The sequence below is a fragment of the Streptomyces sp. NPDC017056 genome, assembly GCF_044332485.1.
Lineage (GTDB): Bacteria > Actinomycetota > Actinomycetes > Streptomycetales > Streptomycetaceae > Streptomyces.
Genome location: NZ_JBIRPD010000020.1, coordinates 1 through 113,824, shown reverse-complemented (window position 1 = coordinate 113,824; position 113,824 = coordinate 1). Strand labels below are relative to the sequence as shown.

Genomic DNA, 113,824 nt, shown 5'->3' with positions numbered 1-113,824 from the left:
GCGAGGGCGAGGGCGCGCAGGCCGCCGCGGTCGTCCGCACCGGTCTCCGCGAGACCGCCCGAGGTGCCGCCCGCGCTCGCCGGACCCGCGGCGCCGCCGCCCGCCGTGTTCCCGCCGGTGCCGCCACCCGTTCCGCCGCCGGCCGTGGAACCGCCCGAGGTGCCGCCCTGCTGGGCCGTGGTGTCCAGGGTGAGGGAGACGCCCGGGTCCTTCTCCGGGGTGCACGTCGTGGTCGTACCCAGCGCGTTGACGGTCAGTACGCCCGGCGTGAGCGTCGCCTTGCCGGTCGCGCCCGGCGTGTAGGTGCCTTTCAGATCGGGGATCGTGATCGGCTGCCCGGACTTGACGGGGTCCTTGTTGGCCGGGCCCTCGGCCCTGACGGATCCCTTGTCGGCGCCGCCGACCCGGACGTCCATGGACGGTTTGACCGCGCCCGCCGGGATGTCGGCCGGGCTGTCCATCACCGACTTGGCGAACGTCACCGTCAGGCCGTAGCCGCCGCCCTTCTTGACGGCGTCGATCCGCACCGGGGAAGTGGCCTTCTTGTCGCCGATGGGCGTCTTGCAGGCGTACGGGACCGGGACCTGCCGGCCCTCGTAGGAGGTACCGCCGGGGTCGCCACCGCCTCCGTTGGAGCCACCGGAGGCGGTCGAGCCACCGGCATCTCCGCCGGTCGTGCCGCCTCCGCTCGTGGAACTGCCTCCGCTCGTGCCGCCGCCGTCCGTGACCTTGATCGTGGCGGCCGGCTTCACCACCTCCTTGGGCGTGCACTTCGTGTCCGTGGAGATCGGCTTGTTGACGTTGATGTTGTAGAAGCCGGGCGTCAGGGTGACCTCGCCGGGCTTGTCCAGCTTCAAGGTGCCCTTCATGTCCGACAGCTTCATCGGGCTGTTCTTCGGGATCGGCGGGTTCTGCCGCGGCCCCCGCACGCCCAGTTCGCCGCTCTGCGCGCCGCCCACCGTGATCTTCCCGCTGGGCTGCACGGTGTCCTTGCCCAGTCGAGTACGCCGGGATTCGCGGAAGCGGCCTCGACCGTCCTCCAGACCACCTCCACCTCGTCGCCGACCTTCGCCGTCGCGGGCGCGGTCACCGCCACCTTGGTGGTGCCCTGGATCGCGGGAAGCCCCGAGATCGGCGGCGGTACGCACTCGGTCCGGTACGCCGCCTCCGCGGCCCCGGCCGGCCCCGCGGCCGCCAGGATTCCCGCACCGGCGAGCACCAGGGCGGCCCCGCCCGCGCTCGCTCTCCTGCGTTGCCTCATCACGTGGACCCTTTCGAAGTCGGCGGGTCGTCCGGTGTGGACGTGGTGGCGGACGGTGCGGTGTCCGGGGTGAACCACGGGAGGGTGGCGGCGGCCTCGCCGTCCGCCGGGGGCGGTCGCCGGGGCTTGGGGGCGCGCCTGCGGGCACGAACGGCGCCCTGGCGCGGCCGTACGCGGTCGACGACCGCCATGCCCGCGCGGAAGACCGCGGTCGGCACGACGACGCACAGCAGGACCCAGAACAGCGTCACGCCCCACGGCCGTCCGACGCCCCAGGGCTGCTCGGCCAGTACCTTGCCGCCGTACTTGAGCGACACCAGGTAGTCGCCGTGCGCGCCGGACGGCAGCTCCACCGGCAGTCTGATCTGCTGTTTCCGCCCGGCCGGCACGGTGCCCCGCCACTGCCGCTCCTCCCACTGCGGCGCGTAGACGCCGTGCGAGGTGCCGACCTGGAAGACGGGGTCCTTGGCGGGGGACGGGCCCAGGTTGCCCACGGTCAGCACGAGGTCGCGCCGGGCCGGCGCGCCGAACCAGGTCAGCAGACCGCTGGAGCCCTCCAGGCGCGGCGGGGCCAGGACGCTCAGCCGCCCGCCGGAGTCTTCCTGGGGCAGCGGCGCGACCGGGTGGCCCGCGACCCGGAAGGCGGCGTCCGCGGTGGCGGCCCGGCCGGTCACCGTCGCGGCGTGGACGACGCACGGGCAGGGCTTGGGCGGCTCGGCGACCGGGAGGGCCTTGCGGAAGGAGCCGTCCGGGCCGGTGGTCACGGCGCGGCCGTCGCCGTTGGCGCAGGCGTTGGTGCCGCCGATCATGTTCTGTCCGCAGATGAGCAGGGTCAGGAGTGTCTTGGGCCGCCACCCCCGGCCGGTCACGGTGACGGTGCCGCCCTTGCCTGCCTCCTGCGGGGACACCTGGATGGCGGGATCGGAGGTGGAGGTGGCAGCCGCGGCGGACGCGTCCGGCGCGGGCAGGGCGCAGAAGAGGGTGAGGGCGAGGGCGAGGAGGGTGGTGAAGGCCGCGGGCGTACGGGGGACGGACGTACGGGGGGTTGCGGGCGTATGGGGGGCTCTGCGCGGCGCTCGGGGCCGGCTGCGCCCCGCGCTCGTACCGGCGCCAGGGCCCGTGCCACCACTCCCCGCGCGCCGCCTGCGCCGCCGCACGCGCCACGCCGCCACGCCCGCCAGCAGCCCTGCGGGCGGCAGCGCGGCGGCGGCCCACGGCGCCGACGTGTACGTGGCCTCAGCCGTCCCGCGCGCGCCGCCCGCGGCTGTGACCGTCAGCCGTACGTTCACCGAGTCCAGCACGGGCGGGTCGGGCCACGGCTCGGTCAGTGCCACCCTGCGGCCCGGCGGCAAGGTGACGGGCAGGGCCCGAGCGGCGCGGCGCAGGGCCGGGCCGAAGAGGCCGTCGGCGTGCACCGCGAGCCGGGGCGCGAGCGTGGTGTTACCTCGGTTGACCAGCACATACCGGATGACCGCCGCGCTTTCCTCGCGCTCCACCGACACGTCCTCGACGCTCAGCGCGGCCAGCGCGGGCCCGGTCACCCTCAGGTGCACCCGGACACCGGCCTCCTTGCCGCCGCCCTCGGCGACGATCGCGGCGGTGTGGTCGCCCGGCACCGCGTCCCCGGGGACGGTCACGGTGAAGGGCACGTCCGCCCGGGTGCGCGGCGGCACCCGTACCCGCTCCGCCGCCGTCGAGATCCAGCCACCCGGCCCCGTCGTCCCGCCGCGCAGCCGGAGCGCCACCGTCCTGCCGGTGGGGTTGGTGAGCGAGAGCCTGTCCTCCAGGACCGCCCCGGGCGCGCCTTCCAGGTAGAAGTACGGGCGGTCCTGGGCGCTCGGGCGAGCGCCGCCGGAAGCCGGCGCGGCGGACCACTGCGCGCCCTCCGGGGCCGTGGCCGGCGCGGCGGACGCGCCGGCCGGGCACAGCAGGGCGACGGCGGTCGCGAGGACTGCGCAGGTGACCACCGCGCGGGTACGGGACGGCATCGGCGGCTCCTGGGGCTGGTGCTCGTGCTGTGCTCGTACGCGGGCGGGAGCGCCGGCGGGCGGGGAGCGCGTGCCGCGTCCCTGCACCGTCCGGGACCTACGCGCGCTTCTGGTTGCGCCGCGTCAGCCAGAGCACGCCCGCCGCGCCCGTGAGGAGCACCGTGCCGCCCAGCGTGCCGAGGGCGACGGCGGAGTCGGCCGGGCCGGTCTGCGGCAGCTCGCCGCCGCCCGAGGTGCCCGCCGATCCCCCGGTGCTCCCGGAACCGCCGCCGGTCCCTCCGGTGGAACCGCCGGAATCGCCCCCGCCCGTACCGCCGGAACCACCCGTTCCGCCCGTACCCCCGCCCGTTCCGCCCGATGCCTTGACGTCCAGGGAGAGCGCGGGCTTCGGGTTGTTCACCGGGGTGCAGGTGGTGGTCGTACCGAGGGCCTTGATGGTGAGCGTGGAGGCGGTGAAGGTGACCTTGCCGCTCTGCTTGGGCGTGTACGTCCCGCTCAGGTCACTGATCTTGATGGGCGTGTTGGCGGGGATCGCCTTGTCGTTGGGCGGTCCCGACACGGGCACGGTGCCGCTCTCCGCGCCGCCCAGCTTGATGAGCGCGCTCGGCTTCATGGCGCCCGCGCCCAGTTCGACGGGGCTGGAGGAGACGCCTTTCTGGAACGACATCACGAGCCGGTACGCGCTGCCGCTGCGGGTGCTCTTGATGTCGATGGGCGAGACCGCGCCCTTGTTACCGATCGGCGTCTTGCACTGGTAGTTGACGTCCACGACATCGGCCTGCGCGGCCGGCGCGGCGAGCAGGACCACGGACCCCGCCGTCAGCGCCACGGCCGCGGCCAGGCCGGCCGCGCGGCGGGGGCGCGTGGCGTGCTGTTCGTAGAAGCGGGCCACCTTGAGTTCCCCTTCTCGCGGGTTGCGCGCCGCCCGATGTTACTGACGGCACATCAGATCGGTCGCTCAAGGTACGCCGGGGACCTTGCCGAGGGAAGTCAAAGAACAGGCCGGATCGGTACGGCGCGGGGCGCGAGAGGGGCGTGGGACCCGTAGCAGGGCTGGGACGCGTAACAGGGCTGAGACGCGTAGCGGGGCTGGGGCGTGCTTACGGATCAGCCCTAGGTACACAGGGGCCGGGGGCGCGCCAAGGGCGGGCCCGTACGCCGATGCGCCCTGCCGTCAGCCGTACACCGAGGGCCACAGGATCGAGGGCCACAGGGTCGCGCGACGACCCCGCGCAACGCGCGCCGCCCCCGTGGGACGGCGCGAACAAGGGCCCCTGACCAGGGGCCCTTAAGAGGGAGCCGCGAGCTCCGCCCACACGGTCTTGCCCGTGCCGTCCGGGTTGCGTACGACACCCCAGTCCAGACACAGCCGCTGCACGATGAACATGCCGTGGCCGCCGGGCCGCCCGGCCCGGTGCGGGGTGCGCGGCGCGGGCGAGCCCGCGCCCAGGTCCGTCACTTCGAGGCGCAGCACCTTGGCATTGACGCGCAGCCGCAGCTCCTCCGGCCCCTCGGCGTGCAGGCAGGCGTTGGTGACCAGTTCGGAGACGACGAGCAGGACGTCCTCGGCGGCCGCCCGCTGGTCGGCGCCGTCGGCCGGCAGCCAGCCCCAGTCGTGGAGTGCCTGCCGGGCGAAGTCACGGGCCCGCGCGACGGCTCCCTGCACACCCGACAGGCGCAGCCTGCGGATCTGGCCGGCCGGCGCGGCAGCCGGGGAGGCGGAGGGAGCGCCGGCGTTGCCCGGCTCCGGGCCGAGGTCGCCCGGCGGGTACGGCCGGGTGGTGCTCATCAGCGCTTCACCTCACCGATTCGCCATTTCACGGATAGCGGTTACCTGACAGATTCAACAGATTCAGATGTCTCCTGCCCGACGGGACCGTGAGAACACCCACTTCTTGGGTACGGAAGTTGTGACGCGGGCAACGTGTTCGGGAGGAACCCCCCGAAGTGCCCTGCCGGCGCCGCCACCGTCAGTCGGCGAGAGCCGTGTCGAGGGAGTCGTGCACCGTGAAGACGGCGTCCGCACCAGTGATCTCGAAGACCCGGGCCACCACCGGTTGCATTCCGGCCAGATGCACCCCGCCCCCTTCGGCCTCCGCCTTCAGGCGGGCGCCGAGCAGGACGTTGAGCCCGGTGGAGTCCATGAACTCCAGTGGCGAGCAGTCGACGACCAGTCGCGCGAACCCGTCGGCGACACAGCCTTCGAGTGCTTCGCGCAACAGCTCCGCCGTGTGGTGATCCAGCTCACCAGCGACGGTCACGATCGCGCTGGCACCTTGATGCCGGATCGCGACATTGAGCCGTCCCCGGCTGGCACTGCCGACCGTCCCGCGGTCCATGCGTGCGCACCCCTCTTGCTGTCTCGGCGTCTGATTGCTTACGACTGCGCTGACCGAACACTACGCCTTCAATACACACAGCCGGTACCCGAACAGTACGCAATTTCCATCAAACCCGGACAACACGCACTTGCCATCTTCCGGCAAAGCCAGGTAGGCGTAGAAGGACACATTCGAAACGGCCGGCTTTGGAGGCGCCGCACACCGCAGCTTCACGTAGAGGCATCGGCAGCCATATGCCGAGAACGATGGAGGACAACATGTCACCCCGGCTCGACGAATTGCGCACCGAAGACACCACGGCGAACGCGTCGTCGACTCCCTTGTCAGACCCCCTGGCGGAGGCCGCCCTCACCGAGGCCGTCCTGTCCGAGGCCACCCTGCCCGACCAGTCCGAACAGTCTCATTCCCCGCAGAACGCATCCGAATCGTCCGAACCGGGCGCGACGGGAATTCCGGAGATCGACGGACTGCCCGAGATCCCCCCGTACGACGAGGTGGGGCCGCTGGACGCGCGGGCCCTTTCCAAGACCCTCTTCGAGCGCCTGGAGTCGCTGGAGGAAGGCACCCACGAATTCGCGTACGTCCGCAATACCCTGGTCGAACTCAACCTCGCCCTGGTCAAGTTCGCGGCCTCCCGGTTCCGCTCCCGCAGCGAGCCCATGGAGGACATCGTCCAGGTCGGCACCATCGGCCTGATCAAGGCGATAGACCGCTTCGAACTCAGCCGCGGCGTGGAGTTCCCGACGTTCGCCATGCCGACCATCGTCGGCGAGATCAAGCGCTTCTTCCGCGACACCAGCTGGTCGGTACGGGTCCCCAGGCGCCTGCAGGAACTGCGCCTCGACCTCGCCAAGGCCGGTGACGAACTGGCGCAGAAGCTGGACCGGTCCCCCACGGTGAGCGAGCTCGCCGAACGCCTCGGCATCACCAACGAGGAGGTCGTCGAGGGCATGGCCGCGAGCAACGCCTACACGGCCAGCTCGCTGGACGCCCAGCCGGAGGAGGACGACAACGAGGGCGCGCTGGCCGACCGCATCGGCTACGAGGACCACGGCCTCGAAGGCATCGAGTACGTCGAGTCGCTCAAGCCGCTGATCGCCGAGCTGCCCCCGCGTGACCGCAAGATCCTCTCGCTCCGCTTCGTCGCCAACATGACGCAGTCGGAGATCGGCGAGGAGCTGAACATCTCTCAGATGCACGTGTCGCGGCTGCTGTCGCGCACGCTGGTCAAGCTCCGCAAGGGGCTGATGGTCGAGGAGTGAGCTCCCGCGGCCGCCTCGCGGTCGCTGCCGGCCCGAACCGCCGGCAACCGCCCGCGTGGAAGAGGGCCCGCCCCGATCGTTCGGGACGGGCCCTCCTCTGCTTTCCGGGCTTCTAGGCCGGCCTCGCGCCCTCGGGGGCGCGCAAGTGGTGGACGTGCGCCGGGGGCAGATTGCGCCACACCGTGCTGCGGCCCCGCCCGTACCGTTCCGCGTACTCGGCCAGGACTCCCGCCACCGCGCGGTGGCGCGCGGCCTCGGAACGGCTCGCGGCCAGCGAGCGGGCGGCGGCGGTGCCCAGGTAGCCGAAGTAGGTCAGATGCCCGCCGGGCACGAGCGCGGACAGGTAGCGCTCCAGGATCGTACGGACCTCTTCGGGGTCGAAGTTGGTGAACGGCAGGCAGGAGACGACCGCGTCGTAGCGGCGGTCCAGCGGGACGTCGGTGATCGAGCCGGGGACGATCCGTATGCGGCCGGCCGCCGCGGCCAGGGCGGGGTCCGTGCGCAGCGCGCCGCCGAGGACCGCCACGAAGCGGGGGTTGATCTCCACCACGTCCAGGTGGTCTGCGGGCCGCAGCAGCGCGGCCAGCGCCCTGGTGACCGGCCCGGTACCCGCCCCGGCCTCCAGTACGGCGGCGGGGCGGCCGAGTTGCCGCAGCTCGCGGGCGAGCGGCGCGGCCAGGCGGGCCGCCAGCCGCTGGCCGCTGGCGGCCACGGCACCGGTGGTGTGCGGCGTGCGGACCGCCTCCCGGAGGAACCGGAAGGGGCCGGTGGCGGCGGGGGCGGCAGAGGCCGCTGGGGCTGGTGTCGCGTTCATGAGGGTGACGCTAGGAAGCGCCGGGACGCGGCGGATCGGCCGTTGTGCGAGGGGCACCCCGTACGAAAGTAGGGGGCCGGGACGGCCGTGGGTCGAATGTCCGTGCCCACCCAGAGCCCTATGCTCGTCGCGTGCTGAGGGCGACGAAACGGGTCATGGCGAACCTCGGGGTGACAAACCCGGGCACGCTCGGCCTGGAGCGGACGAAGCGGGCCTGGCCCTGGGGGGCCGAGGTACTGCTGCTGGCCGCCATCGTGCAGGAGGCCGGTCAGGAGGCGTACATCAGCGCGGGCGGGACCCTGCTGAGTCCGCAGGTCGCCGCGGCCGTCGCCGGGTCGCTGACGGTGGCGCTGCGCTACCGGTACCCGGCAGTCGCCCTGATCTGCACGGTCGCGCTGGCCGCCGGCCTCGGGATGGTGCTGCCGCTGCTGGTCGTGCTCTTCCACCAGGTCGCCGGCGGGCGGCTGGTCGTCCCGTTCCTGGGCGCCGCCGTGGCGCTGGCCGGCAACGCGGTCGTGCAGCCGCCGCAAAGCCTGTGGGCGAGCCGTTCGTACGGCCCCCTGCTCCCCTTGGGCATCGTGCTCGCGCTGGGCCTGTGGGCGGGCAGCAGGCGGCGCCTGGAGGCCGCCCTCGCCGCGCGCGTCGAACAGCTGCGGGTCGAGCGGGAGCTGCGCGCCGAACAGGCCAGGCTCACCGAACGCGCCCGTATCGCCGCCGAGATGCACGATGTCCTCGCCCACCGGCTGACCGTCCTGGCCCTGCACACCGGCGCGTTGCAACGGCGCGCCGCCACCCTGCCGGAACCGGTCGCGGACCGCCTCGCACTGCTGCGGACCACCTCCACGGAGGCGCTGGGCGACCTGCGGGACGTACTGGGCGCCCTGCGCGACACCGGCGGACAGCCGGGGCAGGCGGCACCGGACGCCTCCCGGGTGCCGGGGCTGCGGGAGTTGCCCGCGCTGCTGGACGAGGCGCGCGCGGCCGGGCAGGCCGTCGAGGCCCGTATCGAGGGCGACGGCCGGCAGTTGCCCGCCAGCCAGCGCCTCGCCGTACACCGGCTCGTCCAGGAGGCCCTGACCAACGCCCGCAAACACGCGCCGGGCGCGCTCGTACGGGTCTCGGTGCGCTACGGGTCGCACGAGTCCGCCGTAGAGGTCGTCAACGCGGCCGGCAGCCCGGAAGCCGAGCCTCCGGTGACCGGCGTACCGAGCGGCTACGGCCTGATCGGGCTGGCCGAGCGGATGTCCGCGCTGGGCGGCACCCTGGAGTACGGCCCGGTGGCAGGCGGCGGGTGGCGGCTCGCCGCGACCGTACCGACGGTCCCCGAACCGGACCCACCGACAACTGGAGCGACATGATCCGCATGCTGGTCGCCGACGACGACCACCTGGTCCGGCTCGCGCTGACCGACATCCTCGGCGACGCCCCCGGCATCACCGTCGCGGCCGAGGCGTCGGACGGCGCCGAAGCCGTCGAACTGGCCCGCGCCCACCGGATCGACGTCGCGCTGATGGACATCCGCATGCCGCGCATGGACGGCATCGCCGCCACCGCCCAGCTCCGCAGGCTCCCGCAGCCCCCGGACGTCGTCGTACTGACCACCTTCGACCTGGACCAGTACGTGTACGACGCGCTCGCCGCCGGCGCCTCGGGATTCCTGCTCAAGGACAGCGAACCGGCGGAGATCATCCGCGCGGTGCGGGTGGTGGCCGAGGGCCAGGCGATGCTGCACCCCACGGCCGCCCGCCGCCTGATCGACCGCTACCACCGCACGACCACCCGCAACACCCCGGACGCCCGCTCCCGCATCGCACGCCTCACGCCCCGCGAAACCGAGGTACTGACCCTCCTGGCCGACGGCGCGTCGAACGCGGAAATCGCGAACACCCTGTCCATGCGCGAAAGCACGGTCAAAGCCCACGTAAGCCGCATCCTGGCCACACTGGAAGTCACCAACCGGGTACAGGCGGCGCTGTGCGCGCGAGACGCGGGGGTGCCGGGAACGTGAAAGGGCCGCGCCCCGGGACCGGTGAGGTTCCGGGGCACGGCCGCTCGCTCAGCGCGTGCTTACAGCACCGTGGTGATCAGCGAGAGCGGGTTCCAGTTCTCGGTCTCCGGCTCGTCCGCCGCGAAGTAGGTGGCGGCGACCTTCACCTCGTCGCCCTTCACGAAGTGAGAGCCCTTGGCCGGCTGGAGCTTCACGTTGAGGACGCGGTCCTGGTAGTCACAGATGATCTTGTTGGCCGGGACGGTGGCCTTCGCCACCGACGTGGGGTCCGCCTTCTGGTCCACCTTGGTCATCTTGGTGACCAGCCGCCACGAGAGGCCGGTGTCGCAGGAGTACTTGACGGTCACGGACAGCGCGCCGCCGCGCAGCTGCGCCCGCTCGATCGAGATCACGTTGGCCTTGGCCGCGGCGGTCGGCGCCGTGGCCAGCGCGGCGCCGCCGAGGACGGCGACGGCGGCGGCGGTGCCGGCGATACGGGCCTTGAGACGGGTCGACTTCATGCGGATTCCTTCCCCCTGCGCGGTCACCTTGGTCGTGCACGGGAGAAACCCGAGGTTTCTCCGAGTGTGCGGGTGACTGCGGCAGTTGTTCGTGTTGAGGACCGGACATTACGTGTCCTGCGTAATGTCCGGTACGGGAACCTGCCGAAGTTGCCGGAGTTGCCGAAGTTGCTGCCGGGTCAGACGCGTACGCCGCGGTGCCAGACCTGGGAGACGAGGGGGACGCCCGGGCGGTAGGCGAGGTGGACGTGGGAGGGCGCGTCGAGGAGGGCGAGGTCGGCGCGGGCGCCGGGGGTGAGGCGGCCGATGTCGGTGCGGCGCAGGGCGGCGGCGCCGCCGGCCGTGGCGGACCAGACGGCCTCGTCGGGGGTCATTTTCATGTCCCGTACGGCGAGCGCGATGCAGAACGGCATCGAGCTGGTGAAGGACGAGCCGGGGTTGCAGTCCGTGGACAGGGCGACGGTGGCGCCCGCGTCCAGGAGGGGGCGCGCGTCGGGCCATTGCGCGCGGGTGGAGAACTCGGCGCCGGGCAGCAGCGTGGCGACGGTCGCGCTGTTGGCGAGGGCGTCGATGTCGGCGGCGTCCAGGTGGGTGCAGTGGTCGGCGGAGGCGGCGTCGAGTTCGACGGCGATCTGGACGCCGGGGCCGTGGTGGAGCTGGTTGGCGTGCACGCGGGGCGACAGGCCCTTGGCCTTGCCCGCGGTGAGGATCGCGCGGGCCTGGTCGCCGTCGAAGGCGCCCTGTTCGCAGAAGACGTCGATCCAGCGGGCGTGCGGGGCGCAGGCGTCCAGCATCGGGCCGGTGACGAGGTCGACGTAGCCGGCCGGGTCGTCGGCGTACTCGGGGGAGACGATGTGCGCGCCGAGGAAGGTGACTTCGTCGGTGTGGGCGGCGGCGATGCGCAGGGCGCGGGCCTCGTCCTCGACGTTCAGGCCGTAGCCGGACTTGGTCTCCAGGGTCGTGGTGCCCTGGCGGAGCGCTTCGGCGAGGTATGTGGCGACGTTGGCGTGCAGCTGCTCGTCGGTGGCGGCGCGGGTGGCGGCGACGGTGGTGCGGATGCCGCCGGCGGAGTAGGCGCGGCCGGACATGCGTGCGTTGAACTCGGCGGTGCGGTCGCCGCCGAAGACCAGGTGGGAGTGGGAGTCCACGAAGCCGGGGAGGGCGGCGCGGCCGCCGGCGTCGACGTGACTGTCAGTGGCGGGTGCTTTGCTTGTCGTACCGACCCAGGCAACGCGGTCGCCGTCGAGGACGACGGCCGCGTCCTGGATCAGACCGAGGGGGCCTTCGCCGAGGGAGGGGTCGTTGGTGACGAGACTGGCGATGTTGGTGATGGCGGTGGTGCGGCCGTTGGCGGCGCGCTCCGCGGCCGTGGTGCTGGGGTTCATCGTGGGGGTGCTCTCCTTCGGCCGCGGTGTCAGCCGCGTACGGCCGCGATGGCCTCGGCCAGTGCGGTGGGGACGTCGGGCACGAGCGTGTGGACTCCGTCGCGTACGACCTGGCGGCCTCCGACGACCGTATGGCGCACGTCAGCGCCGGAGGCGGCGAATACCGCCGTCTCGGCGCCCAGCCGGGGCAGCGGTCCCGCGGTGCGTACGGAGTCCAGCGCGATCGTGGTGAGGTCGGCGAGCGCGCCGCGTTCTATGGCGCCCGCCTCGTCCCAGCCCAGTGCGGCGTGTCCGTCGGCGGTGGCGGCGCGCAGCAGGGCGGCGGCGGTCCAGTGGCCGCGGGTGCGGGTGCGCAGCCGTTCGTCCAGTTCCATCGCGCGGGCCTCTTCGAAGAGGTCGATGACGGCGTGGCTGTCGCTGCCGAGCGACAGGGGGCTGCCTTCGGCCTGGAGGCGGGCGGCAGGGCCGATGCCGTCGGCGAGGTCGCGTTCGGTGGTGGGGCACATGCACACGCCGGTGGTGGCGGTGCCCAGCAGCCGGATGTCCTCGTCGGTGAGGTGGGTGGCGTGCACGGCGGTGGTGCGGCGGCCCAGGACGCCGTGCTCGGCGAGCAGCTCGGTGGGCGTGCGGCCGTGCGCCTCGCGGCAGGCGTCGTTCTCGGCGGTCTGTTCGGAGAGGTGGACGTGCAGTGGTGCCTGCCGCTGTCCGGCCCATTGGGCGACGGTGCTCAGCTGGTCGGCGGGTACGGCGCGTACGGAGTGCACGGCCGCCCCGACGCGGGCGTGCGGGCGGCCTTCCTTGAGGGCGGACGCGCGCTGGGCCCAGGCGTCCGCCGTGCCGTCGGAGAAGCGGAGCTGGTGGTGGTTGGGCGCGGCGCCGAAGCCGGAGGAGAGATAGGCGGTGTCCAGCAGGGTGATGCGGATGCCCGCTTCGTCGGCGGCGGCGATCAGGGCCTCGCCCATCGCGTTGGGGTCGTCGTAGCGGGTGCCACCGGGCCCGTGGTGGAGGTAGTGGAATTCGCCGACGCAGGTGATGCCGGTGAGCGCCATCTCCGCGTAGACGGCCCGCGCGAGCGCGAAGTAGCTGTCGGGGGTGAGCTGGGAGGCGACCTGGTACATGACTTCGCGCCAGGTCCAGAAGGTGCCGGAGCCGACCTGGACGGTGCCGCGCAGGGCCCGGTGGAAGGCGTGCGAGTGGGCGTTGGCGAGGCCGGGCAGGGTCAGGCCGCGCAGGGCGACGGCGCCGGGCGGCGGGGCCGGGACCTCGGTCCGTACGGCGGTGATGCGGCCGTCGGCCAGGTCGACGTCCACGGCCACGTCCGGTTCGACGTGCGTGCCCAGCCAGGCGTGCTCCAGCCAGTACGTCTTCGGGGCGGCCGGCCCCGGCCCGCCGCCGGGACGCGGGGTCGGCTCGGGTTCCTGCGGCGTCACCTGCACGCCAGGCCCTCCAGTACGTCGGCGAGTGCGGTCACCCCGGCGAGGCAGTCGTCCTCGGCCGCCTGTTCGGCGGGCGAGTGCGAGACGCCGGTGGGGTTGCGTACGAACAGCATGGCGGTGGGGACGGTGGCGGACAAAATACCCGCGTCGTGTCCGGCGCCGGTGCCGAGCACGGGGACCGCGCGGCCACCGGCCCGGCCGCCGCCGGGGCGGCCGTCCGCCGCCCGGGTGAGGATCGCGGCCAGCTCGTCCCGCAGCGCGTGCCCGAACTCGACCACGGGGGTGAACGATTCACGGGTGACGCGGACGTCGATACCGTCGCGCTCGCCGCGCTCGGCGGCCTCGCGCTCGATGGCGGCGACGACGGTGTCCAGCGTCTCCTGGTCGGCGGCGCGGGAGTCCAGCCAGCCGCGGACCAGCGACGGGATGGCGTTGACGCCGTTCGGCTCGACGTTGATCTTGCCGAAGGTGGCCAGTGCCCCGGCCAGCTCGGCGCTCTTGCGGGCGGCGAGCACGGTCGCGGCGTAGGTGAGCATCGGGTCGCGCCGGTCCGCCAGGCGGGTGGTGCCGGCGTGGTTGGCCTCGCCGTGGAAGTCGAACCGCCAGCGGCCGTGCGGCCAGATGGCGGAGGCGATGCCCACGGGGTCGCCGGTCAGGTCGAGCGCGCGGCCCTGTTCGACGTGCAGTTCGACGAACGCGCCGATGCGGGCGAGCCGGTCGGCGTCGGGGCCGATGGCGTCCGGGTCGTGGCCGGCCCGTTCCATGGCCTGCGGCAGCGAGGTGCCGTCGGCGTCCCGCAGCGCGTGGGCGGCCTCGGTGGTGAGCTGCCCGGCGCTGAGCCGGGAGCCGACGCAGGCCAGGCCGAAGCGGGCGCCTTCCTCGTCGCCGAAGTTGACGACGGCCAGCGGCTTGACGGGCTCCGCCCCCCTGCGGCGGAGCTCGTCGAGCGCGGCGAAGGAGGACACCACGCCGAGCGGGCCGTCGAAGGCGCCGCCGTCCGGGACGGAGTCCAGGTGGGAGCCGGTGACGACGGCCTCGCCCGGGGCCACGTCGGCGGCGGACGCGGCGCCGAGCCAGGCCCACTGGTTGCCGTTGCGGTCCTGCTCGTAGGAGAGGCCGCGGGCGCGGGCCTGGGCCTCGAACCAGGCCCGGCAGTCGGCATCGGCGCCGGTCCAGGCGTAGCGGCGGTAGCCGCCGCTGCCGGCGTCCCGGCCGATGGCGGCGAGGTCCCGCCACATCTCGTGGAAGGACGCCCCGCCTGCCCCGGAAGCGCGTGCCCCGGAAGCCCCGGAAGCGCGTGCACCGGAGGCGCCCGTCCCCGGCGTGCCCGCCGGGGCCCCGGCGGGCCCGGAAGCGCCCGCCGGTCCGGCGTTCGGTTTCGGCGAGGTCACTCGCCCTCCCGCATCGGGATGCGCACGCCGCGCTCGGCCGCGACCTCGTCGGCGCGCTCGTACCCGGCGTCGACGTGGCGGATGACGCCCATGCCAGGGTCGTTGGTCAGCACCCGGCGGATCTTCTCGCCCGCCAGCGGCGTGCCGTCGGCGACCGTGACCTGCCCGGCGTGGATCGAGCGGCCCATGCCGACGCCGCCGCCGTGGTGCAGCGACACCCACGAGGCGCCGGAGGCGACGTTGACCATGGCGTTGAGCAGCGGCCAGTCGGCGATGGCGTCGGAGCCGTCGAGCATCGCCTCGGTCTCGCGGTACGGGGAGGCCACCGAGCCGCAGTCCAGGTGGTCGCGCCCGATGGCCAGCGGCGCCTGGAGGGTGCCGTCGGCGACCATGTCGTTGAAGCGCTCGCCGGCCTTGTCGCGCTCGCCGTAGCCGAGCCAGCAGATCCGGGCCGGCAGGCCCTGGAAGTGCACCCGCTCGCCGGCCAGCTTGATCCAGCGGGCGAGGGACTCGTTCTCGGGGAAGAGGTCCAGGATCGCCCGGTCGGTGGCCGCGATGTCCTTGGGGTCGCCGGACAGCGCCGCCCAGCGGAACGGCCCCTTGCCCTCGGCGAACAGCGGGCGGATGTAGGCGGGCACGAAGCCGGGGAAGGCGAAGGCGCGCTTGTACCCGGCGAGTTCGGCCTCGCCGCGGATGGAGTTGCCGTAGTCGAAGACCTCGGCGCCGGCGTCCATGAAGCCGACCATGGCCTCCACGTGCCGGGCCATCGACTCGCGGGCCCGGCGGGTGAAGTCGGCGGGCTGCTCGGCCGCGTAGGCGGCCATGTCCGCGAAGTCCACGCCGGTGGGGAGGTAGGCGAGGGGGTCGTGGGCGGAGGTCTGGTCGGTGACGATGTCGATCGGCGCGCCGTCGGCGAGCATCCGCGGCAGCAGGTCCGCGGCATTGCCCAGCAGGCCGATGGACAGCGGTTTGCGCTGGTCACGGGCTTCTACGGCGAGCTGCAGCGCGTGCTGGAGGCTGTCCGCCTTGACGTCCAGGTAGCGGTGTTCGATGCGCCGCTCGATGGCGCGCGGGTCGCAGTCGATACAGATGGCGACGCCGTCGTTCATCGTGACGGCGAGCGGCTGGGCGCCGCCCATGCCGCCGAGCCCGGCGGTGAGCGTGATCGTCCCGGCGAGCGAGCCGTTGAACTTCTTCGCGGCGACGGCGGCGAACGTCTCGTACGTGCCCTGGAGGATGCCCTGCGTGCCGATGTAGATCCACGAGCCGGCGGTCATCTGCCCGTACATGGTCAGGCCGAGGGCCTCCAGGCGCCGGAACTCCTCCCAGTTGGCCCAGTCGCCCACCAGGTTGGAGTTGGCGATCAGCACCCGCGGCGCCCACTCGTGCGTCTGCATGACGCCGACCGGCCGGCCGGACTGGACGAGCATCGTCTCGTCCTGCTTGAGCGTGGTCAGGGTGCGCACCATCGCGTCGAAGGAGCGCCAGTCGCGGGCGGCCTTGCCGGTGCCGCCGTAGACGACGAGCTGGTCCGGGTGCTCGGCGACCTCCGGGTCGAGATTGTTCTGCAGCATGCGCAGCGCGGCTTCCTGCTGCCATCCCCGGGCGCTCAGTTCCGTACCGCGCGGTGCCCGCACGGGTCGCGGTCCCGACATGGGCCGTGCCTCCCTGACGTCGATGCGAGTGGATCGGGCGATGCGCGCGAAGGAGACGCACGGCATCTGGATCGAGCTATTCACATCTTGGGGCGTTGAATAGGGCTAGTCAACAGGTCGGCGCGTATCGCCCGCCGCCCCGACCCGCCGAACCGGCCTACCGGCCCGACCCGCCGAACGGCCTACCGACCCGCCCCGACCCGCCGACTACGCCTACCGGCCCCCGCTCAGCCCACCGTCTGGTCCCCGTCCGGCACGTCCGCCACCGTGACCTTCGCGCGCGGCTGTCCCAGGCCGTCCGCCACCGCCGCCGCCAGGCCCTCGGGGTCGGGCTCCGCCGGGAACGGCACGCTCTCCCCGTCCCCGTAGCTCTCGATCGCCTTGGTGAAGTAGCCGGGCAGCCAGGCGCCGACCGCGCCCCTGACCTCCACCGCGGTCACGTCCCGGCCGCCCACCCGGTCCCGCAGGGCGGCGAGGATGCGGTCGGAGCGGTACTCCCCCGGCACCTGGAACAGGCTGGCGTGCGCGCCCGCCAGGCCGCCGCCCGCGAGGCGGACCGTCACGGTCAGGCAGCTGGTCACGCTCGGGTAGAACAGCGTGCCGCCGGGGCCGGTCTCGCCGACCTGCCCCTCGGTGATCCGGACGGCCGAGGCCGCCCGGCCGGACGCGGGGGCGCCCGCCGCCACGGCCGTGCCCGCGCCCGCCCCCGTTCCGGCCTGCAACGCCAGCACCGCGACCGGCACGGCCAGCAGCCGCGCCGCCGTCCCCCGCCACCCGTGCCGCCCGCTCCCGCCGCCCGGTATTCCCTTGGTGTACAACTGCGCTCCGCTCTCTCGGCCCGTACGCGACGGCCGCGTACGACAGCCCACCCTCGCAGCCGCCCGGCTACAGCACGAAGCCGCGGGGGAACGGGTCCGACGGGTCGAGGACGTAGCGGGCGGTGCCGGTGATCCAGGCCCGGCCGGTCACTGTCGGCACGACGGCCGGCCGCCCGCCGACCAGGCAGGTGTCCACCAGCCGGCCCGTGAAGCGGGTGCCGATCAGGGACTCGTTGACGAAGGGCCGGTGCAGCGGGAGTACCCCGCGCGCGTGCAGCTGGGCCATGCGGGCGCTGGTGCCGGTGCCGCAGGGCGAGCGGTCGAGCCATCCGGGGTGGATGGCCATGGCGTTACGGGAGTCCGAGCCGCCGGGGCCCGGGGTGCCGGGGGCCGTGAACTGCACGTGGTGGCAGCCGGAGATGGCCGGGTCGGTGGGGTGGACGGGAAGGTTCCGTTCGTTGACGGCGTCCATGACGGCCAGTCCGGCGGCGAGGATGTCGGCCTGGTGGGAGCCGGCGAACGGGATGCCCAGCGCGGCGAGCGGGGTGATGGCGTAGAAGTTGCCGCCGTAGGCCAGGTCGTAGCGGACCTCGCCGAGTCCCGGCACCTTGACCGAGGCGTCCAGTTCGTGGGCGTAGGAGGGGACGTTGTGCAGGGTGACGTGTTCGGCGCGCCCCTCGCGCACCGCGACCCGGGCCGCCACCAGCCCGGCCGGGGTGTCCAGCCGCACGGTGGTGACGGGCTCGGTGACCGCGACCATCCCCGTCTCCACCAGCACCGTCGCCACGCCGATCGTGCCGTGCCCGCACATCGGCAGGCATCCGGAGACCTCGATGTAGACGACGCCCCAGTCGGCGTCGGCGCGGGCCGGCGGCTGGAGGACCGCCCCGCTCATCGCGGCGTGCCCGCGGGGCTCGTTGACCAGCAGCTGGCGGATGTGGTCGAGGTGTTCCATGAAGTAGCGGCGGCGGTCGGCCATGGTCGCGCCGGGGATCGTGCCGACGCCGTCGATGACGACGCGCGTCGGCATGCCCTCGGTGTGCGAGTCGACGGCGGTGAAGCTCCGTACGCTGCGGGCGGCGAAGGAGGCACGGGAGCCGCCGGGGCCGTCCGCCGCCGGGGTGCCGTCGTACGCCATCACCCGGCCGCCTTCACCCACGCCTCCAGCGCCTGGACGGCGCCGCGCATGTCGGCGTCCAGTTGCCGGCGGTGCTCGGGCAGGAGCGGGCCGCGCGGCGGCCGGCACGGCCCGCCGTACCGTCCGACGAGGTCCATCCCGCGCTTGATCGCCTGCACGAATTCGGTGCGCGAGTCCCAGCGGAACGCGGCGACCAGCGGCTCGTACAGCTCGCGCGCCTCGGCCACGCGCCCGTCCAGCGCCAGCTCGTAGAGGCGTACGGACTCGGCGGGGAAGACGTTGGGGAAGCCGGCGAACCAGCCGGTGGCGCCCATCAGCAGCGCTTCCAGCACGAGGTCGTCGGCGCCCGCGACCACGTCCAGCGCGGGGGCCTGCTCCTTGATGTGCAGCACCCTGCGGATGTCGCCGGAGAACTCCTTGACGGCCACGACGCCGTCGATCGCGGCGACCTCCCGCAGCACCTCGGGGGTGAGGTCGATCTTCGTGTCGAGCGGGTTGTTGTAGACCATCACCGGCAGGCCGACGGCCGCGACCTCTTCGAAGTGGCGCACGACCTCCGCGGTGTTGGCCCGGTAGAGGGTGGGCGGCAGGCACAGCACCCCGTCGGCGCCGTCCTCGGCCGCCAGCTCCGCCCAGTGCCGCGCCTGGTGCGAGCCGACGCCGTGCACGCCCACGACGACCAGCGCGTCCTGCCCCACGGCCGCGACGGCGGTACGGGCCACCGCGCGCCGTTCGTCGTCGGTGAGGGAGGAGTACTCGCCGAGCGAACCGTTCGGCCCGACACCGTGGCAGCCGTTGGCGACGAGCCAGCGGCAGTGGTCGGCGTAGCGGTCGAGGTCGGGGCGCAGCCCGGCGGGGGCGGCCGGGTCCTCGGCGTACGGGAGGGTGGTGGCGACGATAACGCCGGTCAGGGACGTACGGGAGGCGGCGGGGCGGGACTGCGGGGTCGCGGGGTCCGTCATGTCGGTTCCTCTCGGTACGGCGGGGTGGCGGGCGGCGGAACGGGTGGTTCCGCGTGCGGCTCGGTGTCCGGTCCCGGTGCGGCTCCGGCGGCCAGGTCGGCGAGCCGTACCGGCTGGGCGATCGGGCGGCGGTCGGCCGTCTGCGGGTCGGGCAGCGGGCCCGCGCCGCGCAGTTCGGCTGCGTTGCGTGCGCAGACGCGGCCCTGGCACGGCCCCAGGCCGACGCGGGTGGCGAGTTTGAACGCGCGCATGCCGTCCGCCTCCGGTCCCGCGTCCGCACACAGCGCGCGGTACGGGACCTCCTCGCAGCGGCAGACGAGCGTGTCCTCGTCGGGCCAGGTGCGCCAGCCGGGCCGTACGGGGTGGGCGGTGGCGAGGAGCCGGGCGAAGCGGCGTCCCGCGCGCACCCGCCGGATGGCCGGCGCGGGGTCCGCGACGCCTCCCGCGCCGGTCCAGCGGGCCGCCGCCAGCCCCGCCAGCCCGCCTTCCGCCGCGGCGAGGGCCGCGCCGCCGACGCCGGTGGGCTCGCCCGCCGCGTACACGCCGGGCACGGAGGTCTGCTGCCAGGCGCCGACCGCGACCCAGGTGCGGTCGCGCAGCGCGCAGCCGGCGGCGAGGGCGAGTTCGAGCTGCGGGAGGAAGCCGTAGCCGACGCAGAGCGCGTCCACGCCTTCGATGCGGCGTTCGGTGCCGGGCAGGACGCGCCAGTCGGCGGCGAGGCGGGCCACCGTCACCGCCTCGACCCGGTCGTTCCCGTGCGCGGCCACGACCGCGCTGCGGGTCCGGTAGGGGACGCGGTGGCGGGCCAGCCCGGCGCCGTACGCGAGGAGTTCGGGGAGTTTGCCGCGCCCGTCCCGGAGCGCGGTCACGGGCGCGCGCAACCAGCCGGCGGGCGAGCCCGCCTCGTACACGCCGAGGACGTCCGCGCCCACGGTGAGCAGCGACGCCGTGACCGGCAGCAGGAACGGGCCGGTGCCGGAGACCACCACGCGGTGGCCGACCGCCGTCCGCTGCCCCTTGGCGAGTGCCTGCGCCGCGCCCGCCGTCACGACGCCCGGCAGCTCCCAGCCGGGGAACGGCAGCGCCCGGTCGTACGCGCCGGTGCACAGGACGAGCGCGGCGGCGCGCAGCGTGTACGCGGTGCGGTCGGCGGCGTCGGCGGGGCCTTGCAGGGCGTGCACGGTCCAGCCGCCGTCCGGCGCCGCGCCGTTGTCCGCCGTGTCCCCCGCGTCCGCCCGCTCCAGCGCCCACACCGCGCATTCCGGCAGCCACTCGATCCGCGGATGGTCCTGTACGGCGCGGACCGCCGCGACCCGGTCCGGGCCGTCCGCGGCCCGCCGGTGGAACTGGCCGCCCGGCCGCTCCCCGTCGTCCACCAGCACCACCCGCGCCCCGGCCCCGGCCGCCGCCAGCGCGGCCGCCATCCCGGCGGGCCCGGCCCCGATCACGGCCACCGGCGCCGCCATGTCGCGGCGGGCGCCCGTGGACGGCCCGCACGGGCCGTCCGGCAGCCGGGCCCCCGCCTGCGTCTCGACGCGGTCCCCCGCCGCCAGCACGCGCCGGCAGGCCCGTACGTCCGGTACGCCGTTGACCGCCACCAGGCAGTCGTGGCAGACGCCGATCCCGCAGAAGACCCCGCGCGGGCGGCCGCCGCGCGTGGTCCGCCAGGAAGCGCACCCCTGGGCCAGCAGGAGCGAGGCGGCCGTCTGGCCCGGACCGGCCCACCGTTCGGCGCCGTCCACCGTCACGCGGAACACGGCTCCGCCTCCTCCGCGAGCCCCAGCCCCGGCCGGTCCACCCGGTACGGCCGCGGGTCGGGTTGCGGGCGCTCGCCCGCGTACAGGCCGGCGAGGAGTTCGCCGGTCGCCGGTGCCAGGCCGATGCCCGCGCCCTCGTGCCCGGTCGCGTGCCACAGGCCGGGCACCCGCGGGTCGGGGCCGATCACCGGCAGGTGGTCGGGGGTGTACGGGCGGAAGCCGCCGTACGCCCTGATGACCGGGGTCCGGCCCAGCACCGGGAACAACGCCACGGCCTTGCGGGCGAGTTCGCGCAGGACGGCGACCCGGACGCGCTCCTCGAAGCCGGCCCGTTCCCTGCTCGACCCGATGAGCACCGTCCCGCCCCTGGTGGCCTCGACGACCGCCGAGGTCCGCAGAGCCGCCTCGCCGCTGCCGACGGCGCCCACGTAGTCCGCGTCGTACACCTTGTGCCGGACGGTGCCCGGCGGCAGCGGCGCGGTGACCAGCACCAGGCCCCGGCGGGGCTGGACGGGCAGCGGCGCGCCCGCCGACCGCGCGAACCGGCCCGCCCACGGGCCGCAGGCGTTGACGACCGCACCGCACGGCAGCGGCCCCGCCGAGGTGCGCAGCGCCGTCACCCGCCCGTCCGCGCCGCGCTCCACGCCGAGGGCGCGCACACCGGAGCGCAGCGTGCCGCCGCGTCTTCGTACGGCGGCGAGCAGCGCGGCGGCCGCCGCGACCGGCTGGATCTGGGCGTCCTGCGGGTAGTGGACGGCGGCGCTGACGCCGGGCGCGAGGTGCGGTTCGTATGCGCGTACGTCGTCAGGGCCGAGCCCGTGCGCCGTGACCCCGGCGGTCCGCTGGGTGGCGGCGAACGCGGCCAGCGCCCGCGCGCCCTGCTCCCCCAGGGCGACGACGAGGCCGCCCTTCGCCTCGTACTCGCACCGCTCCCCGGGCCCCTCGCCCCCTTCGTCGGCCAGCTCGGCGAGCAGCCGCGGCCAGCGCGCCGACGAGGCGAGGGCCAGCGCCAGTTCGGGTCCCGGCGGCTTGTCGGAGACCAGGAGGTTGCCCTCGCCGCGGGCCGTCGTGCCGGACGCGAGCGGCGCGCCGTCCAGGACGGCGACCCGTACGCCGCGCCGGGTGAGGGCTTCCGCGCAGGCCGCGCCGACGATGCCGCTGCCGACGACGGCCACGTCGGGGTACGGGGGCCGGGGCGGCCCCGGGCGTTCCCGCCGCACCGTAGGACTTGCCTGGACGCGCCGGAATCGCATGCAACGCACCACCGTTCCATGGAAGGGCCCCGTGAGAGCGCCGTGACGCTATTGCCGCGTGCCGACGAGGTCAACACCGCCTGCGGGAAGGCCGGTCGATGGCGGCCACGGCGGGCAGGTGGTGGAGTGGTGGCATGAGCCCCGCGACGCCCCCGCCCCCGTCCTCCTCCGCCGCCCCCTCCCCCGGAGGCGGGCCCGCCCTGCGGGACCGCGCCGTCGCGGCCGCCGTCGCCGACGGCCTGGTCGGCGCCGACGCCCCCGTCGCGGGCCTGCTCGACATCACCGGAATCCGCCGTTCCGCCGCCGAACTGCGCGCCGCATTCGCGGAATTCACCGCCCCCGGCACCCCGGTCCTGCACGCCTTCGCCGTCAAGGCCGCCTCGCTCGTCCCCGTCCTGCGCCTGCTCGCCGCCGAAGGGCTGGGGTGCGAGGTCGCCAGCCCCGGCGAGCTGGCCCTCGCCCGCGCGGCCGGGGTGCCGACGGCCCGCACCGTGCTGGACTCGCCCGCCAAGACCCCCGCCGAGCTGCGCGAGGCCCTCGCCCTCGGCATCGCCGTCAACGCCGACAACCCCGGGGAACTGGCCCGCCTGGACGGCCTGGCCGCCTCGGCGCCGACCGCGTCCCCCCTCGGCCTGCGGGTCAACCCGCAGCTCGGCGGCGGCAGCATCGGCGCGATGAGCACCGCCACCGACACCTCGAAGTTCGGGGTGGCGCTGCGCGACGAGGGCGCCCGCGACTGGGTCGTCCGGGCCTTTCTGGACCGCCCGTGGCTGACCCGGCTGCACGCCCACGTCGGCTCGCAGGGCATGCCGCTGGACCTGATGGCCGACGGCGTGCGCATCCTGTACGAGCTGGCCGAGGAGATCAACGAGAAGGCCGGCCGCACCCAGGTCACCACCCTCGACATCGGCGGCGGCCTGCCGGTGAACTTCGCCTCCGACGAGACGGCGCCGACGTACCGCGCGTACGCCCGGCTGCTGCACGCCGCCGTGCCGGGGCTGTTCGGCGGGCGCTACGGCCTGGTCACCGAGTTCGGCCGCTCGCTGCTGGCCAAGCACGGCACGGTCCTGGCCCGCGTCGAGTACGCCAAGTCCGCCGGCGGCCGGCGGATCGCGGTCACCCACGCGGGCGCGCAGGTCGCCACCCGTACCGTCTTCGCACCGGACTCCTGGCCGCTGCGGGTCGCCGCCTACGACGCGCAAGGGCGCCCCAAGACCGGCGCGCCGGTCGCGCAGGACGTCGCCGGGCCCTGCTGCTTCGCGGGCGACCTGGTGGCGGTGGACCGGCCGCTGCCGCCCCTGGAGCCGGGCGACCACGTCGCCCTCCTGGACACCGGCGCCTACTACTTCTCGACCCACTTCGCGTACAACTCGCTGCTCCGGCCCGGTGTGCACGGCTACGCGGCGGGGCCGGACGGCGTCCCGCGCTGGGCGACCGTACGCGCCCCGCAGCGCATGGACGAGTTGGTCGCCGAGAGCGGCGGCGCCCACAGGGACGCGCTCACCCAGCTCTAACGATCACCCGCGGCGGGCATCCCGGCCCCATGCGGACTCCCCATGCCACCACCACGGACCCCGGCGCCGGCCCCACCCCGCTGCGCCGGGCCATCGGCCCGAAACTGCTGGTCCTGCTGGTCGTCGGCGACATCCTTGGCACCGGTGTCTACGCCGTCAGCGGCAAGGTCGCGGGCAAGGTCGGCGGCGCCCTGTGGCTGCCCTTCGCGATCGGCTTCGTCATCGCCGTGCTGACCGCGGCCTCGTACGTCGAACTCGTCGGCAAGTACCCGAAGGCGGCGGGCGCCGCGCTCTACACGCAGAAGGCGTTCCGGATCCCCTTCGTCACCTTCCTCGTCGCCTTCATGGTGATGTGCTCGGGCCTGGCCTCGGCGAGCGCCGCCGCCCGCGCCTTCGGCGGCGACTACCTGCGCACCTTCGCCGACCTGCCGCCGACCCTGGTGGCCGTGGTCTTCGTGCTCGCGCTGGCCGCGCTCAACCTGCGGGGCGTGGCGGAGTCGGTGAAGGCGAACGTGGTGCTGACGGTGGTCGAGGTGTCCGGGCTGCTGATCGTCATCGGGATCGGGGTGTACGCGGTCCTGACGGGCGACGGGGAACCGGCGCGGCTGGTGCGGCTGGACACCGGCGGTACGGGGTTCGCGGCGCTGACGGGCGTGCTGGGCGCCACCGCGCTGGCCTTCTTCGCCTTCCTCGGCTTCGAGGACTCGGTGAACATGGCGGAGGAGACCCGGCACCCCGGCCGCGACTTCCCGCGCGCGATCTTCATCGGGGTCGGCGTCACGGGCACCGTCTACGTCCTGGTGGCCCTGGTCTCGTCGCTGCTCGTGGACCACCGGAAGCTGGCCGGGTCCTCGGCGCCGCTGCTGGAGGTGGTGCGGGCCGGCGGGGTGTCCTTCCCGCCGCAGCTGTTCGCGCTGATGGCGCTGTTCGCGGTCACCAACTCGGCGCTGATCAACCTGATGATGGCCTCCCGGCTGTGCTACGGCATGGCCAACGAACGCATCCTGCCGCGCGCCGTGGCCCGCGTCCTGCCGGTCCGGCGCACCCCCGTCGTCGGCATCGCCCTGACCACGGCGCTGGCCCTGGGCCTGGTTCTCACCGGCGAGATCGAGGGCCTCGGGGACACCACGGCCTTCCTGCTGCTGTGCGTCTTCGCGGTCGTCAACGTCGCGGTGCTGGTGCTGCGCCGCGACCGGGTGCCGCACCGCCACTTCCGTACGCCCACCGCCCTGCCGGTCCTCGGCGCCGCCGGTGCCCTGGTCCTGGCCGGCCCGCTCGCCGACCGGGCGGCCGAGGTGTACGTACGGGCGGCCGTCCTGCTCGCCGTCGGCATCGCCCTGTGGGGGCTGAACAAGCTCGTCCTGCGCCGGCAGGGCGAGTGAGAGGGGGCCCTCAGAGACCCGGGGCCTGCGCCTTCGGCGCCCGCGCCGCGCCCTTCACCTTCGGCCGCGCCGCCTTCGCGCCCCCGGGGCGCGCGTCTCCCGCCGCCGCGCCGGTCGTCAGGTGGCCGCGTACGTCCCGGCCAGCGGCACCGCCGCGTACCGCCGCCTCCGTACGCACCCACAGCAGCGCGTCGTGCTCGCGCTCCCAGCGGCCCAGCCACAGCGCCTTGGCCCACAGCCCGAGCCCCGCCCCGGCCAGCAGCATCCCGCCCGCCGCCGGCAGGGCGAACGACGAGCCGACCGCCGCCAGGAACGCCAGGAGCAGCCACCAGCGGTGCGCCCGCCGCCAGACCCGCAGCGTCACGGCGCGGTCCTGGAGGATCGCCGACTTCCCGGCCCTGGACGCCGCCTTGGCCAGGCGCGCGTACCGCTTGCGCCGCACCGCGAAGACCGCGAAGGCGGCGGCGACGAACAGCGCGGCACCGGCGAGCACCCCGATCCGCCGCCCGGTCAGGCCGGGCAGCAGCACACCGATGCCCGCGGCCAGTACGCCCGGCCACCACAGCCACCCGGCGGGCGCCCGTACCACCACAGCCACCCGCGCCAGCGCAACAGCCCCGCGACCCACGACAACCTCCTCCGCACCACGACCCGGCGACGGGTCCCCATACGGCGGCGGATGGTAGCCAGCCCGTCTGAGAATTCCGTGAAACCGGCGGGCCGGGCCGAGGGGCCGGGCGGCTCACTCCACGAACAGCCCCCGCTCGGCCGCCTTCGCGTCGAACTCCTCCAGCCGCGCCTGCGCGTCCGGCAGGGCGTCGCACATGGCCTCCAGGAGCACCCGGCCGAGGAGCATCGGCGCGCAGGCCGTGTCGAAGGCGAGGCCGGTGCCGACCGCGGCGGGCAGCAGCAGGTCCGTGTGGCGGGCGACCGGCGCGAAGGCGCTGTCGGCGACCGTGACGACGGTCAGACCGGCGGCACGCGCGTACTCCAGGGCGTCCACGACCTCGCGCGGGTGGCGCGGCAGCGCGAAGCACAGCAGGGTGCTCGCGCCCGCGCGCACGGCGGCGTCGACGCGGTCGGTGAGCATCGTGCCGCCCTCGTCGAGCAGCCGGACGTCCGGGTGCACCTTGCGGGCGAAGTAGGCGAAGCCGGCGGCCTGCGCGGTCGCCGCGCGCAGCCCGAGGACCGGCAGCGGCCTGGACGCGGCGAAGAGCCGCCCCGCGCGCACCACGGGCCCGGGGTCGGCCAGCACCGCGGCGAGGTGCCGCAGGTTGTCGATCTCCGCCTGCACGGCCTGCTGGTACTCGTTGTACGTGTCCGCGCCGCGCGCCGCCGGGGCGGGCGCCACCTCGCGCAGATGCTTGCGCAGCGCCGGGTAGCCGTCGAAGCCGAGCGCGACCGCGAAGCGGGTCACCGAGGGCTGGCTGACCCCGGCCAGTTCGGCGAGTTCGACGCTGGAGAGGAAGGGCGCGTCCCCGGCCCGGCGCACCATGCAGTGCGCGATGCGCCGCTGGGTGGGGGTCAGGCGGTGCCCTTCGAAGAGCTTCTGGAGGCGGGCCGCGGTGCCGGTGGCGGCGCCGGGTCCGGCCGGGGCCACCCCCTCGGCCCCCGTGCCCGCCGCCGTGCCGCCGCGGTCCTCGCCGCCACCGTCCCCGCTCATCGCTTCCTCCCGGCCGTGCTCGCGGCCGCGCTCCCGGCCCGCCCGATATTCACTCACTCATGACTCTGCATGACCATATACAGACCGGGCAAGGCGGCGGCGCCGCCGTCCGGCTGACCGGCCCCGGCGGGACGGCCCCGGCGCACGCCCCGTCACACCCGTACGGCCGAACCCCGCTCGCTCAGCCGCGGCGCGCACAGCATCCGCTTGCGCCGCACCCGGCGGCCCTCGATCGCCGCCACCGCCAGCCGGGCCGCCTCCTCGGCGATGCCGGCGAGTCCCCAGTCCAGGGTGGTCAGGGGCGGGGTGAGCACCCGGGAGACCGGGTGGTCGTCGAAGCCGACCACCGAGACGTCCCGGCCGACCGCCAGCGACGCCTCGGCCGCCGCCGCGTAGACCCCGTACGCGATCGAGTCGGAGAAGCAGAACACCGCCGTCGGGGCCGCCCCGCCCAGCACGCGCCGCGCGACCGCCGTCGCCTCGCCCAGCTCCTGCGCGCACGGCAGGACTTCGGCCGCGATGCCGAGCCGCCCCGCGGCCTCCCGCACGTAGACGTCGGCGGGCCGGTCCGGGGTGGAGGGGCCGGTCGGCGTCAGGACGGTGACCCGCCGGTGGCCGAGCCCCACCAGGTACTCCAGTACGGCGTCGATGCCGGCGCGGTTGTCGAACAGCACCTCGCCCGCCGTACGGGCGCGGCGCAGCGAGTCGCCGACGGACACCACAGGCACCGCCTCGGCGATCTTCGCCCAGCCCGCCGCCGACGGGTCGACCGGCGACACCAGCAGGCCGTCCACCCGCTGGTCGTGCAGCTGTTTGGCCAGGGCGAGTTCGCGCTGCGGGTCGCCGCCCGCGTCGAGGATGAGCGCGTACCGGTCGCCCGCGAGCAACTCCCGCCCTATCGCCGCCATCAGCTGCTGCTGCCACAGGTCCTGGAGGTCGCCGGCCAGTACGCCGACCATGCTGGTGCGGCCGCCGGCCAGGGCGCGGGCGATGGGGTCCGCCTCGTAGCCGAGTTCGGCGGCGGCCTTGCGCACCCGTTCCTCGGTCTCCTTGGAGACGTGCGTGCCGCGCAGGGCGTAGGAGACGGCCGCGGTGGACAGTCCGGTGGCCTCGGCCACCTCGCGGAGGGTGGTGCGCTTGCTGGGCCTGGCCATGCCGGAAGCCTACCCAAGGGCCCGCGCGGCGCCCCGCGTGCGCGGCGCCGCGGCCGCCGCCGCGCACGCGCGCCCGCCCCCGTGCGCGTCTTGACAGCCGCTCCGGTTAATCGCTTCACTTAATCGCGTAACTTAAGCGGTTAACCTCCTCGGTCCACTCGATCCACGGGAGGCAGCCCGTGCCCACCGACGTCCACCAGCACTACTGGCCGCCGCAGTTCACCGAGCTGCTGCGCGCCCGCCGCGCACCGCCCCGCCTGGACGGCTGGACGCTCCACCTGCCCGGCGAACCCCCGTACGCCGTCGACCCCGCCGGCCACGACCTCACCGCCCGCACGGAGCTGGCCCGCGCCGACGGGCTCGACCGGGCCCTGGTCTCCCTCTCCAGCCCCCTCGGCATCGAACACCTGCCGCCCGCCGAAGCCGCCCCGCTGCTCGACGCCTTCCACGACGGCGCCCTCGCCCTGCCCGCCCCCTTCGGCGTCTGGGCCTCCCCCTGCCTGGCCGACCCCGACCCCGCACCCGTCGAACGCCTGCTGCGCCGCGGCTGCGCCGGCCTCCAACTCCCCGCCACCGCCCTGCTCGACGCCGCCGGCTGGGCGCGCTGCGCCCCGCTCGTCGACGCCGCCGTACGCCACGACAAGCCCCTGTTCGTCCACCCCGGAGCCGCCCCGGCAGCCGCGTCCCGCGGCCCCGCGTGGTGGCCGGCCCTGGTCCCCTACCTCCACCAGCTGCACGCCTCCTGGTTCGCCTTCCGCGCCTTCGGCCGGCCGCGCCACCCGTGCCTGCGCGTCTGCTTCGCCGCCCTCGCGGGCCTCGCCCCGCTGCACGGCGAGCGGCTGGCGGCCCGCGGCGGCCGGGACCGCGGCCGCGTGGACCCCGGCGTCTTCCACGAGACCTCCTCCTACGGCACCCGCGCCGTCGACGCGGTCGTCCGCGCCGCCGGCATCGACGCCGTCGTCAGCGGCAGCGACCGCCCGTACGCCGTCCCCGTCCTGCCCGACCTGGGCGCCGCCGCCGTACACGCCCTGCGTACCGCCAACCCCGCCCGCCTCCTCGGCCCGGCGCAAGGAGCCCGCCCATGACCCACTCCCCCGGAGCGTTCGCCCCGCACGACGTCCCCGAGCCCTTCGCCGCCCTGCCCGCCCGCACCCTCGACAAGCGCGAACTGCGGTGGCTCGTCGAACGGCTGGCCGCCGCCCCCGGCCTCTGGCGCGGCGAGGTCGCCTTCTCCGACACCGAGCGGCACTACGCCTCCCTGCACCGCGACGCCTACGTCGACGTCTGGCTGCTGTGCTGGACCCGGCAGAACGACACCGGCTGGCACGACCACGACCTCTCCTCCGGCGCGGTACGCGTCGTCCAGGGCGTCCTGACCGAGTCCAACCCGCGCATCGGCGGCGCACACCTGGCCACCGCCGTCGGCGCCGGGTCCTCCTTCTGCTTCGGCCCCGACCACATCCACCGCCTGACCGGCGCCACCGACGACGCGGTCTCCCTGCACGCCTACTCCCCGCCCCTGTGGCGGCTCGGCCAGTACGCCATCACGGACGACGGCCTGATGCGCCGGACCTCCGTCTCGTACGCCGACGAACTGCGCCCCCTGGAGCCCGCCACCTGAGCGGACACCCCGACACCCCGCGCGCCCGCGCCCACCGTCGGAACCGCCCGCGGCACTTTTTCCGGTCCCGGGTATTGATTTTTTCATTCACCCGCATCAATCCTGCATGAACTCATACAGCCGATGCGCGGAAGAGGGCAGCCGATGGCGGCAGTGGTGGAACAGCGCTCGATCGACGCCGTCCCGGACGACGAACGCCACGGCACGCCCGTCAGCCAGTTCACCCTCTGGCTCGGCGCCAACCTCCAGATCACCGCCGTCGTCACCGGAGCGCTGGCCGTCGTCTTCGGCGCCAACGCCTTCTGGTCCCTGACCGGCCTGCTGCTCGGCAACCTGCTCGGCGGCGCGGTCATGGCGCTGCACTCCGCCCAGGGGCCGCGCCTCGGCCTGCCGCAGATGATCTCCTCACGCGCCCAGTTCGGCGTGCGCGGCGCCGTCGTACCGCTGGCGCTGGTCATCGTCATGTACATCGGGTTCTTCGCCAGCGGCACGGTGCTGGCCGGGCAGGCGGTCGGCGAGCTGACGCACCTGGGCGACACCCCGGGCATCGTCGTCTTCGCCGCGGTGACCGCCGTCGCGGCGGCCGTCGGCTACCGGCTCATCCACGCACTGGGCCGGGTGGCCGGCATCGTGTGCGCGCTGGCCTTCCTCTACCTCGGCGCCCGCCTGCTGGAGCGCGTCGACCTGGCCGTGCTCCTCCACGACCGGTCCTTCTCCTTCCCCCTCTTCCTCCTCGCCGTCTCCCTGTCCGCCTCCTGGCAGCTGGCCTTCGGCCCGTACGTCGCCGACTACTCCCGCTACCTGCCCCGGCACACCTCCACCCGCGCCACGTTCTGGTGGACGCTGTCCGGCTCCGTCCTCGGCTCGCAGTGGTCGATGACCTTCGGAGCGCTCGCCGCCGCCGCGGCACCGGCCGCCTTCGTCGGCCACGAGGTCTCCTACGTGGTCTCCCTGGGCGGCACCGGCCTGACGGCCTCGGCGCTGTACTTCGTCATCGCCCTCGGCAAGCTCACCATCAACGTCCTGAACACCTACGGCGGCTTCATGTCGCTGGTCACCAGCGTCAGCGGCTTCCGCGGCCAACAGACCCTCACCACGCGCGGCCGCACCGCCTACATCACCGGCATCATGCTCGCGGGCACCGCCGTGGCCCTGCTGGGCAAGGACTCCTTCCTCACCTCGTTCAAGGACTTCCTGCTGTTCCTGCTGACCTTCTTCACCCCGTGGTCGGCGATCAACCTCGTCGACTACTACCTGGTCTCCAAGGAGCGCTACGACATCCCGGCGCTCAGCGACCCGGCCGGGCGCTACGGCGCCTGGAACGGCAGGGCACTGTCCGTATACGCCCTCGGGGTGCTGACCCAATTCCCGTTCCTCGCCACCCACTTCTACACGGGGCCGCTGGTGGACCCGCTCGGCGGCGCGGACATCTCATGGCTCGTCGGACTCGTCGTCCCCGCCGTCCTCTACCGGACCGTGACCCGCCGGGGCACCGGCCCCTCGACGGCCGCGGATACGGGGGCTACCCCTACCGCGCAGGCCGCCCCGCGCCCGTAATCTCGGTACATGGCTACTCACGACCCCGAGCTGAGGAAAGAACTCGACGCGACCCTGCAGACGCGCAAGGAGCTGGGGCCGGAGTACGAGTCGGAACTCGTCGACTCCTTCCTGGAGAAGCTCGACAAGAACGTCGACCAGCGGGTGCGCAGGCAGTTCGCCCAACAGCAGATGCAGGTGGCGCGCGGCGCGCAGCCGCCCGCGTCACGGGGCGTGTCCGGCGGCAGCGGCTACGGCGAGCGCTTCGGCTTCGCCACCGTCTCGCTGGTCCTCGCGGTCCCGCTGTCCGCGATCGGCGCGGTCAACGAGGGCGTCATCGGACTGATCGTCACCTGGGCCGGCATATTCGGCGTGAACGCGGTGCACGCTTCGGGCTTCTTCAAGCTCTCCCGGGGAGGCCGCAAGCAGGCAGCGGACGGCTGGGACTGAGTGGACGGCCGGACCGAGCGGACGGCCGGGACCGGGCTAGCGGGGGACGTCCGGTACCGGCCGCCCGCCGCCCCGGTCCGCGTGGTGGTGGTGCGGAGACCGCCGTACCTCGGCCGAAACCGGGTCGGGACGACGGCGGTCCCCGCAAAGGACGCGGTCCGGGCCGGGCCCGCGCGTCGCGTCCAGGCGATCCGCGGAGGTCCGGGAGCCGCTCCGGAATTCCGTATCGCCACCACCCACCACTGTGCCGGGCCAGTGTTAAGCCCGTGCTGCGAGCACGTGACGCATACGTACACCTTGCGCGGACCGCCCGTTTCCTGACGGACACTTGACGCCGGCTGTCCTCGGCGCCGCGCACCGCACGCCTCCACATGGCCCGCACGCCCCACGTGGCCCGCGTGCTCCGCTCGGACCCGCGCGGACCCGCTCAGCCCTGCTTGGCCTCGCGCGCCAGGAAGGCGAGCAGGTCCTGCCGGCTCACCACGCCCTTCGGCTTGCCCTCGACGAGCACGATCGCCGCGTCCGCCTTCTCCAGGACCGCCATCAGGTCGCCGACCGGCTCGCCCGAGCCGACCTGCGGCAACGGCGGGCACATGTGCTTCTCCAGCGGGTCGCCGAGCGACGCGCGCTGCGCGAACAGCGCGTCCAGCAGCTCCCGCTCCACGACCGAGCCGACGACCTCGGCCGCCATCACGTCCGGGTGCCCGGCGCCCGGCTTGACGATCGGCATCTGCGAGACGCCGTACTCCCGCAGCACGTCGATGGCCTCGCCGACCGTCTCCTCGGGATGCATGTGGACCAGCGAGGGCAGCGCGCCCTCCTTGTGCCGCAGCACGTCGCCGACCGACGCCGCGGGCCCGGCGTCCTCCAGGAAGCCGTAGTCGGCCATCCACTCGTCGTTGAAGATCTTGCTGAGGTAGCCGCGGCCGCTGTCCGGCAGCAGGACGACCACCACGTCGTCCGGGCCGAGCCGCTCGGCGACCTCCAGGCCCGCCACGACCGCCATGCCGCAGGAGCCGCCGACCAGCAGCCCCTCCTCCTTGGCCAGGCGCCGCGTCATCTGGAAGGCGTCCTTGTCCGAGACCGCCACGATCTCGTCCGCGACCGTACGGTCGTAGGCGCTCGGCCAGAAGTCCTCACCGACGCCCTCGATCAGGTACGGGCGGCCCGAGCCGCCGCTGTAGACCGAGCCCTCAGGGTCGGCGCCGACGACCTTGACCCGGCCCTCGCTCGCCTCCTTCAGGTACCGGCCGGTGCCGCTGATCGTGCCGCCGGTGCCCACGCCCGCGACGAAATGAGTGATCTTTCCCTCGGTCTGTTCCCACAGCTCGGGACCGGTCGTCTCGTAGTGCGAACGGGGGTTGTTCGGGTTGCTGTACTGGTCCGGCTTCCAGGCACCCGGCGTCTCGCGGACCAGCCGGTCCGAGACGTTGTAGTACGAGTCGGGGTGCTCGGGGTCCACGGCCGTGGGGCAGACCACGACCTCGGCCCCGTAGGCCCGCAGCACGTTGATCTTGTCGGTCGACACCTTGTCCGGGCAGACGAAGATGCACTTGTAGCCCTTCTGCTGGGCCACGATCGCCAGGCCCACCCCGGTGTTTCCCGAGGTCGGCTCCACGATGGTGCCGCCGGGCCGCAGCTCGCCCGACTGCTCGGCGGCCTCGATCATCCGCACGGCGATCCGGTCCTTCACGGACCCGCCCGGGTTGAAGTACTCCACCTTCACCAGGACGGTCGCCTGGATCCCTCGGGTGACGTTGTTGAGCTTCACCAGCGGGGTGTCGCCGACGAGCTCGATCATGGATTCGTAAAACTGCACGGTGGTCTCCGCGGTCGGGGGCACGCTGTCCTGCGCCCATCAGACCAGCCTATTGCCCGTCCTTCGCCTCGTCTGTGCGCGTTGCGCGGCCCGTCCTGCGGGGCACCACCTTGTTGTACCGCTATTCGTTCCGGCCGCCGCGTCCTCCCGATTCCGCCGCCGGGTCCACCGCCACCACCACTCCACCCCCACTTCCGTCTCCGAGTCCCACTCACTCACGCACGCACTGCACGGGGAGGTGCCCGGCCTATGCCGATGACCATGTCCAGGGCGAGGGTGGCACGGCGGATCGCCGCCGCCGCCGCGATGGGAGGCGGCGGGATCGGTCTGCTCGGCGTGGCCGGCGTCGGCCTGCTGCTGACCGAGGTCCGCCTCGCCCGCCGTACGGTCGGCGGCTCCAGCGAGGTCCCGCCCAGCGCGGACGGCCGCTACGGCTCCGCCTTCGCCCACCGCACCGACCGCCCGCCCCTGCGCCTCGGCTTCCTGGGCGACTCGACGGCGGCCGGCCAGGGCGTCCACCGGCCCCGCCAGACGCCGGGCGCGCTGCTCGCCTCCGGCCTCGCCGCCGTCGCCGAACTCCCGGTCGACCTGCACAACGTGGCGCTGCCCGGCGCCCAGTCCGACGACCTCGACCGGCAGGTCTCCCACCTGCTCCGGGGCCCCGCGCCCGCGCCCGACGTGGCCGTCATCATGATCGGCGCCAACGACGTCACCCACCGCATGCCGCCGGCCCGCTCGGTGCGCCTGCTCTCCGAGGCGGTCCGCCGGCTGCGCGAGGCCGGCTGCGCCGTGGTCGTCGGCACCTGCCCCGACCTGGGCACCATCGAGCCGGTCTACCAGCCGCTGCGCTGGGTCGCGCGCCGCCTGTCCCGGCAGCTCGCCGCCGCCCAGACCATAGGGGTGGTGGAGAACGGCGGCCGTACGGTCTCGCTCGGCGACCTGCTGGGGCCCGAGTTCGAGGCCCGCCCCCGCGAGCTGTTCGGCCCCGACAACTACCACCCGTCCGCCGAGGGCTACGCCACCGCCGCGATGGCCGTCCTGCCCACGCTCTGTGCCGCGCTCGGCCTGTGGCCCGAAGCGGAACACCCCGAGCCGCACCGCCGCGAGGGCATCCTCCCGGTTGCCGAGGCGGCCGCCCAGGCCGCCGACGAGGGCGGTACGGAGGTCGCCGCCACGCGGGCTCCCTGGGCCCTGCTCAAGCACCGGCGCCGCCGCCAGATTCCGACCACCGACCCGGCGCGGACCACGGCACCGGCGCCGCGGGGCGAATGACCCGGCACCCCGCGTGGTAAGCGTCCGCTTAGAAAAGAGGCCCGCATCACAAGCCCTTCCCCGTGACCTGCGCCCTACGTCCGGGTAACTTCCCCCACAGTCCTGCCAGTCTTCCTTTGGAGCCGTCATGCCCGAAGCCGTGATCGTTTCTGCCGCCCGCTCCCCGATCGGCCGCGCCTTCAAGGGCTCCCTGAAGGACGTGCGCCCGGACGACCTGACCGCCGAGATCATCAAGGCGGCGCTGGCCAAGGTCCCCGCCCTGGACCCGAAGGACATCGACGACCTGATGCTGGGCTGCGGCCTGCCCGGCGGCGAGCAGGGCCACAACCTGGGCCGGATCGTCGCCGTACAGATGGGCATGGACCACCTGCCCGGCTGCACGATCACCCGCTACTGCTCGTCCTCCCTCCAGACGACCCGGATGGCGCTGCACGCCATCAAGGCGGGCGAGGGCGACGTCTTCATCTCGGCCGGTGTGGAGACCGTCTCGCGGTCGGTGAAGGGCAGCTCGGACGGCATGCCCGAGACCCACAACCCGCTCTTCGCCGACGCCGAGGCGCGCACCGCCGCCCGCGCCGAGCAGGAGGGCGCCGGCTGGCACGACCCGCGCGAGGACGGCCTGCTGCCCGACCCCTACATCGCGATGGGGCAGACCGCCGAGAACCTGGCCCGCGCCAAGGGCGTCACCCGCCAGGACATGGACGAGTTCGGCGTACGGTCCCAGAACCTCGCCGAAGAGGCCATCAAGAACGGCTTCTGGGAGCGCGAGATCACCCCGGTGACCACCCCGGACGGCACGGTCGTCAGCAAGGACGACGGCCCGCGCGCCGGCGTCACCCTCGAAGGCGTACAGGGCCTCAAGCCGGTCTTCCGGCCCGACGGCCTGGTGACGGCCGGCAACTGCTGCCCGCTCAACGACGGCGCCGCGGCCCTCGTCGTCATGTCCGACACCAAGGCCCGCGAGCTGGGCCTGACGCCGCTGGCACGGATCGTCTCGACCGGCGTCAGCGGCCTGTCGCCGGAGATCATGGGGCTCGGCCCGGTCGAGGCGTCCAAGCAGGCCCTGCGGCGCGCGGGCCTGGGCATCTCCGACATCGACCTGGTGGAGATCAACGAGGCGTTCGCCGCCCAGGTGATCCCCTCGTACCGCGACCTGGGCATCGACCTGGACCGGCTGAACGTCAACGGCGGCGCGATCGCCGTCGGTCACCCCTTCGGCATGACCGGCGCCCGCATCACCACCACCCTGATCAACTCCCTCCAGTGGCACGACAAGCAGTTCGGCCTGGAGACGATGTGCGTGGGCGGCGGCCAGGGCATGGCCATGGTCATCGAGCGCCTGAGCTGACCACGGCCGCGGCGGGGCGCCCTCCGGGCCGGAGGGCGCCCCGCCGCCGGGCCGGGACGGCCCGCCGCCCGGCGGGTACGGCACGCTTTAGCGACGGTGCGTGTCCGTACGTCCCCCAGAAGCGCCACACCCGCACCCTGCGTCCCAACTGGCGTACGCAGAGCGACAATCGGTGACCTGGATCACCGGTTGACAAGATCGCTACCAAATCTCCCCCAGGATTGTGACCAAACCCCTCGGAGCACCACTCCCCCGCAGGTCAGCGCGGTGTCACCCGAATGCACCAGGTCCAAATCCCCGTCCTTCACGGGCCCTGAGGCACTGGGCCCGGTCGCCGACAACCGGCAGCCTGATGTAGGAAGTCGGGGGACATTCTGCTAATGGGAGTACGTCAGTGAGCGCCATCACCCTTGCCCTGCTGCTGGCCGCGGCGGTCGCCGTGACCCTGGGAGCGGCCGCCCTGTACACCGCCCACGCGCTGCGCCGCCAGGTCACCGAGCTGCGCGCCGAGCTCCTCGCCGCGCACGCCGAGGCGCGCTCCGAGGCCCGTGCGCAGGCCGCCGCGATCCCCGCCGCCCGCGCCACCCCCGCCGCCGAGACGCGGCTCGCCGACATACGGGCGGCCGTCGCCGACGCGCTGGCCGAGGAGCGGGAACGCGAACTGGCCGAGGCCCGCGCCTTCTGGGCCGCCCAGGAGGCCCGGGACGCCGCCGACGCCCCGTCCCTGCTGGGCCCGCTGGACGGCGGCACCGACTTCGACGCGCACGAGCGGCTGGACGACCCGTTCTTCCTGCCCCGGCAGGCGGACCTGGCCGGACTGGAGTCGCTGCTCGGCCCGGACGCACCGCACGAGGCGGACACCCTGGAACCGGTGGACGCGCTGGACGGCGAGCCAGCCGAGGAGGCCGAGTCCGCCGAACTGGCCGCCGCCCGCCGGCGCCACCCCTCGCACCCCGACTTCACCCCGTCCCCCGCCATCGGGGACCACGAGCGCACCGTGACGCGCCTGGAGGAGCTGGCCCGCGACCGCACCCCGCTCGCGGACGTCCGCCCCGGCCCGCTCGGCACCCTGGACGTCTACGTCTTCACCGACGGCACCACGATCTGCATGACGCCCGGCCACCGCGAGACCGCCGAGCGCGTCGCCACGGCCCTGCGCGAGGGCAGCACCCCGGTCCTCCTGGGCGGCTCCGGCATCTCCGGCGCCTACGCCCTGACCTTCTCCTGGGGCCCCGCCACCGCCGACAGCGTCTACATCCTCGCGGACCGCGTCATCGCGTCCCTCTGAGCATCCGGCCGGAAGCGGCCGTTCCCCGGGGGCCTCAGCAGCGCGCCGCGGCCCCCCGCACCAGCTCCACCGCCGACGCCAGCTCCCGCTCGTCCCCCGCGGCGCGCACCGCCTCCGCCAAGTCGTGCCCGGCCACCGCCACTTGGTCGCCGACCGCGAACATCCCGGCGTCCGGCAGCTCGTACGGCTCACGGGCCGGGAACTCGACCCGCTGCGCCCTGGCCGCCAAGTCGCGCGCGAGCGCCAGCGCTTCGGCCGCGCGACCGCGCGCAAGGGTGCTCTGCGGCAGCGCCCTCAGGCGGTCGGCGAGGGCGTCTACGGCGGTTTGCAGGGGCGTCACGTCAAGCACAGACCGAGCTTATGCGCCACTCCCGGGTGGTTGCCAACACCCCAACGGTCAGGCACGGTGGGCTGAAGGACCAGCATCGAACGCGTCCGGAGGCGCCGATGTCTCAACTCTTCTCCGAAGAGACCCACCGGAACCTGCTCTCCCGCATCCCCCACTGCACCGGCCGCGAAGTCTCCGACTGGCTTCGCACCGTAGATGAAGGCCCCGCTCTCTTCCGCTTCGAGGAGAAGGTCAGCTGGCTCCGGGGCGAGCACAACCTCGCTTACGGCCACGCCAAGGCGATCGTCCACGAATACGACCTCAGGCGCGCAGCGCGCAAGTTCTGACCCGTGCCCGCCGAGAACGCCGAAGGGCCCGTGGGAAGCTCCCCACGGGCCCTCCGTCACGTCACGTCACCGTGCCGGACGCCGGGGCGTCAGTCCCTCAGGATCGAGATCAGCCGCAGCAGCTCGGTGTAGATCCACACCAGGGTCACCGTCAGGCCGAACGCGGCCAGCCAGGACTCCTCGCGCGGCGCGCCGTACGCGATGCCGTCCTCGACCTGCTTGAAGTCCAGGGCCAGGCACAGCGCGCCGAGGACGACGCCGACCACGCCGAACAGGATGCCCAGGCCGCCGCTGCGGAAGCCGAGGCCGTCACCGCCGCCGAAGGCCATGAACAGCACGTTGACGAACGACAGCAGCACGAAGCCGAGCATCGCGATCATCAGGAACCGCGTGAAGCGGGCGGTGACCCGCACGATGCGGGTCTTGTACGCCACGAGCATGGCGACGAAGACCGCCATCGTGCCCATCACGGCCTGCATGGGCGCGCCGCTGAACTTCGGGATGTCGTTGATCGCGCCGCTGAGCGCGCCGAGGAACAGGCCCTCGAACGCGGCGTAGGTCAGGATCAGGGCCGGCGAGGGCTTGCGCTTGAAGGACTGGACGAACGCCAGCACCATCGCGATCAGCCCGGCGCCGACGGCGAAGCCGAGGCTCTTGGTCAGGAAGATCCAGCCGACGGCCGCACCGGCGATCACCGTGGCGAGCGTCATGCCGGTGCGCAGCACGACGTCGTCCATCGTCATCGGACGGGTCTGCGGCGTGTACTGCGGCGCCTGGGTGCCCTGCGCGTACGCGTCGGCGGGGCCCTGGGCGTACGGGTTCGTTCCGGCGTAAGGGTTCGCTGCGGGGCCCCCGGCCTGCGGCGGCGCGTTGAAGCCCGCGTAGCCGTTGTTGTCGCGGCTGAACCCCCGTCGCGAGAAGACCGGGTTGCTGCTCCTCATCTCACTCCTCCATGGCCGCGGGGCGCGGCCTTCCCACAAGGGTAATAGCTTGGCAAAAGGACGTTCTAGTTCTTGAGCAGGATCTTCACCCGGATCACGGGTGAGCAATCCCGCACACGAACGACGGCGTCCGGTGGATCTCCCTGTAGGACGTACAGGGCACCGCGAAGGTGCCCGGACGCCGCCGAGGGACCGCACGCGGGTGGCGCGCGGTCCCTCGGCGGTTCGCTCCGGCCGGTGCCCGGCCGTCAACGGATCACTGGTTGTTCGTGCCGTTCTGGGAGAGCAGCGGCAGCTTGTCGATGAGGTGCGACAGTGCCTGGTCCTCCTGGGCCTCCGTCGAGTTCTCGACACACTGCTGGTTCTGGTCCGAGGACAGGATGTCCTGCACGCCGATGTTGACCAGGGCCACGATGTTCTGCACGTTGGTGATCGGTACGCCGATGCACAGCTTGTTCAGCGAGTCGCCGATGAGCGTGGCGTCCGGGCTCATGTCGCCCTCGGTACCGCCGTTGCCGAACGCCTGGGCCGAGTGGTTGCCGTTGGCAGTCCCGGTCCTGCGGTCGTCCCCCACCGCCATGGCCTGCGGAGTCGCAGCCGCGGAGATACCGATCAGAGACGCGGCAACCGCCACGCTCGCCATCATCTTGTTCATCTCGAAACCCCTTCAGGAAATGAACTCCCACGACGAAGGGAGCCCTGTAAGCAACAACCCGCCACGGCCGGGAAAGTTGCGCATCATCACCCGAACAGATCGACATTCCAGTTCACGGACCTGTTATTCCACTCTTCCGAGCCGGCCGCCGGGGGCCGGTTACGGAGTTGATTCTCCTGGTACGCCGAATTCCGAAAGCGCAGGATCTCCCGCGGGCCCGCCGCCCTCGTGGCCGCGATACGCGAGAAAAGGCGGCAAAGGGCCCGTGGCGCCGGTCGGCGGCACCACGGGCCCCGGCCCCGGTCACGCAGCGACGGAGTGGCTCACTCGTTGTTGGTGCCGTTCCCTGACAGCACCGGGAGCTTGTCGATGAGGTGCGACAGCGGCCCGTCACCCTGGACCTGGGACGAATTCTCGGTGCACGTCTGGGTCTGGTCCGAGGACAGCAGGTCCTGCACACCGACATTGACCAGGGACACGATGTTCTGCACGTCCTGGACCGGCAGCGCGATGCAGGGCTTGTTGAAGGACCCCTGGATGAGCGCGAACTGCGGGCTCATGTCCCCCTCCGTGTGGAAGTTGCCGTAGCTCTGGGCCGCACCGTTGCCGTTGATCGTGCTGACGCTACGGCCGTCACCGACGGCCGCCGCCTGCGGGGCGGCGGCGGCCGCGATACCGACAAAGGAAGCAGCCGTGACCGCTGTTGCCAGCGCCTTCTTGATCATGTTTGATCCTTCGCGTTTCGGGATGCCCTTTACCCGGGGCAGTCTGAACAACTCGGTGTGACGAGCTTGGTTTTGCTACATCACTCAAATGATTTGGCGCACAACCGACCGGGACGGCCGTGTTCGCGGCGGCTGTCTCACCTGCCGTCCGGTCCTTTCGCGACGCCCCGGGAATCGGCCGCGCCCCGCCCGCCGCACCACACGGCGGCGACATCTACCTGCCGGACGGCTTTGCCACCTCGACGCCCTTGAGCGGCGGCGTCGATTCGGTGACACCCCCGACGGTGTGCAGCAATTTCGCGGTGGCGCGGGACTCCTGCAGTTCGGTGGTCGTGTTCTCGACGGTCTTGACCACCGGGTCGAGTTGCCGGCCGTCCAGCTGCTTGTTGGTCAGGGCGTCCGCAAGGCCACCGTTCAGGCTGAAACTCGGCACCTTCCCCGGGGCGCCGGCGAAAGCGGGCGACGCCGCGGCCAGAGCCATGGCGGAACCGGCCAGAAACACAGCGGTCTTCGCGTACTTCACTTTTCAGCTGTCCTTTCCTGAGCGGTGATGTCACCGCGGTAGCGCACCGCGCTCCCATTACCGGCACTGCCCGGATCACCGCTTTGTTTCAGTGATTAACGAGACCGGCCCAAAAGGGAAACACCGACGGCTTCGCGCCCTGCCCGGCCCCTCGGACGGCGAGCGGCCCCGGCACGCTTGGCTGGCGCGCCGGGGCCTTTCGCTTCATCCTCTGCTACCCGTCCGACGCGGTACGTCAGTCGTTGACGCAGGTGTTGCCGAACGCCGGGTTCAGCAGCCCGATGATGTCGATCGAGTTCCCGCAGAGGTTGACCGGGATGTGGATCGGAATCTGGAGGACGTTGCCGGAGAGGACGCCGGGAGAGTTCTGGGCGGCGCCCGAGGTACCCGCGTCGGCGAACGCCGGAGCGGCGGCCCCGGCCACCATGAGCGTTCCAGCAGCGACTGCGGCAACCTTCGCGTACTTCACTTTCAGCCCTTTCCGCAGCGGAGTCCGAAACGGTCACGTCCTTCGTGCCGCACGGGCGCCCTCACGATTGCCCGTAACACCGCTACCAATATTCGTAACGATTCGGCCGCGCCGACGAAACCCTTGCGAAGTCGATTTTCACGAGGAATCGCCCGGATGGTTCAGCGCGGGCCGGTATAGAAGAGTGGGGTAATGCGGGTACAGCTTTGCGCTTTTTCACAAAGCGCTAAGGCCCGGGTCGTTCAGGAGGAGAGAACCGACGTCCCGGGCCTTTTGCGACGGTCCGGTTCAGCTGTTGTTGACGCCGTTTTCGGACAGCAGCGGGAGCTTGTCGATGATGTGCGACAGCGCCTGGTCACCCTGGGTCTCGGTCGAGTTCTCGACACACTGCTGGTTCTGGTCCGAGGACAGGATGTCCTGTACGCCGATGTTGACCAGGGCCACGATGTTCTGGACGTTGGTGATCGGGATGCCGATGCAGGGCTTGTTGAGCGTGCCCTCGATCAGGCTCAGCTGAGGGGACATGTCACCCTCGGTGTCGGAGTTGCCGAACGCCTGAGCCGCGCCGTTGCCGTTGGCCGTCGACGTGCCGCGCCCATCACCGACCGCCATGGCCTGCGGAGCCGCCATGGCCGAGACGCCGACGATGGACGCAGCTACGGCCGTCGTGGCCAGGAACTTCTTGATCACGATTCACCCTTCTCGAAGCGGAGTGCCCGTTTCCGGAGCGTCCTGGACAACTCGTGTCCGCCAGTTCAGTTTCGCCGGTTCACCCGAATGCCACGAAACCGTAGACACATATCACCGCACTGCCGAGTGCCTGGGAGTGGGCATGGCAAAAACCCCGCAGAGGCCGACTGCCCTGCGGGGCACTTTTGTGCGAAGACCATTGCACGGACAACGCAACGGCCGTCCGCTCCGCACGGCATGCGGGTCGCGAATACCTCTGCCACAATTCCGTACACGGATACCGGGCCGCCGTTCCGCAGCCGCCCCTGAAAGGCCCGGGCGGTGCCGGGCAGCAGGAAAGGCCCCGCGACACACGGGGCCTTTCCCTGGTCTCAGCGGGTCGGTGGCGCGCCGCGCCGGCCGTCCCGAGAAAGCCGGCTCACTGCTCGACGTTGCCGATCGCCAGGCCGACCTTGGTGACGTTCTTCTTGAACTTGAACTTGTACGTGTCGTTGTCGTTGTACGTGTACGCCTTGTTGTCGTTGTACTCGTTGTGCTCCTTGTGCACGCGGTCACAACGGAACTTGCCGTACTTGGCACCGCAGTTGTTACCGGCGGTGAGGCGCGGCGCGTCGTCCCCCCAGGACGCGGCGGAGGCCATGCCCGAGAGCGGGACGATGGCAAGGGCGGCGATGGCGACCGAGCCGGCGGTACGACCGATGAACTTGCGCATGCTTTCTCTCCTCGTGCGCAGAAATGTGACACCGGATGTCTACCGCGCCGTATGTGATCGAACACACGGTGCCATGTGATATATCTGTTCGGGTCCGAAGTGCGACCATTTGCAGCACCAGCGTTTCCCCCCTGGAAATGCTTGCGCTATCTACAGCCATGCGCATTCGCACCGTGCGCCGCACCGGCGCGAACGGGCGCCGCCAGGACGGACGGCCCGCCCGGCACACTGGGCCGAGGCGGCTGCCCCGTCCCGGGAGGCCGGCCGCGTCCGGGCGCACACGTGGAGGAGCGATGTCCCAAGGCAGGCGGAACCTGACGATCACCACGGTCGTCGACGCCGGGGAGTGCGCGGTGCTCCGGGTGGCCGGGGAGCTGGACGTGCACGCGGAGCGGGAGTTCCTGGACGAGTCCGGGGCCGTGATCGCGGCCGGGCACCGGTTCCTGGTGCTGGACCTCACCGCGCTGCGCTTCTGCGACTCCCGGGGCCTGAACTGCCTGCTCGCCCTGGAGTGGCTGTGCCGGCGCATGCAGGGGCGGCTGCTGCTCGCCTCGCTGGGCGTGCGCGTCCTGCACGTCCTCCTGGTCACCCGTGCCGTGGAGGCGCTGTCCTGCTTCCCGACCGTGGGCCACGCGCTGGCCGCCGTCCCGCCGGAGGTCCGCCCGGTCTGGCCGCCCGGCGGCGCGGCATCCGACGGCGCGGTGCTCGGCGGTACGGTGCTCGGCGGTGCCGACGGCGGCGGTGACGGCAGTGACGGCGTCAAGACCGGTGACGGGGACGCGCACCGGTCGTACGATCAGGAACGGCCGCGCTGACGCATCCGGTCCCGCCCCGTCCCGGCGCCCGGCCTTCATGTGCTGTGCCCGGAGCCGGACTTGAACCGGCACGGCCCGAAGGCCAGCGAGGTTTAAGCTCGCCGTGTCTGCATTCCACCATCCGGGCCTGGGATCCCCCATGCCGCCTCAAAGGGGGCAGCACGAGCCTAGCCCGCAGCACCGTCTGAACAGGGGCCCGTCTTCCCGAGGTTGTCTTATTTTATTGGCAACTGAGGGGTCATCAGCGGCTGGTACGGGCCTTGGGCACATGCCTGCGGCCCACCCCTGCCGTTCCGGCGGCCGCGGGCACCCGTGTCCCGATTGACGGAAACTCGACGCCGTGCACACGCCCCCGCGAGCGCCCCCTCCGCGCCCTGCCGCCTCAGGGTCGCCGTCATACCCAGGGATGACCGGTGTCCTGGCGCCTACCTCGCAGGCATGCCCCAGGACCCCCTCTGGGGCTGACGTTGGCGTATCGGACTCTCCCCCACGATGGAAAAGGCCGCGCTTCCCCGGCCCCGACAGTCCCGACGCTCGACAGGAGTCCCTTCCCGTGACCACCCCCCACTTCGGCGTTCCCACCGCCACCCGCACCACAGTGGCCGCACGTGCCACGGATCTCACCAAGGTCTACGGCGAGGGCGAGACCCAGGTGGTCGCGCTGGACAGCGTGTCCGTGGATTTCCGGCAGGCCGAGTTCACCGCGATCATGGGCCCCTCCGGGTCCGGCAAGTCGACCCTCATGCACTGCATGGCCGGGCTGGACGCGATATCCAGCGGCTCCGCCGTGATCGGCGAAACCGAGCTGAACGGCCTGAAGGACAAGAAGCTCACGCAGCTGCGCCGCGACAAGATCGGCTTCATCTTCCAGGCGTTCAACCTCCTGCCGACCCTGACCGCGCTGGAGAACATCACGCTGCCGATGGACATCGCGGGCCGCAAGCCCGACCGGCAGTGGCTGGACCAGGTCGTACAGACCGTCGGCCTGTCCGGGCGGCTCAAGCACCGGCCCGCGCAGCTCTCCGGCGGCCAGCAGCAGCGCGTCGCGGTGGCCCGCGCGCTGGCCTCCAAGCCCGAGATCATCTTCGCCGACGAGCCCACCGGCAACCTGGACTCCCGCTCCGGCGCCGAGGTGCTGGGCTTCCTGCGCAACTCCGTACGCGAACTGGGCCAGACCGTGGTGATGGTGACCCACGACCCGGTGGCGGCGGCCTACGCGGACCGGGTCGTCTTCCTCGCCGACGGCCGGATCGTCGACGACATGGCCGACCCGACCGCCGACCGGGTGCTGGAACGCATGAAGGGCTTCGACGCCCGGGGCCGGGTCAGCTGACCGGCACCAGCAGCCAGCCCACCGCCCCACTCCCACAGGACCGACAATGTTCCGTACCGCCTTGCGCAACGTGCTCGCGCACAAGGCCCGGCTGCTGATGACCGTCCTCGCCGTCATGCTCGGCGTGGCCTTCGTCTCCGGCACCCTGGTCTACACCTCCACCCTCTCCGACGCCACGCAGAAGAGCTCGCAGAAGGGCCTCTCCGGCGTCGACGTGGCCATCCAGCCGCACCGCTCGGACGCCGCCGACGCCAACCCCGGCAAGGCCCCCGGGCTGAGCCAGGCCCTCCTCGACAAGGCCGGCAAGGTGCCCGGCGCGGCCGGCGCCACCGGCACCGTCGACGGGTTCACCGCCATCGCCGACAAGAAGGGCAAGCTGGCCGGCAACGGCGCCAGTTCCCGCGGCCGCAACTACTACCCCGGCCCGGACGGCAAGGACGCCCGCTTCCCGATGACGTCCGGCACCGCGCCCAAGGGGCCGGACCAGGTCGCCCTGGACTCCGGGACCGCCAAGGACGCCGGCTACAAGGTCGGCGACACCGTACGGCTGTCCGTCGACGGCCCGGTCCGCGAGATGAAGGTCTCCGGCATCTTCACCACCGACGACGGCGCGGTCGCCACGGGCGGCAGCCTCGCGCTGTTCGACACCGCGACGGCACAGAGGCTGTTCGCCGCGCCCGGCGAGTTCAGCGAAATCGACGTCAAGGCCGCGCCCGGCACGTCCCAGGACGCTCTCAAGTCGGCGGTCGACAAGGTGCTGCCGGACACCGCCGAGTCCGTCACCGGCAAGAAGATGGCCGACGACCAGGCCGAGATGATCGCCAAGGGCACGGACACCATGCAGACCGTCCTGCTGGTCTTCGCCGGCATCGCGCTGTTCGTCGGCACCTTCATCATCGCCAACACCTTCACCATGCTGGTCGCCCAGCGCACCAAGGACCTGGCCCTGATGCGCGCCGTCGGCGCCAGCCGCCGCCAGGTCACCCGCTCGGTGCTCATCGAGGCGTTCGTGGTCGGCGCGGTGGCCGCCGTCACCGGCCTGCTGGCCGGTATCGGCATCGGCGCCGGGCTGCGCGCGCTGACCGGCGCCCTCGGCAGCGTCCCGGACGGCCCGCTGGTCGTCGCCCCCTCGACCGTCGTCGCGTCGCTGCTGGTCGGCGTCGTGGTAACGGTGCTCGCCGCCTGGCTGCCCAGCCGCCGCGCCGCGAAGATCCCGCCGGTCGCCGCGATGAACAGCGTGCACGCGGCGGCGACCGCCAAGTCCCTGGTGGTGCGCAACGCCATCGGCGCGGTCCTGGCCGCCGCGGGCACCGCCTGCGTCCTGGGCGCCGTCTCCGTCGGCTCCGACGCGGGCAAGACCCTGATGGGCCTGGGCGCCGGGCTGCTGCTGATCGGTGTCTTCGTCCTGACCCCGCTGCTGTCCCGCCCCCTGATCGCGGCCGCAGCGCCCGTCCTGCGCGCCTTCGGCATCTCGGGCAAGCTGGCCCGGCAGAACGCGGTGCGCAACCCGCGCCGTACGGCCGCCACCGCCTCCGCCCTGATGATCGGCCTCACCCTGGTCACCGGCCTGACCGTGATCGCGGGCGGTGTCCAGAAGGGCATCGACAAGATGGCGACCGACGCCCTCAAGGCCGACTACGTCGTCGGCATGGCCACCATGGGCCCGCTCTCCCCCGAGGTCGCCAAGACGCTGGCGGCCGACCCCGAGGTCACCGCCTCCAGCCCGCTGCGCAGTACCGCCGCCCGGATCGGCGGCGAGTCGAAGCGCCTGACCGGGGTCGACGGCAAGGCGATCGGCGAACTGACGAACCTCAAGTTCACCGCGGGCTCCCTCGACGGGCTCGGCACCCCGAAGACGAACCGGGCGGTCGTCGACAGCGGCACCGCCAAGCGGAACGGCTGGCAGGTCGGCTCGTCCTTCGAGACGACCTTCGAGGACGGCCAGAAGGGCCGGCTCACCGTCTCCGGTGTCTTCGAGGGCAACACCATGTTCCAGGGGATCATGGTCGACACCTCCGTGCTGACCCCGCACCAGAAGAAGCCCACCGACATGCAGGTGCTGGTCAAGGCGGAGGGCGGCGCGACCGACGCCGCCAAGGACTCCCTGGTCGAGACCCTCGGCAAGAACCCGGCCATCTCCGTCCAGGACAAGAAGGACGTGTCCGAGGACATCGCGCAGCTGTTCAACCTGATGCTGAACATGCTCTACGGGCTGCTCGCCATGGCCGTGGTCGTCGCGGTGCTCGGCGTGGTCAACACCCTGGCCATGTCGGTCTTCGAGCGGCAGCAGGAGATCGGCATGCTGCGGGCGATCGGCCTGGACCGGGTGGGCGTCAAGCGGATGGTGCGGCTGGAGTCGCTGGTGATCGCGCTGTTCGGCGGGGTCCTCGGCATCGGCCTGGGCGTCTTCTTCGGCTGGGCGGCCGGTGAGCTGATCGGCTCCTCGATGCCCGCGTACGAGCTGGTGCTGCCGTGGGCCCGTATGGGCGTCTGCCTGGCGCTCGCCGCGGTGGTCGGGGTGCTGGCCGCGCTGTGGCCGGCCCGCCGCGCCGCGAGGCTGAACATGCTGGCGTCCATCAAGGCCGAGTAGCGGCCGCGCGACACAAGAACCCCGGTGCCGGGTCCGCTTCGAGCGGCCCTGGCACCGGGGTTCCCGTATGCCGTACGGCGGTCAGCCGCGCCACTCGCGGGTGCGCAGCGACAGCCCCGAGGCGCCGGACTCCGGCGTGCGGACCGCCAGCACCTGGTTGACCCCTATGCGGTTGCGCTCGAAGGACAGCGCGGAGGCGGCCATGTACAGCCGCCACACCCGGGCCCGCCCCGGCGTCGTCAGGCGCAGCGCCTCGGGCCAGGCCGCCTCCAGGTTGGCGACCCAGGCGCGCAGCGTCAGCGCGTAGTGCTCGCGGATGCCCTCCACGTCCCGCACCTCGAACCCGGCGTCCTCCAGCTGCCCGACGGTGCGGCCCACCGGGGCCAGCTCGCCGTCGGGGAAGACGTACCGGTCGATGAACTCGTCGACGTGGTAGGCGTCCTCGTCCTCCAGCGGGCGGCGGGCGATCTGGTGGTTGAGCAGCCGCCCGCCGGGCTTGAGGAGCGCGTACAGGTCGGCGGCGTACTCGGCGTAGCGGGCGCGGCCGACGTGCTCGGCCATGCCGATCGAGGAGATGGCGTCGAACGGCTCGTCGTGCACCTCGCGGTAGTCCTGGACGCGGATCTCGATCCGGTCGGCCAGGCCCGCTTCGGCGACGCGCTTGCGCCCGTAGGCGGCCTGCTCTTCGGAGAGGGTGATGCCGACGACCCGTACGCCGTACTCGCGGGCGGCGTGCAGGGCCATCGAGCCCCAGCCGCAGCCGACGTCCAGCAGCCGCTGCCCTTCCGCCAGGCCCAGCTTGCGGCAGATCAGGTCCAGCTTGTCGCGCTGGGCCTCTTCCAGGGTGGCGTCGGGGCTCTCCCAGTACGCGCACGAATAGACCATGGACGGGCCGAGCACCAGCTCGTAGAAGTCGTTGCCGACGTCGTAGTGGTGGCTGATGGCCTCCTTGTCGCGGCGCAGCGTGTGCAGCGGGCCGTGGCTCTTGGGGGCTTCCTCGGCGGGCGGCTTGGGCGGGATCGGCGCTCCGGCCAGGGCCAGCAGGTCGCGGGCGGCGGCGCGGACCTCGGGTCTGGCCAGGGCGCGCAGGGCGGCGGCGCGCTGCGGCTTGCCGGCTGCCGTGCCGCGCTCCCAGATCATGCCGGAGAGCAGGTCGAGCGCTTCGTAGAGGTCGCCTTCGATGTCCAGTTCGCCGGCCACCCAGGCGCGGGCGAGGCCCAGCTCGCCCGGTTTGAACAGGAGTCGGCGCAGGGCACGGCGGTTGCGGATGACGAGCGTGGGCGCCCCCGGAGGGCCGGACTCGCTGCGGTCCCAGGCGCGGATGCGGACCGGGAGCGGGGCTCCCAGCACCTCCTCGGCGAGCTTGGTGAGCCGTCCAGCGGCGTCGGCCATGTCGCACACCTCCGTGTTGACGAGACGGTGAAAAGGTTTCACCCACCACGTAAACGCCGTTCGGGAGCCCGGGTAGTCCCGTCCGTTCGTAAGGGAACAGCAAAACGGCCGTGCGCCGCCACAACGAATACGCCGAAGGGGCGGCTGCACCACGGATGGCAGCCGCCCCTTCGGCGGTGGTGTGGGGGTGACGCCCGTTGCGGGGCGTCACTCCTACGGGAAGGTCAGGAAGCCTTGGCCTTTGCCTTGTCGTCCTCGGACTTCGCCTTGTCGTCGGCCGCGGCGGCGGGCGCCGGGGCCGGCTTGGCGGCCTCGTAGAACTCCTCGCGGGGGTTCTCCATGGCGCCGAGCGAGGTGATCTCGCGCTTGAGGAACATGCCGAGCGTCCAGTCGGCGAAGACGCGGATCTTGCGGTTGAAGGTCGGCATCGCCATGCCGTGGTACGCGCGGTGCATGTACCAGGCCAGCCGGCCCTTCAACTTGATCTTGGTCTTGCCCAGGACGATCATCGCGACGCCCTTGTGCAGACCCAGGCCCGCGACCGCGCCCTTGTTGGCGTGGCTGTACTCCTTCTGCGGGAAGCCCCGCATGCCGGAGACCACGTTGTCGCCGAGGACCTTGGCCTGGCGCAGCGCGTGCTGGGCGTTCGGCGGGCACCAGGCGTTCTCGTTGCCGGCCTTGCGGCCCACGAGGTCCGGGACCTGGGCGTTGTCGCCAGCGGCCCAGATGTAGTCGGTGCCCTGCACCTGGAGGGTGGCCTGGGTGTCGACGTGGCCGCGCGGGCCCAGCGGGAGGCCGAAGCGCGCGAGCGCCGGGTTCGGCTTGACGCCCGCGGTCCACACGATGGTGTTGGAGTCGACCTCCAGGTCGTTGCTCAGCACCACGTGGCCGTCGACGCAGGACTTGGTGCTGGTGCCGAGGTAGACCTCGACCCCGCGGCTCTCCAGGTGCTCCTTGCCGTAGGCGCCGAGCTTGGGGCCGACCTCGGGGAGGATCTTGTCCGCGACGTCCACGAGGAGGAAGCGCATGTCCTCGCGCTTGACGTTGTTGTAGTACTTCGCGGCGTCGCGGGCCATGTCCTCGACCTCGCCCACGGTCTCCGCGCCGGCGAAGCCGCCGCCGACGAAGACGAAGGTCAGCGCCTTGCGGCGGACCTCCTCGTCCGTCGTGGAGTCGGCCTTGTCGAGCTGCTCCAGAACGTGGTTGCGCAGGCCGATGGCCTCCTCGATGCCCTTCATGCCGATGCCGTTCTCGGCGAGGCCGGGGATCGGGAAGGTGCGGGAGACCGCGCCCATGGCGATGACCAGGTAGTCGAAGGGCAGCTCGTACGCCTCGCCGACCAGCGGCGAGATCGTGGCGACCTTGCGGTCCTGGTCGATGGTGGTGACGCGGCCGGTGAGGACCTCCGCCTTCGGGAGCACGCGTCGCAGCGGCACCACGACGTGGCGGGGAGAGATGCTGCCGGCAGCAGCTTCAGGGAGGAAGGGCTGGTACGTCATGTACGAGCGCGGGTCGACGACCGTGACCGTCGCCTCGCCGTACCGCATCTTCTTGAGGATGCGGCGTGCCGCGTACAAACCTACGTACCCACCGCCTACAACGAGGATCCTGGGACGCTCCGTGGTGCTCATGCAATCGAGTATCCACCCCCACTCGGAGCACCCCTCGTGAGCCCCTTCACAAGGTTACGAAGGGGGTCTGCTACACTCCGCCGCTCCGTGATCGACGCCATAGCCCCACAAGGGAACCAAGGCACCGGCCGGAGCGTTGGACACCCCCGTTGATCAGGGATTGTGACCTCGCGAGCGGCTGGACCACGCCCCGCGTAAGCAACTCTTTAACACCCCTGAAAACCGCACATTCTTGCGGCACCAGGGGCCTAAGGCTCAAGAAGTAGGGCCCGGTGCCCGGTTTGTACGCCCGACGGGCCCTTTTTTCATGTGAAGAGTTTCACGAACTTTCTCCCCGACAGGCCCCCAAAGGCCCCCCGAAGATGCCCAACCGGCCCTGGGCAGACCGCCGGAAGAAGCTCCGCAGGACAAGCTCCGTCCCCGTTTCTCCTCAAGTGTGTACACGCTTGTGGGTACACTGCCTCCATGGCTGAGAACACCGTGACCGTACGGGAAGCCCGCGCACACTTGGCGGATCACATCAACCGCGCCGAGGAGGGCGCCCCTACGGTGATCACCCGCAACGGCGAACCCGTTGCCGCTGTGGTGCCGATCGCGGACTTCAACGCACTGGAGGAAGCAGCCGACGTGTTGCTGGCCCGGGAGGCGGAGGCAGTTCTGGCACAAGGCGGCCCGACAGTGACCATGGCCGAGCTGTTGGCGGACCTCTTCGCCGAGCGCACCGAAGGCGCGGCGTGAAGTACGCGTTCCGCTTCACCACGGCGGCACAGCGACAGCTGCGTGCCATCGACCGGCCTGCCGCCATGCGGATCCTGGCCGCGCTGACCACGCTCGGCGACGATCCGTACCGGGAGGACGCCAACATCAAGAAACTCACCGGCCCCTCAGGTCTCTACCGACTCCGGGTCGGCAGCTACCGAGTCGCCTACCAGATCAAGGACGACGAACTCGTCATCCTCGTCGTCAAGGTAGGCGACCGGCGCGACGTCTACCGGAACATCTGACGGCAGCCCCCCAAGGGGCGGGCTGCCTGCTCGGGGGGAGGGTCAGGCGATGCTCCAGGCGATGCCGTCCAGGATGTCGTGTTCGGAGACGACGACCTCTTCGGCGCCGGTGCGTTCCATGATCGACAGGAGGACGAGGGCGCCTGCCGCGATGACGTCCACGCGGCCCGGGTGCATGGACGGGATGGCCGCGCGCTCCTCGTGGGTGGCGGACAGCAGGCGGTGGGTGATCTCGCGGACCTTGGCGAGGGGGATGCGGGAGTGGTGGATGGCGGCCGAGTCGTACTCGCGCAGGCCCAGGGCGATGGCGGCGACCGTGGTCACCGAGCCCGCCAGGCCGACGAGGGTACGGGCCCGGTCCAGCGGCACCGTCTCCGCCGCCAGGTCCAGCGCCCTGGCGATGTCCGCCTTCATGGCGCCGACCTGCTCCTCGCCGGGCGGGTCGGCGACCAGCTCGCCGTCCCGTACGAGGTGCCGCTCGGTCATCCGTACGCAGCCGACGTCGACGGAGCGCGCCGCGTCCACGGTGTCCTCGCCGAGGACGAACTCCGTGGAGCCGCCGCCGATGTCCACGACCAGGTACGGCTGCTCCATGCCCTCCCGTCGCCCGCCACCGCCCTCCGCGGGAAGGCGCTCCGCGCCTGCAGCTACTCTGCCGGTCAGCTCCTTGGTGGCGCCGGTGAAGGAGAACTCCGCCTCCTGGTCGCCGGTGATCACCTCGGGCTCGACGCCCAGGATGTCCAGGACGCCGCGCACGAAGTCGTCCCGGTTCTCGGCGTCGCGGGAGGCGGAGGTGGCGACGAAGCGGACGGCTTCGGCGCCCAGCTCCCGGATCACCCCGGCGTACTCGCGGCAGGCCGCGAAGGTGCGCTCCAGGGCCTCGGGGGCCAGGCGGCCCGTGCGGTCCACGCCCTGGCCCAGGCGCACGATGCGCATCCGGCGGTCCAGGTCTTTCAGCTCGCCGGTCGCCGGGTCGAGGTCGGCGACGAGCAGCCGGATGGAGTTCGTACCGCAGTCGACGGCCGCTACGCGCTTCACTCGCCTTCTCCTTCGCCCGGCTCCTGGCAGGGGCTCACGCAGGGGCCCTTGCGCCACCACTGCGGCAGCATCGCGAGGGCCTCGTCGCCGAGCGGGTTGACGCCGGGGCCCGCCGCGAGGGAGTGGCCGACCAGGACGTGCAGGCACTTGACCCGGTCCGGCATGCCGCCGGCGCTCGGGAAGCCCTTGAGCTCCTCGATGGCGTCGCGGCGCCGGATGTAGTCCTCGTGGGCGGCCCGGTACTTGGCGGCCAGCTCGGGGTCCCGGTCCAGCCGCTCGGTCATCTCCTTCATCACGCCGTTGGCCTCCAGCGTGCCGATCGCGGAGGCCGCGCGCGGGCAGGTGAGGTAGTAGAGCGTGGGGAAGGGGGTGCCGTCCTCCAGGCGCGGGGCGGTCTCGACGACGTCCGGCTGCCCGCAGGGGCAGCGGTGCGCGATGGCGCGCAGGCCGCGCGGCGGGCGGCCGAGCTGTTCCTTGAAGGCCGCGATGTCCGCCTCGGTCGGTTCGGTGCGCTCGGTCTGCGGCGGGGGCATGCGGTGTTCAGACACGGACATGGGTGCTTTCGGTTGTGTCGGTGGTGCCGTACGGGCGTACTGGGCCGGGCCGGCGGACGGGCGGGGCCGCTCGCGCGCCCCGCACAGGCTACTTGTCGGCGGAGTCCAGGCCGTCCCACATGGTGTCGTACCAGGGGTGCTCCGCGGTGCCCTGGCCCTTGCGCGGCTTGCCGGCGCCGGAGCCGTCCCGGACGATGTAGCCGGTCTCTCCCGGCTTGACGTAGTGCAGGTGCAGCCGGGCCTGCTGGCGTACGTACTCGGGGTCCTGCCAGCGGGCCTTCTCGTCGCGCAGTTCGTCGGCGCGCCGCTGGGCGTCGAGCGCCTGGCGGCGCTGGTCGGCGATCTCGGAGCGCTGCGAGATGTACTGGCGTGTCGGGTAGGCGAGGGCGACGACCAGCGAGCACATGACCAGCGCGAGGAGCGCGGCGCGGCCGGTCAGGCGGGCCCGGCGGGGCGGGCGGGCACGCTGGACGCGGGCGGCGGCCTGTTCGCCGAGTGCTTTGAGCCGGGTCGCGGTGGAGAACCGTTCCGCGGGCACGTCGCCTCCCCTGGGGTCCCTGGGCACGGGCCGGCGCGGCCCGAACCACGTACGTCCCCGGCAACGGTACGGGACCGCCGCCGGGGACGTACGTATTCGGGCTGCCGGGGCCGCACCGCGGCCCCGCGGGGTCAGCCCCTGCCGTGCTTACTGGTCCGCGAAGCGGAACCGGGGGAAGGCGCTGCGGCCGGCGTAGACCGCGGCGTCGTCGAGGATCTCCTCGATGCGCAGCAGCTGGTTGTACTTGGCGACGCGCTCGGAGCGGGCCGGGGCGCCGGTCTTGATCTGGCCGCAGTTGGTGGCGACGGCCAGGTCGGCGATGGTGACGTCCTCGGTCTCGCCGGAGCGGTGCGACATCATGCACTTGAAGCCGTTGCGCTGGGCCAGCTCGACGGCGTCCAGGGTCTCGGTCAGCGAGCCGATCTGGTTGACCTTGACGAGCAGGGCGTTGGCCGAGTTCTCCTCGATGCCGCGGGCCAGGCGCTCCGGGTTGGTGACGAACAGGTCGTCGCCGACCAGCTGCACCTTGGCGCCCAGGCGCTCGGTGATGACGTTCCAGCCGGCCCAGTCGTCCTCGAACAGCGGGTCCTCGATGGAGACCAGCGGGTACGCGTCGACGAGCTCCGCGTAGTACGAGGTCATCTCCTCGGCGGAGCGCTGCTGGCCCTCGAACTCGTAGACGCCGTCCTTGTAGAACTCGGAGGCGGCGACGTCGAGCGCGAGCGCGATGTCCTGGCCGGGGGTGTAGCCGGCTTCCTTGATCGCTTCGAGGATCAGGTCCAGGGCCTCGCGGTTGGAGCCGAGGTTCGGGGCGAAGCCGCCCTCGTCGCCCAGGCCGGTGGCCAGGCCCTTGCTCTTGAGGACCTTCTTGAGGGTGTGGTAGACCTCGGCGCCCCAGCGCAGGGCCTCGGAGAAGGACTCCGCGCCGATCGGGGCGATCATGAACTCCTGGATGTCCACGTTCGAGTCGGCGTGCGAGCCGCCGTTCAGGATGTTCATCATCGGGACCGGCAGCACGTGGGCGTTCGGGCCGCCGAGGTAGCGGAACAGCGGGAGGTCGCTGGCCTCGGAGGCGGCGTGCGCGACGGCGAGGGAGACGCCCAGGATGGCGTTGGCGCCGAGCGAGCCCTTGTTGTCCGTGGCGTCCAGGTCGAACATGGCCTGGTCGATCAGGCGCTGCTCGGTGGCGTCGTAGCCGACCAGCTCCGGGCCGATCTGCTCGATGACCGCGAGGACGGCCTTCTCCACGCCCTTGCCCTGGTAGCGGGCCGGGTCACCGTCGCGCAGCTCGATGGCCTCGAAGGCGCCGGTCGAGGCGCCGGACGGGACGGCGGCACGGCCGGTGCTGCCGTCGTCGAGGCCGACCTCGACCTCGACCGTGGGATTGCCTCGCGAGTCGAGAATCTCGCGAGCTACGACGACGTCGATGGACGGCACGTTGTCTCCTTCATGGGTGTCTGGAGTTCTGCAGCACGAGCCTAACGGCCCCGGCGGCTTCCGCTTGCCGCCAGCCCGGTCCGTGGGACGAAAACACCCACAAAGCCCCTGTTCACGGGATGTACGGGCACATTGTTCGCTGAACGGGAAAACCGCCACGTGGGGGGGGCGGGGCGGGCGGCCGGGGCGGCTCGCCGGGAAACGGAGCAGCCCCGCCGCGGCGCGTTGGGGGACGACGCGCCGTGGCGGGGCTGTCTCACGGGAAGAGCGGTTTCCCGGGACGTCCGGTCCCCGGGGTGCCGGGCCCGTACGTACCGCCGTACGTACGGAGCGACTCGGTCACCCGGGGTCCTTCAAGGGGTCGGCAGGCTCAGACGGCCAGCTTCTGACCCGGGAAGATCAGGTTGGGGTTACCGCCGATGACGGACTTGTTGTTCTCGTAGACCGACTTCCAGTTGGTGCCGTGGGAAGCGGCGATCTTGGCGAGGGTGTCACCGGACTTGACGGTGTAGTTGCCCTTGGGGTTCGACTTCGGCGTCGACTTCTGGGGGGCCGGGGTCTTGCGGGCCAGGTCCTGGCCCTGCTTGCGGGCCTCGGACCGCGAGGAGTGCTGCGGCGCGGAGTAGGACTTGTGGGACTTGTGCGACTTGGTGGAGCTGCCCGAGCCGCCCTCGGCCGTGGCGTTGGAGTTGCCCTTGCCCAGGTGGCCGCCGGCGCAGGTCCAGGCGCCCGGGCCCTGGATGGCGAGCAGGCGCTCGGCCGCGGCGATCTGCTGGCTCTTGCTGGCCAGGTCGGCGCGCGGGGCGTACTTGGTACCGCCGGCGGCGGCCCAGCTGGAGTTGGTGAACTGCAGGCCACCGTAGTAGCCGTTGCCCGTGTTGATCGACCAGTTGCCGCCGGACTCGCACTGGGCGACCGCGTCCCAGTTGTTGGCGGCGGAGGCAGAGGTGGCGCCCATCAGCGGGACGGCCACAGCAGCACCGGCGACGCCCGCCAGGGTGACGGCGCGGACGGCCTTGGAGGGACGGCGGTGCTTGCCCTTGGTGTTCAGCATGGTTCGTTTCCTCACCGACGCCTACGAGGTGAGCTGTCGGGTTCGGGCTGTGAGTCGCCCGGCCGCGTGATCTCCACGCGGCTTCACCCCTAGCCGGTCACCCGTTTTCACGGGCGGGGCCGGCACTTACCTTGGGTCCCCCGCTCCTGCCTTCGGCGCTGTCGCGACGAGTGACCTCCGACCACCGGCAGGATTCGGCGTGTGGTCCAAGGGCCCGCTTTGGCGAGCGATGAAGACGGTAAACACGAACACCCCGCCGGTTCAAACCCCTACATCTGAGGCCAGTTGGCCCCCAGACATCACAGGATCATCACATTTCCGCAGGTCGTCGCAGGTTTGGAAACAACGGACGGTACGGGCGGCGCCGTCCCGAACGAGATCCATGTCTCACTTTCACCAAAGCGGGCAATTGCGTGCGAAATACCTCGATCAGCGTTCGAGGTCGAGACGCTGACCAGGGTGAATAAGGTCGGGATCGCCCCCGATGACACCTTTGTTGGCCTCGTAGAGCGCCGGCCAGCCCCCGTCGACTCCGCGGTCCGCCGCGATGACTGACAGGTTGTCACCCGGCCGCACGGTGTAGCCGCCCGGCGCACCCGGGTCCGTACGGTGCGCGTCACCGCCCCGCGAGGGGTGCTCCCCGCCGGACCGGTCCGCGTCGCCCGCGCCACCGGTGCCCCTGCCGGGCTCCCGCCCGTCTCCCGCGTCGCCGCGGTGCTTGCCCTGGCCCGAGGGCACGGTAGGACTGGTGGAGGCGCCGTCGTCCGGGCCTGCCGGGTCGGCGGGGCGCGCCGGGTCCTGCGTGCCGCCCGTACCGGACGGGTCCGGCGTACGGGACGGGTCCTGGCCCCCGCCCGTGCCGGTCGGCGACGGCTTCGGCTCCGGGGTCTTCGCCGGGGGCCCGGCCGGCGAAGTCGGCGTGCCGGAACCGGTCGAGGGGGACGGCGTCGCGGGAGCGGACGGGGAGGAGGGAGAAGAAGGGGAAGAAGGGGACGAGTGGGAGGGCGTCGGCGTGGGCGTGCCGCCCGGGTCGACGTCCGGGCCCCGACCGCCCTTCCTGAGGCCCGCGTTGACCGCGCAGCTCGGCCACACGTCCGGGCCGCGCGCGGCGAGGATCGACTCGGCCACGGCTATCTGCTGCGAGCGGCTGGCCAGGTCGGGGCGCGAGGCGTAGGACGAGCCGCCATTGCCGTCCCACATCTCCTGGGTCAGCTGGAGGCCGCCGTAGAACCCGTTGCCGGAGTTGGCGCTCCAGACGCCGCCGCTCTCGCACTGGGCGACGCGGTCCCACGTGGCCGCGTCGGCGGCCTGCGCGTCGCTCGCGGCGAGCAGGGGCATGGCGAGGGCGCCGCCGACGGCTCCCGCCGTGACGAAGATGGCCGGAGCCTGACGGGGGCGACGGTGTCGGCCGGTCCCGGAGCGCATGCGGTTGCCTTTCGAGCGGCGGTTGAGTTGTCTTCGCAAGGACGGAGCCGTCGGTTCGACGGGTTTCACGGTCTTTCAGCCCCTCGCCACCCGCCCCGGCCTTTCGATCGGTCGAAAGTAGCGGGACCGTCCGCCCGTCACAAGCCGGTGTAGCGGAGATCACGCTCAGGTCACGGCCTGACGTGGCATCACTTCCGTACGGGCGTGAACTCCACCGGCAGGGCCCGCAGGCCGCGCATGATGAGCCCGCCGCGCCAGCGCAAATCATCCGGTTCCGTGGCAAGCCGGAGGTCCGGCAGCCGGGTCAGCAGGGTCGCTATCGCGGTCTGCCCTTCGAGGCGGGCCAGCGGCGCGCCCAGGCAGTAGTGGATGCCGTGGCCGTACCCGAGGTGCTGGTTGTCGCGGCGGGACAGGTCCAGGACGTCGGGCCCGGAGAAGCGCTCCGGGTCGCGGTCGGCGGCGGCCAGCACGACCAGGACCGGGTCGCCCGCGGCGATCCGCTGCCCGCCGATGGCGAGGTCCTCGGTGGCGAAGCGCCAGGTGGCCAGCTCGACCGGGCCGTCGTAGCGCAGCAGTTCCTCCACGCCGGTGGCGAGCAGCTCTTCGTCGCCCTCGGCTGCGGCCTTCTGGAGCAGCTCCCGCTGTCCGGGGTGGCGCAGCAGTTGGTACACGCCGTTGCCGATGAGGTTGACGGTGGTCTCGAATCCGGCGAAGAGCAGGATGAAGGCCATCGCCGCCGCCTCGTTCTCCGTCAGGTGCTCGCCGTGGTCGGAGGCGCGGATCAGGCCGGAGATCAGGTCGTCGGCGCCCTCGTCGCCGAGCGTCTCGCGCTTGCGGTGGATCAGTTCGGCGAGGTAGCCGCGCATCTTCTTCACGGACCTGGCGACGCCGCCGCGCGGGCCCTTGCCGTGCCGGATCATCATCCCGGCCCAGTCGCGGAAGTCGTCCTGGTCCTCGGGCGGGACGCCGAGCAGGTCGCAGATGGCGTAGATGGGGAGGGGGAAGGCGAACTCGTGGATGAGGTCGGCCTCGCCGCGCTCCGCGAAGGAGTCGATGAACGCGTCGGTCAGTTCCTGTACGCGGGGCGCGAACCGCGCGATGCGGCGGGGGGTGAACGCCTTGGAGACCAGCCGGCGCAGCCGGGTGTGGTCCGGCGGGTCGATGTTGAGCAGGTGGGTCATCAGGTTCGCGCCGCGCTCGCCCGGGATGCCGACCTTGCCCTTGCCGTGCGCGGCCTCGCTGTGGTGCACCGGGTTCTTCGACAGCCGGGTGTCGGCGAGCGCCTGCCGGGCGTCCGCGTACCGCGTCACCAGCCATGCCTCGACGCCGCTGGGCAGCTCGGTGCGGTGCACCGGCGCGTGCTCGCGCAGCCAGGCGTACGCGGGGTACGGGTCGGAGGCGAACTCCCACGTGAACAGTTCGGGGCAGGCGGCGGGCGCGGGGGGCGGGGTCTGCTGGTGCACCCTTCGACGGTATCCGCTGCCGTCCGTGGTCCCTCCGCGGTCCGCCCGTGCGCTATCCGCCGCCGAACGAGCCGCTGTGCCCGTCCTGCCAGCGGCTGCGCTCCCGGTTCTGGTCCTCGCCGTGGCGGGTGGGGGCGTTGCCGTAGTCGGGCAGTTCGTGGGGCGTCAGCCGGTGGTCGCCGTCGCGCGGCACCTCGTTCGGGTCACGCAGCTCGCTCTCGTACCCGGTCGGGTTCTTGGGCGGTGTCGGCTGGGTCTCCGGTTCGGGCGGGGCGGGCTCGCGGTCCCGGCGGCGCCGCCCGTAGACCACGGCGAGGATCAGCCCCGCGACGATGACGATCCCGGCGATCAGCGGTCCGGTGCCCACGACCATGTCCCGCGTGAAGGACACGGCCTGCTGGACGGACGCGACGTCCGAAGCCGGTGTGGTCGAAGCGATCGATGCTGTCATCCGACCCGGGTACCCGGGTCGGCGGCGACGATGCGCGGGCGTTCCGGTTACCCCCGGACGGCGGGTCCCGGGCCGGGCTCGGCGGGGTCGACGCCCAGCGCGTCCAGGAAGGCGGCGGCCGCCGGGGACGGGCCCCTGGCGCTCCAGACGACGCGTTCGACGCGGGCGGGCGCGTTGGGGACGCGCAGCACGCTCAGGCCGGTCAGTTCGGCGGCGAACGCCTGCGGCACCATGCCGATGCCGAGCCCGGCGCGGACCAGCTTGGCCAGGAACTCCACGGTGGTCACCTCGAACGCCACCTCGGTCGTCAGGCCCGCGGCACGGAACGCCTCGTCCCGCTGGCGGCGCGCCGCCGACCCGGCCGTGAAGTCGACGAAGGTCTCCTGCGCCAGCCGCCGCAGGTCGGTCCACTCCCGGCCCGCCAGCGGGTGGTCCGGCGGTACGACGGCCACCAGCTCGCCGTGGGCCAGCGCCCGCTCCCGTACGCCCTGGCTGCGGGCGCCGGGCACCAGGCCGATGAAGGCGACGTCCAGCGTGCCCTGCCGGACCTGTTCGATCAGCTGCTCGCTCATCTCCATGCGCAAGCTGATGCGTACCTGCGGGTAACGGGCGCGGTAGGCGCCCAGCTCCCGGGCGAGGTCGACGGCCGCGACGGTGGAGATCGCCCCTACCGCGAGCCGGCCGCGCACCTCGCCGGCCGCCGCCTCCACCTCGGCGAGGGCCCGCTCGGCGGCCTCCAGCGCCTGCCGGGCGACCGGGACGAACGCCTCGCCGGCGGCGGTGAGGCGCACGCTGCGGCTCGTACGGTGGAAGAGCCGGGCGCCGAGTTCCTTCTCCAGGCGGGCGATCTGGTGGCTGAGCGCGGACTGCACCACGTGGCAGCGTTCGGCGGCGCGGGTGAAGCCGCCGGTTTCGGCGACCGCGACCACGTACCGCATCTGTTGCAGCTCCATGGGCCGAGCGTAGCCAGCGCCCGGCGACGTTCATTGATCGCGTATCGCGATCGATGGGATGACAAGTATGCGTTGGACTCATCCACCGGGGCGGCGGAGGCTGGGGGTACCGCGGCACCGACGGGGTGGCGTGCGGGGCAGGAGGGACTCGATGGTGTCCGAGGAGAAGGAGCGGCCCGGGCTGGGGCGCGGCACGCTGCTGCTCATGTCCGTGGCGACCGGCCTGTCGGTCGCGGGCAACTACTTCGCCCAGCCGCTGCTGGACGTCATAGGCCGCGACCTGCACATGAGCGCGGCCACCACGGCGCTGGTGGTGACCGTCGCCCAGGTCGGCTACGGCCTCGGGCTGCTGCTGCTCGTCCCCCTCGGCGACCTGCTGAACCGCCGGCGGCTGGCGGTGGGCCTGAGCGCGGCCACCGCGCTGTGCCTGACCGTGACGGCGAGCGCGCCCAACGGCACGGCCCTGTTGATCGGCACCGCCCTCACCGGCCTGTTCTCCGTCGCCGCCCAGGTCGTCGTCCCGTACGCGGCCTCCCTCGCGCCGCCGGCCGAGCGCGGCCGCACGGTCGGCACCGTCATGACCGGCCTGCTCCTCGGCATCCTGCTGGCCCGCACGGCGGCCGGGCTGCTGGCCGACCTCGGCGGCTGGCGCACCGTCTACTGGGTCAACGCCGGCCTGATGCTGGTCATGGCGGTACTGCTGCGGCTGCGCCTGCCCGTGCTGCACACCCACTCCGGCCTGCGCTACCCCGCGCTGATCCGCTCCACCCTCGCACTGTTCGCGCAGGAGCCGGTGCTGCGCTGGCGGGCCGCGCTGGGAGCGCTGTCCTTCGCCACGTTCAGCGTGCTGTGGACGGCGGTGGCCTTCTTGATGTCCGGCCCCTCCTACGGGTGGTCCGAATCGGCGATCGGCCTGCTGGGGCTGGTGGGCGCGGCCGGTTCGCTGTCCGCCTCGGTCGCCGGGCGGCTCGCGGACCGGGGCCTGGTCCACCGGGTCACCGGCGCGGGCGGCTTCCTGCTGCTCGGATCCTGGGCGCTGCTGGCGGCCGGCGGGGCGGGCGGCGCCTGGTCGCTGGCGGCCCTGCTGGCCGGGGTGATCGTGCTGGACGCGGCGGTGCAAGCGGTGCACATCAGCAACCAGAACCTGGTCTACGCGGTACGCCCCGAGGCCCGCAACCGCCTGAACTCCGCCTACATGACCAGCTACTTCGTCGGCGGCGCCGTCGGCTCGGCGCTCACCTCCGCGGTGTGGGGCGCGGCCGGCTGGGGCGGGGTGTGCGCCGTGGGCGCGGCACTGAGCGCCGCCGTGGCCGTGGTCTGGACGGCCGAACGGCTGCGCGACCGCGGCAAGCGGGCAGGCGCTCAGTCCCCGGCGCCGGAGGCGGCCTCCTCGGCGGACCGGATCGCGTCCCGGTAGGTGCGGGCGGCGGCGCGCAGCGCGGTCTCCGGGTCCGTGCCGGACGCCTCGGCCCGCGCGGCGAGGGCCAGCAGTTCGTACCCGATGCCGTCGCCCGCCGGGAGCGCGTCGATGCCGGCCGTACGCGCCCGGGAGGCCAGCTTGCCGGCGAGCGCCAGGGCGGGCTGGCCGAGCGGGACGCCTTCGGTGACCGAGGTGCGCTGCTTCTCGACCGCCTTCTCGCGCAGCCAGTGCGCCTTGACGTCCTCGGGGGTGTGCGCGGCCTCCTCGCCGAAGATGTGCGGATGGCGGCGGATCAGCTTGTCCACGAGGGTGCCCGCCACGTCGTCCACGGAGAACGGCTCGTCCGGGTCCTCCTGGGCGATCCTGGCGTGGAAGACGACCTGGAGCAGCACGTCGCCCAGCTCCTCGCGCAGCGCCTCCCGGTCGCCCTCCTCGATGGCCTCGACCAGCTCGTACATCTCCTCGATGCCGTACTTCGCGAGGTCCTCGTGGGTGCGCACGCCGCTCCACGGGCACTGGCGGCGGATGCGGTCCATGACCTGCACGAGGTCGAGCAGCCGGGCGCCCGGCAGGTCGTACGAGCCGGGCAGCAGCTCCAGGTCCGGCATGGCCTCCCGGCCCGAGCCCGCCATCCTGGCCAGGCCGTCGGTCAGCTCCGAGTCGCCGTCGGCGGAGGTGATGACGACGGCCGTACGGCCACCGGCGCGGCAGAACTCCACCAGCTCGCGGGCGCCGGGGACGGCCGCCTCGACCGCGATGCCCGCCTCGCGCAGGTACGGGAGCTGCGGGTGGGCGTCGTCGGCGCACAGCACGCGGTCGGCGGCGCGCAGCGTCTGCCACGCGTTCCAGGACAGCAGGCCGGGCGCGACCCGGTGGCTGGTCGTGAGCAGGACCAGGCGGCCGGTTCCCGCGTCCTGTGGCGTGCCGGGGGCGTCGGTGGCGTCAGCGTTCACCCGACGAACGTAACGCACGGCACCGACACCCCGCCGCGCCGGCCGCCGGATCAGGTCTGCACCGGATCAGGTCTGCGCCGGATCAGGTCTGCGCCGGATCAGGTCTGCCGCTGGGCCGCGGCCGTCGCGTCCTTGACCCACGGCTCCTTGGACTCGCCCAGGATGACCTGGCGGTCGTCCCAGGTGCCGTAGCGCGGGTTGACGTCGATGCCCATCGTGCGGGACGTCTTGGCCAGCGACTCGGCGAGCCGCTGCTGCCCCTGCGGCTGGCGGCGGTCGGCGCCGATGTGCCGGGCGATGCCGTCCAGCAGCAGCTGGTTGCGTACCACCGTGTCGATCTCGCCGGGCGCGATGGCCTGCTGGAGCCACATCTCCTTCAACCGGTCGGCGCCGCCCGCGCTGCGCTCCGCGGCCGCGCGCCACTGCTGCACGTCGCGCCGCGAGACCGTGACCCCGGCCTCCTCGGCGCCCCGCGCCAGCACCCGGTCGAAGATCATGCCGTTGAGGGTGGCGAGGCCCAGCTTGCCGGTGTTCTCCACCAGTTGGGCGGCCTGCGGGGACTTCTCCTGGGCGGCGCGCACGTCCCGTACGCGCGACTGGAGCTGCGCGACGGTGATCCGCTGCCCGTCCACGACGGCCGCGGCGCCGGGATGCGCTTCCGTGCCGCAGGCGGTGAGCAACGGGGCGGCGGCCAGCAGGGCGGCAGCGGCGGAAACGGAGAGCGCGGTCCTACGGCGGAACATCAAGCCTCCTGGCGGGGTGCAACTACTGTGCGGCTTTTCCGACCTGGCGTTGATCGATGCTCGTTGATCGATGCTGATGCTAAAGAGTCCGCGTGGTCCAGGCCACTGATTCGACCAACGAGTTGCCCGGAAGGCGGTTTCTCTCCCCCGCCGTCTTCCCTTTCCCGCCTTTCCGCCCGCTCAGCCGTATACCTGGCCGAGCCGGTAAAGGGTGCGCCGGATCTCCGCGGGGAAGGCGCCGTGCGGACCTTGCAGCCGCTCCGCGTCGTACAGGAGGCGGGACAGCGCTTCCTGGGCGGCGCCGCGCTCGCCGAGGGCGAGCAGCAGGTGGCCGATGGACCGCCGGATCTCCAGCGGCTTCATGGGGTCGTCCGAGTAGCGCTCGAAGTGCGGCAGCAGGGCCCGGTACTCCCCCAGCGCCTGCGTCACCTCCCCCATCTGTTCCAGGCACTGCGCGGCCTCGTAGTGGAACTGGAGCGACTGGCCGGCCGCGCCGGGCCCGGAGTCGCGCGCGAACTCTTCCGCCAGCGCACGCAGTTCGGGCAGTGCGCGCCGGTACTGGCCGTCGTCCATGAGGGTGGCCGCGTACTGCTTGCGCAGCGTCCGTACGACCGGTGAGTGCGCGCCGTGCCGGGCGGCGGCGGCCGGCAGGATGCCGCCGAGGATGTCCACGGCGTGGGTGATGCGGCCCTGGTCCAGGAGGCGCTTGACCTCGTCCACGGCCGCGGCGACGTCGGGGCCGCCCGCCGCCGGGGGCCGCGGTGCCGACGTCGCTCCGGAGACCCGCGGGTCCATGGCCGGAGGGAGCGGCGGGACGGCGGGGGCCGCGGGGACCGACGAGGTGAAACCGACGGCAGGGGCGGCAGGGGCGGCAGGGGTATAGGCGACCGGTGCGGAGGCGGCCGCGAGGTACGGCTCGGCCGCCGGAGCCGCCGGAGCCGCCGGGGCCTGCGGCGGCACGGCGGGCGCGGCGGCGCGCACCGGCCAGGGCGCGTGCGGGTGCAGGAACGGCCGGGTCGGGTCCATCGGCACGACGGCACCGGACTGCCCCCGGTCCGCGACGGGCAGCAGCGGCACCAGCGCCTGGTAGACCTCCTGCGCGTCGGACGGGCGCTCCTGCGGGTCCTTGCCGAGCAGCCGCAGCACGAGCGCTTCCAGTTGCTCGGGCACGTCGGCGCGCAGGCGGCGCACCGGGACCGGCGGCTCGTACAGGTGGCGGTGCAGCACGCCCAGGGCCGTGGAGCCGGCGAACGGCACCTCGCCGCTGAGCAGTTCGTGCAGCAGCACACCGAGCGCGTACAGGTCCGTGTACGGGCCGACGGTGCCGCCCATCGCCTGCTCGGGCGCCATGTAGGCGGGGCTGCCGATGGGCGAGCCGGTGTGGGTGAGGCGGGTGGTGTCGGTGTCCAGGGCGGCGGCGATGCCGAGGTCCAGGACGGTGAGGGTGCCGTCCGGCTTGACCATCACGTTCCGCGGCTTGAGGTCGCGGTGGACGATCGGCACGGCGTGTACGGAGGCCAGCACGGCGCACAGCTGGGCGGCGACGCTGACCGCCCACGGCCAGGGGTACGGGTCGTGCTCGGCGAGGTGGTCGGCCAGGTCGGCGCCCTCGACGTACTGCATGACCAGGTAGAGGTCGTCGCCGTCGCTGCCCGCGTCGTGGACGGTGACCAGTCCGGGGTGGTCGACCTGGGCGGTGACCCGGCACTCGCGGACGAAGCGGCGGCGCATCTCCTCCGCGTCCGGCGTGCCGGAGACCCGGTCGGGGCGCAGGAGCTTGACGCCGACCCTGCGGTCGAGGCGGCGGTCGTAGGCGATCCAGACCTGGCCCATGCCGCCCTGGCCGAGCAGCGCGGAGAGTTCGTAGCGCTCGGCGACGACCCGTCCGTTCACCGGCCTTCCTCCTTGCGGAGGTAGTCACTCAGCTCGTCCAGCTCGGCGCGGACCCGGTCGATGCGCTGCGGCTGGCCGCCGTACGGGGCGGGCTGCGGCTGCTGCTCGTACAGGTGCCCCTGAGGGTGAGGGTGGCTCAGCTGCTGGGGCGGCTGGGGCGGGAAGCCGGCGTACGGGTGGGGCGGGTGGGGCGCGTACGCCGGGCCGCCCGGCACCGCGCCGGGCGGCCCGTAGACCGGCCAGCCGGGCGAGACGCGGTGCGCGCGGACATCGACCACCAGGTAGTACGCGACAGCCGCGCCCATTTGCAAGAGCACCAGGGCCACGCTCGTGTTCGTCTGCCAGGAGTTCTCGTCCTCCTGGCCCCCGCCCAGGATCACCGAGACGACCAGGAGGGCCAGGTCGGCGGCGAGCACCCACCAGCCGAGCGGCCTGCGCTGCACGATCGCGGCGCGCAGCAGCGTCAGCCACGCCAGGAAGCCGAGGCTGAGCACGGCCAGCGCCACGAAGACCACCCGCAGCAGGACGACCGTCCTCTGCTGCGGGGGACGGTGCGGCGGCGGTGCCGTAACGGGGCCGTGCATTACTGCTCCTGACGGATCAAGGCCCGGCGGCGGCGCGGTGCGAGGCGGTGCGGCGCGCTGCCGGGGACATGCTGCGGGTTCGTGCGATCGAGCGTATATACGACACCGCTGATGCCGCCGAGGTTGTAGGAAATCAGCCGGGTGTTACCGAACCGTCCGTCAGCCCGTCGTGGAGGCCCTGCACGAGCTGCTCGCCCAGGCGGGACGCGAGGCGCAGCGTCTCCTCGAAGGCGGCCAGCTCGCGGAAGCGGCGGCCGTAGCGGCGTTGCTCGGCCAGGGGCAGCCGCGGCAGCTGGAGACGGCGCACGTCCAGGCGGGTCGCGGTGGAGGCGTAGCTGCTGGCCTGCCGGTTGTTGGCGGTGCCGCGCAGGAACCCGGCGAGGAACCACGCGTCGAGCGCGGCCGGATCGGGGCGCAGGAGGAAGAGGTTGCGGCCGAGGGCCGCCCCGGCGGTGGCCTCGTCGACGACGCGGGCCACGGCACCGCCCCCCAGTACGGGCACGACGACGTCACCGGCCGCGACGAGCACCGGCTCCTCGGCCGGTCCAGCGGCGGGCCCTTCGGGGAGCGTACCGCTGGGCGCCGTGCCCCCGACGACGTCGTGTTCGGTGAGGACGGCGGGCGCGGCGCCCGGGGCCGCGGTGCCGGGACCGCCGGCGCGCAGCACGAGGGCCCCGGCGCGGGCGAGCTCCCCGACGGTGGTCAGCGGCCAGCGCGCGGGCGCGGCCGGCCGGGCGCCCGCAGGCCCGGACTCCGGCCCGGCGGCCGGCTCCGGGGTCAGCTCGGCGGTGCGGGCCAGGGTGGTGGCCAGCCGGTCGCGTACCCGGCCCAGTTCGGCGAGGCCGCCGGCGGCCGATGGGGGCGGCAGGTGCCGGGCCGGGGCCAGGTCCACGTCGTCGTCGAGGAGGTCGATGGCGGCCAGCGACCGCCGTACGCCGGGCCGCTCCTCGACGCCGCCGTCCCGGTCGAAGGCGCGCCACGCCTCCAGGGCGGTGTCCCGTACGGCCTGCCAGTCCGGCTTGTCCCGGCCGGGGGCGCCCGCGGCGAGGCCCGCGGTGTCGACGACGAGGAGGTGCGGCGAGGGCGGCGAGGCGGCGCCCGGCTTGCGCAGCACCCACAGGTGCAGCGGGATGCCGTGCGGCGGGGCGGCGCCGGCGGGCAGCGCGATGACGGCGCGCAGGGCGCCGCGGCGCAGCAGGTCGGCGCGGATGCGGCGGCCGGAGCGGCGGGAGGCGGCGGCGGGCGGCATCAGCAGGACGGCGGTGCCGTCCTCGCGCAGCCGGGCCAGGGCGTGCTGCACCCAGGCCAGTTCGGATTCCGTACGGGCCGGGAAGCCGTACTCCCAGCGGGGGTCGTAGGCCAGTTCGTCGTGGCCCCAGTTGCGTTCGTTGAACGGCGGGTGGACGAGGGCCGCGTCGGCGGCCAGCTGCGGAAAGACGTCGCTCCTGAGGGTGTCGGCGGCGTGCACGCGCACCTGCGCGCCGGGCGCGCGCAGCGCCAGGCGCAGCGCGGTGAGCGCGGTCAGGTCCGGGTCGGCCTCCTGCCCGTACAGCTCCCGGGCGCCGTCGGCCGCGTCCAGGAGGCTGCCGGTGCCGCAGGCCGGGTCGAGGACGGTGCGCGCCTCGCCCGCCAGCGCGGCCATCAGGCCGGCGGGTCCCGGCGGGGTGAGCGTGTACTGCCGGGGGTTGGCGTCCAGGTGGCGGCCGAGCAGGAACTCGTACGCGGCGGCCGCGCCGTTCTCCCCGGCCGTGCCGTCCTCCTCGGCGGCGCCGTCCTCCTCGGCGGCGAGTTCGGCGGCGGCCCGCAGGAGGGCGGCGGACGGCAGGAGCGCTTCGCGGGTCAGGCCGGTCACGGGGTGGTGGCGGCCGAGGTGAGCGGTGAGAACGGATTCGAGGGCGGGGGGCAGCATGCCGGCCAGCTCGATGTCGTTGGCGGCGTGCTGCAACTGCCGCCAGGCGGCCGGCCGGTCGCGGACGAACAGCAGGACGGCGCCGGCCTGCCGCAGCGCGGTGGCGGCGCCCGCCGGGTGCCCGACGAGCTGCTGCCAGACGCGCTCGCGCGGCGGCACCTCGGCGAGCTTGCCCTGGGCGCGCAGCCAGTGCTCGACGTCGGCGAGGGCGAAGGTCGGGCTGGTCTCCGTGCCGCCGACGGGCTTGGGGAAAGCGGCGTGGCGGCGGCGCCAGTTGCTGACGGCGGCGCGGCCCACCCCGGCCAGCCGGGCAATGCCGGCGGCGGTCACCTCGGTCGCGTGGCCGGGCGCCGGCCCGTCCCCCGCTGCTGATGCGTTCTCCGGCACCTGGCTGGCTCCCGTCCGTTCGCTCCCCTGACCTGCTGTGTCGCCGAGCATACCCAGGAACGCGACAGAGCCGCCTTCACGGCGTGAATGGCATGAGAACTGTGAACCGTGTTGACTCGATTCACAGCAAGTGCTCTTATTGACCCACCGCACTACACCCGCACCACACCCGCACTACACGGCACGGCTGACACCTCGGCTTCACCGATCCACCGCTGCACGCCGATTCACCGATTCACCGATCCACCGACCGAGCGCCCGGAAGGGGCCGTATCTCCATGTCGCACCAGACGCACCACCAGCACGCGCCGCAGCCCCCGACGGGCCTGCCGCCGCACCAGGCCGCACGCAACGGCCTGGGAGTCGCCGCTCTCGTCCTCGGCCTCGTCGGCGCGCTCAGCGGACTGCTCCCGCTGCTGTTCTGGCTGGCCGGCATCCTCGGCCTGCTGGCCCTGGTCTTCGGCCTGGTGGGGCTCGGCCGGGTCAAGCGCCGCCAGGCCGCCAACAAGGGCGTGGCCGTCACCGGCACGGTCCTCGGCGCCGTCGCGCTGGTCCTGTCGGTGGTCGGCCTGGTGATCACCGTGACCGCGGTCAACGACGTGGTGAAGGAGGTCAACAAGTCCGTCGAGGACGCGAAGGCGAAGCCGAAGGACGGCTCCGGCAAGGGCGGCCCGGCGAAGAACTACAAGGGCGGCGACACCGCCGTGTACGGCACCGGCCTGAACGTGACCGTCTCCAAGCCGAGCCCCTACACCCCCGACGAGACCGCCGCCGGCCACACGAAGGGCAACAAGTCCTACAAGGTCACCGTGCGGGTCGAGAACAAGGGCGGCAAGGACTTCGCCGGCGACCTGCTCATGGTGGACGCGCGGGCCGGCAAGGACGGCAGGACCGCCGAGCGGATCTACGACGACAAGGTCGGCTCCGGTTTCAACGGCACGCTGCCCGCCGGGAAGACCGCCACCGCCGACTTCGCCTTCGACGTGCCGGCGGGCGCCAAGGACCTCGACGTCGAGGTCAGCCCCGGCTTCGACCACGACTCCGTTCACTGGCAGCTCGGCCTCTGACCGGCCGGCACCGCCCGCACCCCCACACCCCCGCCCCCCCGAACGCACAGGCCGCCGGCCCGGCACCCGCACCACGCGGCTCCGGGCCGGCGGCCTGCCGTACTTCCTGCCGCTACTTCGCCGCGAACCGCTCCGGCGCCTCCGTCGGACCGCCGCCCGCCGGCAGCTTCAACGTGGGGCACCCGTTCAGCACCTCGGTCATCGCGTCCTTCTCCGCCTGCGTCACCCACAGCCCGTACTTCTTCTTCACGGCCACCTGGTGCGCCACGTAGTCACAGCGGTACGCCTTGTTGGGCGGCAGCCACGTCGCCGCGTCGCCGTCCCCCTTCTGCCGGTTGGCGGACGCGTCGGCGGCGACCAGGTTCAGCGGGTCGTTCGCGAGCGCGACCCGCTTGCGGCCCGGCCACTGCTGCGCCCCCTTCTGCCACGCGTCCGACAGCGCCACGAGGTGGTCTATGTCCACCTTGCTGCGCCCGCGTTCGTACTGGACCGCCTGGCCGGTGTACGGGTCCTTCGCCAGCGTCCCCGAGGCGACCTTGCAGTGCCCGTCGGTGAACCGCACCCCGGTCAGGTCCCGCTTGAGGATGTCGTCGCGCGTGCCGCAGTGGTTGCCGTCCGTGTCGGCCCAGGCGGTGCCGAAGCGGTCGCGGGCGTAACCCGTCTTGGGGGCACGGCCCTTGACGGCCAGCGTCCCGACGGCGTGCAGCGCGGTGCCGCCGGCGGCGGGAACGGGCGGCGCCGTGCGGCCGTCTCCACCGGTACCACCGCCCTTGCCGCCGTCCGGCGTGCAGCCGGTGAGGGCGAGCAGCGCGGCCAGTCCGGCAGCGGCGGCGGCGCCACCGGGCAGGTTCCGTACGCGGGGCGACGGTGCGGTCCGTATCCGGAGCAAGAGGACATCCCATCTCGAATCAGGCGACAAATACCGGCCGGTTCGACGGCCTCGGATATCTTTTCGGAAGGCGAGAGCGAGGGCGCACATGGACACGGCCGCAACGACCGCGGCAAGCGGCAAGGCGCCGTACGGGCCCGCCGCCGGCACCGGGCCGGCGCCCGCCCGGCTCCGCACCCGGACCACCACCCTGCTCGGCCCCCGCCTCGTCCCCTACTGGACCGCGGCGGCCCTCTTCGCCGTCTTCGCCGCGGTCTCCGCCCTGCGGTTCCGCGCGATGGCCACGTCCTCCTGGGACCTCGGGATATTCGAGCAGGCCGTACGGGCCTACGCGCACCTGCGGGCACCCGTCGCCGACCTCAAGGGCCCCGGCACCAACCTCCTCGGCGACCACTTCAGCCCCGTCCTGGCCCTGCTCGCCCCGCTCTACCGGATCTTCCCCGGCGCCCTGACCCTCCTGCTCGCGCAGGCATTCCTCTTCGCGCTGTCCGCCGTGCCGGTGACCCGCGCCGCCACCCGCCTCCTCGGGCGCGGCCGCGGCCTGGCCGTCGGCGTGGCGTACGGCCTGTCCTGGGGGCTCCAGAAGGCCGTCGACTTCGACTTCCACGAGATCGCGTTCGCCGTGCCGCTGATCGCCTTCGCGCTCGAAGCGGTGCTGCGCGGGCGCTGGACCGCGGCGGTGTGCTGGGCGGCGCCGCTCGTCCTGGTCAAGGAGGACCTGGGGGTGACGGCCGCCGCCGTCGGCGTGCTGGTCCTGATCCGCGCGCGGCGCGCCGTGCCGCTCGCCGTCGGGCTGGTCGCCTTCGGCCTCGCCGCCACCGCCGTCACCCTGGGCGTGATCGTCCCCGGCTTCAACGGCTCCGGTTCGTACGACTACTGGAACAAGCTCAGCGGCGAGGGCGGCCCGGCCCCCCGCATCCCGCTGGACACCGCCGTACGCACCCTGCTGTGGCTCCTGCTGCCCACCTCCGGGCTCCTCGCGCTGCGCTCCCCGCTCCTGCTGGCCGCGCTGCCCACCCTCGGCTGGCGCTTCGTCTCCCACGAGCCGCACTACTGGGGCATCGACTGGCACTACAACGCCGTCCTGATGCCGGTGGTCTTCCTGGCCCTGGCCGACGCCCTGCCGCGGGCCCTGGTCTCCGTACGCCCCTGGGTCCGTGCGTACGCGCACCACCTGCCCGCCGCCGTACTGGCCGCCGCGCTGGCCCTCACCACCACACTGCCCCTCGCCCGCCTCACCGAGGCCGCCACCTACCGCAAGCCGCCGTCCGCGACGGCGGCGGAACACCTGCTGGAACGTATCCCCGACGGCGCCACCGTCGAAGCCGACATACGACCCATCTCCCGGCTCACCGACCGCACCCGGGTCTTCTGGACAGGGAACACCCAGGGCATCGACCCCGACTACATCGCCGTGGAACTGCACGAAGGACGCACACCCGAAGAAGCCCTGGCCGACGCCCGCAAGCGCCACCCACGGGCCGTCTACGGCATCGTCGGCGCCGCCGGCGACGTGGTCGTAATCGAGCGGACCGGACGGCTCTGACTGCGTACGGTGGCCCGATGACCACCGCTCCCCCGCACCCCCGCACCGACGTCGTCGTCCTGAACGGCGGCTCCAGCTCCGGCACTTCGACTCTGATCAGGCAGCTCCAGGAGATACTGCCCCGGCCCTGGCTGACGTTCGGCGTCGACTCCTTCATCGAAGCGCTGCCGCCGTCCCTCGTCACCCCGGAGGCGTCCGCGACCGCACCCGGCCTCGGCCTCGCCCCGGACGGCAGCATCACCGTCGGGCCGGTCTTCCGCGCCCTCCAGGACGACTGGCGCCAGGGCGTCGCCGCCGTCGCCCGCGCGGGCACCGGCGTCCTCCTCGACGAGGTCTTCCTCGGCGGCGGCGCCTCCCAAGAGCCGTGGCGCCGCGCGCTGGAGGGCCTGTCGGTCCTGTGGGTCGGCGTGCGCTGCGCCCCGGCGACGGCCGCCGCCCGCGAGGCCGCGCGGGGCGACCGGGTGACCGGCATGGCCGAGTCGCAGGCCGAACTGGTCCACCGGGGCGTCCGCTACGACATGGAGGTCGACACCACCGGCACCGACACCCTCACCTGCGCCCGCCGGATCGCCGCCCGCATCGTCTGAGGCGGCACGGGCGGCGGGCGGCCCGCAGGGCTGCTCCCGGCGCTGCGGCTACCGCTACTGCCAGTGCGGACGTCTACTGCCAGTGCGGGCGTCCGCTCTGCATCTCGCAGGAGAGCGTCGCGCCGTGCGCGTCCTTCGTGGTCAGGCCGAGGTGGGCCTTCTTGCAGAACTGGCCGCGGCGGTAGTGGTTGCCGGACGGCGCGAGGATCACTCCGTCCGACGCGTCGCTCCCCGAATCGCCGGAACCGGAACCCGAGCCGGAACCCGAGCCGCCGGAGCCTTCGGAGTCCGAGCCGCCCGAGCCTGAACCCGTACCGGAACCCGCGCCCGCGCCTCCGACGGTCCCGTCCGCCGCGGGCGTCGGCGCGGGCGGCTCACTGGCCTCGGGCGTGGCCGTCGGGGTGGGGGTGGGGGTGGCGCTCTCCGACGGGGAGGCGGACGGCGAAGGCGAGGCGGTGGCGGAGACCTTCGCGGTCGGTGTCGCCGCGCCGCCCTTGCCGTCGGCCTCCGGCGAACAGCCGGAGAGGGCGACCAGCGCCGCGGTCATCAGGGCGGCGGCGGACAGGGCGGCACGGCGGCGTCGTATCACGGCGGGAACGTCCAGTTCGGTGGAAGGGCTGCCGCGCGGGGCTCACGCGGCAGCCAGACCATAGACCGATATCTCCCACCGGTCACCGCCAAGATGCCTGAATCGGGCAGAAGGCGGCACAAACGGCGCCACGCCAGGTCCCACGAGCCAGGACCGCGTTCCTACGAGCCAGGACCGCGTTCCCACGAACCCAGGACAGCGTTCCTACGAGCCCAGGATCGACGTCAGGAACTCGCCCACCCACGCCAGCAGTTCCCGCCCGACCAGCGGCTTGCCGCCGATCTTGCCCGTGGCCGGGCGCGGCACCAGGGCCTGCCGGGTGGCGGGCTTGAGGACCGTACGCGGATACAGGCGCTTGAGGCGCAGCTCCTGCGACTCGCGCAGCTCGACCGGGCCGAAGCGCACGTTGGAGCCCTGGAGGGTGATGTCCGTGACGCCGCAGGAGCGGGCGAGCATCCGCAGCCCGGCGACGAGCAGCAGGTTCTCGACCGGCTCCGGCAGCTTGCCGTAGCGGTCGGTCAGCTCCTCGCGGACCGCCGCGATGTCCTCCTCCGAGGACGCGGCGGCGATCGCCCGGTACGCCTGGAGGCGCAGCCGCTCTCCGGGCGCGTAGTCGTGGGGGACGTGCGCGTCCACCGGCAGCTCGATCTTGACCTCCAGCGGCGGCTCCTCCTCCACGCCGCCCTCCAGGGACGCCCGGTAGTCGGCGACGGCCTCGCCCACCATCCGCACGTACAGGTCGAAGCCGACGCCCGCGATGTGCCCGGACTGCTCGCCGCCCAGGAGGTTGCCCGCGCCGCGGATCTCCAGGTCCTTCATCGCGACGTACATGCCCGCGCCCATCTCGGTGTGCTGCGCGATCGTCGCCAGGCGCTCGTGCGCGGTCTCGGTGAGCGGCTTCTCCGGCGGGTAGAGGAAGTACGCGTAACCGCGCTCGCGGCCGCGGCCGACGCGGCCGCGCAGCTGGTGCAGCTGGGACAGGCCGAAGTTGTCGCCGCGCTCGACGATGAGGGTGTTGGCGTTGGAGATGTCGATGCCCGACTCGACGATCGTCGTGGAGACCAGCACGTCGAACTTCTTCTCCCAGAAGTCCACGACGACCTGCTCCAGCTGCGATTCGCCCATCTGCCCGTGCGCGGTCTGGATGCGGGCCTCCGGCACGATCTCCCGCAGCCGCGCGGCGGCCCGGTCGATGGACTCGACGCGGTTGTGGATGTAGAAGACCTGGCCCTCGCGCAGCAGTTCCCGCCGGATGGCGGCGCCGATCTGCTTCTGCTCGTAGGGGCCGACGAACGTCAGGACCGGGTGCCGCTCCTCCGGCGGGGTGGTGATCGTCGACATCTCGCGGATGCCGGTCACCGCCATTTCGAGCGTACGGGGGATGGGCGTGGCGGACATCGTCAGGACGTCCACGTTGGCGCGCAGCTTCTTGAGCTGCTCCTTGTGCTCGACGCCGAAGCGCTGCTCCTCGTCGACGATGACCAGGCCCAGGTCCTTGAACTTGGTCTCGGAGGAGAACAGGCGGTGGGTGCCGATGACGAGGTCGACCGAGCCGTCCTTGAGCCCTTCGAGGACGGCCTTGGCCTCGGTGTCCGTCTGGAAGCGGCTGAGCGCCTTGACGACGACGGGGAACTGGCCGTACCGCTCGGTGAACGTGCCGAAGTGCTGCTGCACGAGCAGCGTCGTGGGCACCAGCACCGCGACCTGCTTGCCGTCCTGGATGGCCTTGAACGCCGCCCGCACCGCGATCTCGGTCTTGCCGTAGCCGACGTCGCCGCAGATCAGCCGGTCCATCGGGACGGACTTCTGCATGTCCTCCTTGACCTCGGCGATCGTCGTGAGCTGGTCGGGCGTCTCCGCGTACGGGAACGCGTCCTCCAGCTCGCGCTGCCAGGGGGTGTCCGGGCCGAAGGTGTGCCCGGGCGCCGCCATCCGCGCCGAATACAGCTTGATCAGGTCGGCGGCGATCTCCTTGACGGCCTTCTTGGCGCGCGCCTTGGTCTTGGTCCAGTCGGCGCCGCCGAGGCGGTGCAGCGTCGGCGCCTCGCCGCCCACGTACTTGGTGACCTGCTCCAGCTGGTCGGTGGGGATGTACAGGCGGTCGCCGGGCTGGCCGCGCTTGGCGGGCGCGTACTCCACGAGCAGGTACTCGCGGGTGGCGCCCTGGACCGTGCGCTGCACCATCTCGATGTAGCGGCCGACGCCGTGCTGTTCGTGGACGATGAAGTCGCCCGCCTGGAGGGTGAGCGGGTCGATGGTCTTGCGGCGGCGGGCCGGCATCCGGCCCAGCTCCTTGCTGGCCGCCTTCTGGCCCGTGAGGTCCGTCTCGGTCAGCACCGCCAGTTTCAGGCCCGGGTCGACGAAGCCGTTGTCGAGACACCCGCAGGAGACGTGCACGACCGACGGCGACAGCTCGCCCAGCTCCGGGTCCAGGCGGGCCGCGATGCCCTCGTCGCCCAGCACCTCGACCGTACGGGCGGCGGGGCCGTGCCCCTCGGTGACGTACACCGACCGCCAGCCCTCGGCGACCCACCGCTTGGTGTCGCCCAGCGCCCGCTGGGTGTCGCCGCGGTACGTCTCCGGGGCGTGCATCCCCAGCTTGAGGGTGTCCTCGTCCAGCTCCTCGTCGGCGGCGAACGGGCTGACCGTCCACCACATCATGCCCAGCTCACGCGCCCGGTCCCGGACATCGGCGATGCCCCAGAGGGAAGCGGCACCGACATCGATGGGGGCTTTACCGCCTCCCGCACTCGCCGCCCACGACGCCTGGAGGAACTCCTGCGAGGTGGCCACCAGGTCGGCGGCGCGCGTCCGTACCCGCTCCGGGTCGCACAACACCGTCATGCTGCCCTCCGGCAGCACGTCCAGCAGCAGTTCCATGTCGTCCACCAGCACCGGGGCCAGGGACTCCATACCCTCGACGGCGATCCCCTCGGCGATCTTGCCCAGCAGCTCGCCCAGCTCCGGATGCTGCTCCGCGAGGTCCGCGGCCCGCGCCCGCACCTGCGCGGTCAGCAGCAGCTCACGGCACGGCGGCGCCCACAGCCCGTGCTCGGCCACCTCCAGGGACCGCTGGTCGGCGACCTTGAAGTAGCGGATCTCCTCGACGTCGTCGCCCCAGAACTCGACCCGCAGGGGGTGTTCCTCGGTCGGCGGGAAGACGTCCAGGATGCCGCCGCGCACCGCGAACTCGCCGCGCTTCTCGACCAGTTCGACGCGGGCGTAGGCGGCGGCCGCCAGCCCGTCCACGATCTCTTCCAGGTCAGCCGTCTGCCCGGACCGCAGGCTCACGGGCTCCAGCTCGCCCAGCCCCTTGACCTGCGGCTGGAGCACGGACCGCACGGGCGCGACGACCACCGAGACCGGGCCGGCGGCCGGGTCGTCCGCGCTGGGGTGGGCCAGGCGCCGCAGCACGGCCAGACGCCGGCCGACGGTGTCCGAGCGCGGCGAGAGCCGTTCGTGCGGCAGCGTCTCCCAGGACGGGTACTCCACCACCGCGTTCTCCTCGCCCGCCGGCATCAGCGAGCGCAGCGCGGCGGCCAGGTCCTCGGCCTCCCGGCCGGTGGCGGTCACGGCCAGGACCGTACGGCCGGCCCGCCGCGCGAGGGCGGCGATCGAGAAGGGGCGGGCGGCCGGCGGACCCACCAGGTCCACCCGGGGACGGTTGCCGTCGGCCGCTGCCCGCACCGCTTCGGCGAGCGCCGGATCCTGTGCGACGGCGTCGAGCAGACCAGTCAGGCTCATGAGATAAGGCTTTCCGTCCCGGTGAGGCGAACAACGCGAGCAGCCCGGCACGTGCGACGGGCCGGGTTTCCACAAGAGTACGACCCCCTGCTGACACCCGCGTTCCACTCGCCCCACCGGCCCGTCGCCGCCGGGCGTCCGCCCCGTTCCGGTCACCGCGCCCGCGTGGAATGGTGTCCCATACATGGATAGCCGAGGGGGGCACGTGAACCGCAGCAGCGAGGAACGGGACCGCGTCAAGAGGCCGGACGGGGGACGGGGCGGCGGCCCGACGGCCACGGCGGGCGCACCCGCCGGGCGCGGCCGCGTCGTGGCCGCCCTGATGCTCTGCATGGCGCTCGCCGCCCTCGACTCCACCATCATCGCCACCGCCGTCCCCCAGATCGTCGGCGACCTCGGCGGCTTCGCCGTCTTCTCCTGGCTCTTCTCCGGCTACCTGCTCGCCGTCACCGTCACCCTGCCCGTCTACGGCAAACTCTCCGACACCTTCGGCCGCAAGCCCGTCCTCGTCGCCGGCGTGCTCCTCTTCCTCGCCGGCTCGCTGCTGTGCGCGGCCGCCTGGGACATGGGCTCCCTCATCGCCTTCCGCATCCTGCAAGGACTCGGCGGCGGCGCCCTCCAGGGCACCGTCCAGACCGTCGCCGCCGACCTCTACCCGATGAAGGAACGCCCCAAGATCCAGGCCAAGCTGTCCACCGTCTGGGCGACCTCCTCCGTCGCCGGACCCGCCCTCGGCGGCCTGCTCGCCGGGTACGCCGACTGGCGCTGGATCTTCCTGGTCAACCTGCCGGTGGGCGCCCTCGCCCTCTGGCTCGTCGGACGGCACCTCCGCGAATCGCTGCCCGCCCGCGACCGCACCCGGCGCCCCCGCGTCGACTGGCCCGGCGCCCTCGCCGTCTTCGCCTGCGGCGGCCTGCTGCTCACCGCCCTCGTCCAGGGCGGCACCGCCTGGCCCTGGCTCTCCGCGCCGTCCCTGCTGCTCTTCGCGGGCAGCGCCGCGTGCGGCGTCGCCACCGTCCTCGTCGAACGCCGCGCCGCCGAACCGATCATCCCGGGCTGGGTCTGGCGCCGCCGTACGATCTCCGCCGTCAACCTCGCGCTCGGCGCCGTCGGCCTGCTCATGGTCGCACCGACCGTCTTCCTGCCCACCTACGCCCAGGCGGTCCTGGGCCTGGGCCCGGTCGCGGCCGGCTTCGTACTGTCCACCATGACCCTGAGCTGGCCGGTGTCCGCCGCCCTGAGCAGCCATGTCTACAACCGCGTCGGCATCCGCGCCTGCGCCATGACCGGCATCGGCGCCGCCACGCTGGTACTGCTCGCCTTCCCGCTGCTGCCCTACCCCGGCGCCGCCTGGCAGCCCGCCCTGATCATGCTGGCGCTCGGCGCCGCCCTCGGCCTCTTCCAGCTGCCCCTGATCATCGGCGTGCAGTCCTCCGTCGGCTTCGCGGAACGCGGCACCGCGACCGCCTCCGTCCTCTTCTGCCGCCAGGTCGGCCAGTGCGTCGGCGCCGCCCTGTTCGGCGCCGTCGCCAACACCACCCTCAACGGCCGGCTGGCCGCCGCCCCCGCCGACATCCGGACGGGCCTGCCCGGCGACCTGGACTCCGTCTCGCACGCCCTGGGCAGCGCCGGCGCCCTCACCGACCGCGCCGCCGACTACCTGCGGCGCGCCGTGGACGCCACCGTCGACCACGTCTACCTCGGCGCGGCGGTCGCCGCGGGCCTCGCCTTCCTGATCCTGCTGGTGCTCGCGCCGCGCCGCTTCCCTGTGTACGGGGAGCCCGAGGACGCCGAGGGGGCGCCCCGGGGCTGAGGGCCCCGGGGCCGCCGGGCCGGCGTCTGCCGCCCGCCCTGCTACTGCCGGCCGGGCGGGCGCGGCAGCTCCGTCTCCAGCGTGTCCTCGTTGTCGGGGTCGACCGGGGCCCGCGTGTCGGCGTCACCGGCGTCACCAGTGGCACCGGCCCCACCGGCCCCGGCCTCCTCCGCTTCACCGGCCACCTCGGCGACGCCAGCGCCACCGGCCACTCCAGCATCACCGGCCACCTCAGCGTCGCCGGCTTCACCGGCCTTCTCCAGCAGCACCGTGCCGCCCTCGACGCTCGTCGTGGCGCCCGCCTCCACGGCCGCCCCGTCCCCCTCACCGGCAGCCGCGCCGTCCCCCGCCGGCTCGTCCTCGTCCGGGGCCTTCCCCGTCAGGGCGGCAAGCGTGTTGCGGACGTGCGTCATGTGCTCGCGCACCTTCTCGCGCCGCTCCGTGTGCTCGCGCACCGTCCGCTCGGTGGTCCGCTCGATCCGCTCCACCTCGACCCTGGCCTGCGCGAGCAGGTCCGCCGCGCGCGCCTCGGCGTCCTCGTCGCGGTGCCGCGCCGCCTCCTCGGCCTCCGCGAGGAAACGCTCCGCCTCGGCGACCTTGGCCCGCCCCAGCTCCTCCAGCTCCGCGACCCGCTGCTCCAGGTCGGCCTCCTGCGCCGCGAGGTCGCGCCCGGCCGCCTCCCACTGCTCGGCCTGCTCCTCCTCCTGCTCCCGCAGCAACTGAGTGGTGCGCCGCTCCATCTCGCGCAGCGCGTCCGCCGCCGCGGCCCGCCACTCCCCGGCGTCCTTCGAGGCCGCCGTCACCAGGGCGTCCGCCTCGGCCCACGCCGCGTCCACGGTCCGCCGCGCCCGCTCCTCGGTCTCGTCCCGCAGCTCCTGCGACGCCCGCTCGGCGGCCTCCTGGAGCTGCCGCGCGTACGTCTCGGCCTCCTCGCGCGCCCGCTCGGCCGCCTCCTCGGCGTCCGCCCGCAGCCGCGCCGCCTCGGACTCCGCCGTCGTCAGGATCAGCCGCGCCTGCTCGCCCAGCGACTCGTACGTCTGCGGCGGCAGCTGCCGCACGTACTCGCGCAGCTCGTCCAGTTCCGCCGTCATCTCGTTGGCGAGCACCGTCAGCCGCGCGGCCCGCTCCCAGCAGGAATCGCGGTCGACCGAGAGCCCTTCCACCCGGCGGTCGACGTCCTCGGGACGGTAGCCACGCCCTCGTACGATCTCGAACCCATGAGGCGAAACCGATGCACTCATCCCTCAAGCCCCTCTCCGACGTGCGGCGCGATTTCGCGCACATCTTTTTGGATCCATTCGAAGCGACCGTTACGCGACACTCCGCCCCTCTCAATGCTCCAGGATGCGTCAATTGTTGCCAGAAGTCGGAATCGGGACATCTTCGCGGAGGGCCTGGAACAGCCGCCGCGCTCCCTGCTCGTCCCACTCCACCACATCGCCCACACCGCCCAGATCCACCCCTGGACTGGCCACCGGAACCGTCGTCGCCGACCCCTTCCCGTCCGCGACCTCCTTCATCGACCAGCTCAGCCGCCCCAGGTCCGGCACACCGGCCCCCCGGTCCACGGTCAGCGCCGACAGCGCCGCGTCCGCCGCCGGCACCAGGGTGAACGGATCGAGCAGCACCCCGGCGCCCAGCGCCTTGTCCGCAACCGCGCCGATCAGCTGCCGCTGCCGCCTGACCCTGCCCAGATCGCCCTCCGGATCCGTATAACGCGCCCGTACATACGCCAGTGCCCGCACTCCGTCCATTTCCTGACATCCCGCCCGGAAGTCCGCCCCCGACTTCTCGTCCTTGAGCGCCTTGTCCAAACACATACGCACTCCGCCGAGCGCGTCCACCACCCGAACGAGACCCAGGAAGTCAATCTCGGCATAGTGACCGATCCGCAGCCCCGTCGCCTGCTCCACGGTGCGCGCCAGCAGCTTCGGTCCGCCCTCCGCGAACGCCACGTTCACCTTGTTCCGGCCGTGGCCCGGGATCGCCACGTAACTGTCCCGCGGCAGGCTCACCAGGTAGGGACCGCTGTCCCCGCGGTGCAGCACCATGATCGTGTCGGTGTTCAGCCCCTCCTCGTTGCCGACGTGCAGCTCCTTGCGCTGCTCGGGCGTCAGGCTCTGCCGGCTGTCCGAACCGATGAGCAGCCAGTTCGTGCCCTTGCCAGGCGACGGCCTGCCGGAGTAGCCCGCGAGCGGTTCCGCCCGCCGCACCTGACCGCCCGCCCACACGTACAGCGCCACACCACCCGCCACCACCAGCACCACCACGACGAGCAGCAGCAACGCGATCCGCTTCGGCCACGACATGCGCCGCCGCCCACGCCGACGGCGACGCCCGGCCCGGTACAGCGTCGACGTCCCCTCCTGCGGGGGCGGTGACGAGGACGGCGGCTGATCCATATACGAAGGATCACGGCGGCCCGGCCGTCCCGCAGGTCGAGCGCCGCCGGCAGCGGCACAAGGCCCTCACCCGGTACACGGAAACAGAGCGACGTACCAGGTGACCGGGACACGGAAGCAGGGCGGTACACCGGCCACCCGGCACACCGCCCCGCACACGGACTACAGCAGCCCGTCCCACATCTGTTCGAGCAGCACCGACCACCACGTCTCCGGCGACCCCAGCGCCGGCGGATCCAGCGCCACCAGCTGCGCCTGGAAGTCCACCGTCCAGTGCCCCGCCTGTTCCGGCGTCAGCCCGTACCGCAGCCGCCACATCCGGCCCAGCATCGCCATGCACCGCACGAACTCCGGCAGCCCGCTGTTCACGAACTGCGGCACCGCCGGCTGACCGTTCGGGGCAGCCTCCAACGGCACCGCCACGATGTGCGCCGTCCCGTACTGCACACACAGCTGACGGCCGAAATCGTTGCCCATCACCAGATAGGACCCCGCGTCCGCCGCAGGCCGCACCCCGCGCTCCGCCGCCAGCTCCGCCAGCGTCGGCACCGGACGGCCCGGCTGCGCCTGCGCCCAGAAGAACGGCCCGAAGTCCACCGGCAGCCCGGCCCACACCAGCGTCTGCGCCACCACGTCCGGCACCCCCTGCCGGGACACCGCCCGCTGGTCGAACCGGAAGACGCCCTGCGGCCCGAAGGACTGCTCCAGCTCCTGCCCGAACACCTGCGGCGGCACCGGCGGCACCGGCTGCACCTGCGACGGGTGCGGCAACGGCACCCGCACCGGCGCCGGCCGCGCCGGACCGCCCGCCACCTGGTGCAACTCGCCCTGATGCGCCACGAGATGCCGTACGCCCTGCTGCCGCGAGGCGTGCTCCGTCCCGTACGCCGCGGTGTGGCTGATCCGCACCTGCGGCCAGGTCTCCCGGATCATCCGCGCGCAGTAACCACCCGGCAGGTCACACGACTCCAGCTCCGTGTGCAGCTCCAGCACCTGCTGCGGCGGAATGTTCATGCCGCGCAGCTCGTGCAGCAGCTGCCACTCCGGATGCGGGGTGCCCGGCGCGGAACGCCGCACGATCTTCTGCTCCGAACCGTCCGGCGCGCGATAGCTCAGTACGGCCATGTAGCCGGGCCCCACGGTCGGCCGGCCGGACGGCGCCGGCGGATAGCCGTACGAGCCCCCGGCCCCCTGCGCGGCGGCCGACGGCACACCCGGAGGCGGCATCGCGGGAGCGGCCTGCGGCGGCACGTGCACCGCGGGCGGCGGCACGCCGGGCCCCGGCACGGCCGGACCGCCGGCGCCGTCGGCGAGCATCGTCGCCGCGGCGTGCACCCCGCCGCCACCGCCCGGCGGGGCGGACGGCGGCGCGGACGGCGGCGGAGGCGGGCCCCCCGCGTCACCGGAAGCACCCTCGCGCGACGAACCGTCACGTGTCGCACCATCTCGGGGCGCATCCCCCGTACCGGGCTTGCCGGGCGGACCGGGCGCCTTGGGGGCGCCGGGCGGACCGGGCGGCGCGGGCGGACCGGACGGACCGGATGACGGCGGCACGTTCCCCGCTTGACCAGCCTGGCCCGCCTGTCCCGTTTGACCTACCTGCCCCGCCTGGATCGCCGCGCCGTCGGCCAGCATCGTCGCGGCCGCGTGCACCCCGCCGCCGGGACCGCCCGGGGCGGCGCCGGACGGCGGAGCGGGCGGGTCCTGCGCGTCCCGGCCCGCACCCTGCCCGGACGCGTCGGGGCCGTCCACGGCACTCAGGTCCAGCGCGTCCGCGTCGAGCTGCGAGACAAGCTGCGTCGGAATGTACCCACCGGCCGGCGCGGCGGGCGCCGCCGCGGCCGGGGCAGGCGGCTGCGCCGCGGCACCGGACGGCCCGGAACCACCACCGGAACCCGCGAACGCGGGCGGCGGAGGCACATCGGCCACCGGCGGACCCGACGGCGGCGGCAGCTCGGTCAGGCCCGCCGGACCCGGAGCGGGCGGCGCGGACGGCGGCGCCGGCGGCATCGGCGGCAGCAGCGGCCCGCCCGCCGCCGGATCCTCGATCGCGGGCGCCACCGTCGTACGCGGCAGGATGCTGCCGCCCGCCAGCAGCTCCGTCTTGGCCTCTGGACGCGCGCCCGGCGGCGGCGTGCCCCCGTCGTCGAACCCGCTCAGCGGCGGCGCGAACACCGTCTCGGGCAACCCCACCGAACGGTCCCCGGCCTCCTCGTCCTCCCGGATGTCCGTACCCGCCCACGGCGTGGCATCCGCCGGAACCAGCCCCGGCACCGCGTCCTGCACGGGCTCCGGCACACCGGACCCGGCCTCCGCCGCGCTCCCCTGCCGCCGGTCGGCCAGCCCGATCTGGTCCGCCGCCTCCTGCAACCACTCCGGCGGCGTCAACAGGAACGACGTCGCCTCCAGATCGATGCGCTGCGGCGGCGCCTCCACCGGCGCCGCCTGCGCGCCGTACTCCTCCTCGTACCGCCGGATCACCTCACCCACCGGCAGACCGGGCCACAGCGTCGTCTCCCCGCTGTCCCGCGCGATCACCAACCGCGCCCGCCCGCCCTCCGTCGTCGGGCCACCCTCCCGGTCCTCCGCCCACACCACAAAGCCCAGATCGAACTCCCTGACCCGCACCTCACGCTGAAACGGCCCCGGCACCTCGCCGTTGACCCAGCGCTCCGCACGCTCCTGCGCCTGCGCGAACGTCACCACCGCGCCTCACCCCTCCACCGGAACAGCGCGCGCGAAGCCGCCGTCCACCATCAGACCCGCCACCGTCTCCAGCTCCGGCGGACTCCCCGCCAGCTGTTGCAGGAAATCGTCGAAATCCACGCCACACGGCAACAGCAGCCGCTCCACCCGCTCCTGCACCGACCAGCCGTCCCGGTCCCGGGCATCGTCATACGCGCAGAACCACACCGTGCCCAGCGCGTCCCCCCGCACCTTCACCGCTATGACACCGCCCTGCACGAACCCCACCCCCAGGTAATCCTTGGTCAGGTGGTCCCGCAGACACTTGTTGACGTACACCAGATCGTTCATCGCGGCCTCGTCCCGCACCGTGAAGAACGGCTGGTCCACCAGCAGCCCCAGATCCGCGTGCAGCCCCACACCCGCCGGCGCACACCCGCCCGCCGCCTTCAAAAACGCGCGGTACGCACCCGGCAGCCGGTACCCGAGCGACTCCTCGGCCTGCCGCACCTGCTCCTCCGACACCGACACGTCCCGGTGCGGCAACCCGAAATGCACCGGCCGGGTGTCCTGCAACGGCCGCGTACCACGCTTACCGTGATCCACCGCCGCCGTCGCCAGCCCACCGTGATGCCGCAACAACGCCTTCACCTCGGCCGGCACCAGCTCCATCCGCCGCGTACCCGCCACGTGATGCCACGTCCAGCCGTGCGGCGTCGCCACCGACCGCACGTCCTCCCACAGCTCGTGCCCCCGCGCGTGCGACGCGACATTCGCGGACACATAGTCCGTCAGCCGCAACTCGTCCACGCCGAAACCCTCCGGCGGCTCCGCGATCTCCGCGGCCGCCCGCGCATACGACGAGAAATCCGGAAACCCGTTCCCGTCCACCGGCACCCCACGCGGATACCGGGCAGCACGCACCGGATCCGGGAAATGCACGACCTGCCCGGCATAGGCCGTGTTCGGTGGCGCGGCATGGCCCGCGGCCCGAAGGCCGGGAGATGCCCCCAGCCCTTGCCGACCTGACGTCATGGCGGTGCTCCCTGGCTGAATCTGGCTACTGAGCACAGCCTATGCCGTACCGCAACAGGCTCCCCCGCCCGCGTCAACCCCCCACCCACCGCCCCCGCGCCCAACACCCGCCCCAGCACGACCACTTCACCGCACGCCCCCACCGCACACCCACCCGCCACCCCCCACCGGAACGCCACCGCACCCCGCCACAACCGTGACATCACCGACAGCACACCCGACTTCCCCAACACCCACCACATTTGGCAGGCTGACCCTCCCCCTACCCTTGCGGGGGACCTCCGGCGTCCCGGGGATTCGGGGAGGGAAAAGCACTGACCATGCGCACCACGGCACACCACAACACCGCCACCGCGGGAGACCCCCGCGTCGGCTGGAGCGGCACCGCCGACGACGACCGTCCGCCTGCCCTCCGCCACCGCCGCGACGGCATCCTCCCCACCGTCGGCGCCGCCCTGTCCGTACGCGGCCGCACCCTCACCTGCACCGCCAGCAAAGCCGAACAGCCCCCGGTGCTCCACCACCTCGTCCAGGACTTCCTCGACACCCTCACCACCGCACAACGCGAACGCTTCACCGGACGCTGCCCGGAAGCGGTCCTGCTGAGCCGCCACCTCACCGCCGTCGAAGCCAACCGCGGCAAACGCGCCTCACGCAAACCCCTCACCAACGGCGAAGCCCGCCGCTCACTGAAACACTCCAAAATCACCGCCCGGCACATCCGAGAGGACGGCGACCCCCTGCACGGCAGCTACGCACCCCCCTGTCGCTCCTGCGACGCCCTCCTCGCCTTCTTCGGCGTCATGCCCGTCGGCACGCACGCAGGGAGCTGACCCCCACCATGCCGCCCACCGCACCGTCACCGGAACCCACCGCACCCATCCCCCCGGTGTACGACTCCTACGAACGCACCTCGGCGACCCGCTTCCCCGTCGCCGTCGACGCCGCCCTCCAGGACGCCGGCTGGCGCCCCGGGCGCTGGGACATAAAGCAGGCCGAACACTGGGCCGACGCCCTGCGCGCCCACGCCTCCCCCGCCGGGCACCGCCACATCGTCTTCCCCGCCGCCGTCGAAGCGTGGGCCGAGTTCGGCGGCCTCGACATCGCCCCCACCGGCCCCGGACGCCACATCGCCCCCACCCCCTTCACCCTCGACCCCCTGCACGGCCTCCACCTCGCCCGCACCCTCGGCGACCTCGGCCGCGCCCTGGAAACCGACGTCGCCCCCCTCGGCCAGGAAGCAGGCGGCCAAGCCGTCCTCGCCATCGACGCCGAAGGCCGCGTCTACAGCCTCGACCACACCGGCGACTGGTACCTCGGCGCCGACCTCGACCAGGCCCTGAACACCCTGGTCCTCGGCATCCGCCCGACCCGCCTCGTCCCCACCACACCCCCGGAGAACTGAACCGGCACGCAGCCACGGCGGCACACCGACCCGTACACGCCTACCAGTACGCGCGCACCAGTACGCGCACACCAGTACGCGGCACGGCGCGACCAGCGAAAGGGGACCCACCCAGGCCCCCTCCCGCCCCGAAAAAACCCGCTCAGGCCGCCTGCCGCCCCGGCAGCACCGCAGACACCCGGAAACCGCCCGCCTCCGTCGCCCCCGACACGAACACCCCACCCAACGCCGTCACCCGCTCCCGCATCCCGACCAGCCCATTGCCCCCACTCGGCAACCCCGCGTCCACCGCACCCCGCGCCGACGGACCGTTCTCCACCTGCACCGCCACCTCACCCTCCCGATGCGCCAACCGCACCCGCGCCCGCGCACCCGGCGCGTGCTTGTGCACATTCGTCAGCGCCTCCTGCACCACCCGGTACACCGTCTGCTCCACACCCGGCGGATAACCACCCGCCACCGCCACACCGTCCACCGACAGCTCCACCGCCATCCCGGCCACCCGCGACTGCCCCACCAGATCACCCAGCTCCGCCAGCGAAGGCCCCTCGCCCTCCGGCTCTGCCGTCACCACCGCGGCACCACCCCGCGACTCCCCGCCGGAACCCGCCCCGGCCCCCGCCGCCGCCCGGCCCACCGGCGCGGAACGCGCCCCACCACCGGACACCCCCGCTCCCTTCCCCGCACCCGCATCCGTGTCCGCGACCGCGCCCGTGTCCGCCTTCACCTTCGCCTGCGACGCCATCGCCACCAGACGCTCCGGCTCACCCGACGACCGCCCCGACGCGCCCTCCGCCGTCCGCAGCACCCCCAACATCTCCCGCAACTCCGTCAACGCCTGCCGGCCCATATCCCCCACCAGCCCCGCATTACGCGACGCCTTCTCCGGATCCTTCAACGCCACCGCCTGCAACGCCGCCGCATGCACCACCATCAGACTCACCCGGTGCGCCACCACGTCGTGCATCTCCCGCGCGATCCGCGTCCGCTCCTCGTTACGGGCCCACTCGGCCCGCTCCTCCGCCCGGTCGGCCAGCAGCGACAGCTCCCGCTCCAGCCCGTCGGCCCGCTCCCGCAAGCTCTCCACCAACCGCCGACGGGCACCGACGTACAACCCCCACAACACCGGCGGCGCCGTCAGCACCAGCGCCGCCGCCACGGCCATCGCCAGCACGAACCACGTCGGCGGATTGAAGTCGGGCTCGCTCCCCACGTCCTGCCGGATGGTGAAGAAACTGGAGACCAGCGTCCCGGTCACCGCCATCCCGGACAACAGCCCGATCACCCGCCGCGGCACGTCCGAGACCGCCAGCGAATACAGGCCCACCACACTCAGCACCGCGCCCATCTGCGTCGGCGTCACCGCGATCGCCACCAGCACCACGGCCACCGGCCAGCGGCGCCGCACCAGCAGCACCGGCCCCACGACCAGGCCGAGCAGCAGCCCGACCCACGCCGGCAGCCCCGCGTCCCCCGCGAAGTCCCACCCCTCGAACACGGTCTCCACCGTCGAGACCACGGCCAGCGACACGTCCAGCACAGCACTCCGCCGCCGTGGCCACCACCACGGCCCGGCGGGCGCGTCCCGCGCACTCGTTCCCTCGATTGCCCCCGTTGCGGTCATACCGACCAGCCTACGGGCGCCCCCGAGCGGTTGTCCGTCGAGCGTCCACGCACGCGAGCGCGCCGTTACGGACGGGTACCCACCGCTTTCACGCGAACTATTGAATCGCCCACATTTTCGGCCGTTCAGTACACCGACCGCCCCGACCCTGACGTCATGCACCACACACGACCGGACTTCGAGTCCCTGCGCGATCAGGCCGTCACCCTCCGCCGCGCCGGCTTAAGCCGCCGCCAGATCCGCGACCGCCTCCATGTCCACAACAACGACATCCTCAACCGCCTCCTGGAGGGCGAGCCGCCCCCGGACTGGACCCGCCGCCCGAACGCGAAGGACGACCTACGCGCAAGGGCCAGGGAGCTGCGGGGGCAGGGGATGACGTACGACGCGATCCAGGTCGAACTGGGAGTCTCGAAGAGCTCGATCTCCCTGTGGGTACGGGACATGCCCAGGCCCCCGAGGCGCACCAGCGAACAGGCGTCCGCCATCGCGAAACGCGGCTGGGAAGCGACAATGCGCCGCCGCGAGGAGGAACGGCAGCGGACGAAGCGCGCCGCGGCCGACGAAATGGCGAGCCTGAGCGACCGCGAACTACTGGTGGCCGGGGTATCGCTCTACTGGTCGGAAGGCACCAAGAGCAAGCCACACAATCCTCAGGAACGCGTCACTTTCACGAACAGTGACCCCGACATGATCCGGCTCTTCCTCGCGTGGCTCGCACTGGTCGACGTAGCGCCGGAGCGGCTGCAGTTCCGCGTCCACATCCACGAGAAGGCCGATGTCGGCGGGGCCGAGCGCTACTGGGCGGATCTCGTCGGCGTGGACGTCACCACTCTCGCCAAGACGACGTTGAAGAAACACAACCCGAAGACCGTCCGCAAGAACGTGGGCGAGGGCTATCACGGCTGCCTCGTCGTCCGCGTTCTGCAATCCGCCGATCTGTACCGTCGCATCGAAGGCTGGTGGTACGGCATAGTGTTGGGTGCCAAGCGGCCAGCCTGACGGAATGTCCGGTTTGACCGCTTATACACTCCCCTGTGGTGTAATGGGCAACACAGTCGGTTTTGGTCCGATAATTCCGGGTTCGAGTCCTGGCAGGGGAGCAGAGCGACGTTCGGGTCCCGGCCTCCGGTCGGGACCCGCCCGCGTTTCGGCCGCAAAGCGCACCGGTATCCTTCGGGTGTCCACCACCCGAAGAAGCCGAAGGGCATCCCCGTGAGCGCCAATCGCCCGGCCGCCGTCGTCGTTCTCGCAGCGGGTGAGGGCACCCGCATGAAGTCGACGACCCCCAAGGTTTTGCACGCGATCTGCGGTCGCTCCCTCGTGGGGCATGTCGTCGCCGCCTCCCGCGAGCTGGCCCCCGAGCACCTCGTCGTGGTCGTCGGCCATGCCCGTGAGCAGGTCGGCGCGCATCTCGCCGAGATCGACCAGGACGTGCGGACCGCTGTCCAGTACGAGCAGAACGGCACCGGCCATGCCGTCCGCATGGGCCTGGAGGAGCTGAGCAACGGGGGCGTCACTCTCGACGGCACCGTGATCGTCGTGTGCGGGGACACTCCGCTGCTGACCGGCGAGACCCTCAAGAAGCTCGGTGACACCCACGCGGCGGACGGCAACGCCGTCACCGTGCTGTCGGCCGAGGTCCCGGACTCGACGGGGTACGGCCGGATCGTGCGGGACGAGAACACCGGCGCGGTGACCGAGATCGTCGAGCACAAGGACGCCACGGACGCGCAGCGCGCGATCCGGGAGATCAACTCCGGGGTGTTCGCGTTCGACGCGCAGCTGCTGACGGACGCGCTGGGCAAGGTCCGTACGGACAACAGCCAGGGTGAGGAGTACCTCACGGACGTGCTGGGCATCCTGCGGGAGGCCGGGCACCGGGTCGGCGCCGCGGTGGCGGACGACCACCGGGAGATCCTGGGGATCAACAACCGGGTGCAGCTGGCCGAGGCGCGCCGGCTGCTGAACGAGCGGCTGCTGCACCGGGCGATGCTGGCCGGTGTGACGGTCGTGGACCCGGCGACGACGTGGGTGGACGTGTCGGTGTCGTTCGAGGCGGATGCGACGGTGCACCCGAATACGCAGCTGCTGGGCGGTACGCGCGTCGCGGCGCATGCGGAGGTGGGTCCGGATTCGCGGTTGAAGGACACGGTGGTCGGCGAGGGCGCGACGGTGTCGTTCACGGTCGCGGACGGTGCGAAGGTCGGTCCTGGTGCGAGTGTGGGGCCGTACGCGTATTTGCGTCCGGGTACGGATCTGGGGCCGAAGGCGAAGGCCGGTACGTACGTGGAGATGAAGAACGCGACGATCGGTGAGGGTACGAAGGTGCCGCACCTGTCGTATGTGGGTGACGCGACGATCGGTGAGTTCAGCAACATCGGCGCGGCGAGTGTGTTCGTGAATTACGACGGTGAGGCGAAGCACCACACGACGGTCGGGTCGCACTGCAAGACCGGCTCGGACAATATGTTTGTGGCTCCTGTCACGGTCGGGGACGGTGCGTACACCGCTGCCGGCTCGGTCATCACCAAGGATGTGCCCCCGGGTTCGCTGGCGGTCGCGCGCGGCCAGCAGCGGAATATCGAGGGTTGGGTCGCTCGTAAGCGTCCCGGAAGCGCCGCCGCGCAGGCTGCGTCTGCTGCTGGCCAGGAGTCCGACGGCGAGCAGTGATCGTGCTCGGGTGCGCCGTGCGGGGCGTACCGTGATAAGCGCACGCAAACAGGATCTGAGGAGATTTGCTGTGACCGGGATCAAGACGACCGGCGAGAAGAAGCTGATGCTCTTCTCCGGCCGCGCCCACCCCGAGCTGGCTGAGGAGGTCGCCCACCAGCTGGGTGTCGGGCTGGTCCCGACCAAGGCGTTCGACTTCGCCAACGGAGAGATCTATGTCCGTTACCAGGAGTCGGCGCGTGGTGCCGACTGCTTCTTGATGCAGAGCCACACGGCTCCCATCAATAAGTGGATCATGGAACAGTTGATCATGATCGATGCGCTCAAGCGGGCCTCGGCCCGCAGCATCACCGTGGTCATCCCGTCGTACGGGTACGCCCGCCAGGACAAGAAGCACCGCGGCCGCGAGCCGATCTCGGCCCGGCTGATCGCGGACCTGCTCAAGTGCGCCGGCGCGGACCGGATCGTTACGGTCGACCTGCACACGGACCAGATCCAGGGCTTCTTCGACGGCCCGGTGGACCACCTGTTCGCGCTGCCGGTGCTCGCGGACTACGTGGGTGCGAAGGTGGACCGCGAGAAGCTCACGGTGGTCTCGCCGGACGCGGGCCGGGTGCGGGTCGCGGACCGCTGGTGCGACCGGCTGGACGCGCCGCTGGCGATCGTGCACAAGCGGCGCGACAAGGACGTGGCGAACCAGGTCACGGTCCACGAGGTCGTCGGTGACGTGAAGGACCGGGTCTGCGTCCTGGTCGACGACATGATCGACACCGGTGGCACGATCTGTGCCGCGGCGGACGCGCTGTTCGCGAACGGTGCCGCGGACGTCATCGTGACGGCGACGCACGGCATTCTGTCGGGCCCGGCGGCGGACCGTTTGAAGAACTCCAAGGTGAGCGAGTTCGTGTTCACGAACACCCTGCCCACGCCGTCGGAGCTGGAGCTGGACAAGATCACGGTGCTGTCGATGGCGCCGACGATCGCGCGGGCGATCCGTGAGGTCTTCGAGGACGGCTCGGTGACCAGCCTCTTCGAGGAGCAGTGAGCCGGATCCCGTAGCCCGCGGGGGCTGTGGGAGATCGACTTGGGGGTGGCCTCCCCGCCGGGTAGACTCGTGGAGTTGCTCGGCGAGGGAGGCCGCACTTTTCTGTGGTGCGGCGGTCCGTTATCGACGCGCTCTTCGTAGCAGGTCTGTCGTGGGCCGGGTGACGCCCCACAGATCCGTCCGGTCGTTCTTCGACCGCGCCGACTACGAGGAGTGCCGCCATGGCCGAGGTCAAGCTCGAAGCCAAGATCCGTACCGACTTCGGTAAGGGTGCCGCCCGCCGTTCCCGCCGTGAGGACATGGTTCCCGCGGTGATCTACGGCCACGGTGCCGAGCCGAAGCACATCGCCATCCACAACCACGCGCTGATGATGGCCCTGAAGACCCCGAACGCGCTGATCCGCCTGGACGTGGACGGCGAGAGCGAGCTGGTCATCCCCAAGGCCGTGCAGCGTGAGGCCATCCGTGGCTTCCTGGTCCACGTGGACTTCCTGGCCGTCAAGCAGGGCGAGAAGGTCACCGTCGAGGTGCCGATCCACGTCGAGGGCGACCTGGCGCCGGGTGCCAACCTGCTGGAGCACCTGCTGAACACCCTGCCGCTGGAGGCCGAGGCCACCCACATCCCGGAGTCGGTGACCGTCTCCGTGGCGGGCCTGGACGCCGGTGACTCGGTGCACGCCAAGGACATCACCCTGCCGTCCGGTTCGGCCCTGGCGATCGACGAGGAGACCGTGGTGCTCCAGGTCGTCGCGGCGCAGGCCGAGGCGCCGGCGGCCGAGGGCGACGAGTCCGCCGAGGCCTGACCGCTTCTGTAACGCGTTGTTTCAACCGCTGCCCGGCGCTGTCGCGCGGGGCGGCGGTTGAGCCGTTTCACGCGGTCTGCTGCTGCAAGGAGACATGAGGATGACGACGGACGCCGAGGGTCCCTGGCTGGTCGCGGGGCTGGGCAATCCGGGCCCCGAGTACGCGGCCAACCGCCACAACGTGGGGTTCATGGTGGCGGATCTGCTCGCGGAGCGGATGCGCGGGCGGTTCAAGGCGCACAAGGCGCGGGCGCAGGTCGTGGAGGGGCGGATCGGTCCGCCGGGTCCCGGCAGCCGGCGGGTGGTGATCGCCAAGCCGATGACGTACATGAACCTGTCGGGTGGTCCGGTGACGGCGCTGCGGGACTTCTACAAGGTGCCGGTGGGCAACATCGTCGCGGTCCACGACGAGCTGGACATCGACTACGGGGCGCTGCGGCTGAAGCTGGGTGGTGGCGACAACGGTCACAACGGGCTGAAGTCGATCACGAAGTCGCTGGGTGCGGAGTATCACCGGGTGCGTTTCGGTATCGGCCGTCCTCCGGGCCGGATGCAGGTGGCGGATTTTGTGCTGAAGGACTTCTCCGGTGCGGAGCGCAAGGAGCTGGACTACTTCGTGGACCGGGCGGCGGATGCCGTGGAGGCGCTGGTCGTGGACGGTCTGGAGCGGGCGCAGAGCACGTACAACTCGTGAGGCGCGGGCTGCTGTACGTGGGGTGAGCGGGGCGAATGGGGCAGTGGGTGCCAGGGGCTGACGAACCGGCACCCGAGGTTGACCGAGCGCAGTCGCATGGCCAAGGATCGCCGCCATGCCCAAGAGCCGCCCGAGTACCAAGAAGCGCAGCCGTCCGGTCAAACGCAGCCGTACCCGCCGGATGGGGGAGAGCGCCTACGGGTTGCTGCTCGTCGCCCGTACGGGACTGATGGGGGCGCTGGCGCTGCTGCTGCTGGTGGCGGGCGTGTGGACGTCGTGGAACACGGCGCAGTACGCGATGCTCGTGGAGGCGCGGGAGCGCGGCACGATGACGGTGACCGGTTGCCGGGACGACCGGTGTACGGGTCCGTACGCGCCGGATGAGCGGGACGGCAGGCACTTGGAGCGGGTGTCGATAGCCGCGGCGGCGGCGCCGGACCGTGGTGAGCGGGTCGAGGTGACGGTGCAGCCCGGTACGGACCGTGCGGTGCGGACGGGTGCGGGTGGTGTGCTGCACGCGTGGGTGCCGTTCGCGGGTTCGCTGCTGCTGGCGGCGCTGGTGGTGGCGGGCGGTATGAAGCTGCGGCGTACGGCCTGGGTGATGGGGTTGCTGGGCACGGTGCTGCTGGGGGCGACGTTCGCGGCGTTGTAGTCCGTACTACGCAGGTGTCCGGAGGTTGCTTCGTCCCTGTGTGATGCCTCCCGTGTGATCCCCCCGAACGGCCGTTGGCCGGGGCAGAGGCCCCGGCCAACGATTCAAGCCCGCCCGGCGTTTGAGGGCAATCGGTTGTCCGGCGCGCAGCAGCCGGCCCGGGTCGCGCCGGACGACCGCCAGGTCACCCCGTGTTGCGCAGGCCCGCCGCCACTCCGTTCACGGTCAGCAGCAGCGCCCGTGCCAGTACCGGGTCGGCTTCCTCGCCGCGTTCCGCCGCGGCACGCTGGCGGTGCAGCAGGGAGACCTGGAGGTAGGAGATCGGGTCGAGGTAGGCGTCGCGGATGTGGAAGGTCTGCTTGAGGACCGGGTTGGATTCGAGCAGTTCGCTCTCGCCCGTCACGCGCAGGACTTCCTGCACGGTCAGTTCGTGCTCGGCCTTGATCGTTTCGAAGACGTGCTTGAGCTCGTCGGGTACGAGCGTGTCGACGTAGTGCCGGGCGATCCGCAGGTCGGTCTTGGCCAGTGTCATCTCGACGTTGGACAGGAAGTTGCGGAAGAAGTGCCAGTGCTCGTGCATCTCGTCGAGGACGACGTCGAGTCCGGCTTCGCGGGCGGCCTTGAGGCCCGTGCCGACGCCGAACCAGCCGGGGACGATCTGGCGGGACTGGGTCCAGCCGAAGACCCACGGGATGGCGCGCAGGCCGTCGAGGCCGGCGCCCGAGTCGGGTCGGCGGGAGGGCCGGGAGCCGAGGTGGAGTTCGGCGAGCTGGTCGACGGGGGTGGACGCGAAGAAGTACGCGGGCAGGTCGGGGTCCTCGACCAGCTTGCGGTAGGCGCCGTGGGCGGCGTCGGAGACGGTCTCCATGGCGGCGTCCCAGCGGGCGAGCGCCTCGTCGGACTGGCGGGGCGCGGTGTGCAGCGCGGACGCCTGGAGGGTGGCGGCGACGGTCAGTTCCAGGTTCTCCCGGGCGAGGGAGGGCACCAGGTACTTGTCGGAGATGACCTCGCCCTGTTCGGTGACCTTGATCTCGCCTTCGAGGGTGCCGTAGGGCTGGGCGAGGATCGCGTCGTGGGAGGGGCCGCCGCCGCGGCCGACGGTGCCGCCGCGGCCGTGGAAGAGGCGCAGGCGTACGCCGTGCCGGTGGGCGACGTCGCGCAGCAGGCGCTGGGCGCGGTGGATCTCCCACTGGCTGGTGGTGATGCCGCCGAACTTGGAGGAGTCGGAGTAGCCGAGCATGACCTCCTGGACGTCGCCGCGCAGGGCGACCAGGCGCCGGTAGGAGGGGTCGGCGAGCATCTCGTCCAGGAGCTGGTCGGCGATCTTGAGTTCGTCGGTGGTCTCCAGGAGCGGCACGATGCCGATCTTGGCCCAGCCGGCGTGCAGGTCGATGAGGCCGGCTTCGCGGGCCAGGACGGTGGCGGCGAAGACGTCGTCGGAGCCCTGGCACATGGAGATGATGTAGGACTCGACCACCTCCGGGCCGAAGGTCTTCTTGGCCTTGAGGATGGTGCGGAAGACGCCGAGGGTCTTGGCACCGGCCTCGTCGAGGGGGGCGGGGCTGGGGGCGAGGGGGCGGCGCGAGCGCAGTTCCTTGGCGAGGAGCTTGCGGCGGTAGTCGCGCGGCATGTCGGTGTAGCGCCAGGATTCCTCGCCGAGGCGGTCGAAGAGCTGGCCGAGGGCGTGGTGGTGGGCGTCGGCGTGTTCGCGGACGTCCATGGTGGCGAGCTGGAGGCCGAAGGCGGAGATGGTGCGGATCGTGCGTTCCAGGCGGCCGTCGGCGACGAGGCCGCCGCGGTGCTCGCGCAGGGAGGTCTGGATGAGGGTGAGGTCCTCGATGAGTCCCTCGGTGCCGAGGTAGTCGCGGCCGGGGACGTGCGGGGTGTCGTTGGCCAGGCGTTCGCGGGTGTTGACGAGCTTCTGGCGGATGCAGGTGGCCTTGAGGCGGTAGGGCTCCTCGGCGTTCAGCCGCTTGTAGCGGGGGCTGATCTCGGGGAGGGCGTCGAGGTCCTGCTGGAGGGAGGCGAGGAGTTCGTCGGTGGCGCCGCAGTTGCGGATGGAGTTGGAGAGGGCGCCGCGCAGCTCGTCGATGTGTTCGAGGGCGTCGGTGATGCCGTGTTCGTGCTGGAGGATCAGGACGTCCCAGGTGACCTGGGGGGTGACGTTGGGGTTGCCGTCGCGGTCGCCGCCGATCCAGGTGCCGAAGGTGAGGGGGCGGGTGCCGGGCGGGAGCTGGGCGCCGGCCCGTTCCAGTTCGGCGGCGAGGTCTTCGAGGACGTCGCCGACGGCGCCGCGGCCGAGTTCGTCGAGGTAGTAGATGGCGTTGCGGGCCTCGTCGGTGGGCTCCGGGCGGGCGACGCGCAGTTCGTCGGTCTGCCAGATGAGGTCGATGTTCTCGGCGAGGCGCAGGTCGGCGCGGCGGCGCTCGGTGGTGTCCGTGCGGTCCAGGAGCTCGGCGACCTTGCGGAGCTTGGTGAGGACGGAGCGGCGGGCGGCCTCGGTGGGGTGGGCGGTGAAGACGGGCCGTACGCCGAGGTTCTTGGCGGTCGCGCGCAGGTGCTCGGGGTCGGCGTCCTTGAGCATGTCGGCGGTGCGGGCGAGGATGCCGCCTTCGGCGGCGCGCTTGGCGCGCAGCTCGCGGCCGCGGTGCACCTGTTCGGTGACGTTGGCGAGGTGGAAGTAGGTGGAGAAGGCGCGGACCAGCTTGGCGGCGGTGGCCAGGTCGGTCTCGCCGAGGAGCCGGGCGGCGGCCTCGCCGTCGGAGCGGGTCAGGGCGCGGACCTGTTCGACGAGGTCCAGCAGCTCCTGGCCTTCCTGGCGGACGAGGGTCTCGCCGAGGAGGTCGCCGAGGCGGCGGATGTCGGCGCGCAGGGGCCCGTTGTCGCGGGCGGCGTCGGCGGTGGCCGGGGTGCCGGCGCCGTCGGTGCGCTCGTCGTTCGCGGCGGGGGTGATGTCGGCACTGCTCACAGGTGCGGCTCCTTGCAGTGATCTTCGTGATCTGAGCACGTCCGGGCGCTTGCGGGAGTTCTCCCCGGCTGCCGCCGGGGCTCCGCCGGCCGTGGCCGGCGGGAGGTTGCGGACCGCGCTGTCCGACGTTCCCCAGGATAGGTCTCCGCGCCGTCGGCGGATCACCCTGTCCGTTTGGTGGGCACCTACTCGTCCGGGCTGCTTCTCACACCCCGGTGGTGCTCTTTTGTGACGGAACTTGCACGGCTTCTCCACCATGTTTTGCCGCAATTCGGTCACTCGTTACCGACCTGTCGGACCCTTGTCCCAGCAGACGGCGCTGCCATACTTACGAGACCGTAGGTTACGGTCCCGTAGCCGTAACCGTGCCCCCGTGCCCCCGTGCCCCCGAGCCCCCGAGCCCCCGAGCCCCCGAGCCCCCGACGAGGGACACCACATGACCGCTGGCCCCGAAGTCCTCGAAGACTCGCCGAAACTTCTCGATACCCCGCTGCCGTCCGCGACGCTGGGCAGCGACAGCAAACGCTCGGTCGAACAGATCACCCTGCTGCTGTTCATCACCCTGCCCTTCGTGGCGCTGGTGGCCGCGGTGCCGCTGGCCTGGGGCTGGGGCGTGAGCTGGCTCGACCTGGCGCTGCTGGCGGCGATGTACTTCATCGGCTGCCACGGCATCACGATCGGCTTCCACCGCTACTTCACCCACGGCTCCTTCAAGGCGAAGCGCCCGCTGCGGATCGCGCTGGCGATCATGGGGTCGCTGGCGGTCGAGGGGCCGCTGGTGCGCTGGGTGGCGGACCACCGCAAGCACCACAAGTTCTCCGACGCCGAGGGCGACCCGCACTCCCCCTGGCGGTTCGGCGAGACGGTGCCGGCGCTCGTGAAGGGCCTGTGGTGGGCCCACATCGGGTGGATGTTCGACGAGGAGCAGACGCCGCAGCACAAGTACGCGCCGGACCTGATCAAGGACGACACGATCCGCCGGATCTCCCGCCAGTTCGTCCTGTGGACGACGGTGTCCCTGCTGATCCCGCCGCTGGTGGGCGGCCTGGTCACGATGTCGTGGCAGGGCGCGGCCACCGCGTTCTTCTGGGGCTCGCTGGTGCGGGTCGGGCTGCTCCACCACGTCACGTGGTCGATCAACTCGATCTGCCACGCGGTGGGCAAGCGCCCTTTCAAGTCCCGCGACCGGTCGGGCAACGTGTGGTGGCTGGCGGTGCTCTCCTGCGGCGAGTCCTGGCACAACCTGCACCACGCCGACCCGACGAGCGCGCGGCACGGCGTCATGCGGGGGCAGGTGGACTCCAGTGCCCGTCTCATCCGCTGGTTCGAGAAGGCCGGCTGGGCGTACGACGTGCGCTGGCCGAGCGCGGCCCGGATCGACGCCAGGCGCCAGGACGGTGCCGTGACCGGGGGTACCGGCCGCCGGTAGCGGGGGAAGGCATGATTGACGGGTGGCGATCGACGGCAGCAGCGTGAACGACAAACAGGGCAAGGCCCCCTCCGGTGCGGGCACCCGGCGTACCCGCAGGGTGCGGATGACGGGGGCGGAGCGCCGCGAGCAGCTGCTCGACATCGGTCGCGCCCTCTTCGCGGAGCGCGGTTTCGAGGGCACCTCGGTGGAGGAGATCGCGGCCAAGGCCGGTGTCTCCAAGCCCGTCGTCTACGAGCACTTCGGTGGCAAGGAGGGGCTGTACGCGGTCGTGGTGGACCGCGAGATGCGCCAGCTGCTGGACATGGTGACCGGCGCGCTGACCGCCGGCCATCCGCGTGAGCTGCTGGAGCAGGCCGCGTTCGCGCTCCTGGACTACATCGAGACGTACACGGACGGCTTCCGCATCCTGGTCCGCGACTCCCCCGTCGCCCAGTCGACCGGCACCTTCGCGTCGCTGATCAGCGACATCGCGACCCAGGTGGAGGACATTCTGGGTCTGGAGTTCAAGGCGCGCGGCTTCGAGCCGAAGCTGGCTCCCCTGTACGCGCAGGCCCTGGTCGGCATGGTCGCGCTGACCGGCCAGTGGTGGCTGGACGTCCGCAAGCCGAAGAAGGCGGAGGTCGCCGCCCACCTGGTGAACCTGGCCTGGCACGGCCTCGACGGCCTGGAGCCCAAGCCGCGCCTGATAGGCCACCGCCGGTCCTGACCCGGGGGCGGCCGGTTACGCGGTGTTCCCCTGGCCCTTCTCCTCCAGGAGTTCCAGGAGTTCCAGGCGGTTGCCGACGGGGTCCCTGGTGTAGCAGCGGTCGTGGCCCGGGAGGCCGTCGTCCCAGGTGACGGGGGCGCCGTGGGCGGTGAGCCGGGCGGCGTGGGCGCGCAGGCCGGTGACGCGCAGGGCCGGGTGGGCTTTCCGCGCCGGGCGGAAGCACGGGTCGATGCCCAGGTGGAGCTGTGCGGTCGGACCGGCCTCGAACCAGCACCCACCGCGCCCTGAGAGCGCGGCCGGCTTGGGGATCTCCCGCAGGCCGAGAACTCCGCCGTAGAACGCGCGCAGGACGGTTTCGCTGCCGGGTGGTGCGGCGAGCTGGACGTGGTCGAGGCCGGTGATCATGGCTTCACCTCAGGGGGTCATCGGTCCTTGCGTGCCACCACGAAGATGCGGCGGAACGGGAAGACGGTGCCGTGCGGGCCGGGTGGGTAGGACTTGCGCAGCAGGTCGCGGTACTGGGACAGGAACTCGTCGCGGGCCGCCGGGTCGTCCTCCAGTGCGGTCAGCACCGGGCGCAGGGCGGTTCCCTTGACCCAGTCGAGGACCGGGTCCTCGCCCTGGAGGAGCTGGACGTAGGTGGTCTCCCAGGCGTCGACCGAGCAGCCGAGCGCGGTGAGGCGTTCCAGGTAGGCGGTGGGGGCCAGGATGTGCACGAAGCGCCGGCCGTGGCCGGCGAGGCGGGCGCGCCACTGGGGTTCGTCGCACAGTTCGCCGAGCAGTGCGTGGCTGGGCGAGGTGAAGTTGCCGGGGACCTGGAAGGCGAGGGTGCCGCCGGGGGTGAGGCCCTCGATCCAGGCCGGCAGGGAGTCGGGGTGGTTCGGGACCCACTGCAGCGCCGCGTTGGAGACGATCAGGTCGAACGGTTCTTCCGGGCGCCAGTGGGTGGCGTCGGCGGGTCCGAAGTCGAGGAGGCCGCCGCCGGGGGTGGGGCCGGCGTACAGCTCGGCTTCCTTGAGCATGTCCGGGGAGCTGTCCAGGCCGGTGATGTGCGCGTCGGGCCAGCGGTCGGCGAGCTGGACGGTGACGTTGCCGGGGCCGCAGCCGAGGTCGGCGATGCGGGCGGGGCGTGCACGGTTGGGGAGCTCGGGTATGCGGGCGAGCAGGTCGTGGAACGGGCGCGTGCGGTGTCCGGCGTGGCGCAGGTATTGCTGCGGATCCCAGGTTGGTGCGACGTGCATGTTCGAACCCCTTCAGCTGATACAGGGCTGGTACAGGCCACGCGGGTGCGGCGTGAACCCATCGCCGACGATGCCCAATAGTCCACGGAAATATATCTTGACGTCAAGAGACTTCACATCGACAGACCAACTACACTGATCGACATGGAGGACGAGGTCGACCGACTGGTCGCAGCATGGCGCCGGGAGCGCCCGGACCTCGACGTGGAACCACTTGAGGTCCTCAGCCGCATCAGCAGGCTGGCCAGACACCTCGACCGCGCCCGCCGCCTCGCCTTCTCCGAGGTCGGCCTGGAGCCCTGGGAATTCGACGTGCTCACCGCGCTGCGCCGCGCCGGGGCGCCGTACCAACTCTCCCCCGGCGCCCTGCTCACCCAGACCCTGGTCACCTCCGGCACGATGACCAACCGCATCGACAGGCTCGCGAAGAAGGGCCTCGTCGAGCGGCTGCCGGACCCCAGCGACCGGCGCGGCGTGCTCGTCCGGCTGACCCCCGAGGGCCGCGAGGCGGCGGACGAGTCGCTGGCCGGGCTGCTCACCCAGGAACGGGCGATCCTGGCCGAGCTGTCCCCCCGGCAGCGCGGCGAACTCGCCGGGCTGCTCCGGCAATTGACGGCCCCCTTCGACAACACGCCGGGCTGAGGCACACCGCCCCGACCAGCGTCTCTTGCCGACCCCCCGCCCCGTGGGCTTGGATCGCGGCCATGAGCCAGCACGGCCCGCGGGGCCAGCAGGGGCATGACGGCAGGCAGGGTCACGAGGGGCACGGCCACCCCCGGCGGCAGGGGCACCGGCGGCCCTCCGGGGCGCCGGACGGGTCGCGGTTCACGGGGCGCACGGTCCTGGTGACCGGCGCCGCCGCCGGCATCGGCGCGGCGACCGCCGACCGGCTGGCGGCCGAGGGCGCGCAGGTGCTGCTCCTGGACGTCGACGACGAGCGCGGCGAGCGCACCGCCCGCCGCATCCGCGCCCTGGGCGGCCGGGCCTCGTACGAGCACTGCGACGTGGCGCGGGAGGACGACTGGCGGCGCGCCGCGCACGCCGCGCGGCAGCGGTACGGCCCGGTGGACGGCCTGGTCGGCAACGCCGCCCTCCAGGTGCCGCCGGCGTCCGCCGAGCTGACGCCGCCGGCGGACTGGGACCGGCAGCTCGCGGTGAACCTCACGGGGGCGTTCCTGGGGGTGCGGGCGGTGCTGGCGGATCTGCGGGAGCGGCGCGGTTCGGTCGTTCTCACCTCGTCGGTGCAGGCACATTTCGGGCTGCCCGGCCGTCCCGCGTACGCGGCGGCCAAGGCGGGGCTGACCGGGCTGGCGCGCCAGCTGGCGGTCGAGTACGGGCCGGACGTACGGGTGAACAGCGTGCTGCCGGGGCCGGTGCTGACCGCGGCGTGGGACGCCGTCGGCGAGGCGGAGCGGCAGGCCAGCGCCGGGGAGACGGCGGCCGGGCGGCTCGGGCGCCCGGAGGAGGTGGCCGCCGCCGTGGCCTTCCTGCTCTCCCGTGACGCGTCGTACGTGACGGGGGCCGAGCTGGTCGTGGACGGCGGCTGGAGCGTGCGCAAGAACTCGTTCTGACGCGCGGCCGGATGTGCGCGGTACGGCGCACGCGGCGGGGAATCATGGCGGTACGGGCGGCCGTACACCGCGCGCGGCACGGTACCCGCACTCGTCGCGACCCGGGAGGCCCGGTGGGAATCCACTTCGGTGCGGACTACAACCCCGAGCAGTGGCCCGAGGAGGTGTGGGAGCAGGACCTGAGCCTGATGAAGCGGGCCCACGTGACCATGGTCACCGCCGGGATCTTCTCGTGGGCGAGGGCCGAGCCGCGGCCCGGCGCGTACGACTTCGGCTGGTTCGACCGCGTCATGGACGGCCTCGGCGGCGCCGGCATCCGCGTGTGCCTGGCCACCATGACCGCCTCCCCGCCGCCCTGGCTCACCCGCGCGCACCCGGAAGTGCTGCCGCAGGGCCCGGACGGGCAGCGCCGCTGGCCCGGCGGGCGGCAGCACTACTGCCCGTCCAGCCCGGTCTACCGCGAGCATGCCGTCCGGCTCGCCGAGCGGCTCGCGGCCCGCTACGCCGGGCACCCGGCGCTGGCCATGTGGCACGTCGGCAACGAGTACGGCTGCCACACCCGCCAGTGCTTCTGCGACGTGTCGGCCGCGGACTTCCGGCGCTGGCTGCGCGAGCGGTACGGGAGCGTGGAGCAGCTCAACACCGCCTGGTCGACGGCCTTCTGGTCGCAGGCGTACGCGGACTTCGACGAGGTGCTGCCGCCGCGTACCGCGCCCACCTTCCCCAACCCGGCCCAGCAGCTGGACTACCTGCGCTTCAGCGACGACGCGCTGCGCCGCTGCTACCTGGCGGAGAAGGAGGTGCTGGCCCGGCTGAGCCCCGGGGTGCCGGTCACCACCAACCTGATGCCGTTCCACAAGCCGGTGGACGCGTTCGCGTGGTCGGCTGACATGGACGCGATGGCGCTGGACTTCTACCAGGACCCCTTCGACCCGGAGACGCACCTGAGGGCCGCGTTCACCTTCGACCTGATGCGTTCGGCGCGCGGCGGGCAGCCCTGGCTGCTGCTGGAGCAGGCGCCCGGCGCGGTCAACTGGCGGGCCGTCAACGGCCCGAAGCCGCCGGGCGCGATGCGGCTGTGGAGCTGGCAGGCCGTCGCGCAGGGCGCGGACGCGGTCCTGTACTTCCAGTGGCGGCAGTCGCGCGGCGGCGCCGAGAAGTTCCACTCGGCGATGGTGCCGCACGCCGGCACGGACACCCGGGTCTTCCGCGAGGTGTCGGACCTGGGGCGGGAGCTGGCGTCCGTGCCGGAGCTCGCGGGGACGCGGGCCGTGCCGCCGACGGCGGCGCTGGTCGTGGACTGGGACAGCTGGCGGGCCCTGGAGCTGGACTCGCACCCCTCGTCCCGGCTGCGCCTGCCCGAACTGGCGCTGGGGCACTACCGGCCGCTGTTCGCTGCGGGCGTCGCGTGCGACGTCGTGCCCCCTGACCGCGACCTGTCCGGCTACCGGCTGGTCGTCGTGCCGAACCTGTACGCGGTGACCGGGGCCTGCGCCGAGCGGCTGGCGTCGTACGTGCGGGGCGGCGGGCAGCTGCTGGTGTCGTTCTTCTCGGGGGTCGTGGACGACTGCGACCGGGTGCACCCCGGCGGCTGCCCCGGACCGCTGCGGGAGGTGCTGGGCCTGCGGGTGGAGGAGTTCTGGCCGCTGGAAGAGGATACGGCGGTCGGCGTACGGGGGTGCGGCGGCGCGGCGGGCGGCTGGGACCTGCCGGACGGCCGGGCGGACCTGTGGTCGGAGGACGTCCGCCTCGAAGGCGCCGAGGCCGTCGCCGAGTTCACGGACGGCGAGCTGGCCGGCAGTCCGGCCGTCACCCGGCACGGCTACGGCGCCGGCACCGCGACGTACGTGGGCACCCGGCTCGAACCGGCGCTCATGCGCGCCCTGTTGGACGGCGTGCGGGCGGCCGCGGGCGTGCGGCCGGTGCTGGCCGGGCTGCCGGCGGGCGTGCAGGCCACCGTCCGCGAAGGCGCCGGTGGACGCTTCCTGTTCCTCCTCAACCACGGTGGCAGGGCGGCCGACATCGCCCTGCCCTGCCCGATGGCCGACGTGCTCGCCGGGGCGCGCGGCGAGCGGGAGGACCACACGTACCAGGTCGCGCTGCCCGCCCGCGGCGTGGCGGTACTGAGGGACCTGCGCCGGGCGGCGGCGACGGCCACCTGACCGGCCGCCCGCGCCGCCGCCTCAGGTGAGCGCGGAGGCCGCCGCCGTGGCCGGCTCCAGCTCCACGGGGCCCACCCCGGCCCGCCGCGCCAGCGCCACGGCGGCGAGCGTCGAGTGCACCCCCAGCTTGCCGAGCACGTTCTGCATGTGCGTACGGACCGTGTGCGGCGACAGGAACAGCCGCTCGGCGACCGCCTTGCGGCCCAGGCCCGCCACCATGCAGCGCAGCACCTCGCGCTCGCGCGGCGTCAGCGACTCCACCAGCCGTTCGCTCTCGGTGCGGTGCTTGCGCGCGGCCGTCAGCTCCCGCAGGACGCCGGTCAGCAGCGCGGGCGGCAGATGCGTCTCGTCGCGCAGCACGCCGCGGATGACGGCGAGCAGCCGGGAGAGCGAGCAGTCCTTGGCGACCCAGCCGCCGGCGCCCGCCTGTAGGGCGAAGGCGGCCCTGCGCGGGTCGTCCTTCTCGGCGAGCACGACGGTACGGACGTACGGGTAGGCCGTACGGACGCCCGCGACCAGCGAGATGCCGTCCAGCGGGCCGCCGTCCGAGGCGCCGTCGCGGCCCTGCACGGGCTGGGCGGGCACGGAAGCCAGCGGCGCCGCGACGGTGCCGAGGTCCGCGTCGATGAGCATCACGTCGAAGCGCCGGCCGTCCGCGGCCGCCCGTTCCAGGCTGCGCAGAGCCGCCGGTCCGCTGCCGGCCGCGGCCACCTCCACGTCCTGTTCGGCCGCGAGCGCGGCCGCCAGCGACTCGGCAAAGATGCGGTGGTCGTCGACCACCAGAACCCGGATGCGTTGCACTGAGACCCCCTGTCTCGGGGAACGGACCAAGTGGGCACGACGCCCGGAACCAACGGTCGGCGCAGCCGCACGGCCGCCGCCGTGCCGCCTGACCTTCCCACCCCGGGCGCCGTACCCGACTGTCTCGCCCCCTGATCAGCACCGGCCCCCACCGGTGCTGGGACTCAGAGTACGGACGGGGTGCGGCAACGGAAGGCTATTGGCAAAACTGCCCGGTCCAAGTGTTCAGAGTGGGGCCCAGCGGCCGTCGAGGGACAGAAGTCGACAAGGATCGTCTCAATCCGTTCGGCCGGTGCGTGGTTTCCGGGGCGCGGCGGGCCTCACACCAGCCGCCGCGCGCCCGCGCCCGGTACGGCCGGGAAGATCCGCGGCGCCGCGTGCCCCGCCGCCGCGAACGCCTGGGTGATCCGCCCGGCGACGGCGTCCGCCGCGGCCTCCTCCACGAGCACGACCGCCGAGCCGCCGAAGCCGCCGCCGGTCATCCGGGCGCCCAGCGCGCCCGCCGCGCCGGCCGCGGCGACGGCGAGGTCCAGTTCGGCGCAGGAGACCCGGAAGTCGTCGCGCAGCGAGGCGTGCCCGTCGGTCAGCAGGGGGCCGATGGCGCGGGGGTCGCCCGCGTCCAGGCGGGCGATGACCTCCTCGACGCGCCGGTTCTCGGTGACGACGTGCCGCACGGCGGCCCGTACGTCCGGGCCGCCGGCGGGGCCGCCGTCCGCCGGTCCGGTGGCCAGGCCGTCCAGTGCCGCGGGCAGTTGCGCGTACTGCACATCACGCAGGGCGTGTACGCCGAGCGCCCGCGCGCCGAACTCGCACAAGGCGCGCCGCTGCGCGTACGCGCCGTCCCCCAGCTCGTGTTTCACCCGGGTGTCGACCACCAGAAGCCGCAGCCCCTCCCCCGCCAAATCGAACGGAACCTGCCGCTGGGCAAGGTCGCGGGTGTCCAGGAACAGCGCGTGGCCCTCGGTGCAGCAGGCCGCCGCGGTCTGGTCCATGATCCCGCAGGGCACGCCGACGAAGGCGTTCTCGGCGCGCTGCGCGAGCTGCGCCAGGCGCTGCCGGGAGAGCCCGAGCCCGTACAGGTCGTCGAGGGCGAGCGCGGTGGCGACCTCCAGGGCGGCCGACGAGGACAGCCCGGCGCCGACCGGGACGGTGCTGTCGTAGTGCAGGTCCGCGCCGCCGACGGGCAGTCCGGCCTCGCGCATCGCCCAGACGACGCCCGCCGGGTAGGCCGCCCAGCCGCCGTCGGAGGCCGGGCGCAGGGCGTCCAGCCGCAGTTCGGCGATCTGGCCGCCGGCGCTGCCGTCGTCTCCTGAGTGCACGCGCAGTACGCCGTCGGTACGGGGCGAGGCGGCGGCGAGGGTGGTGTGCGGCAGCGCCAGAGGCATGACGAAGCCGTCGTTGTAGTCGGTGTGTTCGCCGATCAGGTTGACGCGGCCGGGCGCCGCCCACACCCCGGCGGGCGCGGCGCCGTACACCTCGCGGAAGCGCTCGGCGGTGTGCCGGGCGCGCTGGTCCTTCATGGGGTGCGGGCCTCCCTGCGCTGGGCGAACTGCCAGGCGTCCGCGACGATTCCGGCCAGGTCGGCGCGGCTGGGGCGCCAGCCGAGCCGGTCGGCGGCGGTCTGCGCGGAGGCGACCAGGACGGCGGGGTCGCCGCCGCGGCGGCCCACGGTGATCTCGGGGACGGGGTGGCCGGTGACCTTGCGGACGGTCTCGATCACCTCGCGTACGGAGAAGCCGTTGCCGTTGCCGAGGTTGCAGACCAGGTGCTCGCCGGGCGCCGCGGCGCCCAGCGCGAGGAGGTGGGCCTCGGCCAGGTCGGCGACGTGGATGTAGTCGCGTACGCAGGTGCCGTCGGGCGTGGGGTAGTCGTCGCCGTAGACGGAGATGGCCTCCCGCTTGCCTTGGGCGACCTGGAGGACGAGCGGAATCAGGTGCGATTCGGGGTCGTGCCGCTCGCCGCAGTCCTTGTAGGCACCCGCGACGTTGAAATAGCGCAGGGAGACGGCGGCCAGGCCGTGCGCCGCGCACTCCCCCGCGATCATGTGGTCGACGGCCAGCTTGGAGGCGCCGTACGGGCTGGTGGGCGCGGTGGGCGCGGACTCGGTGATCGGGGTGCGCTCGGGCTCGCCGTAGGTGGCGGCGGTGGAGGAGAAGACCAGCGTGCGCACGCCGGCGCCGCGCATCGCGGCGAGCAGGTCCATGGTGCCGCCGACGTTGTTGCGCCAGTACTTCTCCGGGTCGGTGACGGACTCGCCGACCTGGGAGAAGGCGGCGAAGTGCAGCACCGCGTCGTAAGAGGCGTCCAGGTGGCGGGCGGCGTCCTGGACGCGGCCCTCGACGAAACGGGTGCCGGCCGGTACGCCGTCGCGGTGCCCCGTGGACAGGTCGTCGAGGACCGTGACGGTGTGCCCCGCCTCGACCAGGTGGGCGGCCACGACGCTGCCCACGTATCCCGCACCGCCGGTGACCAGGTACTTGTTGCTCACTCGCTCGCTACCTCTCGCAGTCGCTGGGCCGCAGCCTCCGGCGGCACGTCGTTGATGAACACGTTCATGCCGGATTCGGAACCCGCGAGGAACTTCAGCTTGCCGGAAGTGCGGCGGACGGTGAAAAGCTCTAGGTGGAGGGCGAATTCCCCGCGGTCCGCGACGTCCAGGGGCGCTTGGTGCCAGGCGGAGATGTACGGCGTCGGGGGCTCCCCCGGGCCGAAGATCCGGTCGAAGCGCCGCAAGACTTCCAGATAGACCTGTGGGAACTCTGTGCGCGCCTCCTCGTCGAGGGCGAGCAAGTCGGGGACCCGGCGCTTGGGGTAGAGGTGCACCTCGTACGGCCAGTGCGCCGCGTACGGGACGAAGGCGGTCCAGTGCCCGGCGTCCAGGACGATCCGGCGGCCGTCGGCGCGCTCGTCGGCGAGGACGTCGTCGAAGAGGTTGCGGCCGCCGGTCGCCTCGCGGTGGGCGGCGACCTGGGCGAGCATGCGTTCGGTGCGCGGGGTGGTGAAGGGGTAGGCGTAGATCTGGCCGTGCGGGTGGCCGAGGGTGACGCCGATCTCCGCGCCGCGGTTCTCGAAGCAGAAGACCTGCCGGACGCCGGGGAGTTGGGAGAGTTCGGCGGTGCGGTCGGTCCACGCCTCCAGGACGAGGGCGGCCTGCTGCTCGGTGAGGTCGGCGAAGGAGGCGTCGTGGTCGGGGGTGAAGCAGACCACCTCGCAGCGGCCGTTGTCGCCGGCCAGCGAGGGGAAACGGTTCTCGAAGACCGCGACGTCGTAGTCGGCGGCGGGGATCTCGGTGTTGTGGCCGTCCCGGGAGGGGCACAGGGGGCAGGCGTCGGCCGGCGGGTGGTACGTGCGGCCCTGGCGGTGCGAGGCGACGGCGACCGCGTCGCCGAGCAGGCGGTCGTGGCGGATCTCGGAGGCGGTGGAGACGGGGTCCAGGGGCCGGCGGTCGGCGTCCTCGCGCACGGCGTCATCGCGCAGGTCGTAGTAGATGAGCTCCCGGCCGTCGGCGAGCCGGGTCATCGTCTTCTTCACTGGGGCACTCCTCGGGCACACCGTCACACCCACCAAACACAAACACACACAATGAAGCACAACTAAACAACCCCGTCAACGCCCGGCTCCGACCCGCCACACACCCGAAGAATCCCCACAAAACCACCGGTCCGATCACGATCGCACCACGAGAACCAACAAAAGTGTTCAGTTTCTCAACGACCGCGCGTAGGTTCCTGTGCGTTCATCACGCACAGAGAAGTGAGTGCCCCCATGATCACTCTGGCCGCAGGGCTACGGCTGCCCACCAACGGGCTCGATTACGCGATTCTCGCCATCTACTTCGTCGTCGTCCTCGGCATCGGCTTCGCCGCCCGGCGCAGCGTGAAGACCAGCCTGGACTTCTTCCTCTCCGGGCGGTCGCTGCCCGCCTGGGTCACCGGCCTCGCCTTCGTCGCCGCCAACCTCGGCGCCACCGAGATCCTCGGCATGGCCGCCACCGGCGCGCAGTACGGCGTGGCCGTCGTGCACTGGTACTGGATCGGCGCCATCCCCGCCATGGTGTTCCTCGGCCTGGTGATGATGCCGTTCTACTACGGGTCGCGGGTCCGTTCCGTACCGGAGTTCCTGCTCCAGCGCTTCGACAAGTCGGCGCACCTGCTCAGCTCGGTGCTCTTCGCCTTCGCCGCCATCCTCATCGCGGGCGTCAACCTCTACGCCCTGTCGATCGTCGTGGAAGCGCTGCTGGGCTGGCCGCAGTGGGTGGCCATCGTCGTCGCCGGCCTGTTCGTCCTCGCGTACATCACCGTCGGCGGCCTGTCCTCGGCGATCTACAACGAGGTCCTCCAGTTCTTCGTCATCCTGGCCGCGCTCATCCCGATCTGCGTTATCGGCCTCAAGCGGGTCGGCGGCTGGGACGGGCTGACCTCGTCCCTGGAGAAGAGCCACGGCCACAGCTTCCTGACGGCCTGGGACGGCACCGGCATCGGCGAGCCCAACGCGCTCGGCGCCAACTGGCTGACGATCATCCTGGGCCTGGGCTTCGTGCTCTCCTTCGGCTACTGGACCACCAACTTCGCCGAGGTGCAGCGCGCCCTGTCCGCCAAGAACCTCTCCGCCGCGCAGCGCACCCCGCTGATCGCCGCCTACCCGAAGATGTTCATCGCCTTCCTGGTGATGATCCCCGGCCTGGTCGCCGCGGTCGCCATCCCCGGCATCGGCCAGGAGGGCTCCGGCCTGACCTACAACGACGCCATCCCGCTGCTGATGCGGGACCTGCTGCCCAACGGCGTCCTGGGCATCGCGGTCACCGGCCTGCTGGCCGCCTTCATGGCGGGCATGGCCGCCAACGTCTCCTCGTTCAACACGGTCTTCACCTCCGACATCTGGGCGAAGTACGTGAAGACCGGCCGCGAGGACCGCTACTACCTGCGGTTCGGCCGCCTGGTCACCGCCGTCGGCGTGCTGTGCAGCATCGGCACGGCCTTCCTGGCCGCCAGCTTCAACAACATCATGGGCTATCTCCAGACGCTGTTCTCGTTCTTCAACGTGCCGATGTTCGTGGTCTTCATCATCGGCATGTTCTGGAAGCGGGCCTCCATGAAGTCCGGCGTGTGGGGCCTGGTCGCGGGCACCACCGCCGCGATGGTCAACTACTTCTGGATCTACAAGCAGGGCGTCATCGCCATCCCCACCGACCAGGGCGCCAACTTCGTCTCCGCGATCGTCGCCTTCGTCGTCGGCGCCGTGGTCATGGTCGTCGTCACCCTGTTCACCGAGCCCAAGCCCGCCGCCGAACTCGCCGGCCTGGTCTACGGCACCCGGTCCCCCGGCCTGGAGGAGCCGCCCGCCAAGGGCGACGACGCCTGGTACCGCAAGCCGGCCCTGCTCGGCTGGGGCGCGATCGTCCTCGCCGCGCTCTGCTACGTCCCGTACTCCTTCTGACGCGCCACCTCAGCCGAAGGAACCAGCACCATGAGTGACTACCAGCACGAGGTCGACCTCGAACGCAGGTCGGCGACGGCCGCCCGGCTCTTCGACATCCGCCTCATCATCGGCGGCCTGTTCACGCTCTACGGCGTCATCGTCACGATCGCCGGGCTCACCGCCTCCGACGCGGACCTGGAGAAGGCCCAGGACATCAACATCAACCTCTGGACGGGCCTGGGCATGCTGCTGCTCGGCCTGTTCTTCCTGGCCTGGCTCAAGCTCCGCCCGACCGTCCCGCCGACCGCCGAGGAACTGGCGGCCCTCCAGGACGACACCGACTGACCGGCGCCGTCACGGCGGCGGGACCGCCTCGGCCCCCGCCGCCTCGCGCGCCGCCGCGCCCCGCGACGCCGCCCGGTCCAGCAGCCCGGTACGCGCCGCCAGCGCCGCAGCCTCCAGGCGCGAACCGACGCCCAGCTTCATCAGCACCCGCTGCACATGCGTACGGGCGGTGCTCGGCGCGATGCCCATGCCCGCCGCGATCAGCCGGGTGTCCTCGCCCTCGGCGACCCGTACCAGCACCTCGACCTCGCGCGGGGTGAGCATCTGTAGCAGGCGCGCGCCCTCGTCGTCGGGCTGCGCGGCCGGGTGCAGTAACTCCTCGAACGCTTGCTGGAGCAACTGCGGCGCTATCGCCGCCTCGCCGGCGCGCGCCTTCATCATGGCGCGTTCCACGCCCTCGATGCGCTCGTCGTGCCGTACGTACCCGGAGGCGCCCGCCGCGAAAGCGGCCGCTATGCCGCGCGGGTTGGGCACCGGCCCGAGCACCACGACCGCGACCTGCGGACGCTCCTTCTTGATGCGCACGACGGGGTCGAAGGCGCCGGGTTCGGCCGGCGCCGCCGTGCCCAGCAGGCACACTTCGGGAGCCCGGCTCACCACCAGGTCCGCCGCCCCGGTGCTCGGGGCGGCCGCCGCGAGCACCCGGTGCCCACGCAGTTTCAAGGCCGAGGCGAGTGCCTCGGCGAGCAGTCGGTGATCGTCGACCACCATCAGCCGCACGCCCATTGCAGCAACCCCCCAATTCCCCGGCGAGCCCAGCCCCCCGGCCCTCGCCAGGCCCCTTGCCCCCGGAAGCTACACGCTTGTTCGACATCGCGCGCCCCTTAAGGGGAAGAAGCCTGCCGCAATGCTGAAATCCCGGCCAATCCCGTTCACTTGCGCACAGCTTGTCGGCCGAATGCGACAGAAGTGACACCCGAGCCAGCACGCCCCGGCAAGCACCGCCCCATCCTGCCCACCCCCGACGCGGTCAACCACGACGAGGGCAGCAGAACCTCCCTACGCGTCCTCCGCCAGCTCCAGCCAGCGCATCTCCAGCTCCTCACGCTCCCCCGCCAGCTCACGCAACTGCGCGTCCAGCCCCGCGACCTTCTCGAAGTCCGTCGCGTGCTCCGCGATCTGCGCGTGCAACTTCGCCTCCTTCTCACCGATGCGGTCGAGCTGCCGCTCGATCTTCTGGAGTTCCTTCTGCGCCGCCCGCGTCACGGCCGCCGGCTTCTGCTTCGGCGCGGCCTCCGCCGGAGCAGACGCGGGCGCCGCCGCGTCGATCACCTTCTGGCGCCGCTCCAGGTACTCGTCCAGCCCCCGCGGCAGCATCCGCAAGGTCGCGTCCCCCAGCAACGCGAACACCCGGTCCGTCGTCCGCTCGACGAAGTACCGGTCGTGGCTGATGACCACCAGCGACCCAGCCCACCCATCGAGCAGGTCCTCCAGCTGCGTCAACGTCTCAATATCGAGATCGTTCGTCGGCTCGTCCAGGAACAGCACGTTCGGCTCGTCCATCAGCAGCCGCAGAATCTGCAGCCGCCGCCGCTCACCACCCGACAGATCACCGACCGGCGTCCACTGCTTCTCCTTCGTGAACCCGAACTTCTCGCACAGCTGCCCCGCGGTCATCTCCCGGCCCTTGCCCAGATCGACCCGCTCACGCACCCGCTGCACGGCCTCCAGCACCCGCAGTGCCGGATCCAGCTCCGCGACCTCCTGCGACAGATAAGCCAGCTTCACCGTCTTGCCGACCACGATCTTGCCCGCCGCGGGCTGCGCCTCACCCTCCGTACGCGCCGCCTCCGCCAACGCCCGCAGCAACGACGTCTTGCCCGCGCCGTTCACCCCCACCAGGCCGATCCGGTCCCCCGGACCGAGCTGCCACGTCAGATGCTTGAGCAGCACCTTCGGCCCGGCCTGCACGGTCACGTCCGCCAGCTCGAAAACCGTCTTGCCCAGCCGCGAATTGGCGAACTTCATCAGCTCGGCCGTGTCCCGCGGCGGCGGCACATCCGCGATCAGCTCGTTGGCCGCCTCGATACGGAAGCGCGGCTTACTGGTCCGCGCCGGAGCACCCCGCCGCAGCCAGGCCAGCTCCTTGCGCATCAGGTTCTGCCGCTTGGCCTCCTCGCTCGCCGCGATGCGCTCCCGCTCCGCGCGCGCGAAAACGTAGTCGCTGTACCCGCCCTCGTACTCGTGGACGTCACCACGCTGCACGTCCCACATCCGCGTGCACACCTGGTCCAGGAACCACCGGTCGTGCGTGACGCACACCAGCGCCGACCTGCGGGCCCGCAGGTGGCCGGCCAGCCACGAGATGCCCTCGACGTCCAGGTGGTTCGTCGGCTCGTCCAGCACGATCAGATCCTGCTCGGCGATCAGCAGCTTCGCCAGCGCGATGCGCCGCCGCTCACCGCCCGACAGCGGCCCGATCACCGTGTCCAGACCCTGCCCCAGCCCCGGCAGGTCCAGCCCGCCGAACAGCCCCGTCAGCACATCCCGGATCTTGGCGTTGCCCCGCCACTCGTGATCCGCCAGATCGCCGATCACCTCGTGCCACACGGTGGCGGCCGGATCCAGCGAATCGTGCTGCGTCAGCACACCGAGCCGCAGCCCGCTGTTGTGCGTGACCCGCCCGTCGTCGGCGCCCTCCAGCTTCGCGAGAATCCGGATCAAGGTCGTCTTGCCGTCGCCGTTACGCCCCACGACGCCGATCCGGTCCCCCTCGTTGACCCCCAGGGAGACACCGTCGAGCAGCGCACGCGTCCCGTACACCTTGCCCACGGCTTCCAGATTGACGAGGTTGACGGCCATCTCACTCCTGCACGTTGAACGGTCGACGCTCGGATCGGTCGACGCGGCACGGTCGACCTCCCAGCCTAGTCGGCGCGTGAGGCGCCTCGGATAGCGTGCGCCCCATGGCAACGCAGAGAAGGGCCTACGGCCCGAGCGGCAAACACCTGGACGACTACCGTCCCGGCGGGGCCCCCGTCGGTACGGTGCTCCTGTGGCACGGCATCGGCCCCGACGAACGGGACATCCTCGAACCGTTGGCCGGCGCGATGGCCGACCAGGGACTTCGGGTGCTCGTACCCGACTGGCGCTCGGACGCGGAGGACGGCGGGCGCGCGCATCTGCTGGAGTCTCTCACCCATGCCCGCTCTGCGGGCGGCCCTCTCGTCCTCGTCGGCTGGTCCGCCGGGGCGGGGGCCGCGGTCGGGGTGGCGCTCCACCCCGACCTGTTCGACGGCTGGGCGCCAACCGCGGTCTTCGGCGTGGCCGGCCGCTACGACGTCCCGGCCCGCACGACGGGGGTTGCGCCCCTGGACGACTTGGCGGCGGGCCGGGTTCCGGCCGCGCCGGTACGTCTCGCGCACGGCGCGTCCGACTCGGTCGTGCCGGTTGAGCACTCGCGGGCACTTGCCACGGCGCTGCGATGCGCGGGGCACGCGGTTCACCTGGAAGAGCCGCCTACGGATCACGCGGGCGTGATCATGACCGAGTACGACGCGGAGGCGGGGCGGTGCCGGGCCACGCGAGACGAGGCCGCGCTACGCGCGGGGTTTGCGCTGGCGCGCGGGGTTGCAATGGTTTGTGGTGGGGTCGGGGCCGCGCAGGGGGGTGACTCCTCACCGCACTCGCGGACGCCATATCTTGAAAGCTGAACCTGGTGTAGCGAGCTGTCGGCTGCGGGGACACCCCCCTGCACGCCCCCTCCGGCCGGCTTGGCAACCCCGCGCGAGTGGGGGTGGGGGAGGAAAAAGACACCCGCAGCGCAGCAACCAGGTGCGATGTCGCCACCGGTCACCGGGGGAAGACAAAGAACTGCCCCCTTTGGGGGGCCTCGGCCGTCGCGGCGGGATAGTCGCTATCCGGGCCCGGGGCCGGGGACACGCAGGGGGCTCCCCGCAGCCGACACGTCGCAACACCAGGTTCAGCGTTCAAGACAAGGCTTCCGCGACTGC

The 113,824-nt window shown here is 72.6% G+C and carries 99 protein-coding genes, 2 tRNA genes, 1 pseudogene and 1 riboswitch (1 of these 103 cut by a window edge); of the genes and pseudogenes, 40 read left to right on the top strand and 62 right to left on the bottom strand.

Annotated features, from left to right (window positions below; genetic code table 11):
* The 5 genes and pseudogenes from ACH4OW_RS30790 to ACH4OW_RS30770 form a co-directional block, all read right to left on the bottom strand.
* A pseudogene (locus tag ACH4OW_RS30790) lies at positions 1–1,261 on the bottom strand (hypothetical protein) (it extends 70 nt beyond the left edge of the window).
* Positions 1,261–2,229, bottom strand: a complete 969-nt coding sequence (locus ACH4OW_RS30785) for a hypothetical protein (protein ID WP_398031108.1) — start codon at positions 2,227–2,229, stop codon at positions 1,261–1,263. Before ACH4OW_RS30785 ends, ACH4OW_RS30790 begins: the two are co-directional and overlap by 1 nt.
* Before the next feature lie 1,117 nt (positions 2,230–3,346).
* Entirely contained in the window at positions 3,347–4,141 is a 795-nt protein-coding gene (locus ACH4OW_RS30780; protein WP_398031067.1) for an LPXTG cell wall anchor domain-containing protein, read from the bottom strand.
* A 396-nt stretch (positions 4,142–4,537) separates the two neighbouring features.
* Positions 4,538–5,038: an ATP-binding protein gene (locus ACH4OW_RS30775; protein WP_360126946.1), complete on the bottom strand. Its 501-nt coding sequence runs from the start codon at positions 5,036–5,038 to the stop codon at positions 4,538–4,540.
* Between the two features lie 181 nt (positions 5,039–5,219).
* On the bottom strand, positions 5,220–5,588 hold the full coding sequence (locus tag ACH4OW_RS30770) for an STAS domain-containing protein (protein WP_360126949.1): 369 nt from the start codon (positions 5,586–5,588) through the stop codon (positions 5,220–5,222).
* A 260-nt stretch (positions 5,589–5,848) separates the two neighbouring features.
* On the opposite strand from ACH4OW_RS30770, the gene ACH4OW_RS30765 reads away from it, so the two are divergent.
* Positions 5,849–6,853: an RNA polymerase sigma factor SigF gene (locus ACH4OW_RS30765; RefSeq protein WP_360126952.1), complete on the top strand. Its 1,005-nt coding sequence runs from the start codon at positions 5,849–5,851 to the stop codon at positions 6,851–6,853.
* 112 nt (positions 6,854–6,965) lie between these two features.
* On the opposite strand, the gene ACH4OW_RS30760 is transcribed toward ACH4OW_RS30765, so the two are convergent.
* Positions 6,966–7,667, bottom strand: a complete 702-nt coding sequence (locus ACH4OW_RS30760) for a class I SAM-dependent methyltransferase (protein WP_398031065.1) — start codon at positions 7,665–7,667, stop codon at positions 6,966–6,968.
* A gap of 131 nt (positions 7,668–7,798) precedes the next feature.
* Here ACH4OW_RS30760 and ACH4OW_RS30755 point away from each other — a divergent pair, with 131 nt between their 5' ends.
* Both ACH4OW_RS30755 and ACH4OW_RS30750 read left to right on the top strand, forming a co-directional pair.
* The gene (locus tag ACH4OW_RS30755; protein WP_398031063.1) at positions 7,799–9,025 is read left to right on the top strand and encodes a sensor histidine kinase; all 1,227 of its coding nucleotides are present in this window, start codon (positions 7,799–7,801) and stop codon (positions 9,023–9,025) included.
* Positions 9,022–9,675, top strand: a complete 654-nt coding sequence (locus ACH4OW_RS30750; RefSeq protein ID WP_398031062.1) for a response regulator — start codon at positions 9,022–9,024, stop codon at positions 9,673–9,675. The genes ACH4OW_RS30755 and ACH4OW_RS30750 overlap by 4 nt, the downstream gene beginning before the upstream one ends.
* A gap of 59 nt (positions 9,676–9,734) precedes the next feature.
* Here ACH4OW_RS30750 and ACH4OW_RS30745 read toward each other — a convergent pair whose 3' ends face one another.
* The 10 genes from ACH4OW_RS30745 to ACH4OW_RS30700 form a co-directional block, all read right to left on the bottom strand.
* Positions 9,735–10,175, bottom strand: a complete 441-nt coding sequence (locus tag ACH4OW_RS30745; protein WP_360126964.1) for a hypothetical protein — start codon at positions 10,173–10,175, stop codon at positions 9,735–9,737.
* A gap of 179 nt (positions 10,176–10,354) precedes the next feature.
* A complete protein-coding gene (gene hutI / locus ACH4OW_RS30740; protein WP_398031060.1) occupies positions 10,355–11,560 on the bottom strand; it encodes an imidazolonepropionase in 1,206 nt (401 codons plus the stop codon).
* A 29-nt stretch (positions 11,561–11,589) separates the two neighbouring features.
* Entirely contained in the window at positions 11,590–12,915 is a 1,326-nt protein-coding gene (locus ACH4OW_RS30735; protein WP_360127332.1) for a formimidoylglutamate deiminase, read from the bottom strand.
* 71 nt (positions 12,916–12,986) lie between these two features.
* Positions 12,987–14,234 (bottom strand): allantoate amidohydrolase, encoded by a 1,248-nt coding sequence (locus tag ACH4OW_RS30730; protein ID WP_398031059.1) that lies wholly within the window; start codon positions 14,232–14,234, stop codon positions 12,987–12,989.
* Positions 14,235–14,383: 149 nt separating this feature from the next.
* The gene (gene hutU, locus ACH4OW_RS30725; protein WP_360126973.1) at positions 14,384–16,042 is read right to left on the bottom strand and encodes a urocanate hydratase; all 1,659 of its coding nucleotides are present in this window, start codon (positions 16,040–16,042) and stop codon (positions 14,384–14,386) included.
* Positions 16,043–16,269: 227 nt separating this feature from the next.
* Positions 16,270–16,860 carry a hypothetical protein gene (locus ACH4OW_RS30720; protein ID WP_398031058.1) on the bottom strand — a complete coding sequence of 197 codons (591 nt, stop codon included), beginning with the start codon at positions 16,858–16,860 and terminating at the stop codon, positions 16,270–16,272.
* 67 nt (positions 16,861–16,927) lie between these two features.
* Positions 16,928–18,019, bottom strand: coding sequence for a proline racemase family protein (locus tag ACH4OW_RS30715; protein WP_398031056.1), 1,092 nt, complete (start codon positions 18,017–18,019; stop codon positions 16,928–16,930).
* Complete coding sequence (locus tag ACH4OW_RS30710; protein WP_398031054.1) at positions 17,998–18,960, bottom strand: dihydrodipicolinate synthase family protein; 963 nt, start codon at positions 18,958–18,960, stop codon at positions 17,998–18,000. The genes ACH4OW_RS30715 and ACH4OW_RS30710 overlap by 22 nt, the downstream gene beginning before the upstream one ends.
* Positions 18,957–20,717, bottom strand: coding sequence for an FAD-dependent oxidoreductase (locus ACH4OW_RS30705; RefSeq protein ID WP_398031052.1), 1,761 nt, complete (start codon positions 20,715–20,717; stop codon positions 18,957–18,959). Before ACH4OW_RS30705 ends, ACH4OW_RS30710 begins: the two co-directional genes overlap by 4 nt.
* Positions 20,705–21,970 carry an NAD(P)/FAD-dependent oxidoreductase gene (locus ACH4OW_RS30700; RefSeq protein ID WP_398031050.1) on the bottom strand — a complete coding sequence of 422 codons (1,266 nt, stop codon included), beginning with the start codon at positions 21,968–21,970 and terminating at the stop codon, positions 20,705–20,707. The genes ACH4OW_RS30705 and ACH4OW_RS30700 overlap by 13 nt, the downstream gene beginning before the upstream one ends.
* A 134-nt stretch (positions 21,971–22,104) precedes the next feature.
* Between ACH4OW_RS30700 and ACH4OW_RS30695 the strand changes: the two genes are divergently transcribed.
* Positions 22,105–23,484, top strand: a complete 1,380-nt coding sequence (locus tag ACH4OW_RS30695; RefSeq protein WP_398031049.1) for a diaminopimelate decarboxylase — start codon at positions 22,105–22,107, stop codon at positions 23,482–23,484.
* Positions 23,485–23,513: 29 nt separating this feature from the next.
* The gene (locus tag ACH4OW_RS30690; protein WP_398031047.1) at positions 23,514–24,866 is read left to right on the top strand and encodes an APC family permease; all 1,353 of its coding nucleotides are present in this window, start codon (positions 23,514–23,516) and stop codon (positions 24,864–24,866) included.
* Between the two features lie 10 nt (positions 24,867–24,876).
* Here the strand turns inward: ACH4OW_RS30690 and ACH4OW_RS30685 are convergent, their stop codons facing one another.
* The 3 genes from ACH4OW_RS30685 to ACH4OW_RS30675 form a co-directional block, all read right to left on the bottom strand.
* A complete protein-coding gene (locus ACH4OW_RS30685; RefSeq protein WP_398031046.1) occupies positions 24,877–25,494 on the bottom strand; it encodes a hypothetical protein in 618 nt (205 codons plus the stop codon).
* Between the two features lie 114 nt (positions 25,495–25,608).
* Positions 25,609–26,529 (bottom strand): MurR/RpiR family transcriptional regulator, encoded by a 921-nt coding sequence (locus ACH4OW_RS30680; RefSeq protein WP_360127335.1) that lies wholly within the window; start codon positions 26,527–26,529, stop codon positions 25,609–25,611.
* 152 nt (positions 26,530–26,681) lie between these two features.
* A complete protein-coding gene (locus tag ACH4OW_RS30675) occupies positions 26,682–27,683 on the bottom strand; it encodes a LacI family DNA-binding transcriptional regulator (protein ID WP_360126999.1) in 1,002 nt (333 codons plus the stop codon).
* 179 nt (positions 27,684–27,862) lie between these two features.
* Between ACH4OW_RS30675 and ACH4OW_RS30670 the strand changes: the two genes are divergently transcribed.
* The 4 genes from ACH4OW_RS30670 (at position 27,863) to ACH4OW_RS30655 (ending at position 31,290) form a co-directional block, all read left to right on the top strand.
* The gene (locus tag ACH4OW_RS30670) at positions 27,863–28,768 is read left to right on the top strand and encodes an amidohydrolase (RefSeq protein ID WP_360127002.1); all 906 of its coding nucleotides are present in this window, start codon (positions 27,863–27,865) and stop codon (positions 28,766–28,768) included.
* Positions 28,765–29,304, top strand: coding sequence for a cysteine dioxygenase family protein (locus ACH4OW_RS30665; RefSeq protein WP_360127005.1), 540 nt, complete (start codon positions 28,765–28,767; stop codon positions 29,302–29,304). The genes ACH4OW_RS30670 and ACH4OW_RS30665 overlap by 4 nt, the downstream gene beginning before the upstream one ends.
* 144 nt (positions 29,305–29,448) lie before the next feature.
* Positions 29,449–30,861: a purine-cytosine permease family protein gene (locus tag ACH4OW_RS30660; RefSeq protein WP_398031044.1), complete on the top strand. Its 1,413-nt coding sequence runs from the start codon at positions 29,449–29,451 to the stop codon at positions 30,859–30,861.
* 9 nt (positions 30,862–30,870) lie between these two features.
* Positions 30,871–31,290, top strand: a complete 420-nt coding sequence (locus ACH4OW_RS30655) for a hypothetical protein (protein ID WP_360127011.1) — start codon at positions 30,871–30,873, stop codon at positions 31,288–31,290.
* A gap of 427 nt (positions 31,291–31,717) precedes the next feature.
* Here ACH4OW_RS30655 and ACH4OW_RS30650 read toward each other — a convergent pair whose 3' ends face one another.
* On the bottom strand, positions 31,718–33,109 hold the full coding sequence (locus ACH4OW_RS30650; RefSeq protein WP_360127014.1) for a cystathionine beta-synthase: 1,392 nt from the start codon (positions 33,107–33,109) through the stop codon (positions 31,718–31,720).
* Between the two features lie 261 nt (positions 33,110–33,370).
* Here ACH4OW_RS30650 and ACH4OW_RS30645 point away from each other — a divergent pair, with 261 nt between their 5' ends.
* From ACH4OW_RS30645 to ACH4OW_RS30635, 3 genes are all read left to right on the top strand, one after another.
* Positions 33,371–34,381: an SGNH/GDSL hydrolase family protein gene (locus ACH4OW_RS30645; RefSeq protein WP_360127017.1), complete on the top strand. Its 1,011-nt coding sequence runs from the start codon at positions 33,371–33,373 to the stop codon at positions 34,379–34,381.
* A gap of 127 nt (positions 34,382–34,508) precedes the next feature.
* Positions 34,509–35,729: an acetyl-CoA C-acetyltransferase gene (locus tag ACH4OW_RS30640; protein WP_360127020.1), complete on the top strand. Its 1,221-nt coding sequence runs from the start codon at positions 34,509–34,511 to the stop codon at positions 35,727–35,729.
* A 394-nt stretch (positions 35,730–36,123) separates the two neighbouring features.
* Complete coding sequence (locus ACH4OW_RS30635) at positions 36,124–37,017, top strand: hypothetical protein (protein WP_360127023.1); 894 nt, start codon at positions 36,124–36,126, stop codon at positions 37,015–37,017.
* A gap of 34 nt (positions 37,018–37,051) precedes the next feature.
* Here the strand turns inward: ACH4OW_RS30635 and ACH4OW_RS30630 are convergent, their stop codons facing one another.
* Positions 37,052–37,366: a hypothetical protein gene (locus ACH4OW_RS30630; RefSeq protein WP_360127026.1), complete on the bottom strand. Its 315-nt coding sequence runs from the start codon at positions 37,364–37,366 to the stop codon at positions 37,052–37,054.
* A gap of 98 nt (positions 37,367–37,464) precedes the next feature.
* Here ACH4OW_RS30630 and ACH4OW_RS30625 point away from each other — a divergent pair, with 98 nt between their 5' ends.
* Positions 37,465–37,692: a DUF4287 domain-containing protein gene (locus tag ACH4OW_RS30625; RefSeq protein WP_360127029.1), complete on the top strand. Its 228-nt coding sequence runs from the start codon at positions 37,465–37,467 to the stop codon at positions 37,690–37,692.
* 89 nt (positions 37,693–37,781) lie between these two features.
* On the opposite strand, the gene ACH4OW_RS30620 is transcribed toward ACH4OW_RS30625, so the two are convergent.
* The 7 genes from ACH4OW_RS30620 to ACH4OW_RS30590 form a co-directional block, all read right to left on the bottom strand.
* On the bottom strand, positions 37,782–38,633 hold the full coding sequence (locus ACH4OW_RS30620) for a Bax inhibitor-1/YccA family protein (RefSeq protein WP_360127032.1): 852 nt from the start codon (positions 38,631–38,633) through the stop codon (positions 37,782–37,784).
* 256 nt (positions 38,634–38,889) lie between these two features.
* Complete coding sequence (locus tag ACH4OW_RS30615; RefSeq protein WP_360127035.1) at positions 38,890–39,288, bottom strand: rodlin; 399 nt, start codon at positions 39,286–39,288, stop codon at positions 38,890–38,892.
* A gap of 323 nt (positions 39,289–39,611) precedes the next feature.
* Positions 39,612–40,013 carry a rodlin gene (locus ACH4OW_RS30610; protein ID WP_360127038.1) on the bottom strand — a complete coding sequence of 134 codons (402 nt, stop codon included), beginning with the start codon at positions 40,011–40,013 and terminating at the stop codon, positions 39,612–39,614.
* A gap of 214 nt (positions 40,014–40,227) precedes the next feature.
* Positions 40,228–40,536, bottom strand: coding sequence for a hypothetical protein (locus ACH4OW_RS30605; protein ID WP_360127041.1), 309 nt, complete (start codon positions 40,534–40,536; stop codon positions 40,228–40,230).
* 235 nt (positions 40,537–40,771) lie between these two features.
* Positions 40,772–41,005, bottom strand: a complete 234-nt coding sequence (locus tag ACH4OW_RS30600) for a chaplin (RefSeq protein WP_360127043.1) — start codon at positions 41,003–41,005, stop codon at positions 40,772–40,774.
* Positions 41,006–41,293: 288 nt separating this feature from the next.
* On the bottom strand, positions 41,294–41,695 hold the full coding sequence (locus tag ACH4OW_RS30595) for a rodlin (RefSeq protein ID WP_360127046.1): 402 nt from the start codon (positions 41,693–41,695) through the stop codon (positions 41,294–41,296).
* A gap of 418 nt (positions 41,696–42,113) precedes the next feature.
* The gene (locus ACH4OW_RS30590) at positions 42,114–42,407 is read right to left on the bottom strand and encodes a hypothetical protein (protein ID WP_360127049.1); all 294 of its coding nucleotides are present in this window, start codon (positions 42,405–42,407) and stop codon (positions 42,114–42,116) included.
* Positions 42,408–42,700: 293 nt separating this feature from the next.
* Here ACH4OW_RS30590 and ACH4OW_RS30585 point away from each other — a divergent pair, with 293 nt between their 5' ends.
* The gene (locus tag ACH4OW_RS30585; RefSeq protein WP_360127052.1) at positions 42,701–43,222 is read left to right on the top strand and encodes an STAS domain-containing protein; all 522 of its coding nucleotides are present in this window, start codon (positions 42,701–42,703) and stop codon (positions 43,220–43,222) included.
* A gap of 45 nt (positions 43,223–43,267) precedes the next feature.
* Here the strand turns inward: ACH4OW_RS30585 and ACH4OW_RS30580 are convergent.
* Positions 43,268–43,349, bottom strand: a tRNA-Leu gene (locus tag ACH4OW_RS30580).
* Between the two features lie 426 nt (positions 43,350–43,775).
* On the opposite strand from ACH4OW_RS30580, the gene ACH4OW_RS30575 reads away from it, so the two are divergent.
* Complete coding sequence (locus ACH4OW_RS30575; protein ID WP_360127055.1) at positions 43,776–44,555, top strand: ABC transporter ATP-binding protein; 780 nt, start codon at positions 43,776–43,778, stop codon at positions 44,553–44,555.
* A gap of 46 nt (positions 44,556–44,601) precedes the next feature.
* A complete protein-coding gene (locus tag ACH4OW_RS30570) occupies positions 44,602–47,145 on the top strand; it encodes an ABC transporter permease (RefSeq protein WP_398031038.1) in 2,544 nt (847 codons plus the stop codon).
* Positions 47,146–47,226: 81 nt separating this feature from the next.
* Here the strand turns inward: ACH4OW_RS30570 and ACH4OW_RS30565 are convergent, their stop codons facing one another.
* Both ACH4OW_RS30565 and ACH4OW_RS30560 read right to left on the bottom strand, forming a co-directional pair.
* Positions 47,227–48,537 carry a class I SAM-dependent methyltransferase gene (locus tag ACH4OW_RS30565; protein WP_398031036.1) on the bottom strand — a complete coding sequence of 437 codons (1,311 nt, stop codon included), beginning with the start codon at positions 48,535–48,537 and terminating at the stop codon, positions 47,227–47,229.
* A gap of 224 nt (positions 48,538–48,761) precedes the next feature.
* Entirely contained in the window at positions 48,762–50,168 is a 1,407-nt protein-coding gene (locus ACH4OW_RS30560; protein ID WP_360127064.1) for an NAD(P)/FAD-dependent oxidoreductase, read from the bottom strand.
* Positions 50,169–50,633: 465 nt separating this feature from the next.
* Between ACH4OW_RS30560 and ACH4OW_RS30555 the strand changes: the two genes are divergently transcribed.
* The gene (locus ACH4OW_RS30555; protein ID WP_398031034.1) at positions 50,634–50,906 is read left to right on the top strand and encodes a type II toxin-antitoxin system Phd/YefM family antitoxin; all 273 of its coding nucleotides are present in this window, start codon (positions 50,634–50,636) and stop codon (positions 50,904–50,906) included.
* Entirely contained in the window at positions 50,903–51,172 is a 270-nt protein-coding gene (locus ACH4OW_RS30550; RefSeq protein ID WP_398031032.1) for a type II toxin-antitoxin system RelE/ParE family toxin, read from the top strand. The genes ACH4OW_RS30555 and ACH4OW_RS30550 overlap by 4 nt, the downstream gene beginning before the upstream one ends.
* A 42-nt stretch (positions 51,173–51,214) precedes the next feature.
* Here ACH4OW_RS30550 and ACH4OW_RS30545 read toward each other — a convergent pair whose 3' ends face one another.
* The 9 genes from ACH4OW_RS30545 to ACH4OW_RS30505 all read right to left on the bottom strand — a co-directional run bounded on the left by ACH4OW_RS30545 (position 51,215) and on the right by ACH4OW_RS30505 (position 60,085).
* Positions 51,215–52,210: an exopolyphosphatase gene (locus ACH4OW_RS30545; RefSeq protein WP_398031031.1), complete on the bottom strand. Its 996-nt coding sequence runs from the start codon at positions 52,208–52,210 to the stop codon at positions 51,215–51,217.
* A complete protein-coding gene (locus ACH4OW_RS30540) occupies positions 52,207–52,764 on the bottom strand; it encodes a DUF501 domain-containing protein (protein WP_360127090.1) in 558 nt (185 codons plus the stop codon). The genes ACH4OW_RS30545 and ACH4OW_RS30540 overlap by 4 nt, the downstream gene beginning before the upstream one ends.
* An 88-nt stretch (positions 52,765–52,852) precedes the next feature.
* On the bottom strand, positions 52,853–53,302 hold the full coding sequence (locus tag ACH4OW_RS30535; RefSeq protein ID WP_398031030.1) for a septum formation initiator family protein: 450 nt from the start codon (positions 53,300–53,302) through the stop codon (positions 52,853–52,855).
* Positions 53,303–53,449: 147 nt separating this feature from the next.
* A complete protein-coding gene (eno, locus tag ACH4OW_RS30530) occupies positions 53,450–54,739 on the bottom strand; it encodes a phosphopyruvate hydratase (RefSeq protein WP_360127096.1) in 1,290 nt (429 codons plus the stop codon).
* 370 nt (positions 54,740–55,109) lie between these two features.
* A complete protein-coding gene (locus ACH4OW_RS30525) occupies positions 55,110–55,793 on the bottom strand; it encodes a transglycosylase family protein (protein WP_398031028.1) in 684 nt (227 codons plus the stop codon).
* A 3-nt stretch (positions 55,794–55,796) separates the two neighbouring features.
* Positions 55,797–56,003, bottom strand: a riboswitch (cyclic di-AMP (ydaO/yuaA leader).
* A gap of 219 nt (positions 56,004–56,222) precedes the next feature.
* Entirely contained in the window at positions 56,223–57,218 is a 996-nt protein-coding gene (locus ACH4OW_RS30520) for a transglycosylase family protein (protein ID WP_398031027.1), read from the bottom strand.
* Between the two features lie 188 nt (positions 57,219–57,406).
* A complete protein-coding gene (locus ACH4OW_RS30515; protein WP_360127105.1) occupies positions 57,407–58,681 on the bottom strand; it encodes a cytochrome P450 in 1,275 nt (424 codons plus the stop codon).
* Between the two features lie 52 nt (positions 58,682–58,733).
* Positions 58,734–59,132 (bottom strand): DUF6479 family protein, encoded by a 399-nt coding sequence (locus ACH4OW_RS30510; protein ID WP_360127108.1) that lies wholly within the window; start codon positions 59,130–59,132, stop codon positions 58,734–58,736.
* Between the two features lie 47 nt (positions 59,133–59,179).
* Entirely contained in the window at positions 59,180–60,085 is a 906-nt protein-coding gene (locus ACH4OW_RS30505) for a LysR family transcriptional regulator (RefSeq protein ID WP_398031025.1), read from the bottom strand.
* A gap of 151 nt (positions 60,086–60,236) precedes the next feature.
* Between ACH4OW_RS30505 and ACH4OW_RS30500 the strand changes: the two genes are divergently transcribed.
* Entirely contained in the window at positions 60,237–61,502 is a 1,266-nt protein-coding gene (locus tag ACH4OW_RS30500) for an MFS transporter (protein ID WP_398031024.1), read from the top strand.
* On the opposite strand, the gene ACH4OW_RS30495 is transcribed toward ACH4OW_RS30500, so the two are convergent.
* The 5 genes from ACH4OW_RS30495 to ACH4OW_RS30475 form a co-directional block, all read right to left on the bottom strand.
* The gene (locus tag ACH4OW_RS30495) at positions 61,448–62,458 is read right to left on the bottom strand and encodes a nucleoside triphosphate pyrophosphohydrolase (protein ID WP_360127117.1); all 1,011 of its coding nucleotides are present in this window, start codon (positions 62,456–62,458) and stop codon (positions 61,448–61,450) included. The two genes, ACH4OW_RS30500 and ACH4OW_RS30495, sit on opposite strands and share 55 nt — an antisense overlap.
* A gap of 98 nt (positions 62,459–62,556) precedes the next feature.
* Positions 62,557–63,201, bottom strand: coding sequence for a SurA N-terminal domain-containing protein (locus ACH4OW_RS30490; protein WP_360127120.1), 645 nt, complete (start codon positions 63,199–63,201; stop codon positions 62,557–62,559).
* A 180-nt stretch (positions 63,202–63,381) separates the two neighbouring features.
* Positions 63,382–65,094: a protein kinase gene (locus ACH4OW_RS30485; protein WP_398031021.1), complete on the bottom strand. Its 1,713-nt coding sequence runs from the start codon at positions 65,092–65,094 to the stop codon at positions 63,382–63,384.
* Positions 65,091–65,678, bottom strand: coding sequence for a hypothetical protein (locus ACH4OW_RS30480; RefSeq protein ID WP_398031020.1), 588 nt, complete (start codon positions 65,676–65,678; stop codon positions 65,091–65,093). The genes ACH4OW_RS30485 and ACH4OW_RS30480 overlap by 4 nt, the downstream gene beginning before the upstream one ends.
* 133 nt (positions 65,679–65,811) lie before the next feature.
* Complete coding sequence (locus tag ACH4OW_RS30475; RefSeq protein ID WP_398031018.1) at positions 65,812–68,025, bottom strand: N-6 DNA methylase; 2,214 nt, start codon at positions 68,023–68,025, stop codon at positions 65,812–65,814.
* A gap of 227 nt (positions 68,026–68,252) precedes the next feature.
* On the opposite strand from ACH4OW_RS30475, the gene ACH4OW_RS30470 reads away from it, so the two are divergent.
* On the top strand, positions 68,253–69,041 hold the full coding sequence (locus tag ACH4OW_RS30470) for a DUF4190 domain-containing protein (protein ID WP_360127132.1): 789 nt from the start codon (positions 68,253–68,255) through the stop codon (positions 69,039–69,041).
* 112 nt (positions 69,042–69,153) lie between these two features.
* Here the strand turns inward: ACH4OW_RS30470 and ACH4OW_RS30465 are convergent, their stop codons facing one another.
* Positions 69,154–69,930, bottom strand: a complete 777-nt coding sequence (locus tag ACH4OW_RS30465) for an HNH endonuclease family protein (RefSeq protein ID WP_398031017.1) — start codon at positions 69,928–69,930, stop codon at positions 69,154–69,156.
* An 88-nt stretch (positions 69,931–70,018) separates the two neighbouring features.
* Between ACH4OW_RS30465 and ACH4OW_RS30460 the strand changes: the two genes are divergently transcribed.
* Together ACH4OW_RS30460 and cpt are read left to right on the top strand one after the other, a co-directional pair.
* Entirely contained in the window at positions 70,019–71,476 is a 1,458-nt protein-coding gene (locus ACH4OW_RS30460; protein WP_398031016.1) for a DUF2079 domain-containing protein, read from the top strand.
* Positions 71,477–71,493: 17 nt separating this feature from the next.
* The gene (cpt, locus tag ACH4OW_RS30455; protein ID WP_360127137.1) at positions 71,494–72,063 is read left to right on the top strand and encodes a chloramphenicol phosphotransferase CPT; all 570 of its coding nucleotides are present in this window, start codon (positions 71,494–71,496) and stop codon (positions 72,061–72,063) included.
* 73 nt (positions 72,064–72,136) lie between these two features.
* On the opposite strand, the gene ACH4OW_RS30450 is transcribed toward cpt, so the two are convergent.
* Positions 72,137–72,652: a hypothetical protein gene (locus ACH4OW_RS30450; RefSeq protein ID WP_360127140.1), complete on the bottom strand. Its 516-nt coding sequence runs from the start codon at positions 72,650–72,652 to the stop codon at positions 72,137–72,139.
* Between the two features lie 204 nt (positions 72,653–72,856).
* Positions 72,857–76,396, bottom strand: a complete 3,540-nt coding sequence (gene mfd / locus ACH4OW_RS30445; protein WP_398031014.1) for a transcription-repair coupling factor — start codon at positions 76,394–76,396, stop codon at positions 72,857–72,859.
* 205 nt (positions 76,397–76,601) lie between these two features.
* Here mfd and ACH4OW_RS30440 point away from each other — a divergent pair, with 205 nt between their 5' ends.
* A complete protein-coding gene (locus tag ACH4OW_RS30440; protein ID WP_398031012.1) occupies positions 76,602–78,209 on the top strand; it encodes an MFS transporter in 1,608 nt (535 codons plus the stop codon).
* 41 nt (positions 78,210–78,250) lie between these two features.
* Here the strand turns inward: ACH4OW_RS30440 and ACH4OW_RS30435 are convergent, their stop codons facing one another.
* The 4 genes from ACH4OW_RS30435 to ACH4OW_RS30420 all read right to left on the bottom strand — a co-directional run bounded on the left by ACH4OW_RS30435 (position 78,251) and on the right by ACH4OW_RS30420 (position 84,331).
* Positions 78,251–79,450, bottom strand: a complete 1,200-nt coding sequence (locus tag ACH4OW_RS30435; RefSeq protein ID WP_398031011.1) for a cellulose-binding protein — start codon at positions 79,448–79,450, stop codon at positions 78,251–78,253.
* Between the two features lie 108 nt (positions 79,451–79,558).
* Positions 79,559–80,500: an LCP family protein gene (locus ACH4OW_RS30430; RefSeq protein WP_398031105.1), complete on the bottom strand. Its 942-nt coding sequence runs from the start codon at positions 80,498–80,500 to the stop codon at positions 79,559–79,561.
* A gap of 273 nt (positions 80,501–80,773) precedes the next feature.
* Positions 80,774–83,317 (bottom strand): SUKH-4 family immunity protein, encoded by a 2,544-nt coding sequence (locus ACH4OW_RS30425; RefSeq protein WP_398031009.1) that lies wholly within the window; start codon positions 83,315–83,317, stop codon positions 80,774–80,776.
* A gap of 6 nt (positions 83,318–83,323) precedes the next feature.
* Positions 83,324–84,331: an SMI1/KNR4 family protein gene (locus ACH4OW_RS30420; RefSeq protein WP_398031008.1), complete on the bottom strand. Its 1,008-nt coding sequence runs from the start codon at positions 84,329–84,331 to the stop codon at positions 83,324–83,326.
* 320 nt (positions 84,332–84,651) lie between these two features.
* Here ACH4OW_RS30420 and ACH4OW_RS30415 point away from each other — a divergent pair, with 320 nt between their 5' ends.
* Positions 84,652–85,164 carry a YwqJ-related putative deaminase gene (locus tag ACH4OW_RS30415; RefSeq protein ID WP_360127158.1) on the top strand — a complete coding sequence of 171 codons (513 nt, stop codon included), beginning with the start codon at positions 84,652–84,654 and terminating at the stop codon, positions 85,162–85,164.
* An 8-nt stretch (positions 85,165–85,172) separates the two neighbouring features.
* Positions 85,173–85,736 (top strand): SUKH-3 domain-containing protein, encoded by a 564-nt coding sequence (locus ACH4OW_RS30410; RefSeq protein ID WP_398031006.1) that lies wholly within the window; start codon positions 85,173–85,175, stop codon positions 85,734–85,736.
* Positions 85,737–85,878: 142 nt separating this feature from the next.
* Here ACH4OW_RS30410 and ACH4OW_RS30405 read toward each other — a convergent pair whose 3' ends face one another.
* On the bottom strand, positions 85,879–87,360 hold the full coding sequence (locus ACH4OW_RS30405; protein ID WP_398031004.1) for a sensor histidine kinase: 1,482 nt from the start codon (positions 87,358–87,360) through the stop codon (positions 85,879–85,881).
* A gap of 156 nt (positions 87,361–87,516) precedes the next feature.
* Between ACH4OW_RS30405 and ACH4OW_RS30400 the strand changes: the two genes are divergently transcribed.
* The 7 genes from ACH4OW_RS30400 (at position 87,517) to ACH4OW_RS30370 (ending at position 93,227) form a co-directional block, all read left to right on the top strand.
* Positions 87,517–88,362 (top strand): hypothetical protein, encoded by an 846-nt coding sequence (locus ACH4OW_RS30400; RefSeq protein ID WP_398031002.1) that lies wholly within the window; start codon positions 87,517–87,519, stop codon positions 88,360–88,362.
* Between the two features lie 29 nt (positions 88,363–88,391).
* A tRNA-Gln gene (locus tag ACH4OW_RS30395) sits at positions 88,392–88,463 on the top strand.
* Between the two features lie 112 nt (positions 88,464–88,575).
* Positions 88,576–90,033, top strand: coding sequence for a bifunctional UDP-N-acetylglucosamine diphosphorylase/glucosamine-1-phosphate N-acetyltransferase GlmU (glmU, locus tag ACH4OW_RS30390; protein ID WP_398031001.1), 1,458 nt, complete (start codon positions 88,576–88,578; stop codon positions 90,031–90,033).
* Positions 90,034–90,103: 70 nt separating this feature from the next.
* Positions 90,104–91,078: a ribose-phosphate diphosphokinase gene (locus ACH4OW_RS30385; RefSeq protein WP_003984389.1), complete on the top strand. Its 975-nt coding sequence runs from the start codon at positions 90,104–90,106 to the stop codon at positions 91,076–91,078.
* 221 nt (positions 91,079–91,299) lie between these two features.
* On the top strand, positions 91,300–91,881 hold the full coding sequence (locus ACH4OW_RS30380) for a 50S ribosomal protein L25/general stress protein Ctc (protein ID WP_398030999.1): 582 nt from the start codon (positions 91,300–91,302) through the stop codon (positions 91,879–91,881).
* 100 nt (positions 91,882–91,981) lie between these two features.
* A complete protein-coding gene (gene pth / locus ACH4OW_RS30375; protein ID WP_360127341.1) occupies positions 91,982–92,575 on the top strand; it encodes an aminoacyl-tRNA hydrolase in 594 nt (197 codons plus the stop codon).
* Positions 92,576–92,690: 115 nt separating this feature from the next.
* Positions 92,691–93,227, top strand: a complete 537-nt coding sequence (locus ACH4OW_RS30370) for a hypothetical protein (RefSeq protein WP_360127176.1) — start codon at positions 92,691–92,693, stop codon at positions 93,225–93,227.
* Between the two features lie 184 nt (positions 93,228–93,411).
* Here the strand turns inward: ACH4OW_RS30370 and ppc are convergent, their stop codons facing one another.
* Positions 93,412–96,195, bottom strand: a complete 2,784-nt coding sequence (ppc, locus tag ACH4OW_RS30365) for a phosphoenolpyruvate carboxylase (RefSeq protein ID WP_398030998.1) — start codon at positions 96,193–96,195, stop codon at positions 93,412–93,414.
* 436 nt (positions 96,196–96,631) lie between these two features.
* Here ppc and ACH4OW_RS30360 point away from each other — a divergent pair, with 436 nt between their 5' ends.
* Together ACH4OW_RS30360 and ACH4OW_RS30355 are read left to right on the top strand one after the other, a co-directional pair.
* Positions 96,632–97,624 (top strand): acyl-CoA desaturase, encoded by a 993-nt coding sequence (locus ACH4OW_RS30360; RefSeq protein WP_398030996.1) that lies wholly within the window; start codon positions 96,632–96,634, stop codon positions 97,622–97,624.
* 22 nt (positions 97,625–97,646) lie between these two features.
* Positions 97,647–98,333, top strand: coding sequence for a TetR/AcrR family transcriptional regulator (locus tag ACH4OW_RS30355; protein ID WP_360127182.1), 687 nt, complete (start codon positions 97,647–97,649; stop codon positions 98,331–98,333).
* Positions 98,334–98,348: 15 nt separating this feature from the next.
* Here the strand turns inward: ACH4OW_RS30355 and ACH4OW_RS30350 are convergent, their stop codons facing one another.
* A complete protein-coding gene (locus ACH4OW_RS30350; protein WP_398030994.1) occupies positions 98,349–98,738 on the bottom strand; it encodes a VOC family protein in 390 nt (129 codons plus the stop codon).
* A gap of 17 nt (positions 98,739–98,755) precedes the next feature.
* Positions 98,756–99,574, bottom strand: a complete 819-nt coding sequence (locus ACH4OW_RS30345) for a trans-aconitate 2-methyltransferase (protein ID WP_360127188.1) — start codon at positions 99,572–99,574, stop codon at positions 98,756–98,758.
* Between the two features lie 144 nt (positions 99,575–99,718).
* Between ACH4OW_RS30345 and ACH4OW_RS30340 the strand changes: the two genes are divergently transcribed.
* The 3 genes from ACH4OW_RS30340 (at position 99,719) to ACH4OW_RS30330 (ending at position 103,307) form a co-directional block, all read left to right on the top strand.
* Positions 99,719–100,216, top strand: a complete 498-nt coding sequence (locus ACH4OW_RS30340) for a MarR family transcriptional regulator (RefSeq protein ID WP_360127191.1) — start codon at positions 99,719–99,721, stop codon at positions 100,214–100,216.
* 62 nt (positions 100,217–100,278) lie between these two features.
* Positions 100,279–101,145 (top strand): SDR family oxidoreductase, encoded by an 867-nt coding sequence (locus tag ACH4OW_RS30335; protein ID WP_360127194.1) that lies wholly within the window; start codon positions 100,279–100,281, stop codon positions 101,143–101,145.
* Between the two features lie 113 nt (positions 101,146–101,258).
* The gene (locus tag ACH4OW_RS30330; RefSeq protein ID WP_398030991.1) at positions 101,259–103,307 is read left to right on the top strand and encodes a beta-galactosidase; all 2,049 of its coding nucleotides are present in this window, start codon (positions 101,259–101,261) and stop codon (positions 103,305–103,307) included.
* Positions 103,308–103,328: 21 nt separating this feature from the next.
* Here ACH4OW_RS30330 and ACH4OW_RS30325 read toward each other — a convergent pair whose 3' ends face one another.
* From ACH4OW_RS30325 to galT, 4 genes are all read right to left on the bottom strand, one after another.
* Positions 103,329–104,108, bottom strand: coding sequence for a response regulator transcription factor (locus tag ACH4OW_RS30325; protein WP_360127200.1), 780 nt, complete (start codon positions 104,106–104,108; stop codon positions 103,329–103,331).
* A gap of 320 nt (positions 104,109–104,428) precedes the next feature.
* Positions 104,429–105,628 carry a galactokinase gene (gene galK / locus ACH4OW_RS30320; protein ID WP_398030989.1) on the bottom strand — a complete coding sequence of 400 codons (1,200 nt, stop codon included), beginning with the start codon at positions 105,626–105,628 and terminating at the stop codon, positions 104,429–104,431.
* A complete protein-coding gene (galE, locus tag ACH4OW_RS30315; RefSeq protein WP_398030987.1) occupies positions 105,625–106,596 on the bottom strand; it encodes a UDP-glucose 4-epimerase GalE in 972 nt (323 codons plus the stop codon). The genes galK and galE overlap by 4 nt, the downstream gene beginning before the upstream one ends.
* Complete coding sequence (gene galT / locus ACH4OW_RS30310) at positions 106,593–107,639, bottom strand: galactose-1-phosphate uridylyltransferase (protein ID WP_398030985.1); 1,047 nt, start codon at positions 107,637–107,639, stop codon at positions 106,593–106,595. The genes galE and galT overlap by 4 nt, the downstream gene beginning before the upstream one ends.
* A gap of 234 nt (positions 107,640–107,873) precedes the next feature.
* Between galT and ACH4OW_RS30305 the strand changes: the two genes are divergently transcribed.
* Together ACH4OW_RS30305 and ACH4OW_RS30300 are read left to right on the top strand one after the other, a co-directional pair.
* On the top strand, positions 107,874–109,544 hold the full coding sequence (locus tag ACH4OW_RS30305) for a sodium:solute symporter family protein (RefSeq protein WP_360127212.1): 1,671 nt from the start codon (positions 107,874–107,876) through the stop codon (positions 109,542–109,544).
* Positions 109,545–109,574: 30 nt separating this feature from the next.
* A complete protein-coding gene (locus ACH4OW_RS30300; protein WP_398030983.1) occupies positions 109,575–109,871 on the top strand; it encodes a hypothetical protein in 297 nt (98 codons plus the stop codon).
* A gap of 9 nt (positions 109,872–109,880) precedes the next feature.
* On the opposite strand, the gene ACH4OW_RS30295 is transcribed toward ACH4OW_RS30300, so the two are convergent.
* On the bottom strand, positions 109,881–110,597 hold the full coding sequence (locus ACH4OW_RS30295) for a LuxR C-terminal-related transcriptional regulator (RefSeq protein ID WP_398030981.1): 717 nt from the start codon (positions 110,595–110,597) through the stop codon (positions 109,881–109,883).
* 273 nt (positions 110,598–110,870) lie between these two features.
* On the bottom strand, positions 110,871–112,673 hold the full coding sequence (locus ACH4OW_RS30290; RefSeq protein ID WP_398030979.1) for an ABC-F family ATP-binding cassette domain-containing protein: 1,803 nt from the start codon (positions 112,671–112,673) through the stop codon (positions 110,871–110,873).
* A 104-nt stretch (positions 112,674–112,777) separates the two neighbouring features.
* Between ACH4OW_RS30290 and ACH4OW_RS30285 the strand changes: the two genes are divergently transcribed.
* Entirely contained in the window at positions 112,778–113,524 is a 747-nt protein-coding gene (locus ACH4OW_RS30285; RefSeq protein WP_398030977.1) for an alpha/beta hydrolase, read from the top strand.
* Positions 113,525–113,824 lie beyond the last annotated feature (300 nt).

Excerpts from the sequence above, each read along its gene's own strand:
- ACH4OW_RS30750 (WP_398031062.1), top strand. The coding sequence starts at position 9,022 with ATGATCCGCATGCTGGTCGCCGACGACGACCACCTGGTCCGGCTCGCG.
- ACH4OW_RS30410 (WP_398031006.1), top strand. The coding sequence starts at position 85,173 with ATGCCGCCCACCGCACCGTCACCGGAACCCACCGCACCCATCCCCCCG.
- ACH4OW_RS30335 (WP_360127194.1), top strand. The coding sequence starts at position 100,279 with ATGAGCCAGCACGGCCCGCGGGGCCAGCAGGGGCATGACGGCAGGCAG.
- ACH4OW_RS30350 (WP_398030994.1), bottom strand. The coding sequence starts at position 98,738 with ATGATCACCGGCCTCGACCACGTCCAGCTCGCCGCACCACCCGGCAGC.
- ACH4OW_RS30400 (WP_398031002.1), top strand. The coding sequence starts at position 87,517 with ATGCACCACACACGACCGGACTTCGAGTCCCTGCGCGATCAGGCCGTC.
- ACH4OW_RS30345 (WP_360127188.1), bottom strand. The coding sequence starts at position 99,574 with ATGCACGTCGCACCAACCTGGGATCCGCAGCAATACCTGCGCCACGCC.
- ACH4OW_RS30380 (WP_398030999.1), top strand. The coding sequence starts at position 91,300 with ATGGCCGAGGTCAAGCTCGAAGCCAAGATCCGTACCGACTTCGGTAAG.
- hutI (WP_398031060.1), bottom strand. The coding sequence starts at position 11,560 with ATGAACCCCAGCACCACGGCCGCGGAGCGCGCCGCCAACGGCCGCACC.
- ACH4OW_RS30340 (WP_360127191.1), top strand. The coding sequence starts at position 99,719 with ATGGAGGACGAGGTCGACCGACTGGTCGCAGCATGGCGCCGGGAGCGC.
- ACH4OW_RS30475 (WP_398031018.1), bottom strand. The coding sequence starts at position 68,025 with ATGCTCGGCGACACAGCAGGTCAGGGGAGCGAACGGACGGGAGCCAGC.
- ACH4OW_RS30360 (WP_398030996.1), top strand. The coding sequence starts at position 96,632 with ATGACCGCTGGCCCCGAAGTCCTCGAAGACTCGCCGAAACTTCTCGAT.
- ACH4OW_RS30540 (WP_360127090.1), bottom strand. The coding sequence starts at position 52,764 with ATGTCCGTGTCTGAACACCGCATGCCCCCGCCGCAGACCGAGCGCACC.
- cpt (WP_360127137.1), top strand. The coding sequence starts at position 71,494 with ATGACCACCGCTCCCCCGCACCCCCGCACCGACGTCGTCGTCCTGAAC.
- ACH4OW_RS30590 (WP_360127049.1), bottom strand. The coding sequence starts at position 42,407 with ATGCGCAAGTTCATCGGTCGTACCGCCGGCTCGGTCGCCATCGCCGCC.
- ACH4OW_RS30660 (WP_398031044.1), top strand. The coding sequence starts at position 29,449 with ATGGCGGCAGTGGTGGAACAGCGCTCGATCGACGCCGTCCCGGACGAC.
- ACH4OW_RS30505 (WP_398031025.1), bottom strand. The coding sequence starts at position 60,085 with ATGGAGCTGCAACAGATGCGGTACGTGGTCGCGGTCGCCGAAACCGGC.
- ACH4OW_RS30665 (WP_360127005.1), top strand. The coding sequence starts at position 28,765 with ATGACCCACTCCCCCGGAGCGTTCGCCCCGCACGACGTCCCCGAGCCC.
- ACH4OW_RS30285 (WP_398030977.1), top strand. The coding sequence starts at position 112,778 with ATGGCAACGCAGAGAAGGGCCTACGGCCCGAGCGGCAAACACCTGGAC.
- ACH4OW_RS30765 (WP_360126952.1), top strand. The coding sequence starts at position 5,849 with ATGTCACCCCGGCTCGACGAATTGCGCACCGAAGACACCACGGCGAAC.
- ACH4OW_RS30690 (WP_398031047.1), top strand. The coding sequence starts at position 23,514 with ATGCGGACTCCCCATGCCACCACCACGGACCCCGGCGCCGGCCCCACC.
- ACH4OW_RS30570 (WP_398031038.1), top strand. The coding sequence starts at position 44,602 with ATGTTCCGTACCGCCTTGCGCAACGTGCTCGCGCACAAGGCCCGGCTG.
- ACH4OW_RS30435 (WP_398031011.1), bottom strand. The coding sequence starts at position 79,450 with ATGAGTGCATCGGTTTCGCCTCATGGGTTCGAGATCGTACGAGGGCGT.
- ACH4OW_RS30405 (WP_398031004.1), bottom strand. The coding sequence starts at position 87,360 with ATGACCGCAACGGGGGCAATCGAGGGAACGAGTGCGCGGGACGCGCCC.
- ACH4OW_RS30710 (WP_398031054.1), bottom strand. The coding sequence starts at position 18,960 with ATGACGGACCCCGCGACCCCGCAGTCCCGCCCCGCCGCCTCCCGTACG.
- ACH4OW_RS30500 (WP_398031024.1), top strand. The coding sequence starts at position 60,237 with ATGGTGTCCGAGGAGAAGGAGCGGCCCGGGCTGGGGCGCGGCACGCTG.
- ACH4OW_RS30525 (WP_398031028.1), bottom strand. The coding sequence starts at position 55,793 with ATGCTGAACACCAAGGGCAAGCACCGCCGTCCCTCCAAGGCCGTCCGC.
- galK (WP_398030989.1), bottom strand. The coding sequence starts at position 105,628 with ATGAAGGACCAGCGCGCCCGGCACACCGCCGAGCGCTTCCGCGAGGTG.
- hutU (WP_360126973.1), bottom strand. The coding sequence starts at position 16,042 with ATGTCGGGACCGCGACCCGTGCGGGCACCGCGCGGTACGGAACTGAGC.
- ACH4OW_RS30770 (WP_360126949.1), bottom strand. The coding sequence starts at position 5,588 with ATGGACCGCGGGACGGTCGGCAGTGCCAGCCGGGGACGGCTCAATGTC.
- ACH4OW_RS30510 (WP_360127108.1), bottom strand. The coding sequence starts at position 59,132 with ATGACAGCATCGATCGCTTCGACCACACCGGCTTCGGACGTCGCGTCC.
- ACH4OW_RS30565 (WP_398031036.1), bottom strand. The coding sequence starts at position 48,537 with ATGGCCGACGCCGCTGGACGGCTCACCAAGCTCGCCGAGGAGGTGCTG.
- ACH4OW_RS30730 (WP_398031059.1), bottom strand. The coding sequence starts at position 14,234 with ATGTGGCGGGACCTCGCCGCCATCGGCCGGGACGCCGGCAGCGGCGGC.
- ACH4OW_RS30610 (WP_360127038.1), bottom strand. The coding sequence starts at position 40,013 with ATGATCAAGAAGGCGCTGGCAACAGCGGTCACGGCTGCTTCCTTTGTC.
- ACH4OW_RS30370 (WP_360127176.1), top strand. The coding sequence starts at position 92,691 with ATGCCCAAGAGCCGCCCGAGTACCAAGAAGCGCAGCCGTCCGGTCAAA.
- ACH4OW_RS30655 (WP_360127011.1), top strand. The coding sequence starts at position 30,871 with ATGGCTACTCACGACCCCGAGCTGAGGAAAGAACTCGACGCGACCCTG.
- ACH4OW_RS30420 (WP_398031008.1), bottom strand. The coding sequence starts at position 84,331 with ATGACGTCAGGTCGGCAAGGGCTGGGGGCATCTCCCGGCCTTCGGGCC.
- ACH4OW_RS30520 (WP_398031027.1), bottom strand. The coding sequence starts at position 57,218 with ATGCGCTCCGGGACCGGCCGACACCGTCGCCCCCGTCAGGCTCCGGCC.
- mfd (WP_398031014.1), bottom strand. The coding sequence starts at position 76,396 with ATGAGCCTGACTGGTCTGCTCGACGCCGTCGCACAGGATCCGGCGCTC.
- ACH4OW_RS30615 (WP_360127035.1), bottom strand. The coding sequence starts at position 39,288 with ATGAACAAGATGATGGCGAGCGTGGCGGTTGCCGCGTCTCTGATCGGT.
- ACH4OW_RS30415 (WP_360127158.1), top strand. The coding sequence starts at position 84,652 with ATGCGCACCACGGCACACCACAACACCGCCACCGCGGGAGACCCCCGC.
- ACH4OW_RS30470 (WP_360127132.1), top strand. The coding sequence starts at position 68,253 with ATGTCGCACCAGACGCACCACCAGCACGCGCCGCAGCCCCCGACGGGC.
- ACH4OW_RS30620 (WP_360127032.1), bottom strand. The coding sequence starts at position 38,633 with ATGAGGAGCAGCAACCCGGTCTTCTCGCGACGGGGGTTCAGCCGCGAC.
- ACH4OW_RS30305 (WP_360127212.1), top strand. The coding sequence starts at position 107,874 with ATGATCACTCTGGCCGCAGGGCTACGGCTGCCCACCAACGGGCTCGAT.
- ACH4OW_RS30560 (WP_360127064.1), bottom strand. The coding sequence starts at position 50,168 with ATGAGCACCACGGAGCGTCCCAGGATCCTCGTTGTAGGCGGTGGGTAC.
- pth (WP_360127341.1), top strand. The coding sequence starts at position 91,982 with ATGACGACGGACGCCGAGGGTCCCTGGCTGGTCGCGGGGCTGGGCAAT.
- ACH4OW_RS30460 (WP_398031016.1), top strand. The coding sequence starts at position 70,019 with ATGGACACGGCCGCAACGACCGCGGCAAGCGGCAAGGCGCCGTACGGG.
- ACH4OW_RS30680 (WP_360127335.1), bottom strand. The coding sequence starts at position 26,529 with ATGAGCGGGGACGGTGGCGGCGAGGACCGCGGCGGCACGGCGGCGGGC.
- ACH4OW_RS30585 (WP_360127052.1), top strand. The coding sequence starts at position 42,701 with ATGTCCCAAGGCAGGCGGAACCTGACGATCACCACGGTCGTCGACGCC.
- ACH4OW_RS30480 (WP_398031020.1), bottom strand. The coding sequence starts at position 65,678 with ATGCACGGCCCCGTTACGGCACCGCCGCCGCACCGTCCCCCGCAGCAG.
- ACH4OW_RS30295 (WP_398030981.1), bottom strand. The coding sequence starts at position 110,597 with ATGGGCGTGCGGCTGATGGTGGTCGACGATCACCGACTGCTCGCCGAG.
- ACH4OW_RS30640 (WP_360127020.1), top strand. The coding sequence starts at position 34,509 with ATGCCCGAAGCCGTGATCGTTTCTGCCGCCCGCTCCCCGATCGGCCGC.
- ACH4OW_RS30675 (WP_360126999.1), bottom strand. The coding sequence starts at position 27,683 with ATGGCCAGGCCCAGCAAGCGCACCACCCTCCGCGAGGTGGCCGAGGCC.
- ACH4OW_RS30300 (WP_398030983.1), top strand. The coding sequence starts at position 109,575 with ATGAGTGACTACCAGCACGAGGTCGACCTCGAACGCAGGTCGGCGACG.
- ACH4OW_RS30555 (WP_398031034.1), top strand. The coding sequence starts at position 50,634 with ATGGCTGAGAACACCGTGACCGTACGGGAAGCCCGCGCACACTTGGCG.
- ACH4OW_RS30760 (WP_398031065.1), bottom strand. The coding sequence starts at position 7,667 with ATGAACGCGACACCAGCCCCAGCGGCCTCTGCCGCCCCCGCCGCCACC.
- ACH4OW_RS30700 (WP_398031050.1), bottom strand. The coding sequence starts at position 21,970 with ATGCGATTCCGGCGCGTCCAGGCAAGTCCTACGGTGCGGCGGGAACGC.
- ACH4OW_RS30645 (WP_360127017.1), top strand. The coding sequence starts at position 33,371 with ATGTCCAGGGCGAGGGTGGCACGGCGGATCGCCGCCGCCGCCGCGATG.
- ACH4OW_RS30745 (WP_360126964.1), bottom strand. The coding sequence starts at position 10,175 with ATGAAGTCGACCCGTCTCAAGGCCCGTATCGCCGGCACCGCCGCCGCC.
- ACH4OW_RS30625 (WP_360127029.1), top strand. The coding sequence starts at position 37,465 with ATGTCTCAACTCTTCTCCGAAGAGACCCACCGGAACCTGCTCTCCCGC.
- ACH4OW_RS30775 (WP_360126946.1), bottom strand. The coding sequence starts at position 5,038 with ATGAGCACCACCCGGCCGTACCCGCCGGGCGACCTCGGCCCGGAGCCG.
- ACH4OW_RS30695 (WP_398031049.1), top strand. The coding sequence starts at position 22,105 with ATGAGCCCCGCGACGCCCCCGCCCCCGTCCTCCTCCGCCGCCCCCTCC.
- ACH4OW_RS30490 (WP_360127120.1), bottom strand. The coding sequence starts at position 63,201 with ATGTTCCGCCGTAGGACCGCGCTCTCCGTTTCCGCCGCTGCCGCCCTG.
- ACH4OW_RS30290 (WP_398030979.1), bottom strand. The coding sequence starts at position 112,673 with ATGGCCGTCAACCTCGTCAATCTGGAAGCCGTGGGCAAGGTGTACGGG.